The following is a 112,378-nucleotide window of genomic DNA, read 5'->3' on the forward strand; positions in this document are numbered from 1 at the left end:
ACTCGCGCGCCTCGTCGCTCGACGCCGCGGCCGGCGGCTCCGGTCTCGGAGGAGTCGTTCTCGGAGGAGGACGAGCCGGTCGAGGACGTCGAAGACGTGGACGTCGTCGAGCCGGTCCGCCGCGAGGTGGTCGAGCGCCGTCCGTCGCCGACTTCGCGGGTTCGCCGCAGCGCGGTGGTCGTCGATCTGGACGACGAGGACCCGGCGTTCGAGGAGCTCGACGAGCCGGGGACCGGGCCTTATCGACGGGCGGTCGGGGAGTGACCCCCTCCGACAGGTGCTCGTAGGGCACTGCTAAGCTCTACGAGCACGAACAAGGGGCTGTAGCGCAGTTGGTAGCGCGTCTCGTTCGCATCGAGAAGGTCAGGGGTTCGATTCCCCTCAGCTCCACGTTCTGAAGGCCCGCATCCCATGGATGCGGGCCTTTTTCGTACCCGATCACGTGTCAGGTGCCGTGTCAGTTCGGGGTCAGGTTCGTGTCAGGGCGGGGGATCACAGTCCTCCCATGACCACTTCAGCGATCACCGCGGCGGGCCTGCGGAAGTCCTACCAAGACAAAGTCGTCCTGGACGGCATCGATCTGGATGTTGCCGCCGGGAGTGTTTTCTCGCTGCTCGGTCCGAACGGGGCCGGGAAGACCACCACCGTCAACATCCTCACCACCCTGGCGCAGGCCGATGGCGGGACCGTGCGCGTCGCCGGGCATGACGTCGACACCGAGGCCAAGGCCGTTCGGAAGGCCATCGGGGTCACCGGGCAGTTCGCCGCCGTCGATGAACTGCTCACCGGGCAGGAAAACCTGCAGCTCATGGTGGACCTGAGCCCGGTCAAGAACGGGAAGCGGGTCGTCGCCGAGCTGCTCGAGCGGTTCGAGCTCACCGAGTCGGCCGGGAAGCCCACCTCGACCTACTCCGGGGGCATGCGCCGGAAGCTCGACCTCGCCATGACGCTCGTCGGTGACCCGCGGATCATCTTCCTCGACGAGCCCACGACCGGCCTGGACCCGCGCAGCCGGCGCACCATGTGGTCCATCGTCAAGGACCTCGTCGCCGACGGCGTCACCATCTTCCTCACCACCCAGTACCTCGACGAAGCCGACCAGCTCGCCGACAAGATCGCCGTGCTCGACCGCGGGCGCCTCGTCGCCCAGGGCACGCCCGACGAGCTCAAGCGGCAGATCCCCGGGACGCACGTCCGGCTCCGGTTCACCGCCATCTCGGAGCTCGACGCCGCCGCGCGGGTCATCGCCGGCTCCACGCGTGACGACGAGACGCTGACCCTGCGGGTTCCCGGCGACGGCGGCACCAAGTCACTGCGGGGCCTGCTCGACCGGCTCGACGAGTACGCCATCACCGCCGACGAGTTTTCCGTCCACACCCCTGATCTCGACGACGTTTTCCTCGCCCTGACGGGCCACAGCACGGAGGTCGCAGCGAAATGAGCACCCACTCGACGGTCATGTTGCGCCGCAACTTCAAGCACGTCGCCCGGAACCCGACTTCGGTGTTCAACGCGGTCCTGATGCCGATCGTGATCATGCTGATGTTCGTGTACATGCTGGGAGACGCCTTCGACGTCGGCGTGAACTACGTCGACTACGCGACGCCCGGCCTGATGCTGCTCGCCATCTGCTACGGGCTCGGCGCCACCGCGACGTCGGTGAACTCCGACATGACGAAGGGCATCATCAACCGGTTCAAGGTCATGGACGTCTCGCGCGGCGCGGTGCTGACCGGGCACGTCGTCGCCAGCGTCCTGACGAACGTCGTCGCCATCGTGGCCCTCGTCGGGGTGGCGTTCGCGCTGGGTTTCCGTCCCCACGCGAGCTTCCTCGACTGGCTCGGCGTCGTCGGCATGGTCCTGCTGCTCGCCTTCGCGGCCGGCTGGCTGACTGTCGCTTTGGGACTGTTCGCCAAGTCCCCGGAGACGGCAGGCATGGCTTCGGTACCGCTGGTCATGCTGCCGTTCTTCAGCAGCGCGATCGCCCCGGCGGACAAGATGGGCCCGGGCCTGCGGCAGTTCGCGGAGTACCAGCCCTTCACGCCGATCATCGAAACCGTGCGCGGGCTGCTCAACGGCACGCCGTCGACCGGTTACGCGATCGCCGCGATCGCCTGGTGCGCCGGCATCGCCCTGGTCGGCTACCTGTGGGCCCGGTCGACGTTCAAGAAGCGAGCGTGACTTCGGCCAGCTCGCGCCAGCTCGCCCGCGTCCCCTCCTGAGTCGCCTCGGTGAACTTCGTGTCACCGAGGCGATTCCGCGTGGCCCGCTCGATCCGGGCGACGTCCGGCTGCGCGCGGTCCGGCACGCCGCGCACGCCCACGCTCGCCGCGAGCAGCCGCGCGGCCTGTTCGTACTCCTCGCGACGCAGGGCCAGGTCCGCGATCCCGACGAGCACCTGCGCGATCATGGGCGCGGTCCCCGCCTCCGTCGCCGCCCGGAAGGCCGCGACGCGGTGGTCGCGGGCTTCACCGAGATCCTCGGCGAGGTAGCCGAGGAGATCCTGGGTCGTCACCTGGATGTTCGCCCGCTCGGCCGCCGTGCCCAGCATCTCCGTCGCGACGTCGAGCTGCCGGCGGGCCTGGACGGCGTCGCCGCTCCAGCGGGCGAGCTCCGCCTTCGCCAGGGCCAGCTCGGTCAGCGCCTCCGGCCACGCGACCCGTTCCGCGAGCCGCTGGGCCTCGGTCATCGCCGCCGCGCTGGCTTCCTCGTCCCCCGACAGCCAGTACAGCTGGGCCTGCCGCGACCGCATCCGCACGATGTCCTCGGTCGCGCCGACCTCGGTGACGACGACGATCGCCTGCTCGTAGTGCGCGCACGCGCCGGCGAACTCGCCGCGCATGGCGATCCGGTCGGCCAGCTCGGTCAGGGCGAACGACGTCCCCCACCGTTCGCCGAGCGCGCGGAACTCGGTCAGCGCCGTCTCGAGGAAGCCGTCCGCCTCCTGCTCGTCGCCGCCGAGCTGGATCCGCATCTTGCCGAGCTGCAGCCGGGCGAGGCCGCGGACCCACGGGTCGTCGTCGGCGAGCAGCGGTTCCCAGGCGGGCAGGAAGTCCTCCGGCGACTGCAGCATGCGTTCCAGCGCGGCGACCAGCGACACCGCCGGGTGCGGGCGCTCGATCCGGCCGCTGAGCTCGTGGACCTGGTGGATCCAGTCCGCTGCCTGGAACTGGTCGCTTTCCCGGCCGGACGTCAGGAAGCCCGTGACGAACGAGTACACCGTGGCGCGGATTTCGTCGGGCACCTCGCCGGGCAGGGCGGCGGCCGCCATGAGCAGCTCGTTGCCCTCGGTCTTGTGCCCGGCGAGCCACCAGTACCAGCCCGCGGCCGCCGCGAGCCGCATCGCTTCGGGTGCTTCGCCCGCCACGAGGGCCCCGCGCATCGCGGCGGCCATGTTGTCGTGTTCGGCGTCGAGGGTGGCGAGCCACCTCAGCTGGTCCGCACGGCGGAGGTGCGGCTCCGCGCTTTCGGCGAGTTCGGTGAAGTACAAGAGGTGCGCCCGACGCGCCGAGTCCGTGTTCCCGGCCTCGGCGAGCCGCTGCTCCGCGTACTCCTTGATCGTGCCGAGCATCCGGTAGCGCGGCGCTTGGTCGCCTTCGGTGACCACCAGCGACTTCTCGGCCAGCGCCGTCAGCAGTTCCTCGGCCGCGTCGCTGCCGCAGACCCGCTCGGCCGCTTCCAGGCTCGCGCCACCGGCGAACACCGAAAGCCGGCACAGGACGACGCGTTCGTCGTCGGAGAGCAGCTCCCAGCTCCAGTCGATCACCGCGCGCAGCGTCCGGTGCCGCGGCAGCGCGGTGCGGCTGCCGCCGGTCAGCAGGCGGAACCGGTCGTCGAGGCGGTTGGCGAGCTGCTCGAGGGACATCGTGCGCAGCCGGGCCGCGGCGAGCTCGATGGCCAGCGGCATCCCGTCCAGCGCCCGGCAGACGCGGGCGAGCGTCGACAGCGTCGCGGCGTCGGAAGCGAGGTCCGTGCGCACCGCCTGAGCCCGGTCGCGCAGCAGCCGGACGGCCGGCGCGGACTCGATCTTGTCCAGGTCGGCGTCCTCGGCGGGCAGGACGAGCGGCGCGACCGGCCAGAGCGCCTCGCCGGTGATGCCCAGGGGTTCCCGGCTCGTCGCGAGGATCCGCAGCCGGCGGCACTCGCCGAGCACGCGGTGGGCGAAGGCCGCCGCGGACTCGATCACGTGCTCGCAGTTGTCCAGGACCAGCACCAGGTCCCGGTCGCGGACGGCGGCGATGACCCGGTCGATCGGCTCGACGTCCGAGGTGTCGCCGAGCAGGGCGTCGCGCAGCTTGAGCGCGGAAAGCGTCGCCTGGGCGACGTCGCCCTCGGTGGGCGCCAGCTCGACCAGCCAGACGCCGTCCGGCACGCCGGCGAGCATCGTGCGCGCGGTTTCGGTGGCCAGCCGCGTCTTGCCCGAGCCGCCCGGCCCGACCAGCGTGGTGAGCCGGTGTCCGGTGACGAGCCCGCGGACGGCGGCGACGTCGTCGTCCTTGCCGACATAACTGGTCAGCTCGGCGCGCAGGTTCGTCTTGCGGGGCTCTTCGCGCCGGGTCAGCTCGCCGCGCAGCAGTGCGACGTGCAGTGCGGCCAGCTCCGGCGACGGGTCGACGCCCAGTTCGTCGGCCAGCGTCTCGCGCGTGCGCTCGTAGACGCGCAAGGCTTCGGTGTCCCGGCCGGTCGCGACCAGGCCGCGCATCAACGCGCCGACGAGCCGCTCCCGGGCCGGGTGCGCGGCGACCAAGTCCGTGAGCTCGGTGACGATGCCCTGGCCGAAGTCGGTCTCCGCGTCGAAACGGTCCTCGAGGGCGGCCAGCCGGAGTCCTTCGAGCCGGGTGACCGCGGCGTCGAACGCGGCGCTCTCGGTCAGGCCGACGTCCTGCATGGCCGCGCCCCGCCACAACGCCAGCGCCGCACGCAGCTGCCGGACGTCGTCACCGGCCTGGGTGACGAGGCGTTCGAACCGCACGGCGTCGACGGCGTCGGGGTCGACGGTCAGCCGGTAGCCGGCGGGACGGCCCTCGACCTCGCCGTCCGGAAGCACCTTCCGCAGGCGGGAAACCAAGCGCTGCAACGCGTTCGCCGCGTCGGCGGGCGGGTTCTCGCCCCAGATCCAGTCGACGAGCGTCGCCTTCGGCACCACCCGGCCCGGCTCCAGCGCGAGCGCGATCAGCAGTCCGCGCAGCCGGGCGCCCGGCACGTCGGCCACGACGCCGTCGTCCGCGCGAACTTCGAATGACCCCAGTATCCCGATCTGCACCAGGCTGATGATGCCACGGGCGCCCCGGGTGTCCGGGCCGTGTCAGCGCCGTGTCAGGTCCGGCGGCGATGGTGATCGGCACAACCACCACGAAAGGACCTCCGATGGACATCCCGCAGGGACTCCCGATGGAGCGCGACGCGGGTCCGTTCGACCCGCCCCGCGAGATCACCCGGCTGCGCTCGGTGCGACCGGTCAGTCCGATGCTCTTCCCGGACGGGCACGAGGGCTGGCTGGTCACCGGCTACGAAGCGGTGCGGCAGATGATGGCGGACACGCGGTTCAGCTCGCGGCTGGACCTCGACGTCGTCCACGTGCCGTACGAGACGCCCGGCATGCCCGTCGCGACCGAGCCGTCCCCGCAGCTGCCGGGCATGTTCATCGCGATGGACCCGCCCGACCACGGCCGGCTGCGCAAGCGGCTGACCGGCGCTTTCACCGTCAAGCGGATGAAGCAGCTCGAAGAGCACGTCGCCGAGATCGTCGAGCGGCAGCTGGACCACCTGGCGAGCCTCGCGGGTCCGGTGGACCTGGTGGCGGAGTTCGCGCTGCCGGTGCCGTCGCTGGTGATCTGCGAACTGCTCGGCGTCGCCTACGAGGACCGTGCTTCGTTCCAGGCGAACTCGGCGCAGTTCATGGTCCGGGACCAGACGCTCGAAGAGAAGATGGGCGCGTACATCGCGCTGAACACGTACCTGTCCGAACTGGTCACGAGCAAGCGGTCTTCGCCGGGCGAGGACATCCTCTCCGACCTGGCCCGCCACGAGGACCTCACGATCGAGGAGCTGACCGGGGCGGCGTTCCTGCTGCTGATCGCGGGCCACGAGACCACCGCGAACATGCTGTCCCTGGGCACTTTCGCGCTGCTGGAGCACCCGGCGGAGCTGGCTTCGCTGCGGGCGGATCCGTCGTTGATGCCGGGGGCGGTGGAGGAGCTGCTGCGGTACCTGTCCGTGGCCGACATCTTCTTCCGTTACGCGACGGAGGACCTTTCACTCGAGGGCGAAACGATCCTCAAAGGATCGACGGTCGTCGTGTCGCTGCTGGCCGCCAACCGCGACCCGCGACGATTCCCGGAGCCGGACGTGCTGGACATCCACCGCAACGCGCGGGGGCTGCTGTCGTTCGGCCACGGCGTGCACCAGTGCCTGGGGCAGCAACTGGCCCGCATCGAGATGCGCGCCGGGTTCGACGGCCTGCTGCGCCGCTTCCCCTCTCTCCGGCTCGCCATCCCCGCCGGAGAGGTGAAGCTGCGGACCGACATGAACATCTACGGTGTTCACGAGTTGCCGGTCAGCTGGTGAGCTTCGGGCGTGACACGCGAGAAGAGCGTTTCTCGCGTGTCACGCCGGATCGCGATACCGGTGCAGCAGGCCGTTGAAATGCCGGAGTTTCTCGATGGCGTCCTCGGACACCGGGTCCGGGTGGAAGTGCATGACCTTGTTGCGGATGAGGCGGATCTCTTCCAGCCGGGCGACGAAGGCCTGGCGGTCCAGCGGCCAGCCCAGGGTCTCCCAGATCTCACGGTTCGCCAGGATGCGCTGGTAGTCACCGAACGAAAGCTGGTCGAAGCTCGTGATCGTCCGGCTGCAGTGTCGTTGGATGGTCGGAACGTCCAAGGCGCACTTCAAGATCCAGCGGAGCGTCTGATCGAGCTCGCCCAGCTGGAAGAACGGCGTGGCCATATCACCATAACGTTGAGCGACATCCGCAGTCGTGACGATGCCCTTTACTTCCTTGCTCTCGTCCGTCACCAGCACGAATTCACGCTGCTGCAGCGTGGAAAGGACCTCGAAGAGGTCGCGGTCGTACGGGACGATCTCCACACGGGTGTCGATCGCGTCGGAGACATTCGCGCCGGCTTTTCGGTGCATCGCCTGCGCGATCGAGCGCCAGGTCACGACACCTCGCACGTTGCGAGGCCCGTTCAGCACGGCGAGCTGTGAGTAGTCGTTGAGGGCCATCTTCGTGATGGCTTCCTTGAGCGTGCTGCCGGGCCCGACGAACTCGATGCCTTCGAGGGGAGACAGGTTGCCTACCGTCAGACGGACGTTGAGATCATTGCCGCCCTCGTCGTCCTCGGCGACCGGCAGGTCTTCGCGTTCGGGCGACTCGGCCGCCGCAGTCCTTTCCGCCTCGTCGGGCGGTGTGGTCAGCGTGACCATGGTGTCCAGAGTCACCGCCCGGAAGCTGGGTGACGTCACCAGCCCGTGGTTGGCCAGGTCGGCTTCGATCTGGCTGACTTGATCCCCACGATCGGTCGCTCCCCAGAACCTCAGGAGGTCGCGCACGGAGATGCGTTCGGGATCGTGCTCGTCAGCGCGACTGCGCGCCTGTCTGAGGCGCTCGTGGATCCGCTGACGCATCGCATCTTCGATCTGCCGATGCGTAGTGGCCGCCGCGGTGGAAATCGCCTGGTCGAGCAGTTCCTGGCGCACGGCGTCCAGCAGGCGGTCCTGGTCGACCACCACCCACGCCCGCCAGCCGTCGACCGCTCGCATCCCGGCTGCCACCATGGCCGCCCGCGAAGGGGAGCGGAACTCCTCACCGTCGGACTCCAGCCGGATCCGCCCCTTGTCGGTCACGGTCGCGTCGTAGGTCACGCCGATCCGGTTGCGCTTGAACCTGAGCTTCGCGCCGGCCTGGATCAAGCCGGCTTCCAAGAGGTCCGAGACCGTGACGCGCCGACCGCCGATCAGGTACATCGAACGACCGCCGGTCTCGTCGTCCTGCTCTCCCACGGCGGTCACCACTTCCGGAGCCCGGCGAACTTGCGCCGGGCACCGATCGCCTGCTTGAGCACTCGCTTTTCGAGCTCCGCCGGGGGCAGCCGGGTTACGCGCGTGAGCTGCAGTTCGGCGGCGACAGCGAGCAGGGTCTCCCGGTCGAAGCGCTGCTGGCGCAGGTAGGTGGCTCCGTCTTCCTCGGTCTCGAGTTCTCGCAGGTGCGCGGCGACGGTGACCACGTCGACGTCAGGTGCCGGCCTTTCGTCCTTCTCGGGGGCTTCGATCTCAGGGCTTTCGTCGACCGGTGTGATCGGCGCGGCCTCGGCTGCTTTCGGGGTGGTGTGGCCCGCCAGCAAGGCTATGAGCTTGGCCTTCGCGAGGCCGCTGTAGCCGGGCACACCCATCGACACGGCCACTTCGCGGAGCTGTTTGACCAGCAGTTTGGCCGAGTTCAGGTAGATCCGCCGCTCGCTCTCCGTCGGCAGTGCCGACAGGTCGCGAGCCACCTGCTGGGGGTCGGAAGAAGGGGTCAGGGGCTTGGCTGCCGAAGGTGCGGGAGCCACTTCGGCACCGATAACAGCCAGCTGTGCTGTACCGCCGGCGATCGCCTGCAGCGTGGTCTCGTCCTGCTGCGCCAGGAACTCGTACAGCCGGGCCTGCAGGGTTACGAAGCTCTTCAGGTCGCTCATCGGTTCTCACCCGGCTTCAACCCGAGCGCGCCCAGTACCTCGTCGGCCAGCTGGTCGAACTCCCGGACCACCTCGTCGCGGCCGGCGGCCCGCAACATCGCCGGTACACCGTTCTCGCCGGCGTCCCCGAAGTGGCGAGGGCTGTTGCGGATCTTGCTGTCCAGGACGGGAACCTGCGAGTTCAGCCGCACCTCCTCGATGTAGTTGTGCTGGGCGAGAACGACCTGCTGTGAATAGATCTGCACCATGGTGAAGACCACGCCCAGGATGCCGGGGTCGATCGAACGGTGCCGCTGGTCGCCGCCCTTGTGCTGGACGTAGTCGTTGAACTGCTCCACCAGCGAGGTCAGATTGCCGACCAGGTAGTCGAGACCCAGCGTCGACAGGTAGTCCGCTTTGGCCGGCACGAGGATCTGCTCACTGGCGACGATCGCGGTCTTCGTGACGAGGCCGAAGTTCGGCGCGCAGTCGATGAGCACCAGGTCGTACGCGGTGAACTGGTGGTTGCCGGCGAGTGCCCGTCGCAGGCAACCGTGCAGGTCGAGGAACTTCCGCTTCGACCCCTCGAGCGTGGTGGCGCCGCCGAGCCGGGCGGCGAGTTCGAGGTCGATGTCGATGAGGCCGAGGTGCGAAGAGATCAGGTCGACGCAGCCGCCGGTGTCGCCGAGGACCGAGTTGACCCGCTCCGGCGTGACGACGAGGTCGGCGAGGGACGTCTCCCGTCCGGGCAGTTCGTCTTCGTACCACCGTTTGATCGTGCGGCCGGTGTCCTTGAGCTGGTGGTGCCACTCGTCGATCGAGTAGAACGAGAAGGTCAAGTTGGTCTGCGGATCCAGGTCGATGAGGAGAACTCTCAAGCCGCGACTCGCCGCCACCGCACCGAGGTTCGCGGTGAGCGTCGTCTTGCCGACGCCGCCCTTGTAGTTCATGACCGCCACGACCCGCATACGCGTCTCCCTCTCCCCGGCCTGACGATCGATTGTCGTAGCCCGGCGTCCGCATCGACGAGAGCCGAGTGCGCACTGTCCATAAAGTGTCAACAATGTGGCTGCTCAGCGGCGGGCCTTCATCCAGAGGACGACGTCCAGGCAGCGCAGCAGGGTGATGTCCTCGATGCCGCCCGCCTCCGTGCGTAGCTCCGCCACCGCCGATGCCCGCGTCGGGTCCGTGTGGAACCAGCTCCACAGGCAGTTCCACGGGCTCGTGGGTGCCTTGAGGATGGCCTTCACGCGGCTGTCGTACACCGGGGTCAGGCCGGGGCGCTTGCGGGCCAGGAGCTTGGACGCCGTCACCGGGCGGTGCTTGCCGCCGCATTGGCGGAACAGTTCCCACAGGCTGTGGGCCGGTGCGCCCGGCTCGTAGGCCGACCACGGGGCCGAATGCATGGGGATGTCCGCCGGGATCTGTTCCAGCAGCTCGCGGATCTGGTGGGCGTACGTCATGGTCGTGTCGATCGCGACTTCGGCGAGGCTCGTGATGCTGAGGAAGTTCAGCGCCAGGACGTCGGCTTCGGTCACCGTGTTGGCCACCGATGGGCCGTCGCCGCCGCCGGCGAAACGCTCGAACCAGCGGCCGGTGTAGCGGCGCTGGTCGAAGTAGCGACGCAGCGCCGCCACCGACTCCTCGCGGTGCTCGCCGCGGACGCACGCGTCCAGGACGTGGTGCTGGTGGGCGTAGTCGATCATCGAGCGCTCCCCTCTCGCCGAATGAGGGTCGCGCTCGTGAGCTTCGTCGTTACTGGAGCGCTTTCAGCCAGTTTCCCACCACGCCGAAGTACGTCGGGGCGTTCGGGGCGTAGTTGATCGCGTGGCCGTAGCCGTTGAGGATGTACGTCTGCAGCTGCGATGTTCCGAAGAACGGCGCCTCGGACGCTCGCAACGCCTGCGGGGACGAACAATCGCTTCCCAGGAGGCCGCAGAAGTTCGGGTCGTTGCCGACCACCAGCAGGACCGGGGCCGTGATCTGCTGAGACGCTGGGGTGATCACCGTGGTCAGCGTCAGGCTGTCCACCGCCTCCGTTGCCGCGAACACGTCCTTTGTGGACTCGTCGTAGGCGATCGCCGCGGCGTCGTACGGGCCCGGTGTGTGGAAGGCCGCGTAGCGGGTGCCCGGGTCGGTCGTCAGGTAGCCCGCGTCGCGGCCGGGGACCGCCGGGTCCAAGGGAGCCGGGATCATCTGGGCCAGCGTCGGAACCACGCTGACCAGGTTCATCCGGTGCGTCATCCCGGTGACGAGCACGCCGTCGACGTCGCGGTAGCGGCCCGCCTCGATCATCGCCATCGCCGAGCCGATCGAGTGGCCGCCGATGACCACCTTCGCGAACCGCGGGCGCACCGACTGGACCACCGCGTGCGCCGCCGTCGCCTGGACCGACGCGCTCAGCAACGCGCTCAACGGTTTCGAGCTCTGCCCGGTGCCGAGGCGGTCGAGGGCGAGCGTCGCGATCCCCGCCTGGTTCACCGCCAGGCGGAACGACCGGGTCGCCGGCGTGTAGCCGATGTCCCAATAGGACGCGTTGTACGTGCCGCCGGGGATCAGGACCACCACCGTCGACGCGCCGGCCGGGGTGCACAGGCGGCCGTGCATCGTCTGCGGCAGGAGCGCCACCGTGACCGGGACGTACAGGTCGTCGCAGGTTACCGCCGCCTGGGCCGGCGCGGGCACGAACAGCGTGGCCGCGAACAGCACGAGGACAGCACAAAAACGGCGTAGCACGGGGAAAGACCTCCAACTAGCGACGGGGGACGACCGTCATCGGCAGGTTGTCCGGGTAGGCGGCGGAGGTGAATTTCACGCGCACCGGCCGGCCCTGGATCGGGACCAGCCGCCAGCGCGCGGCCACCGTCGCCACCGTGATGACGATTTCGTTCTGGGCGAAGCGGTTTCCGATGCACTGCCGCCCGCCGGCGCCGAACGGGACGAACGCGCCCTTGGGCAGGTGCGCCATCCGTTCGGGGGTCCAGCGATCGGGGTCGAACCGGTCCGGGTCGGGGTAGGACGCGGGATCGTGGTGCAGGGCGTGCGGGCTGACGATCACCTCGGCGCCCGCGGGGATCCGCGTGCCGCCGAGGTCGACCTCTTCGAGCGTGCGGCGCATCAGCATCCAGAGCGAGTAGCAGCGCAGCACCTCGTCGATCACCTGCCGGACGTAGGTCAGCCGGGGGATGTCGTCGACGGTGACCGGACGGCCGCCCAGCGCCTCGTCGACTTCGGCGTGCACGCGCGCCTCGATGTCCGGGTGCCGGCCGAGTTCGTGGAACGTCCAGGACAGCGCGAGCGCGGTCGTCTCGATGCCGCCGGTGAGCAGCGTGAGCACCTCGTCGCGGGCCTGCTCGTCGGTCATGCCGGCCAGCAGGAGCGTCGAAAGCAGGTCGCCGCGGTCGACGCTCTCGGTGCGCCAGTCGCGGATGACCTCGACGACGATTTCCCGCATGCGCTCGATCGCCTCGTCGAACCGCCGGTTGCCGGGTATCGGCAGGTTTTCGACGAACTTCGGGGACAACGCGCGAATCATTCCCTGCTGGATGATGAGGTAAATGGACCGGCGGGCTTCGTCGACCGCCGCTTTCCCGATTTCCGTGGAGAACAGGGCCTCGCCGACGATCGTCACGGCGAGCTCCTGCAGGTCTTCGTCGAGCGGCCGCACTTCGCCCGCCTGCCACGAATCGCTCAGCTCGGTCGCCGCGCGCCGCATGGTCTCGGCGTACGCGGCCAGGCGGTCGCGGTGGAACGCCGGCTGCATCAGGCGCCGCTGCCGGAGGTGGAAGTCGCCGTTCGAAAGCACCAAGCCGTTGCCGACGAACGGCTTGAACTTGTCGAACATAACGCCCTTGCGGAACTTCGGCCCCGCCGTGACCAGCACTTCGTGGGCCAGTCGCGGACTGGTGACGAAGTAAGCGGGCATCGGGCCGAGGTGGAGTTTGACGATTTCCCCGTGTTCGTGCAGGGAATCGGTGAATGCGGAGCGTTGCCGCAGCAGTGCCGGAGTGTGCCCGAGAAAAGGCCACCGGCCGGGGGCCACCGGGACGCTCATGCGGACTCCTTGTTACGCCATTGTGTGGATTTCCCAAGGCGACGGCCTACGGTAGGCGCGTCCGGTCGAACAAGACAGTGCCCGATCGGGTGGTATGGGCTCACGCAGATGGCGCAGTGGACGTGCCACGCGGAATCGCTAAGCTCTTTCGCACCGAAACTTCGCTGAGAAGGTGTTCTCCGTGACACGATCGCCGGAATGGGTTCCGCCGGGTGTTGATATCTCCGTGCCCAGCATGGCGCGCACTTACGACTTCATGCTGGGCGGCGGGCACAACTTCGCCGTCGATCGCGCGGTGGGGGAACAGATCGAACACGCGATGCCCGGGCTGCGCGACGCGGCGCGCGTGAACCGCGCGTTTCTCGGCCGCGCGGTGCGGTACCTGACCGGCCAGGGGATCCGGCAGTTCCTCGACATCGGCTCCGGTATTCCCACGGTGGCGAACGTGCACGAGGTCGCCCAGGCCGAAAGCCCGGACTGCCGGGTGGTGTACGTCGATCGCGACCCGGTGGCGGTCGCCCACAGCGAACTGATGCTGGCCGGCAACGATCGTGCAGCGATTGTGCAGGCCGATATGCGGGACCCCGAAAAGATTTTCGATGCACCATCGGTGCGCGGTTTACTCGACTTCGATAAACCGGTCGGACTGCTGATGTTGTTGATGTTGCATTGGGTTCCCGACGAATCCGATCCGCTCGACCTCGTCGCGCGCTACAGTTCGGTATTGGCGCCGGGAAGTTTTCTCGCGATCACCCACGTGACCGGCGACCACCAAGGTGAAAATCTCGGAGAAGCGACCGAATTGATCAAGGAAAGCCGGAGTCCCGATCAGGTGACGCTGCGAACGCACGACCAGGTGTCCCGGCTGTTCACCGGTTTCGAAATCATCGAACCGGGGCTGGTCGGCTGCGGCGAATGGCGGCCGGCCGGGCCGGCGGACATCGCCGCCGCGGCCGAGATGAACATGCTCGTCTACGCCGGAATCGGCCGAAAGAGCTGAGCGGACGCCGCGAAATGCCGATGATCGAAAAACTGCCGGAGCACCCGGCGAACGCCGACCCGGAACGCGGGCGGACCGTGCTCGCCCGGAAATGGGCGTACCTGCTCAGCGGCGTGACCGTCGTTTCGCTGAGCCGGGAGCTGCTCGACGGAGAACTGCGGGGAATGCTCGACACGCTGGTCGAGTCGTTGAGCGGTACGTCCGCGGACACGGCGCCGGCCGAACGGATCGGCGCGCGGCTGGTCGGGCTCGGCTACGTCGGCGAGCCGGGATTGCGGTGCACCCTGGAAGTCCTCGGGAAGGGCCTGCCGCGGCTGCCCGAACTGCAGCCGGTGGACCGCTTCGCCGAACGGATCGTGCTGGCGCTGGGCGCGGTCTCCTGCGGCTTTCTGACGGCGCACGAGCGCAGCGTCCTCGACCAGCAGGAGATCATGCACCTCTCGCTGCTCAAGGCGGTGCGAGACGCGCAATGGAACCTCAAGCAGAGTGAAGCGCGCTTCGACGAGGTGGTGACGTCGTCCGCGAGCGGCGTCGCGCTGGTCGCGCTCGACGGCCGGATCGTGCGGGCGAACGCCGCGCTGGCCGAGATGCTCGGGCACCCGGCGGGCGAGCTGACCGGGACGCGGCTGGCCGACCACGTGCACCCGGAGACCGCCGAGGTCCTCCGCGAGGAGCTGGCGGTGCTGGCCGACGGCGGCCGCGACCGGATCCGGCTCTCCCAGCGGCTGCTGCGCAAGGATGGTGACGTCGCCCGCATTTCGCTCACCGCGTCGCTGCTGCGGGACGCCGAAGACCGGCCCGCCCACTTCGTCTTCGTGGTGGAGGACGGCACCGAGCTGATGCTGCTGCAGGGTGAGCTGAGCCGCCAGGCCCTGCACGACGTGCTGACCGGCCTGCCGAACCGCCAGTACTTCGGCACCCACCTCGAGGCGGCGCTGCGGCGCGCCGACCCGGAGTACGGCGTCACCCTCTTCCACGTCGACCTCGACTCGTTCGGCATGGTCTGCAACAGCCTCGGCACCCGCGTCGGCGAGCAGCTGCTGGTGCACTTCGCCCAGCGGCTCAAAGCCGTCATGGCCCGCGAGCGGTCCATGATCGCGCGGTTCCACGCCGACGAGTTCGGCATCCTCGTCGAGAACTCGGCGAAGACGCCGGACATCGACTCCATCGTGCGCGCGATCAACGACGAGCTCGCCGAGCCGTTCTTCGTCGACGGCCACGGGCTCGCGCTGTCGGCCAGCGCGGGCGTGGTGCACCGGCCGGCGAAGGGCATCGACCCGGCGCAGCTGCTGCGCGCGGCCGACCAGACGCTGCGGCGGGCCAAGGCGCACCGGCGCGGTCAGTGGAAGATGTTCGACCAGGACGCCGACGCCCAGGACCGGCGGACGCAGGCGCTGGCCGTCGGCATGGCCGGCGCCTGGGAGAACGGCGAGATCGGGGTGCGCTACCGGCCGCTGACCCGGCTGGCCGACGGCGAGGTCGCCGGGTTCGAGGCCCGCCTGCACTGGGACCGGCCGGACGGGCGGCCGCTGGCGCACGAACGCTGCGCGGAGCTCGCCGAGTCGACCGGGTTCGTGCTGCCGCTCGGGAACTGGCTGCTGCGCGCGGCCGGCAGTCAGGGTGAATGGTGGCGGCAGCGCGCGGGTTCCCGGCTGCCGGTGGTCGCCGGGCTCACCGGGAGCCAGGTGACCGACGAAGCCCTCGGCACGCGCGTGACGCGGCTGCTCGCGGACACCGGCCTGCCGCCGGAACAGCTGACGCTCGGCGTCCCGGTCGGCGCGCTGCCGGTGTCCGGCGTCCGCGAGAACGTCACGACGATCGCCGGTCTCGGGGTCCGCGTCATGCTCGACGAGTTCGGGCTCGGGCCGGGTGACCTGCGGGCGGTCGAGGACCTGCCGGTCGACATCGTCCGCGTCGACCGGCGGCTGGCGGAGTGGCAGGCGCGCTCGGAGTCGACGTTCCTGGGCGCGCTGGTGCCGCTGGTCCGCCAGGTCGGCGCCACGCTCGTCGTCGACGGGATCCGCACCGAAGACCAGGCGAGCTGGTGGAGCACGGCCGGCGCGGACCTGGGCACGGGCGACTACTTCGGGGTCGCGAGGCCGCCGGGTGAGCTCGCCGGCGCCTTCGCCTGAGCCGGCCGGCGCGTCAGGCCGACCGCGGCCAGCACGATCACCATGCCGCCGACGACCCTCGGCGTCAGCGGTTCGCCGAGGACGAGCGCGCCGAGGGCGACCGACACCACCGGGAGCAGGTAGCCGACGGTCGCGGCGGCCGTCGGGCCTTCGTCGGTGAGGACCCGGTAGTTGAGGTAGAAGGTGATGCCGGTCCCGAAGACGCCGAGGATCGTCACCGCCACGACCGCGGTCAGGTTCAGGTGCGGGGCCTCGCCGGACGCGGGGAGGGCCCCCGCGGTCAACGCCGTCGCCGTCATCAGCTGGGCGGCCGAGAGCGCGAGCGGTGCGCCGGCGGGCGGCAGTTTCCGGGCCATGTAAGCGAACGCGATCGCGTAGCTGAGGCCGGCACCGAGCAGGGCGAGCGCGCCGCCGCTCAGCAGGCCCGCCTGCTGCCACGGCGCGAAGATCACCAGCACGCCGGCGAAGCCGAGGCCCAGCCCGAGCAACCGGGCCGGGCCGAGGCGGCGGTCCGTGCCGAGCGCGACGCCGATCAGCAGTGACCACAACGGCGTCGTGGCGTTCATGACGCCCGCGACGCCGGAGTCCACCGTGCGTTCGCCGATGCCGAAGAGCGCGAACGGCAGGGCGTTGCAGAAGAACGCGGCGACGACCAGCCGGCCCCACGTCCGCCGGTCGCGCGGCAGGCGCTGGCCGGTCGCGAAGGCCATGGCCAGCAGCGTCAACGCGCCGAGCGCGCAGCGGATCAGCGTGAGGTGGACGGGGCTCAGCCCGGTCAGGGCCAGCTTGATCCACAGGAAGCCCGAGCCCCACAGCAGGGCCAGAACGGCGATACGCACCCATCCAGTCACGCTCTCCACCGTGCCGAAAGTGATCTGTCAGGACAAGTGAAGAGTTCTGGAGGGATCTTTAAGGTCTGCTACAGCTTCGGTGCGCCAGAGCCGGTCGCCGAACAGGGCCAGCGCCGCGGGCAGCAGCACGCCACGCACGAGCGTCGCGTCGAGCAGGATCGCGACCGCCATGCCGAGTCCGAGCATCTTGTACTCGATCGCCGCGAGGCTCAGGAAGATGCTGAACACGCCGGTCATGATCAGCGCGGCGCTCGTCACGACGCCGGAGCTGCGCGCGGTGCCTTCGACGATCGCTGTTCGCGCGTCACTGCCTGCCCGCCGTCGTTCGCGGATCCGGCTGAGGATGAAGACGTGGTAGTCGGTGCTCAGCCCGAACAGCAGCACGCACAGGAACATCGGCAGCCAGCCCAGCACGCCGCCGTAGGGCGTGAAACCCAGGAGCGGTGCGAGAAAGCCGTCTTGGAACACGAGCGTGAGCACGCCGTAGGCGGCGCCGACCGAGAGCAGGTTGAGCAGGATCGACACCGCCGGCACCGCGACCGAGCGGAACACGACCAGCAGCAGCACGAACGCGAGCAGCAGGATGAACCCGAAGACGTACGGCGCCCGCGCGAGCACCTGCGCGGTGAAGTCGTGGGCCTCCGCGGTCCGGCCCGCGACGGCGAAGTGGACGCCGTCCAGACGGCCGATCGTCTGGGGCAGCAGGGTTTCCCGCAACGTCGTCAACGTCCGGTCGGCTGCTTCGTCGTTCCCGGTGCCGCCGAGCGGGATCCGCACGACGAGCGCGTCGTCCACCGGAACCACGACCGTCGGTTTCGGCGTCCCGGCGGTGAGTTCGCCGATCGCCCGGCGGACCGCGGGGGTGTCGGCCGGGCCCCGGTCGCTCCAGAGCACGACGTGCGCCGGCATCGTCACCCCGGGAAACGCTTCCTGGACGCGCGCGGCCGCGTCGATCACCGGGATCGTGCGCGGCAGGCTCTCGGTCAGCGCCGGGTCCTGCAGCCGGATGCCGGCTGCGGGAAGCGCGAGCAACACCAGCAGCCCGGCGGCGATCCCGGTCCACAGCTTCGGCCGCCGCGTCACGATCGAGGCGACGCCGGCCCAGAACCGCGAGCGCGTGCCACGCTTGCCCAGCAACGGGATCCGGAGACGGTCGACGCGCGTGCCGAGCAGCGAGAGCGTCGCGGGAAGGACGGTCACCGACGCCAGCACGGCGAGGCCGACGACGAGGATCGTGCTCACGGTCAGGCCGCGGAGGTTGTCGAGCCCGGTGAACAGCAGCCCGGTCACGCACAGCGCCACGGTCAGTCCCGACACGACGATCACGTGCCCGGACGTTCGAGCGGCGATCCGGATCGACTCGTCGACGCCGTGCGCGCGTTCCTCCCGCACGCGGCGGAGGAAGAACAGCGAGTAGTCGACGCCGACGGCCATGCCGATCAGCAAGGTCATCGAGGAAGTGGCACTGTTGACGGGAATCACATTGTCCACTGCGGACAGAAGCCCGAACGTCGCGAGCACCGTGGTGCCCGCGAGCAGGACCGGGATCGCCGCCGCGACGAGCGAGCCGAACACGGCCAGCAGGATCAGCAGGGTGAGCGGCAGCGAGCGCGTCTCGGACCGCCCGATGTCCTCCTTGATGCTCTTGTCGACCGCGCCGGACACGCTGAGGTCGCCGGCCTGCGCGAGCCGGGCGTCCGGGTGGCGGGCGGCCACCGCGTCGACGGCCGCGGTCGCCGTCGCGAGGTTCGGCTTGACTTCCGGGCCGGTACCGAGGATCCGGAAGGTGACCAGGCCGGACCGGCCGCCGGCGGAGACCTGGGCCGGGTCGTCGAGCGGGGAGCGGATGTCGGCGACCGCGCCGGACGCCGACAACGTCGTCACCAAATCGGCGACGGCTGGAGAATCCCGTGGTACCAGGACGTTCTCCCAGAACGGTTCGCGCGTGGATTGCCGGTCGAGGACGGTTTGGCCGGTTCCGGCGTCGCCGGCCGGGCTCGACCGCGCGTCGGTGCCGGGGGCGAACGTGCCGATGACCCACGCGAGCGCGACGAGCACCAGCCAGCCGAAGATCGCCGCGGCACGGTGGCGCGTCGACCAGTGCGCGACGCGTTCGACCACGGGCGTGGTTGCGGGCAGCATGAACTAAAGTCCTTCCGTGAAGGAGTGATCCGATGAGAGCTCGCCCTCGGGCGAGTGGGTGCTTCTTCTTCCTGGGCCGCCGAGTTGCCGCTCGGCGGTCCAGGGCCTCAGGTCAGTCGACCTCCTTGAGCACGTGCTCGATGGACCGCAGGCGGTCCTGGACGTCGCGGAGCTGCCGTTCGGTCTCCTCTTGGGATCGCACGGCTTTCTCGGCGAGGCTCCGGTATTCGTCCTCGCGGGCGAGCGCGGCCTTCGCGCGCCAGGTCGAGGCGAGCTGCACGATCGCGATCGACAGCACGACGGTGATCAGGACGAAGACCCCGGTCACGCCGATGATCTCCTGCCACTGGTGCCAGTTCATGTCCGTCCCTCCTGGCCGTCCCCCTGGACGGATTCCGGTGTGGTCAGTGTCGGCACGGCGGCCGCGATGGTTTCCGGCGTCAGCACGACGGAGAACGGCGTGAGTTCGTAGAACCGCAGTGTTTTGCCGTCTTCGCCGACTTCGAAGCTGGCCTCGACCAGGCCCGCGGCTTCGAGCTTGCGCAGGTGGACCTGCAGCAGCGCGCGGCTGATCCGCAGCTCACGCGCGAGCTTGCTGACGTAGGTGCGTTCGACGCGCAGGGCGGCGACGATCCGCAGCCGGTGCGGGTTGCCGAGGGCGCCCAGCTGCCGCAGGAGCTCGTCGCCCGTGGTCCACATGCCAACAAAAGTTAGCAGGTGGTGAGGTGAGGGGGTATCGGGGTGATCCCTGAGGCTTAGCGCAGGGCCTTCTGGCGCCGGGTCAACGCGGACGGGTCGAGGTTCGCCCGCGTGCCGGCGTCGTGGCCGTCGAGGTAGCCGCTGCCGGACAGCCGCCGGGGTGCGGCCGAGCGCAGGTCGCCGTACTCGGAGTCGAACGCGTGCTGCACCAGCTGTGCTCGGTCGCGGACCACCAGCTCCGCCGACCGCGCGCCCGGTGCCGCCGTGCGGACCGCTTCCTGCTCCGCGTGGGACAGCCGCTCGTGCACCGCGCGGGCGAACCCGTGCAGCCACGTGCGGCGGTAGGCGGCGAGGGACTCGCCGGGGAAGAAACCGTCCGGTCGGACGCGCGTCAGCTGCGTGCTCGCCTGCAGCAGCAAGCTGGTGAACAGCAGCTCGACCCGGCCGAGGTCGGAGCGGTAGCCGAACACGGTGACGCTGTCGACCTTCTGGCCGAACCGGTGCAGCAGCGTCCGGCAGCGCAGCGGGTAGGCGACCGAGGTCAGCAGGCTCGCCTTGTCACGGCTGTAAGGATCGTTCATCGGGATCTTCAGCGTGCCGATCTCGTCCGAGCTCGCCCCGGACGCGGCCAGCATCGCCTGGTCGATCCCGTAGCGCGCGACCAGCTCGGCGGCCTTCGTGTTGTAGGCCTCGGCCTCCGCCTCGGTGACCGCCGGGTCCTCGGCCTTGGCCAGCAGCTTGCGGATGCGCTCGAGCTGCGGGTCTGACTCGGTCATGGAGGCAGGGTATTCGATCAGGTGTTCGGACGCGCGCACCGGGTGCGCGTGTCGCCCGGCGACACCAGCCCGGTTTCGTACGCCACGACCACCGCCTGCGCCCGGCTCGAGATGCCCAGCTTCGCCATCAGGCGGTTGAGGTGCGTCTTCACCGTCGCCTCGCTGACGCCCAGCTCGGCCGCGATGGCGCCGTTCGTCGCGCCCGTGCCGACGGACCGCAGCACCTGCCGCTCGCGGTCGGTCAGTCCCGGCAGCTCCGGTGCGGTGGCGGGCGCCGCCGCGGTGAACGCCTCCACCAGCCGGCGGGTGATCGTCGGGCCGAACAGCATGTCGCCGCGGGCGGCCGCGTGGATGCCCCGCGACCAGCGTCGCCGGCGGGCTGTCCTTGAGCAGGAAGCCCGACGCGCCGGCGCGCAACGCCGCGTAGACGTACTCGTCGAGGTCGAACACCGTCAGCATGATCACGCTGGGCCGCGGCGACGCCGACGCGAGGATCCGCTCGGTCGCCCGGACGCCGTCCAGCGCGGGCAGCCGGATATCCATCAGGACGACGTCGGGACGCAGTGCCGCCGCCTTCGAGACGGCTTCGAGGCCGTCGCTTGCTTCGCCGATGACGTCGATGCCCGGCACCGCGCCGAGCAGTGCGGCGAATCCGGCGCGGACGAGGTCCTGGTCGTCGACCACCAGCACGCTGGTCACTCGGGCTCCTGCGGTTCGGGCGACGGGCGGCCGGGGTAGGGCAGGGTCAGCACGACGGCGAACCCGGCCGGGTCACGGGGACCGATCTCGATCACGCCACCGTACATCCGGGCGCGTTCGCGCATGCCGACCAGCCCGTGCCCGGCCGGGTTCGGCACGACCGCGCGCCCGCCCGCGTCCGTCACGCTGAGCACCAGCTCGGCCGGCCGGTACTCGAGCGCCAGCGAAGCCGGGGAACCGGCGTGCTTGAGCACGTTCGTCAGCGCCTCCTGCGCGACGCGGAACGCGCACAGCTGCTGGCCCGGCGGCAGTGGACGCGGCGAGCCGGTGATGGTCACCTCGACCGGGATCCCGGCGTCGCGGACCCGCGCGGCGAGCGCGTCCAGGTCGGCGAGCCCGGGCTGCGGCCGGTACTCCGCCGGCACGTGCTGCGGCGGGCGAAGGACGCTCAGGAGGCGTCGCAGCTCGTCGAGCGCTTCGGTCGTCGTGCCGGTGATCGTGTCCAGCGCCGTCCGCGCGGTGTCCGGCGCCGACTCGAAGACGTACCGCGCGAGGTTGGCCTGCACCGCGATCACCGAAAGGTGGTGCGAGACGACGTCGTGCAGCTCGTGCGCGATCCGGACGCGTTCCTCGGCGAGGGTCTCCTCGGCGTCGCGCAGGCGGTGGCCGCGCACGTAGGCGGCGCGCCCGATCGCCGCGATCCCGGTGGCGAGCAGCAGCGCCAGGAGCGAGTCGCCGACCGGGGAGACCGGGCTGCCGAACAGCATCGACGTCTCGTAGGCGGCCAGGCCGAGGACCGTCACGAGCAGCGCGTCCCGGTACCGGCAGTGCGCCCACACCGTGTACGCGGCCACGACCACGCTGAGCTGGCCGAGCTGCGACCGGAAGCCGAGGCCGTAGAACAGTCCCATCAGGACGACGCACGCCACCAGCGCCGGGATCGGGAACCGCCGGCGCAGCGCGAGGGGCAGCGCGCTCACGGCGGCGAGGACCAGGCCGAGCGGCCGCGCGTGGTCGCCGAAGTGCCCGCCGAGGTCGGTCGCGCCGATGAGCTGGTACGCCGCGACGACGACCGCGAGCACGGTGTCGGCGAGCAGCGGCCGCGCGCGAAGGAGTCCCGGCACGCTGCGAAGCTACCTGGTCGATCTTTCGCGGTAGGCGGACCCCGAGGAGTACCGCCAAGGTTTACCCAGCACTGCGTCGCCGGTTGCTTCCGCTGCGTGGTCACTCATCGCTAACCTCGCCCGGCTCGGTGGAGAGGGGGTCCCAACCCAAGGCAAGGGGGAGGGCTTTGGTGCGCCCTCTTCGCCGGGCGCTCAGTAGCGGTGTGCCCGCGGTGATGTCGGGCGCTCAGTTCAGGTACGCGTCGAGCGTGACGGCCAGCGCCGACTCCGGCGACGGCGCGAAGCTCGCCCCGGCCAGCCCGCCCCACAGCCACAGCTGCGCGAGGCCGTGCAACGCCGCCCACAGTGACGCCGCGACCAGCCGCAGGTCGGCGCCCGACCGCGCGATCGGCGTCGGCACCGCCGCCACCAGCACGGCGAAGGTGTCGAACACCGCGCTCGCCGCCGCCGACAGCGCCGGGTCGTCCGCGTCGACCAGGTCGCGGCGGAACATCAGCTCGAACATCGCCGGGTTGGTCAGCGCGAAGTCCAGGTAGCTGTGACAGGCGGCGGTCAGCCGCTCCCGCGGCGAGTTCCCCGGCAGCGTCTCCCGGCGGGAGAGTAGGTCGGCGTACCCGCGCGTCGCCACGGCGGACAGCAGTTCGGCGCGGCCGGAGAAGTGCCGCAGCGGGGCGCCGTGCGACACGCCGGCGGCCTTCGCGATCCCGCGCAGCGTCACCGCGTCGACGCCTTCGCCGGCCAGCAGCTCGGACGCGGTGTCGATCAGGCGTTGCCGGGTGCCCATGCCTCGTCCCGGGTCATGGGGAGCAGGTCCGGGCGCTTCGGGAAGAAGCCGTCGCCGGGCTGGCGGCCGATCATCCGGTTGCGCGTGCGCGTCACGGCGACCGGCAGGACCTCGCGCAGCAGCCAGTGCGCGTCGGCACGCCAGCCGGCCGGGGCCGCGACGCCGGGCAGCGGATCGAGCCACGCCGGATCGTGGCTGACACCGAGCAGGCCGAGGACGTAGGCGGCGAGCCGGCGGTGGCCGTGCGCGGAGAGGTGGAGCCGGTCGGCGCCGAAGTACCGCGAGTCGGTGACGGCCTGGTCGGGCCAGAGGTCGATGAGCAGTGCGCCGTAGCTGACGGCGGCCTCGCGGATGGCTTCGTTGAGCGCGACGATCCGCGGCCGCATCCGGTGCCCGAGCGGCATCCGGTGGGAGATGTCGCTTAGGGTGAAGGTGACGACGACCGGCGAGATCTCGGTGCAGGCCCGGATGGCGGCGTCGACCCGCCGGGCGACGGTCCGCGCGTCCCAGCCGCGGCTCATGACGTCGTTGCCGCCGCCGAAGAGCGCGACGAGGTCGGGCTCGAGCCGGGTGGCGGCGGGGACCTGCTCGGGGACGATCTGGTCGAGTCGCCGGCCGCGGACGGCCAGGTTGGCGTACCGGAAGCCGGGCTCGTCCTGGGCGAGCCGGGCGGCGACGAAGTCCGCCCAGCCCCGGTAGGCCCGCTGGTCCGGGTACGGGTCGTCGAGACCTTCGGCGCAGCTGTCGCCGAGGACGACGAAACGGTGGTAGTTCATTCCGATCTCCGTAACCCGTGGTTCACCTTGTAGACACTGTCTATCAAACTTGTGTAGACGCTGTCTACATCGGGTCGTCACAATCCGGCGGGGCACTCCGTCGTACTGGCATGACGCACGAATCGGAAGTCAGGCAGCACATCGGCAAGATCGTCGAAGGACTGCGAGCCAAGGACCTCGACGCGCTCAGGCGGGTCTACGCCGACGACGTCGTGTCCTTCGACGTCGAGCCGCCGCTGCAGCACGTCGGGATCGACGCGAAGCTGAAGAACTGGGCCAAGGTCTTCACCCTCTTCGAAGAGGTGGACTACGAGCTGCGCGACCTCACGCTCATCCTGAGCGCCGACCTGGCCGTCGGGCACGGCTTCGGCCGGGTCAGCGGCACCCTGCGCGACGGGACGGCGGTCGACGGGATGTGGGTCCGCGCCACGTTCGTCCTGCGGAAGCGGGAGGACGGCTGGGTCATCGTCCACGACCAGGCGTCGGTGCCGTTCGACATGGCGACCGGCCGGGGCGTGACCGGCCTCGAGCCCTGACGCCTCAGGCGAGCCGGGCGCGGTGGGCCGAGACGGCGGCCCGCCGCGGGTCGGCCGCCGGGAGCGTCTTGAGCAGGGCGTCGAGCACCGCGAAGTCGTCCACCCCGCACGCCGTCTCCCAGAACGACCACAGCACGCCCGGGTCGCCGCTGTTCAACGCCACCTGACGCACTTGGGCCGTGAGGGACTCGCGCTCTTCGCGGATCGCGGGCGCTTCCGACTCCGGCAGCAGCGGTCCGCGGAAGACGCGCAGGACGTCGGACGGCGAACCGCCGCGCAACGCCGTCCGCGCCCGGGCGAAGTCCGCGTCGACGTCGGCCGCCAGGCGGTACGGACGCGTCTGCACCACCGTCGCGCCCAGCTGGGAGCGCAGGCGGTGGATCTCCGCGCGGACCGTCACCGGGTTGCCCGTCTCGCCGTAGAGCTGCAGCGCCAGCCGTTCCGCGGAGAGGCCGTTCGGGTGCAGGGCCAGCAGCGTCAGGATTTCCGCATGGCGCAACGTCATCGGCACCTCGCGACCGTCCACTGTGGTCGAGTGCGCGCCGTCGGACAGGTAGCCGAGGCGCAGGCGGGAGCGCTGCCCGACGCCGCCGGACGCGAGCCGGAGCAGGTAGCCCTCCGCCAGGGGCTCCACCGTGGCGAGGCGGCCGTCGGGCAGGGCGACCGTCCCGCCGCCGCGCCGGACGTCCACTGTGGACGGCAGCAGGCACGCCTGGGCCGCCAGCACCCGCCCGCCGGCCGAGAGCAGGGCGCCGGGGCGTCCGCGCAGGGCTTCCAGGTGCGGCATGTTGGCACGCCGCAGTCGCTCGTCGCGGACCGCGAGGTGGGCGCGCAGCTGGCCTTCGGCGAGCTGCGCCGTGGCCGTGACCAGGGAGATCATCGCCGGGTGGACCGTGCGCAGCGGCCCGCTGACGTCGATGGAGCCGAGCAGGACGCCGGTCTCGGGGTCGCGCACGGGCGCCGCCGCGCACGTCCACGTGTGGTAGCGCCGGACCAGGTGCTCGGCCGAGTAGATCTGCACCGGTTCGCCGGTGGCCAGGGCCGTGCCCATGGCGTTCGTGCCGATCGCCGCCTCGCTCCAGCGCGTGCCTTCGGTGAGGCCGACGCGGTCGCCGCGCAGGAGCTGGGCCGTTTCGCCCTCGCGCCACAGGATCAGGCCGTCGGCGTCGGTCACGATCATCACGTGCTCGGCGTCGTCGGCGATGCTCACCAGCATCTGCCGCAGCACCGGCAGTACCGGCGCCAGCGGATGGGCTTCACGGAGCGAAGCGAGGGCGTCGGTGTCGAAGACGAACGGCGCCTCGCCCTCGTCCGGGTCGACGCGCGCGGCGAGCGAGCGGTTCCACGAGTCGGAGACGACCGAGCGTGGCGACCGGGGCCCGGGAACGCCCTGGAGCACCGCTTCGCGGACGTGCTCCAGCAGCCGCGCGTACGACTCGGGGTCGCGCAGCAGCTCCGGTTCGGGCGCCTCTGCCACGTCCACCAGCGTAGAGAGCCAGCTCACAGGCTTGCAACGCGCGTGCAACGTTGCCCGGCTTACGTTCGCCGCCACCAGCACACCGTCACTCCGAGCAACGAGGCAGGGAAGATGGTCCAGTACGCCGCACCGAACACCGAAGGCAGTGTCGTCAGCTTCGAATCACGCTACGACCACTACATCGGCGGCGAGTACGTCCCGCCGGCCGGCGGCCAGTACTTCGAGAACCCGACCCCCGTCACCGGGAAGACCTTCTGCGAGATCGCCCGCGGCACCGCCCCCGACGTCGAGAAGGCACTGGACGCGGCCTGGGGCGCGGCCCCGGCCTGGGGCAAGACCTCGGCCGAGGAGCGCGCCGGGATCCTGCTCAAGATCGCCGACCGGATGGAGCAGAACCTCGAGAAGATCGCGGTCGCCGAGGCCTGGGAGAACGGCAAGGCCGTCCGCGAGACGCTCGCCGCCGACATCCCGCTGGCCATCGATCACTTCCGCTACTTCGCCGGCGCCCTGCGCGCCCAGGAGGGCGGCATCTCGCAGATCGACGAGAACACCGTCGCCTACCACTTCCACGAGCCCCTCGGCGTGGTCGCGCAGATCATCCCGTGGAACTTCCCGATCCTGATGGCGGTCTGGAAGCTGGCCCCGGCGCTGGCCGCGGGCAACGCGATCGTGCTCAAGCCGGCCGAGCAGACCCCGGCGTCGATCCACGTGCTGCTCTCGATCATCGGCGACCTCATCCCGCCGGGCGTGCTCAACATCGTCAACGGCTTCGGCGTCGAGGCCGGCAAGCCGCTGGCGTCGAGCAGCCGCGTGCGCAAGGTCGCCTTCACCGGCGAGACCACGACCGGCCGGCTGATCCTGCAGTACGCCAGCGAGAACATCATCCCGGTGACCGTCGAGCTGGGCGGCAAGAGCCCGAACATCTTCTTCGACGACGTCGCCGCGCGGAACGACGATTTCTACAACAAGGCGCAGGAGGGCTTCGCGCTCTTCGCGCTGAACCAGGGCGAGGTCTGCACCTGCCCGTCGCGGGCGCTGATCCAGTCGGGCATCTACGACAAGTTCCTCGGCGACGGCGTCGAGCGCGTCCGCAAGATCAAGCAGGGCAACCCGCTCGACACCGACACGATGATCGGCGCCCAGGCCTCGAACGACCAGCTCGAGAAGATCCTGTCCTACATCGACATCGGCAAGCAGGAAGGCGCCGAGATCCTCACCGGCGGCGTCCGCAGCGACCTCGGCGGCGACCTGTCCGGCGGCTACTACGTCGAGCCGACCGTGTTCGCCGGTGACAACAAGATGCGGATCTTCCAGGAGGAGATCTTCGGCCCGGTCGTGTCGGTGGCGAAGTTCGACGACTACGCCGACGCGGTCAAGATCGCCAACGACACGCTGTACGGCCTCGGCGCCGGCGTCTGGTCGCGGGACGGCAACACCGCCTACCGCGCGGGCCGCGACATCCAGGCCGGCCGCGTCTGGGTGAACAACTACCACGCCTACCCGGCGCACGCGGCCTTCGGCGGCTACAAGGCGTCCGGCATCGGCCGCGAGAACCACAAGATGATGCTGGACCACTACCAGCAGACGAAGAACATGCTCGTCTCCTACTCCGACCAGGCGCTCGGATTCTTCTGATGACCGAGCGCGTAGACCTGACACCGGCTGCCGCGGACCTCCTGCGGCAGCTGGTGTCACTCCACGGGCCGGTGATGTTCCACCAGTCCGGCGGGTGCTGCGACGGCAGTGCCCCGATGTGTTACCCGGACGGCGAGTTCAAGACCGGCGCGTCGGACGTGCACCTCGGCTCGCTGGAGGTCGAGGGCATCGCCGACGTGCCGGTCTGGATGTCCGGGCCGCAGTTCGAGTACTGGAAGCACACGCACCTGACGATCGACGTCGTGCCGGGTCGCGGGAGCGGATTTTCCCTGGAGGCGCCCGAAGGCGTGCGCTTCCTGATCCGCTCCCGGCTGCTCACCGACGAAGAGTCGGCGGCGCTGAACTGAAGGAGTCGAACAACGCCGTGGCGAGCACCAGCCCTTCTCGGGCGATCGAGGAGAGCAGGTGCTCGTCCGGCGCGTGCTGTTTGCACCCCGGGTAGGAGTGCGGCAGCCACAGCGTCGCCAGCCCGAGCACGTCGGTGAAGACGTGGTTGGGCAGGCCGCCGCCGAAGCTGGGCAGCAGCGCGACCGGCTTTCCGGCCTTGGCCAGTGCTTCGCGGGCCCAGGCCACCCACGGGTCTTCGGCCGGCGTGCGGCTGGCTTTGAAGCTGGCTTCGGTAGTCACCTCGATCATCGGGAACCCTTGCGCGGCAAGGTGTTCGCGGATGGCGGGCGCGACGCGTTCGACGTCGGTGCCCGCGACGTACCGCAGCTGCAGCACCGCGCGGGCGCGGCCGGGGATGGCGTTGACCGGGCGGTCGGCGTTCCCGGCGTCGAGGGCCAGCACCTCCAGGGTGTTCCAGCCGTAGAGCCGCTCGGCGGGGCTCAGCCGTTGATCGCCCCAGCTTTCGTCCGGCGCGTCGACGACGACGTCGGCCAGCGCTTCGCGGACGGACTCCGGCAGCTCCGGCGGCAGCAGCGCGGGCACCTGGATGCGGCCGTGGCCGTCGACGAGGCTCGCGATCGCCGCGGCCAGCGTCGTGGCCGGGTTGCGCAGGATGCCGCCCCAGTTGCCGGAGTGGGCGCCGCCCGGGCGCAGGTCGACGTCCAGGTCGATCCGGATTCCGCCACGAGCGCCGAGGAACAGCGTCGGCGTCGCCGCGTCGAGGCGCGGGCCGTCGGAGGCGATCAGGACGTCGGCCGCCAGCAGGTCCCGCTCCTGCTCGGCGAACTCGGTGAGCCCGGGTGAGCCGATCTCCTCGCCGGTCTCGAAGAGGAACTTCAGGTTGAAGCCGAGCTTGCCGCGCGCTTCGAGGAGGAGCCGCAACGCCGTCAGGTTGATCAGGTGCTGGCCCTTGTTGTCGGCGGTGCCGCGGCCGTACCAGCGGTCGCCGTCCGCGGTCAGCGTCCACGGGGCCAGTCCGTCGCTCCACTCGCCGGCTTCCCCGACGACGTCGGCGTGGCCGTAGCAGAGCAGCGTCGGGACGTCTTCTCCTTCCGTGCGGACTCCGACCAGGAACGGGCCGCCCGCCGGGTCGGGGTTGGGGTGCTGGGTGACGGCGCAGCCGAGCGCGGTCAACGCGGGCGTCAGGACCTCGTCGAGGTAGGCCTGGATCGCGGCGCGGCCTTCGGGTGCGTCGCTGACCGTGGGGTAGGCGACGAGCCGGGCCAGTTCGGTGAAGAAGGCGCCGGAGTCGACGTGGGCGCGGGCCTGGTCGAGAAGCTCCATGATCGCCACTCTAGAGGCAGAAAACAATACGAACGGTCGTGCTATCTTCGGAGGCATGAACGTCGACAGCGTCTACGTGGGCGAACCGAGCGTCCTGGGGTACCGGCGCGAGCTGCCGGTGCTGAGCGGGATCACGAAGGCGCTGGTCACGGCGCCGGAGCTGCAGCTGACCGAGCTGAACCTCGACGGCGACCGGCAGGCCGACCTCACCGTGCACGGCGGCCCCGACAAGGCGGTCTACGTCTACCCGGCCGAGCACTACGCGGCCTGGCGCGAGGACGGCTTCGAGGTGTCGACGGCCGACTTCGGCGAGAACATCTCGCTGTCCGGCGTCACAGAGGACGACGTGCGGATCGGAGACGTCTGGGCCTGGGGCGACGCGCTCGTGCAGGTCTCGCAGCCGCGGTCGCCGTGCTACAAGCTCGCGATGAAGACCGGTCGCAAGGACATCACCCCGGCGATGATCGACTCCCTGCGCTCCGGCTGGTACCTGCGCGTGCTGCGGCCGGGGATCGTGCCGACGTCGGGCGCGCTCGAGCTGGTCGAGCGCGCGGCCGCGCCGACGATCGCCGAGGTGTACGTCATCTCGTTCGCCAACTACGGACAGCTGCCGCCGGAGCGCATCGGGGCGGCGCTGGACTTCGCCGACCGCGTGCTGGCGACCCCGGGGCTGGCGGAGCAGTGGAGCACCGGCATCCAGTCCACTGTGGACCGCTGGCGGGCGCGGCGTGCCGGCTGACGGCCGGGTCGCCCGCGGCGACGCCACCCGCCGGCTGGTGCTGCGCCGGGCGGCGGACGTCGCGTCGGTGGACGGCCTCGACGGGCTGTCCCTCGGCCGGCTGGCCACCGAGCTGGAGCTGAGCAAGAGCGGCGTGTTCGCGCTGTTCGGCTCCAAGGAGGAGCTGCAGCTCGCGACGGTCGAAGCGGCGTTGGAGATCTTCCGTTCGTACGTCGTGACGCCCGCGTCGGCGGTCTCGCCGGGCCTGCCGCGGCTGCGCGCGATCTGCGAGAACTGGCTGGACTACTCGGAAAAGCGCATCTTCCCGGGTGGGTGCTTCTTCTTCAACGTCGGCGCGGAGTTCGACGCCCGCCCCGGCCGGGTGCACGACGCGGTGGCGGCGGCGAGCGGCTCGTTCGCGACGTTCATCCGCGAGACGGCCTTCGAGGCGGTCTCACTCGGCCACTTGGACGCCGACGCGGAGGTCCTGGCCTTCGAGCTGCACGCGCTGGGCCGCGCGGCGAACGCGGACGCGGTGCTGAACGGCGGAACGCGGGCCTATGCCCTGGCCAGGCGAGCGATCCGCGCAAGACTGTCGTGAGTGAGAAACAGTGTTCTAACACTGTTTCTCACTCACGACCGCTTACTTCCAGTCGACCTGCGGGCTGCGGTAGAAGTCGATGCCCTGGGTCACCCAGCGCGGGGCCTGCTTGGCCAGCCGCAGCCGGTAGGCGTCCCAGTTGTGCGTCGACTTCGGGGACCAGCCGATCTCCGCGATCCCCGGCAGCCGCGGGAACGCCATGTACTCGATGTCGTTGCTCGTGCGGATGGTCTCCGTCCACAGCGGCGCCTCGACACCCGCGACCTGCTTCTCACCGACGCCCGTCACCAGTGACGCGGGATCCCAGTTGTACCCGTCGCGAACCTCGACCAGCGCGGCCCAGTCCTGGCCCAGCGGGGTGTCGGGGTTGTACTTCATGTCCAGGTACGCGAAGTTCGCCGGCGACATCAGGATCTTGTTGCCCCGGGCCGCGGCGGCCGCGACGGACTCGTTGTCGCCGCCGAAGTCCCAGTACTGCGGGACGGCCGACACCGGCAGGTTCGACTTCGCGATCTCGTGCCAGCCGGTGACCTTCTTGCCGTACTTGGCGACGATCGGCTGCACCTTCTGCTGGAAGGTCAGGTAGTCCGCGGGCGGCGTCGCGTGCGCCTCGTCGCCGCCGATGTGCAGGTACTGGCCCGGCGTGATCGCCGCCAGCTCGCGCACGACGTCGTCGACGAACTTGTACGTGATCGGCGAGGAGATGCACAGCGAGCTGTAGCCGACCTCGGTGTCCGTGCGGACCGGGACGGCCTTGCCGTCGCAGTTCAGCTCCGCGTACGTCGACTGCGCCGCGTTCGTGTGGCCCGGCATGTCGATCTCCGGGATCACCGTGATGTGCCGCGAAGCCGCGTACGCGACGATGTCCTTGTACTGCTTCTGCGTGTAGTAGCCGCCCGGATCGCCGTCGACCGCCGTCTTGCCGCCGACGGTCGCGAGCTTCGGCCAGCTCTTGATCTCGATGCGCCAGCCCTGGTCGTCCGCGAGGTGCAGGTGCAGGGTGTTGATCTTGTACTGGGCGATCTGGTCGATGTACAGCTTGACCTGGTCCGGCTGGAAGAAGTGCCGGGCGACGTCGAGCATCGCGCCGCGCTCGCCGAAGCGCGGGTAGTCGAGGATCGTGCCGCCGGCGACCGTCCACGTCCGGTGCTGGACGCGTTTCGCGTCGATCGCGGACGGCAGCAGCTGCCGCAGCGACTGGACGCCCTCGAAGAGCCCGTCCGCGGTGTTGGCCTTCAGCGAGACGCCGTCGTGGGAGACCTTCAGCTCGTAACCCTCGGTGCTGGTCCGGGCGTCGTGCCCGAGCTGCAGCGAGATCGCGGGGACGCCCCACGCGCGCGGCACGACCGGCAGCGGGTAGCCGGTGGCCGGGTGGAGCAGGCCGCGCAGGTAGTCCGCGACCTGGCCGGCGCCGCGGTCGGCGCTGATGACGGTGAACGGCGTCAGCTTGAAGTCGCCCCGCGGGTCGGCCTTCGCCGAGACGGGCGCCGGGACGACGTCGGTCACGCTGCGTTCTGGAGCGGCAGGGGCTGGGGCCGTTGCTGCGGCGGCGGGCAGGCCGACTGCCGTCAGACTCACGATCGCCGTGGTCAAGACGGCTCTGGACAAGCGCATCAGGGCACCTCCGGTCGGGGACTCCACCCAAAGGTACAGACCAGCCGGGGTATTTGGAACAGCTCTTAACGAAGGGCGGCCCGGATCGCGTCGAGCACGCCCGGGTCTTCGATCGTGGAGGGCACGGCTTCGTCGCGGCCGTCGGCGATCGCGCGCATGGTCTTGCGCAGGATCTTCCCGGACCGCGTCTTCGGCAGGGCGTCCACAATGGACACGTCGCGGAACGCGGCGACCGGCCCGATGTCCCGGCGGACCATCGCCACCAGTTCGTCCCGCAGCTGCTCCTCGGCGATGTCCTGGCCCGCTTTGAGCACGACGAACCCGCGGGGCAGCTGGCCCTTGAGCTGGTCGGCGACGCCGATGACGGCGCACTCCGCGACGGCGGGGTGCGAGGCCAGCACGGCCTCCATCGAACCCGTCGAAAGCCGGTGCCCGGCGACGTTGATGACGTCGTCGGTGCGGCCCATGACGAACAGGTAGCCGTCTTCGTCGAGGTAGCCGGAGTCGCCGGTCAGGTAGTAGCCGTCGTAGCGGGAGAGGTAGGCCTCGCGGTAGCGCTCGTCGTCGCCCCACAGCGTCGGCAGCGAACCCGGCGGCAGCGGCAGCTTCACCGTGATGGCGCCTTCGCGGCCGGCCGGCAGCTCGTCGCCGGCCTGGTCGAGGATCCGGACGTCCCAGCCGGGGACGGGCTTGGTCGCCGAACCGGGCTTGACCTCCATCGGCTCGACACCGCGGAGGTTGGCCGCGATCGCCCAGCCGGTTTCGGTCTGCCACCAGTGGTCGATGACCGGCGTGCCGAGCTTCTCGTGCGCCCAGTGGTAGGTCTCCGGGTCGAGCCGCTCGCCGGCCATGAACAGCGTCTTGAACGCCTTGAGGTCGTGCTTTTCGAGCTCACGGGCGTCCGGGTCGACCTTCTTGATCGCCCGCAGCGCGGTCGGCGCGGTGAACAGCGCCTGGACGCCGTGCTCGGCGATGACCCGCCAGAACGCGCCCGCGTCCGGCGTCCCGACCGGCTTGCCCTCGTAGAGCACGGTCGTCGCGCCGGCCAGCAGCGGCGCGTACACGATGTAGGAGTGCCCGACCACCCAGCCGACGTCGGACGCCGTCCACCAGACGTCACCGGCGTGGACGTCGTAGACCGCGTCCATCGAGTAGGCGAGCGCGACCGCGTGGCCGCCGGTGTCGCGGACGACGCCCTTCGGCTTCCCGGTGGTCCCGGACGTGTAAAGGATGTAGAGCGGGTCGGTGGCCGCGACCGGCACCGGCTCGGCCGGGGTGGCGCCCGCCGCCAGCTCGGCCCAGTCGAGGTCACGGCCGGTCAGCTCGGCCGGCGCCTGCTCGCGCTGCAGCACGACGACGTGGTCGGGCTGGTGCTCGGTCATCGCGAGCGCGCCGTCGATGATCGGCTTGTACTCGACCACGCGCGTCGGCTCGATGCCGCAGGACGCCGCCAGGATCACCTTCGGCTTCGCGTCCTCGATCCGCGCCGCGAGCTCCTTGGGCGCGAACCCGCCGAAGACCACGGAGTGCACCGCGCCGATCCGCGCGCAGGCCAGCATGGCGATCGCGGCTTCGGGCACCATCGGCAGGTAGACGATGACCCGGTCACCCTTCGTGACCCCCAGGGAGCTGAGCGCACCGGCGAACCGCGCGACCGCGTCCCGCAGCTCTTCGTAGGTGTAGGTGCGTTGCCGTCCGGTCACGGGAGAGTCCCAGATCAGCGCGGCCTGGTCGCCCCGGCCGGCCTCGACGTGCCGGTCGAGCGCGTTGTACGAGGTGTTCAGCTCGGCGTCCGGGAACCACCGGTAGAAGGGTGGGTTCGAGTCGTCCAGGGCCCGTTCCGGCGCCTTCGTCCAGCTGATTTTCCCGGCCGCTTCCAGCCAGAACGCGTCCGGCTCGGTCAGGCTCCGCTGGTAGGCCTCGGAGTACGCACCCATTCCCGCTCCTTCGCGTCGGACGTCCGCTCCGACCCCATCATGACGCGCGGGCGGCGGGCTCGCCGGATTCCGGGCACCCTGAAGACCCGGCAACCCAACGGCGGCCGGCTGCGTCCTAAGCTGGACCGCAGGAAAACGCCGTGTGGCGGTACCAAGCGAATACGGACAGTGAGGGGAGCCCGGCGGTGAACGGACTCGCGAGCGCGTTGCTCTCGCTAGCCCATTCCTTGTTCGGCCCGGGCTTCTGCCCCGGCGACTGGGTCTGGGCCACGAGTGCGGCCGGCGCGCTCGTCGCACTGCTGCCGCCGATCGGCGCGCTGGCCGTGTCGATCATCCGGAAGGGCACGGGCAACCGCTACGACGTCACGACGCTGGGCGTCTTCGCCGCGATCGGGCTGTTCAGCGCGCTCATCCTGCCGTGGCTGCTGTCCAACGGCGTGTCCGGCGTGTTCCGGGCGGAGTTCTCGAACCAGAAGTCCGGGCTGTCCAAGACGGAGACGTCCACGTTGACCAGCGGTTTCTGCTGGGTGGACAACCAGAAGTCGTACCTGGGCGGGCGGCAGACCGTCTTCGACGTCTTTTCCGCCGGCAGCACCGGCCCCGACGACCTCCCGGTCTTCGTCTACCTGGCGGCCTTCGTCGTGCTGGGCGCCGGTTCGCTGCTGTTCGTGATGCTGCAGGGCCGCACGGCCTTCCGTCGCGGCCCGAAGTGGCCGTCGCGGTTCTTCTGGATCCCGTTCGCCGCGATGCTCGTGTTCAGCGTCGGCATGGAGGCCAACACCGCCCTGCACTTCTTCCTGGGTTTCCTGCCGTTCAGCGTGCTGGGCCTGATCCCGGTCGCGATGGTCGGGCCGCCGCCGTGGTCGGTGATCAACCGGTCGGACGCGCCGCCGCGCCGCGACCAGGAGCCGCAGGGGCCGCCGCCGTCGCAGGTCCAGCCGCGCCCGACCCCGCCGCCACCGCCGCCGCCTCCGGTCAACCGGCCGTACCCGAAGACGGCGCTGGCGGCCGCTCCCGAACCCCCGCCGATGGCCGGCGCGCTGGCCGCGGCCCCCGGCCCGATCCCGCCGCCGCCCGGCTCGCGCAACGCCGGCGGCAGCCGCTACCGGCGCGTCAAGCAGCTCGGCGCGGGTGGTTTCGGCACGGTCTGGCAGGCCGTCGACACCCAGCTGAACCGCACGGTCGCGCTGAAGATCGCGCACGCGCCGGACCGCGACACCGCCGAGCGCATGCAGCGCGAGGCCCGCGCGCTGGCCGTGGTGAGCCACCCCAACTGCGTCAAGGTGTACGACCTGGCCGAGGAGCCGGACGGGCTCGCGCTGGTCATGGAGTACCTCGAAGGCCGTCCGCTGGCCGAGCTGGTCGACGGCCAGGGTCCGCTCGACGACGTCGCCGCCGGGCGCCTGTGGGCGACGATGGCGGGCGCGCTCGCCGCGGCGCACGAGAAGGGCGTCCTGCACCGCGACATCAAGCCGTCGAACGTCATCCTCGACCCGAGCGGCCTGGCCCACCTGATCGACTTCGGCATCGCCCGCAGCCAGGGCGACTCGAAGATGACGGCGACCGGCATGATGATCGGCACGCCCGACTTCGTGGCCCCGGAGCAGGCGATGGGCGCGACGGCGTCCCCGGCGTCGGACGCGTGGCAGCTGGCGGCGACGATCAGCTACGCGCTGTCGGGCCAGCCCCCGCGCGGCACCCGCGAGACGCCGATGGCGGCCCTGATGGCCGCGGCCCGCGCCGAACCGGTGTCCCGCCTGCCCCAGCGCAGCGCACACGCGCGGCTGCTGGCGGCTTCGCTGGACCCGGAGCCGCGTCGCCGTCCGACGCTGAGCGCCGTGCGGCGCGAGGTCGAGGGCTGGCTGTCACGGGCCGGCAAGTCGGCCGACGGGCCGGTGACGCGGGTGGTGCCGCGTCAGCCGGGGAACCAGCTGCCCCGCCGCTAGCCGGGCTTCACGGCCTCGAAGATCAGCAGTTCCTTCGGCCGGAGGTCGACGCTGACCTGCTCAAACCCCGCCTTCTCGAGCCGGCCGGGGAACGTCGGCGCGTCGATCACGTTCATCGTGTCGCCGATGTGCAGGAGCCGGAAGCGCAGGTTGAGCTGGCCGTCGCTGCCGCAGTACGTGCCGCCCGGGCGCAGGACCCGCGCGGCCTCGGCGAAGATCGCGTCCTGCAGCTGCCTGGTCGGCACGTGGTGCAGCATCGTGAAGCAGACGACGGCCGAGAACCGGCCGCTCTCGAACGGCATTTCCGCACCGCTGCCCTCGACGACCTCGGCGCGGTCGCCGTACTTCGCCCGCAGCAGCTCAGTCGACGCGTGGTCGATCTCCAGCACCGTCAGCTTCGGGACGGCGTCGAGCAGCACCTTCGTCGTGGCGCCGAACCCGGGCCCGATCTCCAGCACGTCGTCGCCCAGGTTCCGGTCCTCCAGCCACGGCGTGAGGCGCTCCTCGACGGTCGCCGCCCACTTCTCCGAGCTGCAGATCTTGCGGTGGATCAGGTTCATCGGCATGCGTCCGACGCTATTTCCGCGTGCTGGTGGCTGGTAGCCGATAGCCTGACAAATGATGTCGCCAAACGGTCAAGCCATGCTCCTCGGCGAGGTCGACCTGCCCGCCGGCACCTGGTTCCCGTGGCACGAGCACCCGGTGCACCAGCTGGTCTGGTCGGCCCGCGGCGTCGTCGCGGTGAAGTCCGGTGACGCGGGCTGGGTGCTCCCGCCGACCCGCGCCCTGTGGATCCCGGCGGGCGTCCAGCACCGCACGGGCGCGCTCGGCCGGGCGGCGCTGCGCGGCATCTACGCCGATCCCGCGTTGTCCCCGGTGTCGTGGCCCGTTCCCCGGCTGGTGGTCGTCCGCCCGCTGCTGCGCGAGCTCCTGGAGTACCTGACCGGCGACAGCGTGGCCCCGGCGGCGCGGCTGCGGGCCGAGGCGGTGGCGTTCGACCTGCTGGAGCCCCTGGAAGTGGTCCCGATCGTGGTGCCCTCCCCGGCCGACCCACGCGCCCGCGACGTCGAGACGGCGGTGCTGCAGAACCCGGCGGACCCGCGCAGCCTCGCGGAGTTCGGGCGGGACGTCGGGGCGGCGGAGCGGACGTTGGCGCGCATCTTCGTCCGCGAGTGCCGGATGCCGTTCGGGACGTGGCGCACGCAGGTGCGGCTGCGTGCGTCGCTGCCGTTGCTGGCGCAGGGCTCGCCGCTGGAGGCGGTGGCCCACCGGGTGGGCTACAGCTCGGCGAGCGCGTTCGTAGCCGCGTTCCGGCGCGCCGTCGGGGTCACGCCGGGGGCGTACTTCGCGGGCTGAGCCGGCACCAGTACCGCAGCCGTCTGGCGGAACTGGTGTCCGCCAGGACACCGCCGTTGCGCTCGATCACGCGCCGCGACGCGTGGTTCTCGGGAGCGCAGGTCAGCAGGGCGTCGTCGAGGCCGGCCTCGCGGGCGACCAGCAGGCTCGTCCGCAGCAGGGCGGTGGCGTGCCCGCGCCCTCGCGCGGTCGGCCAGCCCTACCGCCAGGAGGGCAGCCAGCGTTCGGCTTCCCAGTGGCCCGTGGTGATCGCAACCCCGTTCAGGATCGGCCACAGCCAGGCGAAGTTCGCCACCACCAGGCCCACGTACAGCGACACCACGAGCAGACCGGTCCCGCGTCTTTCGAACCCGCGCCGGGCGCTGCCCAGGATCTGGCCGAGGCACAACGTCAACCCCAGCACGAGGAACGCCGCCAGCGGGGTCGCGTAGAAGAAGTACATCTGGCGGTCGATGTTGGTGAACCAGAAGACGTACCCGCCGAGGTAGCCCACCAGGACCGCCGCGTAGCGCCAGTCCGCGCGGAAGATCGAGCGCCAGACCGACCAGCCCAGCATCGGGATGGCCAGCCACCACATCGCCGGTGTGCCGATCAGCATCGTCGCGCTGACGCAGCGGGACTCGCCGCAGCCGGTGACCTCGCCGTCGTAGCTGTAGAGCATCGGGCGCAGCCCCATCGGCCACGTCCACGGCTTCGACTCCCACGGGTGCGGGTTGTCCTTGGGCGTGACCAGCGTTTCGTGGAAGTGCAGGACGTTGCCGGTGTAGTCGGCGAGCGAACGCAGCGACGCCGGCACCCACGACCAGATGCCCGGCGCGATGTCCTTGATCTCGGTGTAGTGCCGGTCGGTCGCGGTCTCGCTCGCGAACCACGCCCAGTACGCGGCGAGGTACATGAGGAACGGGACGAGCAGGATCGCCCAGAGCGCGGGCAGCACGTCCCGGCGGATCGTGCCGAGCCACGGCCGTTCGACGCCGGCCGCGCGCCGCGCCGCGACGTCGAAGAATACGCACAGCAGCCCGAACGCGACGATGTAGTACAGCGCCGACCACTTGACGCCGAAGGTCAGCCCGATCATCAGCCCGGTCGCGAACCGCCACCAGCGGAAGCCCAGCTTGGGGCCCCACACGGACTCGTTGACCCAGCCTTCGCGGACCGCCGTCGCGAGCCGGGTGCGCACCTGGTCGCGGTCGACCAGCAGGCAGGCGAACGCGGCGAGCACGAACAGCGCGATGAAGATGTCGAGCATGCCCATGCGCGACTGCAGGTGCAGCACGCCGTCGCTGATCACGAGGATGCCGGCGATGCCGCCGAGCAGCGTCGAGCGGGTCAGGCGGCGGGCGATGCGGATGGTCAGGAAGACGATGAGCGTGCCGGCCAGCGCGGGCATGATCCGCCAGCCCCAGCCGTTGTAGCCGAACAGCCATTCGCCGATCGCGATCAGCTGCTTGGCCAGCGGCGGGTGGACGACCAGCTCGTAGCCGTAGTTGTCCTCGTAACCGCCGTTGCGCAGCATCTGCCACGCCTGCGGGACGTAGTGCTTCTCGTCGAAGACCGGGCTGCCCTTGTCCGTCGGCACGCCCAGGTTCTGCAGCCGGACGATGCCGCCGATGAGGGTCAGCACGAGGGTGACGACCCAGCCGCGCAGCCGGTCGGCCGGCATGCCGCGGCCGAGCAGGGTCACTTCGCGGTCGGTCGGCGGCCGGAGCGCCTCGACCGGGTCCGGCCGGACGCTTTCGTCGTCGGGACGGGTCAGCACGGCGGTCACGGGGGCGATCCTACGGGCGGGGCAGGGCGTGCGTCGTCCGGATCCGCTGATCAGCCTAGGCTGGCCCGGTGAGTGCCTCGCTTGTTCCCGGTCGTCTCGTCCTGGCCGCAACCCCGCTCGGCGACGTCCGCGACGCCTCGCCCCGCCTGGCGGAAGCGCTGGCGGAAGCCGACGTCATAGCGGCCGAGGACACCCGCCGGTTCCGCTCGCTGGCATCGGCACTGGAGGTGACTCCGCGAGGCCGCGTGGTGAGCTTCTACGAAGACGTCGAGACGGCGCGCCTGCCCAAGTTGCTCGAATCGTTACGCGCGGGCGAGACGGTGGTGCTGGTGACGGACGCCGGTATGCCCAGTGTGTCCGATCCGGGCTTCCGCCTGGTGTCGGCGTGCGTCGCGGCGGATATCCCGGTGACGTGCCTGCCGGGCCCGTCCGCGGTGACGACGGCGCTCGCTTTGTCCGGTTTGCCGTGTGATCGGTTTTGTTTCGAGGGCTTCGCGCCGCGCAAGCCTGGGGAGCGGTCCCGCTGGCTCACGTCGCTTCGTGACGAGCCTCGGACGGTGGTGTTCTTCGAGTCGCCGCACCGGGTGGCGTCGTTGCTGGCGGACGCGGTTTCGGTGCTGGGCCCGGATCGGCCCGCCGCGGTGTGCCGTGAGCTGACGAAGACGTATGAAGAGGTGAAGCGGGGGAGTCTGTCGTCGCTGGCTTCCTGGGCCGCGGAGGGTGTGCGCGGGGAGATCACGGTGGTGCTTTCCGGGGCGGAGCCGCGGGAGGTCTCGGTGGCGGACCTGGTTTCGGAGGTCTCTTCCCGAGTGGCGGCGGGCGAGCGCCTGAAGACCGCGGCGGCGGAGGTCGCCGAGGCCGCTGGGGTGTCCAAAAAGGAGCTTTACGACGCCGTCCTGCTGGCGCGGAAGGCGTAGTGACCGGGATGACGCGCATCCCCGGTGATCACGCCGGAAGGGCAATGTCTGTTTTGTCCCAGGTCAAATCCGAATATTGAGCCATTCGGCCGCTACCGCCGCAGTCGATCATCGGCGATCGTTCCTCTTGGGCGCGGCCAGGACTGTCCAGGCCGCGGAGGAGGGGTTTCCGCGTGTCTTCCGTCGTGCGTGCTTCCCGGTCGAGATCCGGCCGTGGCGTGAGTTTCCTCGTGCTGGCCGTGGTATCCGGGATCGTCCCCGCCGCGGCCTTCGCGCGTCCGGCCGAAGCGGCGGCCGTCGAGCCGGCCCCGCCCGTGGTCTCCTCGTCGACGTACCCGGCCGGTGGGTTCGGCGGCGGTCCCGGCCAGCCCGGTGACTTCACGTTCACGCCGGCCGGCACCGGGTCCCCGGTCGACTACTACGTCTGGCGGCTGGACAACTCGGTCGCGCCGAGCTGCGACGGCGTCGAGGCCGGCACGGTGACGCCGAAGGTGCCCCACGGTCCCGCCACTACGGCCATCGCGCCCGCCAGCTCGGGCTCGCACGTGCTGAGCGCGTGGGCGTGCGACGCCGCGAAGACGCCGTCGGCGCGGACCGACTACTCGTTCCTGGTCAAGGACGCCGCGGCCCCGGTGGCGGCGTGGCAGTTCGAGGGTGACGGCCGCTCGCAGTTCGCCGGCCTGCGCTACGCGGGCGCCGGTTCGGGTGGTTTCGCGCCGGGCAAGCTCGGCCAGGCGGCGACCCTGAGCGGCCTGCCCGGTGACTACTTCGCGACGAGCGCGCGGGTCGTGGACCTCGGCAAGTCGTTCTCGGTGTCAGCCTGGGTCGACGCGGCCGACCTGGGCGAGCGGCGGGTGGTGCTGTCGCAGGACGGCACCCGGACGAGCGGGTTCGCCCTGCAGTACCTGGAAACCGGCAAGTGGGCGTTCAGCCTGAGCGGCTCGGACGTCGCGAACCCGGTCGTGCGGTCGGCGGTCTCCACGACGGCTCCGGCCGCGGGCACTTGGACACACCTCGCGGGCGTCTACGACGCGACGGCCCACACGGCGACTCTGTACGTCGACGGCCAAGCCCAGCAGACGGTCCCGGCCACGGCTTCGGGCGGGGTGGGCCCGCTGGTCCTCGGCGGCGGCCTGGTCGCGGGCGCCCGGGCGAACCTGTTCCACGGCGCGATCGACGAGGTGGCGGCCTTCGGGCGTGCCCTTTCCGCCGCCGATGTCACCACCCTCTACAGCCAGAACGGCGTCCCGGGGGGACTTCCCGCTGTTCGTGAGTACACATTGGACGGTGACACGGCCGACGCCACCGGCGCCGACGGCACGGTGACGGGGACGAGCGTCGCCTACGGCCCCGGCTACTCGGATTCGCCGGGCCGGTCCGCGACCGACGACTCGATCGGGCACGGCCAGGGGCAGGCGCTGGCAGGCACCGGCGTGGCGACGTCGTCCCCGGTGGTGGACACCGCGGGGAGCCTGGCGGTTTCGGCCTGGGTGAAGCTGGACAAGCCCGGCTGCTACACCTTCGCCGCACAGGGAGGCGCCTCCGGCGACGCGTTCAGCCTCGGTGCCACGTCCGACAGCCTCGAGTTCGGGCTGAGCACCGCCGGAGGGCACTGGCGGTGGGCGAAGACGTCCGTCACCCCGCACCTCGGGAAGTGGACCCACCTGACCGGCGTCCACGACGTGGTCGCGGGCAAGGAACGGCTCTACGTCAACGGCGCACTCGCCGCCGAAACGACGATCCCGGCGGGCACCGCGTGGCGGTCGACCGGCCCGTTCCGGATCGGCGCCTTCACGGGCTCGATCGACCAGGTCCAGGTGTGGGACCGCGCGGTGCCGTCCGCCGAAGTGGCCGAGCTCGCCAACACCGCCGTGCTGCGGGCGAACTACCAGCTCGACGGCACCACGACGGACACCGTCAGCGGCGTCACGGGCACCCCGGCCGGGAGCTTCCAGCTGACGACCGACGACAACGGCGCGAACGTCGCCCGCTTCCCGTTCGACGGCGGCGCCCAGGTCGAAGGGCCGCGCCCGCAGAACTTCCGCAGCGACCGGAGCTTCACCGCCGAAGCCTGGGTCAAGCACACCTGGACCGAGGCGGACGTCGAGCGGGAGCAGCAGCGTGACCCGTCCGACCCCGCCGGCGTGGACAAGGCCGGCCGCACGGCGCTCGGGGCGAACAGCGCGTCCACCTCGCCGTACCTCCTGGGCTACCGCGGCGCGCAGGACGCGAACGGCGCCTGGCACCCCGCCTGGAACTGGACGCTCGGGACGGCCCAGGTGACGCCGGACGGGGACGCCGAGTCCGGCGTCTGGACGCACCTCGCCGGGACGTACGACGCGGTGACGCACCAGGCGTGCCTGTACGCGACGACGGACGAGCGGCAGTACAGCCCGAAGTGCGTCGACGGCGTCACCGTCGGGAACGGCGCGAGCGACCTCGAGGACCTCTTCCTCGGGCGCGCCCGGTCCAACGGCCAGGACAGCGACTACTGGTACGGCGACCTGCGAGGTGTCCGCGTCTACAGCGGCGTGCTCGACGAGCAGCACATCAACGTCGACGTGATCCTCGACCACCCCTAGGTCAGCAACGCGGTCACCGCGGCATGCGCCTTCTCCGCATCGGGCGCATCCCCGGTGATCACGTCCGTGTACACAAAAGACTCGCCGATCCGCACCAGCAGGTAAGCCAGGTCCGGCACCGGCAACGGCGGCACCAGCCGCCCGGCCGCGACCTCCGAAGCCAGCAGGTTCGAAAGCTCCGCCGTCGTCCGCTGCTGGCAAACGCTTGCGCGTGTCGTCAGCAGCCGCAAAGCCCGCTCAGGCTCCCGGCGCAAGAAGTCCCGAAAAGGCGGCGACTCGTTCGCGGACCGCACGTACCCGCTCACGAAGTCAGCCACCCCGGCAGCCCCGCGACCCGAGCACGAGGGCAGCAGCCGGGCGATCGAAGCCGACGACAGCGACCACAGGATCTCGCCCAGGAGGAGGTCCCGCGATCCCACCCGCCGGTGCAGGGTCGCGCGGCTGATCGACAGCGCCTCCGCCAGCTCGCCCATGTCCACGCGCCGACCGGCCAGGAACCAGTCGCGGGCCAGGGCGAACGCAGCTGAGTGAGACATATGTCAGAATGTCTCACATCGAACGGCGGACGGCGAGAGGGACAGCGACATGCGCGCAGTGCAGGTGACCGAGTTCGGCGGACCCGAGGTGCTCACGCCGGTCGAACTGCCCGATCCCGTGGCCGGCCCGGGCGAGGTCCTCATCGACGTCGACCGCATCGGGGTCAACTACGCCGATACCCACCAGGCCGAGAACAGCTACCTCGCGCCGTCCAAGCTGCCGCTCGTTCCCGGTGGTGAGGTCGTCGGGCGGACCCCCGAAGGCAAGCGCGTCGTCGCCCTCCTGAACGGTGGGGGCGGCTACGCCGAGAAGGCCGTCGCGCCCGAGGCGACCACCTTCCCCGTTCCCGACGGCATCGATGACCTCACCGCCTTGTCCATGCTGGTCCAGGGCGCCACCGCCTGGGTCCTCCTGCGCAAGAACGCCCACCTCGAAAAGGGCGAATCGGTCGTCGTGCACGCCGCCGCCGGTGGGGTCGGGACCATCGCCGTGCAGCTCGCCAAGGCCTGGGGTGCCGGCCGCGTCATCGCCACCGCCAGCAGCGAGGAGAAGCGCGCCCTCGCCCTCGAACTGGGCGCCGACGTCGCCGTCGACTCGCGCGCGGAGGACATGACCGAGGCGCTCCTCGACGCCAACGGCCGCCGCGTCGACGTCGTGCTCGACATGGTCGGCGGCACGACCACCGACCAGAGCATCGCCGCGCTCGCGCCGTTCGGCCGGCTGGCCTTCTACGGCATGGCCGGGCGGGAGAACCCCAAGCCGGTCGAGATGCGCAACCTCCTCGGCCACAGCACGACGATCAGCGGCATGTGGCTGCCGCACGTCTTCCGCCTGCCCGGCAACGTCTTCGGGACCGCCCTCACCGAGCTGTTCGACCTGGTGCTCCAGAAGAAGCTCAAGGCGATCCCCGGCGGCGAGTTCGCCCTGTCGGACGCGCGCGGCGCGCACGAGGCCCTGCGCTCCCGCAAGACCGTCGGCAAGCTACTGCTCGACCCCGGCAAGTAGGCGTTCCAGGGGTGCCGCCTTGTGGAGGCACTCCTGCCACTCCGCCTCCGGGTCCGAATCCGCCGTGATCCCGCCGCCGACGCCGAGGGAGATGACGTCGTCGCGGATCTCGAACGTCCGGATCGCGACGTTCAGCTCCAGCCCCGCCGCCGGCGACACCAGGCCGATCGCACCCGTGTAGACCCCGCGCCCGCAGGGTTCCAGCGCGGCGATCAGGTCGAGCGCGCGGATCTTCGGCGCGCCCGTCACCGAGCCGGGCGGGAAGGTCGCCGCCAGCAGCTCGGCGTCCGAAACGGACGGACGCAGCACGCCCGTCACCGTCGAGTCCAGGTGCCAGACACCCGGCGCCGGGCGGACCCGCAGCAGCGACGGCACCGTCACCGACCCGACTTCGCACACCCGCCCCAGGTCGTTGCGCACCAGGTCCGTGATCATCACGTTCTCCGCGACGTCCTTTGTGGACTGCCGCAGCAGGAGGGCGTTCCCGTCGTCGGCGGGTCCGCGCCGGGGGAGCGTCCCCTTGATCGGCGTCGACCGCACCGCGCGGCCGTGCCGCTCGAGGAACAGCTCCGGCGAGAACGAGACCACCGACCCCCACGGGCCGGACAGGAAGGCCGCCCGGCGAGGCGCCAGCGAAGACACCCCGGCCGCGAACAACCCGGCGGGAGAGCCGGCGAACGACCCCGTGAACCGGCTGCAGATGTTCGCCTGGAACAGCTCGCCCGCCTCGATCGCGTGCACGCACGCCTTCACCGCGTCCCGGTGTTCCGACGGCAGCGGACGCCGCAACGGCCCGGCCGTCCAGGAAAGATCGGCGGGAGAAGAGGCCAGCAGCGACTCCATTGTGGACACCGAAGGCTCGCCGCCGTCCAGGGACTCCAGGTAGCAGGTATCCGGCGAAGACCACCGCAGCACGTGGTCCGTCCAGCCCCACGCGGACGCCGGCAACGCGCCGGTCCGGCCGGAAGGATCCGCCAGGTCGTACGAGAGATGGCCGAACCACCCGCCCCCGATCACGCCGGGCGGGGCGTCGACTTCGCCGGGCGAAGGGAAGTCACGGGGAGAAACGGCGAGGGTGGGCGCGATCACCGCGTGGCCGCCGAACCACTCGCCGGACAGCATCGCGGGCGGCGAGAGCCCGCGGGAGGCGTTGTGGTGAGCAAGTACCGAGAAAGCGCGCGCGGGCGTGACGTTCGTCCGGAGTGGCCTGCTCGTCACGCGCATGGCGACATATCACCACACGTCAGAGCAGCAAGTCGCCCAATGTGAACGGGTACACGACGGCGTTCTGCTCCACGGGCCCGTCGACGCCCGGGACGTCCGGCGCGCACGCGTGCTGGTGCACGCCGAGTCGCGAGTGGAACCAGCCGGCCCGGCCCGGGATGCCGTTGTGCCGGATCAGCCACAGCACCACCTCGGAGTCGGCCCAGCGGTCCGGGTGCAGCCGGTGCTGCCAGCAGTCGTAGTCGGCGTAGACCAGCACGCGCTCGATGCGCGCCGCCTGCCGGACGTACTTGATCCACGCCTTGATGAAGCGGTCGTCGACGCTCGGCGCCGCCACCTCCAGCGCCGGCGCCAGCGAGCCGGGCGCGAACGCGCCGAGCCTGCTGGCCGTCCGGACGAAGTGGTCGGCCTGGTCGTGCACCGCGCCGGGCCGCGCGTAGTGCCGGCCGCCGACGTGGAGCCCCGCTTCCTGCGCGCCGGCCAGGTTTCGTTCCGAGGCGGAGCTGCTCCAGTTGACGTTCTCGCTGATCGTCACCGAGACGAACCGGGTCTGCGCGGCGCGCACGGCCTGCCAGTCGGCGACGTGCTCGCGGTGGGACAGCGAGATGCCGAGCTCGGCTTCCGGCTCCGTCACAGTCCGCCCCCGGCGCGTAGATGAAGAGCACACCATACGTCGCCGGGAGCGGACCCGCAGTGACCCACACCCGGTTGATCAGGCCTTTTTTGATCAGGCGCTGTCTTTTTGGAACGTTCGGGTGCCCCACCACACGGACACCACCGCCATCGCCAGCACCACGACGCTGCCGGTGAACAACGCGTCCATGGTGAAGTCGCCGCGGAACGAGTTCCGCTCGACGTCGACCACGTGCCGGAACGGGTTGATCCGGGAAACCGTGTACAGCCACGCCGGTGCGTTCCCCGACGTGATCGGGATGAGGATCCCGGACAGCAGCAGCAACGGCATCAGCACGGCGTTGAGGAACGCCGGGAACGTCTCCTCGCTCTTCAACGTCAGTGCCAGCGCGTAGGAGCACGACGCCAGCGATGTCGCCAGCAGGAACACGATCACCAGGCTGAGCAGGACTCCGTAGAACGGCGCGTCCAGGTCGAACACGAGGTACGCCAGCGCGATGATCAGCGCGGCCTGCACCACCGCCTGCAGCGAGCTGGCCAGCACCTTGCCGAGCAGCAGCGCCACCCGGCTCACCGGGGTCACGCGGAACCGCTCGACCACGCCCGCCCGGTAGTCGGCGAGCAGCCCGAAGCCGACGAACGAGCTGCCGAACAGGGCCAGCTGTGCGATCAGGGCCGGGGTGAGGAGCATCCAGCCGTCCACTTCGGGGACACCGCCCCGCTCGAGCATGTCCACGAGCAGCGGGCCGAAGAAGAAGAGGTACATCAGCGGCTGGGCGAGCCCGATCACCAGCCAGGTCGGGTTGCGCAGCGCCGCCGTCATGTCGCGGCGGAAGATCAGCCAGGTGTCACGCAGCACGGGTGCCCTCCTCGGCTTCGCGCAGCGAGCGCCCGGTCAGGGTCAGGAAGACGTCGTCGAGCGTCGGCCGGTGGACCCGCATCGAGCGCATCGGGATGTCCTTCGCGTCGAGCGCCCGCAGCAGCTCCGGTAGCGCGACGTCGCCGCGGGGCACGCGGAAGCGCACCTCGCCGTCGGCCACGGACAGCTCGTGCGCGCCCGCCAGCCGGCCGGCGATCTCGGCGGCGTCCGCGCCCTGCTCCGGATCGACGCCGACTTCGACGCGGTCGCCGTTGACCTGCGCCTTGAGTGCGTCGGGCGTGCCCTCGGCGACGATCCGGCCGTCGTCGATGACGATCAGCCGGTCGGCCAGCGAGTCGGCTTCGTCGAGGTAGTGGGTGGTGAGGAAGACCGTGACGCCCTGTTCGGTGCGCAGCCGGCGGATGTGCTCCCACAGGTTGGCGCGGCTCTGCGGGTCGAGCCCGGTCGACGGCTCGTCGAGGAACACCAGTCCCGGCGAGTGGATCAGCCCGAGCGCGATGTCGAGCCGCCGCCGCTGGCCGCCCGACAGCGTCCTGGTCAGCCGCCGGTCGAGCCCGGTCAGGTCGAGCTGCTCGGCCAGCTCGGCGCCGCGCGCGATCGCGTCGGCCTTGCTCATCCGGTAGAGCCGCCCCTGCAGCTCGAGCTCGTCGGCGACCCTGGTCTCCGGCGAGGTGCCGCCGCCCTGGGCGACGTAGCCGATGCGCTCCCGCACCCCCAGCGGGTCGGCCAGCAGGTCGCGGCCGCCGACGGTCGCGGTGCCCGCGGTCGGCTTCAGCAGCGTGGTCAGCATGCGCAGCGTGGTCGTCTTCCCGGCGCCGTTCGGTCCGAGGAACCCGACGAGCTCGCCCGCGTCGACGTCGAGGTCGACGCCCTTCACCGCGTGTACTTCGCCCCCAGAGCGGCCCTTGCGGCGGAACCGCCGCTCGAGACCGCGTGCCGTGATCATGGGATCTCCTAATCAAACTTGACTACTTGAAGCGCACACTGTGCCCCGGAGGGAGTGTGTTAGTCAAACTTGATTACTCGCCGGCCATCACGTACTCGCCCGCTTCGAGCCGGGCGACCAGGCCTTCGAGCCAGGTCAGGCTCGCGTCGGTGATCCCGCCCCACAGCCGGTACAGCTCGCCGACGTGCTCGGGCGTGCCCAGCTCCATGCTCGCCTTGATCTCTTCGAGCATCAGCTTCGCCTGCCGCTGCTCGGCCTCCAGGTGCACGAGCCGGTGCCGGAGCAGGTTGATCACCCGGGCCCGCGGCAACGTCGTCATCAGCGAGATCCCGGCCGACAGGTCCGGGTGGTTGAGCTCCGGATCGGACAGCGCTTTCGACAGCAGGACCTGGTACTCCTGCTCGCCGACGTCGGTGAGCCGGTAGGCCGTGCGGTCGGGGCCGCCGTCGCCCGGCTCGACGTCGACCAGCTCCAGCAGGTCTTCGGCGGTCATCTTCTTCAGCGCGTGGTAGATCGACCCGGGCTGGACGTTGGCCCACTTGTCCGCCGACCAGCCGAGCAGCTCCCGCCGCACCTGGTAGCCGTGCGCGCGGCCGTACATCCGCACCACCCCGAGCACGAGCAGACGTGTCGCCGACAACCCAGGCCTCCCTCTCGACAATCCGTGTGACGCCCTCCGTAGGCTAATAAGGTATGAGCACCCCTGTGTTGACAGCGGTGGCCTGGCCCTACGCCAACGGCCCCCGCCACATCGGCCACGTGTCCGGATTCGGCGTCCCGTCCGACGTCTTCTCCCGCTACCAGCGAATGGCCGGCAACCGGGTGCTCATGGTCTCCGGCACCGACGAGCACGGCACCCCGATCACGGTCCAGGCCGACAAGGAGAACTCGACCCCGCAGCTGACGGCGGACAAGTACACCCGCCAGATCGGCAACGACCTGCAGGGCCTCGGTCTCTCCTACGACCTGTTCACCCGGACCACGACCGGCAACCACGCCGAGGTGACGCAGCAGATCTTCCTGGCGCTGCACCGCAACGGCTACGTCGTGCCGAAGACCACGCGCGGGGCGATCAGCCCGTCCACCGGCCGCACGCTGCCCGACCGCTACGTCGAGGGCACCTGCCCGATCTGCGGGTACGACGGCGCGCGCGGCGACCAGTGCGACAACTGCGGCAACCAGCTCGACGCCGCGGAGCTGATCAACCCGAAGTCGCGGATCAACGGCGAGACGCCGAAGTTCGTCGAGACCGAGCACTACTTCCTCGACCTGCCGGCGTTCACCAAGACCCTCGGCGACTGGCTGGGCACCAAGACCGACTGGCGCCCCAACGTCCTCAACTTCACCAAGAACCTGATCGACGACATGCGGCCCCGGCCGATCACCCGCGACCTCGACTGGGGCGTCAAGATCCCGCTCGACGGCTGGAGCGACCAGCCGATGAAGCGGTTCTACGTCTGGTTCGACGCGGTGATCGGGTACTTCTCGGCCAGCGTCGAGTGGGCCCGCCGGTCCGGCAACCCGGAAGCGTGGCAGGAGTGGTGGAACAACCCCGACGCCCGGTCGTACTACTTCATGGGCAAGGACAACATCACCTTCCACGCCCAGATCTGGCCGGCCCTGCTGTTCGGGCACAACGGCGAGGGCGACAAGGGTGGCGAGCCCGGCAAGTACGGCAAGCTGCACCTGCCCGACGAGATCGTCTCCAGCGAGTTCCTCACCATGAGCGGCTCGAAGTTCTCGACCTCGCGCGGGCGCGTCATCTACGTCGAGGACTTCCTGCGCGACTTCGGCCCGGACACGCTGCGGTACTTCATCTCGGTGGCCGGCCCGGAGACCCAGGACACCGACTTCACCTGGGACGAGTTCGTCCGCCGGACCAACTTCGAGCTGGCCAACGAGTGGGGCAACCTGGTCAACCGGTCCATCTCGATGGCGCACAAGAACGTCGGCGCCATCCCGCGCCCGGAGGCCCCGACGGCGGCCGACGAGGACCTGAAGGCCCTGTCCCGCAAGGCCTTCGACACCGCGGGCGCGCACCTGGCCCGGTCCCGGTTCAAGCTGGCGGCGAGCGAGGCCATGAAGGTCGTCACCGCGGCGAACAAGTACATCTCCGACCAGGAGCCGTGGAAGCTCAAGGACGACCCCGCGCGGCGTGACACGGTGCTGCACACCGCGCTGCAGGTCGTCTCCGACGCCAACACGCTGCTGACGCCGTTCCTGCCGCACTCGGCCCAGAAGGTGCACGAGGCCCTCGGCGGCACGGGCGTCTGGGCCGCCCAGCCGGAGCTGAAAGAGGTCGACGACCTCGACATCGCCGGCCGGGTCAACCCGATCCTCACCGGCGACTACGCGGGCGAGCAGGCCAAGTGGGAGTCGAAGCCGATCGAGGTCGGCAAGCCCCTGCAGAAGCCGTCGCCGCTGTTCACGAAGCTCGACCCGGCGCTCGGCGAGACCGGCCCGGAGTGGGCGCCGATCACCAAGGAGTAAGAGGTATGCATGGGTGACGAGAAGCGCGAGCTGCCGCCGGTCCCGGACCGGCTCCCGGTGTCGGTGGTGGACGCGCACACCCATCTCGACGCGTGCGGCGCGGTCACCGCGGCCGAGGTCACGGCCATGGTCGACCGCGCCGAGCGCGCCGGCGTCGCCCGCGTCGTCACGGTCGCGGACGACCTCGCCTCGGCCCGCTGGGCCGCCGAGGCCGCCACCTGGGACAGCCGGGTCTGGGCCGCCGTCGCGATCCACCCGACGCGCACCAAGGAGTTCGGCGAGGCCGAGAAGTCCGAAGTGGAGCGCCTGGCCGGCCACGAGCGCGTGGTCGCCGTCGGCGAGACCGGCCTCGACTACTACTGGGACTACTCCCCGCACGACGCCCAGCAGGAAGCGTTCCGCTGGCACATCGACCTCGCCAAGCGGCTCGACAAGCCGCTGATGATCCACGACCGCGAGGCGCACGACGACGTGCTGCGCATCCTGGCCGAAGAGAATGCGCCGAATGCCGTAATCTTCCATTGTTTTTCCGGAGACGCGGAAATGGCGCGCAAGTGCGTCGACGCGGGATACGTCCTTTCCTTCGCCGGCACGGTGACGTTCAAGAACGCGAAGGGGCTCCACGAGGCGGCCCGGCTCTGCCCGGCGGACCAGTACCTCGTCGAAACCGACGCACCGTTTCTGACCCCCCACCCGTTCCGTGGGCGGCCGAACGAGCCGTTCGGCGCGGCCTACACCGTCCGTCACCTCGCGGCGCTCAGGGGCGAAGCTGTCCACGAAGTCGCCGAATCGGTCCGGACCACTGCCGAGCGGGTCTACCGACTCCCCAGTGTCACAACGGGTTGAACGCATTGCGACATCAGGGTTCCTTGATCGTCCACCTGATGGAGTGACGGGGATCACGACACTCCGGGGGGTGTTTGCGCAACCCGGCGGGACCCGTTACTGTCCCGTGATCGTGCCGGTCGGTACTGCACCATGCAGTTGCCGGCTGTTACGCCCACAGTCACGTCAGTGCACGTCGGGGAAGCGGAACCGGGTAGGTACGACCGGGACCGTGACGATGGCGCCGGCTGCGGGCCCAGACGTAAAGACGCCGCCCCGAACGGCGTCTTGGGAAAGGGAACGACAGCGGTGACAGGTAGCAGACAGGCTGGAGCGCGCTCCGCGGCCGTCCTCGATCGTCATTACGAGGACACCGCCTACGGCCAGCTCGACTTCTCCGACGACCCGAACATCACGCAGCAGGACATCCTCGCCGCGCTCGGCCCCGACGCCGACGCGATGATGGCCGAGATCGACGTCGACGTCGACGAGCTGATCCGGCTCATCAACGCCGAGACGACGTACCTGCCGCCGATCGTCATCCCGGACGAGATCGAGGCGGACCGGACCGCGTCCCCGCAGGCCAAGCGGGCCATGCTGGACGAGGGCCTGCGCGAGACCACCAAGATCTGGAAGCGCCGCTTCCTCAAGGGCGCCGTCCTCGGCGTCATGATCAGCATCGCCGGCGGCGGCGCGGCCGCGCTGGCGATGAACAAGAGCATCACCGTCGACGTCGACGGCCAGCAGACCACCGTGCACTCGTTCGGCGACACCGTCGGCGAAGTGCTGGAGGACGCGGGCCTGTCCGTCGGCGCGCACGACTCGCTCTCCCCGTCCCCGCAGGCGGAGGTCGGCGACGGCGGTGTCATCAAGCTCGAGCGCGGCCGTCAGCTGAAGATGATCGTCGACGGCGCGGAGCACACCTCCTGGGTCCGCGCGACCCACCTCGGCGACGCGCTCGGCCAGCTCGGCATGGCCGGGGTGGACAAGCCCGGCACGTGGATGTCGATGCCGAAGGACGGCGAGCTGCCCCTGCAGGGCGCCACCGTCGAGATCAAGACCCTCAAGAACCTCACGCTCTACGACGGCGCCAACGCGCCGAAGAAGGTCACCACGACCGCGGTCACCACGAAGGAGTTCCTGGGCGAGTACAAGCTCACCCTGGGCCCGGAGGACCAGGCCGAGGGCGGTCTGGACGTCAAGCTGACCGACGGCGCCGAGGTGCACATCAGCCGCACCGGCGTCTCGACGGTCGTCCAGAAGGAAGACATCGCCCCGCCCGAGCAGAAGGTCGACGACCCGGACCTCGTCAAGGGCAAGACCTCGGTCGAGGACCCGGGCACGCCCGGCGAGAAGATGGTGACCTACAAGGTCACGCAGAAGAACGGCAAAGAGGTCTCCCGCGAGAGCATCTCCGAGCAGGTCATCACCCAGCCGAAGCCGAAGATCATCCACGTCGGCACCAAGCAGGCCCCGACCCCGGCGATCGGCGACGGCTCCGCGTGGGACCGCATCGCGCAGTGCGAGTCGGGCGGCAACTGGGCCATCAACACCGGCAACGGCTACTACGGCGGCCTCCAGTTCGACAAGCGCACGTGGGACGCCTACGGCGGCGACGAGTACGCGGCGCTCCCGAACCAGGCTTCGCGCGAGCAGCAGATCGCGATCGCGGAGAAGGTCAAGGCCGGCCGTGGCGGCAGCTACAGCGCTTGGCCGGTCTGCGGCAAGAAGGCCTGACACGCTTTTCGAGCGGCCCTCACCTCGACGAGGTGGGGGCCGTTTCGCGTGCGCGGAAAGGCATCACGCGTGTCCCGAGGGGCATCACGCGTGATCAGGCGGGCATCACGCGTGATGCCCCCCCAATCACGCGTGATGCCTGCCCAGTCACGCGTGATGCCCCATCGGTAAGCTCCAGCGGTGGTTGAACTGTTGGGACCTGCCGAGATCCGCGGGCTGGCGGCCGAGCTGGACGTGCGGCCGACCAAGAAGCTCGGGCAGAACTTCGTGCACGATCCCAACACCGTCCGGCGGATCGTCGAGCTGGCGGACGTCGGCCCGGACGACGTCGTCCTCGAGGTCGGGCCCGGGCTCGGGTCGCTGACCCTCGGGCTGCTCGCCACCGGTGCGCGCGTCGTCGCCGTCGAGATCGATCCCAAGCTCGCCGAACGGCTGCCCAAGACCGTCGCCGAGCGGGGGTCCGAGGTCTCCGAACGACTCCAGGTCGTCACGGCCGACGCGCTGCGGATCACCGACGACCAGCTGCCGCGGCCGACCGCGCTCGTCGCGAACCTGCCCTACAACGTCGCCGTCCCGGTCGTGCTGCACCTGCTCGCCGAGGTGCCGTCGCTCACGTCCGGCCTCGTCATGGTCCAGACCGAGGTCGCCGACCGGATGGCGGCGGGCCCCGGCAGCCGGATCTACGGCGTGCCGAGCGTCAAGCTCGCCTGGTACGGCCCCGCGCGCAAGGTCGGCGCCGTGCCGCGCTCGGTGTTCTGGCCGGTGCCGAACGTCGACTCCGCGCTCGTCGCCTTCGAACGCGGTGACGCTCCGGCGTCGGACGACCGCGATCGGCTCTTCGGCCTCGTGGACGCCGCTTTCTCACAGCGCAGGAAGACGCTCCGCGCCGCGTTGGCGGGCTGGGCCGGCTCGGCCGAGCGGGCCGGGGAGCTGCTCACGGCCGCCGGGATCGACCCGAAGACCCGCGGTGAACAGCTGAACGTGCACGACTTCGCGAGGCTCGCCGCCGCGCGTTAGCACGTCCACAGTGGAAGTCAACGGGGTCCGGCGAAAATACGCCTCTTGACGTGCGATCTCGCGATTCGGACACCTCCACTCGTGTGATCTGGGCCAACAGGCTTGCTTTCGCTCGCCGGGATCGGCTTTACTCGGAAGTGTCCATCCCGAGCGACTGAGAGACCTGGCTCGCCGAAGTCGCAGCAACCACCCCCCGCGGGGAAGGTGCTACCGCCAGGACCGATGGAGGCCGTTTCCGATGAAGAGGGTAGCTCGCCCCCTGCTCCTGACCAGGCGTCGCGTAGTCGACGAAGGCCGCCGCTCCGTGACCGCATGTCGACGCTCCCACTGAGCTTGTCGTAGCCGGTCCACCTCTTCTTCATGCACCGTCCTCAAAGGACGGACTTCGCCTGCGGCCGGGTGCCGCGCGCTGCGCGCACCCCGTTTTCTGGAGCCTTCGTGATCACCGTCGAAAACTTGTCCAAAACCTTTGCCACCAACGGAAACTCGGTCGTCGCCCTGCACGACGTGAGCGTCGAGGTCCAGGCCGGCTCGCTGTTCGGCGTGGTCGGCCCGGCCGGGTCCGGCAAGTCCGTCCTCGCCCGCTGCATCGCGCTGCAGGAGCGGCCCGACCGCGGCGTCGTCCGCCTCGACGGCCTCAACACCGGCACCCTCGACGGCCGCCGGCTGCGCGAAATCCGCCGCCAGCTCGGCGTCGTCTCGACGAAACCGGAGCTGATCGCCGAGCGCACGATCGCCGGCAACATCGCCTCCCCGCTCGAGCAGCTCGGCGTCGACGGCCCGCAGCGCCGCAGCCGGGTCGGCTCGCTGCTCGACCTCGTCGGCCTGACGCAGCGCGCGACGCAGCGTCCCGGTGAGCTGACCGAGGGTCAGCTCCGCCGCGTCGCGGTCGCGAAGGCACTGGCCGCGGCGCCGGCGGTGCTGCTCGCCGACGACCCGACCGCCGGCATCGACCCGGAGGAGGCCGGCGCGGTGCTCACCGTGCTCGACCGCGCCCGCGCCGAGCTGGGCACCACCGTCGTGGTCACGACCCCGGACGCCGGCGTGGTCCGCCGGGTCTGCGACGACGTCGCGGTGCTCGAAGACGGCACGGTCGTCGAGCGCGGCACTGTCCTCGACCTGGTCTCGAACCCGGCCAGCCGCACCGCGCAGGCGCTGCTGCCCGCCATCGAGACCACCCGCGCCCAGATCGCCCGCTACGACCGCTCGGCCGACGTCGTGCTGATCGGTTTCGCTTCGGTCGGCGCGCTGCTGCCCGAGGCCGCGGGCCGGTTCGACGTCGAGTTCGCCACGATCGGCGGCGGCCTGACCCGGATCGGCGACACCCCGGTCGGCCGGTTCCGCCTCGGCGTCCGCGGCGAGCGGGCCGACGCGGCACTGGCGTGGGTCGCCGAGCGCGGCGGCCACGTGACGCACACCGCGCGCGGCCCCCAGGGTGTCGCGGCAGCTTGACCCGAACGCCGTAAACGCCCCGATGCGCACGTCGCATCGGGGCGTTTTCGCGGCCACGTAGGCTGGTCGGGTGCTCGCCGTAGTTCCGCCCCCAGTCACCGTCCGGGTCCCGGCCAAGGTCAACCTGCACCTGGCGGTCGACGACCTGCGCGAAGACGGTTACCACGAGCTGGTGACCGTGTTCCAGGCCTTGTCGCTGACCGACGAGGTGACCGTCGCGGTCACCGAAGAGCCGGGCGTGGAGATCTACGGCGAGGGCGAGGGCTCGGTGCCCGCCGACGGCACCAACCTGGCCTGGCGCGCGGTCGAAGCGCTTTCCGCGCACGTCGGCCGCACCGAAGCGCCGAACGTTCGGGTGGTGCTGCGCAAGGGCATCCCGGTCGCGGGCGGCATGGCGGGCGGCAGTGCCGACGCGGCGGCGACGCTGGTCGGGCTGGCGAGCCTCTGGAACCTCGACGTCACGCGCGACGAGCTGGCCGAGCTCGCCGCCGGGCTGGGCAGCGACGTCCCGTTCGCGCTCTACGGCGGCACCGCGCTGGGCACCGGGCGCGGCGAGCAGCTCGTGCCGGTGCTGTCGCGGCACACTTTCCACTGGGTGCTGGCGTTCGACTCCGAAGGGCTGTCGACGCCGAAGGTGTTCAAGGAGCTGGATCGCCTGCGCGCGGACGGCAACCCGCCGCGGATCGGCTCGCACACCCCGGTCGTCGAGGCGCTGGCTTCGGGCGACCCGCGTCAGCTGGCGCTGTTGCTGGGCAACGACCTCCAGGCGGCGGCGGTTTCGCTGCGGCCGGGGCTGCGCCGGACGCTCCGGGCCGGCGTCAACGCGGGCGCGCTCGCCGGCACGGTCTCCGGCTCCGGCCCGACGTGCGCGTTCCTCTGCGAGGACGCGCAGACCGCGGTCGAGGTCGCCGCGGAGCTGTCGGGCGCGGGGGTGTGCCGCACGGTCCGGGTGGCGCACGGCCCGGTCCCCGGCGCCCGCGTGGTCGGCGGGGACGACGCGCCGCGCCCGGCGCCGCCGCGCGTGCACGCCTGACCGTCCATTGTAGATTTCTCTTTCCCGGAAAGGAACGGCTGAGCGGATGGCCAACCTGGTCAACCTGGAAGCGGTGAGCAAGTCCTACGGGGTGAAGCCACTGCTGGACGGCGTCTCGCTGGGCGTCGCGGCCGGGCAGCGCATCGGTGTCGTCGGCCTCAACGGCGGCGGCAAGACCACGCTGCTGGAAGTCCTTTCCGGACTCGCCGCGCCGGATTCCGGGCGGGTGAGCCACGTCGGCGGCCTGCGGATGGCCGTGGTCACCCAGCGGACCGAGCTCCCGGACGACAGCACCGTCGGCGAGGTCGTGCTCGAACGCTACGGCGCCGAGCACGAATGGGCCGCCGACGCGCGCGTCCGGTCCATTGTGGACGGACTCGGGATCACCGCGATCGGGCTGGACACGCCGACCGCGAACCTCTCCGGCGGCGAGCGGCGCCGGGTCTCCCTGGCGGCCGCGCTGACCGGCGAGCTCGACCTCGTCGTGCTCGACGAGCCGACCAACCACCTGGACGTCGAAGGCGTCCAGTGGCTGGCCGACCACCTGCTGAACCGGCGGATCGCGGTCGTGGTCGTCACCCACGACCGGTGGTTCCTCGACACCGTCGCGAGCCTGACGTGGGAGGTCGCGAACGGCCGTGTCGAGCAGTACGAAGGTGGTTACGCGGACTGGATCTTCGCGCGCGCCGAGCGGGCGCGGCTGGCCGCGACGGCCGAGGAGAAGCGGCAGAACCTGGCCCGCAAGGAGCTGGCGTGGCTGCGACGCGGTCCGCAGGCGCGTTCGTCGAAGCCGCGCTACCGCATCGACGCGGCCGAGGCGCTGATCGCGGACGTCCCACCGCCGCGTGACTCCGTCGAGCTGATGGCGTTCGCGAAGCGCCGGCTCGGCAAGACCGTGCTGGAGCTGGAAGACACGACGTACAAGGTCGGCGACCGGACGCTGCTCGACCACGTCACCTGGCGGGTCGGCCCCGGCGACCGGATCGGCCTGGTCGGGATCAACGGCTCCGGCAAGACGTCCCTGCTGAAGCTGCTCGGCGGCGACGTCGAAGGCTCGACCGGGCGCCGGATCGAGGGCAAGACGGTCGCGCTCGCGCACCTGCGCCAGGAGCTCGACGACCTGCCCGCCGACCTGCGCGTGCTGCAGGCGATCGAGCAGGTGGCCGGGCGCGTGGTGTTCGGCAAGCAGGAGATGACGGCGTCGCAGCTGGGCGAGAAGCTCGGGTTCCCGCAGGCCCGCCAGTGGACCCCGGTCGGCGACCTCTCCGGCGGCGAGCGGCGCCGGCTGCAGCTGTGCCGGCTGCTGATGGCCGAGCCGAACGTGCTGCTGCTCGACGAGCCGACGAACGACCTGGACATCGACACCCTGCAGCAGCTGGAAGACCTGCTCGACGGCTGGCCGGGCACGATGATCGTCGTCTCGCACGACCGGTACCTGGTCGAACGAGTCTGCGACACGATCGTCGCCCTCTTCGGCGACGGCCGCATCACCCACCTCCCGGGCGGCATCGAGGAGTACCTGAACCGCCGGGCGCTCGCCAAGGAACCGGCGGCCGCGGCGGCCCCCACGGCGGCGAAGGCCGAGGCGAAGAAGTCGGCGGCGGACGTGCGGGCGGCGCAGAAGGAGATGGGCCGGCTCGAGCGCAAGCTGGACCAGCTGCACGCGAAGGAGGAGAAGCTCCACGCGGCCCTGCTGGAGGCGGCGACGGATCCGTCGAAGCTGATGGAGCTCAACGGCCAGCTGAAGGGCGTCAAGGGCGAGATCGAGGACGTCGAGGCCCGCTGGCTGGAGACGTCCGAACTGCTCGAGTGAGGGTCCTCGGGCAAGCCGACCCTCGCGCGCAGCCAGGGCGAACGCTCGGGCGTGCCGTACGTGGGAAGTGGTGGACCGCCGGCTTCAGGGCCCGGTTTCCGCCTTGGACGGCGGATGTTGACACCCAGACAGTAATCTGACGCCCATGAGCAGGTTCGTGGACACGCTCGTCGCCACCGCGGCGGGACGAGGTCAGCAGCGTGGCATGGTCACCGGGGAGCCCAAGGAGCCGGTTCGGCGGACCTGGGCCGAGGTGCACGAAGAAGCCCGGCGGGTTGCCGGCGGGCTGGTCGCCGCCGGGTTCGAGCGGGGTACGGCCGTCGGGGTGCTGGCCGCCGCGCCGGTGCTGATCGCGCCGACCGTGCAGGCCGTCTGGCTGGCCGGGGGCAGCGTCACCATGCTGCACCAGCCCACCCCGCGTACCGACCTCGCCGAGTGGGCCGAGGACACCGTGCGCGTGCTCGGGATGATCGGCTCGAACCTCGTGCTGCTGGGTGAGCCCTTCGACCAGCTGGCCCCGGTGCTCGAGGAGAAGGGCATCGGCTTCAAGCTGATCAGCGACCTCGTCGATGCCGAGCCCCTCGCCGACGTCGTCGCCACCGACGAGGGCGAAACCGCGCTCCTGCAGCTGACGAGCGGCTCGACCGCCGACCCCAAGGCCGTGCGGATCACCTACGGGAACCTGTACTCCAACGTCAAGGCCATGGTCGACCGCGCGGAGTTCGACTTCGACACCGACGTGATGGTGTCCTGGCTGCCGACGTTCCACGACATGGGGATGGTCGGCTTCCTGACCGTGCCGATGACCTTCGGCGTCGAGCTCGTCAAGATCACGCCGGTCGAGTTCCTTTCGGGACCGCTGATCTGGCCCGAGCTGATCACCAAGTACCACGGCACGACGACGGCGGCGCCGAACTTCGCGTACGCGATCGTCGGACGCCGGATGGCGCGCGTCGACGAGGACGACGCCTACGACCTTTCGAAGCTGCGCATCGCCTTGAACGGCGCCGAGCCCATCGACGAGACCGCCGTCCGGACCTTCGTGGACGCCGGTGCCCGGTTCAAGATGCCGCCGGAATGCGTTTTCCCGGCCTACGGCATGGCCGAGGCGACGCTCGCGGTGTCGTTCGCGCCGCTGTTCACCGGGCTCACGCTCGACGTCGTCGAGGCCGACGCGCTGGAGGCGGACAACCGCGCGGTGCCGGTGCCCGAGGGCGACCCGCGGCGCGACACCGACAGCGTCCGGTCGTTCGCGGTGCTCGGCCCGCCGCTGGACGGCCTGGAAGCCGAGATCGTCAACGACGCGGGTGCACGCGTCGGCGAGCGTGAGGTCGGCGAAATCCGGCTGCGCGGCGAGGCCGTGACGCCCGGCTACCTGACCATGGAGGGCCCGCTCGACACACAGGACGCCGAAGGCTGGCTGAACACCGGCGACCTCGGCTACCTGGTGGACGGCCAGATCGTCATCTGCGGCCGGCGCAAGGACGTCATCATCATGGGCGGCCGCAACCTGTACCCGACGGACATCGAGCGCGCGGCGACGTCGGTCGAGGGGGTCCGGGCGGGCAACGCGGTGGCGGTGCGGCTGGACGCGGGCAGCCGGCGCGAGCGGTTCGCGGTGGTCGTGGAGTCGAAGCTGGCGGGCGACGCCGAGGCCGAGAAGGACCTGATGAAGCAGGTCTCGGCCCGGGTGCGCGACGCGGTCGACATGCGGCCGTACGCGGTGGTGGTCCTGCCGGCGGGCAGCTTGCCGAAGACCCCGTCGGGCAAGGTCAAGCGCGCGGCGACGGCGCAGCAGTTCGCGGACAAGATCAAGAAGAACGCCGACTCCTGACGCACTCCGGCGGCGGGCCGTCGCAGGCCCGCCGCCGGAGGGGTCAGCGCTGCTGGAGGCGCTCCGCGCGCAGGGTCGGCGGCAGGGCGCGTTCGGCCATCGCTTCCGAAGCCGTGCGGGCGCCCGGGAGGTCCGGGGCGTGGCCGGTGCGGGTGGCGAGCTGGTCTTCCACCGTGTCGAGGAAGTCGTCGACCTCGCGTTCGTCGTAGCCGCGCTTGCCGATCAACGGCTTCGCGAAGATGACGTGGTGCACTTCGGCGGCGGTCAGGTCGTCCTCCTCGGCGAACGTCTTGGCGATGCGCCGGACGAACTCGTCGACCTCGTGCTTGGCGTAGCCACGGCGGCCGATCGGGGCGTTACCGAAGGTGACCTCGGCGAGGTCTTCGGCGGTGAACGACATGGAACTCTCCGATTCCGGGGTTTGGCGGTGCGAACTCCCGTACACCGTCCTAACCCGTGAACGGGTTCCCCCGGAAGGGGCGGACCAGGAAGCTCACCCCGATGGGCGGCCGCCATCCGCCTGTGAGTGAGCCGGAACTACGCAGCGCTGTGTGGCCGGTTTCACATCGTCAGCTGCGGCCGAACCACTTCCGCGGGCCCTCGGGGCGCCGCTCCTCGACCACCGGCCGCGGGTTCCGCAGCTCGATGAGCGCCGCCTCGGCCTCGTCCAGGAACAGGTCGACCTGAGCCTGGTCGTAGCTGCGCATGCCGACGGGCATGATCGTGAAATCGACGTAGTGGATGTCGTCGGCGGTCAGGATGTTCCGGCCGTCGAGCGCATCGGCGATCAGGTCGAGGAAGGCGTCGACCTCGTCCTCGTTGTAGCCGCGCCGGCCGAAGCGGGGTTTGCCGAACGCGATCGCCCGGACTTCGTCAGGGGTCATGGGTTCACCTTGCCACCGATGTCAGCCCGCATGGAAGGCGTTTTGCGCGGCCGCGAGACCGGTGCCGACCAGCGCTTCGGTCGCGTCCGCGCACCGGTCCACCTCGAACGGGAGCTCCTTGCGCTCGACCGTCCCGAAGTCCTTCAGCACGAAGTCCGCCGGGTCCTGGCGGCCGGGCGGGCGGCCGATGCCGAACCGGACCCGGTAGTAGTCACGGGTGCCGAGCGACTTCGTGATCGAGCGGAGTCCGTTGTGCCCGTTGTCGCCGCCGCCGAACTTGAGCTTCAGCGCGCCGAAGTCGACGTCCAGCTCGTCGTGCACCACGACGATGCCGGTCGGCGGCACCTTGTAGAACCGCGCCGCGCCGACCACGGGCCCGCCGGAGAGGTTCATGTACGTGCGCGGCTTCACCAGCACGACGCGGCGACCGGACAGCCGGCCTTCGAGCACCTCGCCGCCGCTCTTGTGCGTCTTGAACTTGCCGCCGATCCGGGAGGCGAGCTCGTCCAGCACCATGAAGCCGACATTGTGCCGGTTTCCGGCGTACTGGGGTCCGGGATTGCCAAGGCCGGCGAGCAGGATCAGCTCGCCGGCCCCGGGCAGGTCTTCGGTCATGCGGAAATGCTATTCGGCGGCTTCGGCCGACTCTTCGCCCGCTTCGGCGGCGTCGTCGTCGGCCTCTTCACGCTGCGGCTCGTTGACGGCCACGACGAGCGCGTCGGGGTCGGTGACCAGGACGGCGCCCTGCGGCAGCTCGACCTGGCTGGCCAGGAACTGGGTGCCGATCTCGGCGCCCTCGATCGAGAGCTCGAACTGCTCCGGGATGTGCAGCGCCTCGACCTCGACCTGCAGGGTGTCGATGCCCTGGTTGACCAGGCCGCCGGGGCCGGGGTTGCCGGAGACGACCAGCGGGACGTCGACGACGATCTTCTCGCCGCGCTTGACGACCAGCAGGTCGACGTGCTCGATGTAGTTCTTCAGCGGGTGGACGACGATGGTCTTCGTCAGCGCCAGCTCGTCGGAACCCTCGAGGTCGAGCGTGATGACGGCGTTGGAGCCGTTCTCGCGGACGACGCGGGCGAACTCGATGGCCGGCAGCGCGAAGTGCCGCGGGTCCGAGCCGTGGCCGTACAGGACGGCGGGGATCTTGCCGGCGCGACGCGTACGGCGCGCGGCGCCCTTGCCGAACTCGGTGCGCGGCTCGACGGACAGACGTACCTCGGACACGGTGTGGCACTCCTTCAAATCACGAACATGGTGCGGTGAACAGCATGCTGCGGCGGGGGATGCGGTGTTCTGTTCAGTGGTCGCGTTCGGCGGCGAGTTTTCCGGGCGTGCACAACAGCCGGGAGCTACTCCGAGCCGCCGCGTCGATCACGCCGGGCACCCCAGTGGGGCCCCGCCTCGCCGAGACAACCTCAAGAGTGTAAACCAACCTCATCACGGTGGGTTGCGGCGGGGGCCCGGACCAGGCTAGAACCCTCCTATCCCCGGTGCGTGACGACACAAATCCGGTGGCGGGACTTCACCGGCCGAGGTGTGCTCGGACGCAGACGCGGAGCAAGGGGCGGAAAAGATGCGGGCTCGACGGGCCATGGTGGCGGCGGTGCTGCTGCTGGGCGGACTGCTGGCCGGCTGCCAGGTGGCGGTCCCCGGCAGCGCCGGGGTCTCCGCGGCCGGGCAGCAGACGGCCGATCGGCGCGCCGAGCAGCGCGCCGCGGTCGACGCTGCCCTCACCGCGCTGGGCCAGACGCCCGCGCTCTCCCTGAAGTCGGCGGCCAAGGGCGCCGAACAGCAGTTCCGGGTCACCCGCGGCGGCAACGCCTTCGGCGGGCTGCCGGTCGAGGGGCGCGTCGTCCAGGTGACCTCGGCCGCGGGGCAGTTCTACCTGCAGGCCGACGCCGACTACTGGAAAGCGCACGCCATCGACGAGGACACGCAGTTCGGCACGAGCTGGGTGCGCTCGCTCGGGTCCGAGCTGCCCTTCGACCCCGCGGCCCGGTTCGCCCCGCAGGCGCTGGCCGACGGGCTGCGCAAGGCCCTGACCGGCCTCGACCGGCTGGGCGACCCGGTGAAGGCGAAGCTGCCGGACGGCACCGAGGTCTACCAGCTCGGCGCCGCGCCGAGCGTCCTGCGCGTCACCACGGCCAAGCCGAACCGGGTCGTCAGCTTCGCCCCGGCGCTGCTCGACCCGCAGGCCGGCCCGAAGTTCGGCGCCGAGTTCCGCGTCGACCCGGTCGCCGGCGACGCGCTGAAGACGTTCCACACCGACCTCGACAACGCCGTCGGGGGTCTGGGCCAGCCGTTCGAGGGCCTGGTGCAGGCCAGCGCCGTCGTCACGAACGACACCCTCGACTGCAAGGACTTCGTCGGCTCCTGCACGACGACCGTCGACGTCTCCACCAGTGTGGTCGGCTCGCCGGCCGCGGGCGGCAAGAGCGTCGTGCACATCAACCTCTCGGTCGAGGTCAGCGCCGACTCGCTCGGCGCGCAGACCTGCACGACGGCGGCCGACGCCGAGCCGTACGCGACGGTCAAGATGTCCTGCACGGTCAAGTTCAAGCTGCCGAACCGCACGGCCAGCTACCAGGTGCTGTCCAAGCCGAACGCGACGGCGGAGGTCCGCGCGGCCCTCGACGTCAACGCGGTGAAGCAGAAGGTCGCCGCGGAGTTCGCCAGCCTGGGCGGCTGAGCTGGACACCTACCCGGGGGTGCGTTCCTTCCGTTGAAGTAGGTGATCTTCCGTTCCTAGCATCGGCTCTGCTTAGTGGGGGCGCGGCCCCCACGCCCCGCTCAAGAAGTGGGGGTACAGCCGATTCGAACGGGAGAAGTGACATGGCCAAGCTGGTGGTTTTCGGGGGGACCGGGTACGCCGGGGGCAGGATCGGCACCGAGGCGCTGCGGCGCGGGCACGAGGTGGTCGGCGTCGCGCGGAACACCGGCGCGGTGCCCGACGGCGTCGACGAGCGGCAGGGGTCGCTGCACGACGAGGAGCTCGTGGCGAGCTTGGCGAAGGACGCCGACGTGTTCGTGGTGGCCACCCCGGCCCGGGCGATCGACGGCAAGAAGCTCATCGACGCCGTGCCGGCGCTGGCGCGGGTCGCGCGCGAGAACGGCGTCCGGCTGTCGTTCGTGGGCGGTGCGGCGAGCCTGCTGGTCGCCGAGGGCGGCCCGCGGCTGTTCGACACCCCGGAGTTCCCGGCCGAGTACAAGGAAGAGGCCGGCAACCACGCCGAGGTGCTCGGCCTGCTGCGCGAGCAGCCCGAGGACCTCGACTGGTTCTACGTCAGCCCCGCCGCCGAGTTCGGCGCCTGGACGCCGGGCGAGCGCAAGGGTGAGTTCCGCATCGGCGGCGACGTCCTGCTGACCGACGAGAACGGCAAGTCGCACATCGGCGGCGACGACTTCGCGACCGCGTACGTCGACGAGATCGAGCAGCCGAAGCACCGCCGCGCGCGCTTCACCGTCGCTTACTGAAGTGCCTTCAGGACCGGCGCGAACGTCTCGAGGAACGGCTCGAAGACCGTGATGTAGGAGAAGCCGTAGCGCTCGCGCCGGCTTTCCAGCTGCCCGGCGATCTCCTCGACCGTGCCCAGCAGGAGCTGGGGCGCGTCGAGGAGCTCGTCGACGCTGCGCGCGGCGCGGTGTTCGGTCTCCTCGTGCCACTCCGCCGCGGCCGCCCGCCGGTCGCCGGTCACGACGACCCGCTGCACCAGCATGTTGTGTTCGACGTCGCGTGCGCCGGCGTGGGCGCGGAAGAACGCGGCCCGCTCGTCCATGGCCTCGGCGTTGTCGAGCACGAAGGTTCCCGGCGGCTTGCCGGGCTGCTGCCTTAGGCCCGCGAAGCCGACGACGTCCGCGTGCTCGGCGGCGAGTTCGAGGACGCCGTCGCTGTTGCCCGCGATGAGCAGCCGGGGGTGGTCGATGCCCTCGTCTTCGAAGTGTTTCCGCAGGTAGCCGAGGCTCTTTTCGAGGTAGGCGATGCGCTCGGACGCCTTTCGCCAGGGGAGTCCGGCGTCGTCGAACTCGGCTTTCATGTGCCCGGCGCCGAGCCCGAGGTCGAGCCGTCCGTCGAGCAGCGCGGCCGTCGAGGAGACTTCGCGCGCGAAGAGCGCGAGGTTGTAGAAGGGCACGTTGGAGACGAGGGTGCCGAGCCGCGGCCGTTCGGTGACGGCGGCGGCCATGGCCAGTGCCGGGAACGGCGCCGGCGACCCGGTGCCCAGGTGGTCCGGGATGGTGATGACGTCGTAGCCGAGCTCTTCGGCCCGCCGGCACTTGGCGATCCAGGCGTCCCGGCCGCCGATCCCGCGGAGGCTGACGCCGAACTTGAAGTTCCCCATGCCGGTGACGCTAGCGCCGGGAACCGCCGCCGGGCGCGGAGTTCGCGCCCGGCGGACGGTTTCGTCAGGCGTTGCCGTCGAAGAGCGAAGTCACCGAGCCGTCTTCGAAGACCTGCTGGATGGCCTCCGCCAGCATCGGGGCGATCGACAGGACCGTCAGTCCCTCGAAGCGCTTCTCCTCGGGGATCGGCAGCGAGTTCGTCACGATGACCTCGCGCGCCTTGCACTGCGAAAGGCGCTCGGTCGCCGGGTCGGACAGGATGCCGTGGGTCGTCGCGATGACCACGTCCGCCGCGCCCTCGTCGATCAGGGCCTCGGTGGCCTTCACGATCGTGCCGCCGGTGTCGATCATGTCGTCGATCAGGACGCAGAGCTTGCCCTCGACCTTGCCGACCACGCGGTTCGCCACGGCCTGGTTCGGCTTGTCCGGGTCGCGCGTCTTGTGGATGAACGCGATCGGCCGGTCGCCCAGCGTCTGCGCCCACTTCTCGGCCAGCCGCACGCGGCCCGAGTCCGGCGAGACGACGGTGATGTCGGCGTTGCCGTAGGTCTTCTTGATGTGGTCGGCCAGCACGGTCTGCGCCATCAGGTGGTCGACCGGGCCGTCGAAGAAGCCCTGGATCTGCGCCGTGTGCAGGTCGACCGTCATGATCCGGTCGGCGCCCGCGGTCTTGAACAGGTCCGCGATCAGCCGCGCGGAGATGGGCTCGCGGCCCTTGTGCTTCTTGTCCTGGCGCGCGTAGGGGTAGAACGGCATCACCACGGTGATCCGCTTCGCGCTCGCCCGCTTGAGCGCGTCCACCATGATCAGCTGCTCCATCACGAACTCGTTGATGGGCGTGGTGTGCGCCTGGATGACGAAGGCGTCGGTGCCGCGGACGGACTCCTCGAACCGGACGAACAGCTCACCGTTGGCGAACGTGTGGGCCGTCTGCGGGGTGATCGTCACGTTGAGGTGCTCGGCGACCTCTTCGGCGAGCTCCCGGTGCGCCCGTCCGGAGAAGAGCATCAAGTTCTTCTTCGGCGTACCTGACTTCGGACTCATGCTGGCGACTCCCCGTCGGTTCCTGCTGCTGACTCGGCGTCGAGGGCGGCCTGGGCCGCCTCCGCCGCGGGCGTACCCGGCCGGCGCCGGATCGCCCAGCCTTCGATGTTGCGCTGCGGCGGCGCCGACACCGCGAGTGTGCCCGGCGGGACGTCCTCGCGGATCACGGCACCCGCCCCACTGTAAGCGCCATCACCGACCTGCACCGGAGCGACGAAGGTGTTGTCGGCTCCCAACCGGACATACGAACCAATAACGGTCCGGTGCTTGTTGACGCCGTCGTAGTTCACGAACACGCTCGAGCAGCCGATGTTGCTGTGCTCACCGATCGTGGCGTCGCCGACGTAGGTGAGGTGCGGCACCTTCGTGCCCGCGCCGATGTCGGCGGCCTTCGTCTCGACGAACGCGCCGAGCTTGGCCTTCTCGCCCAGCTTCGTGCCCGGCCGCAGGTAGGTGAACGGGCCGACGTTGACGCGGTCGCCCAGCTCGGAGTCGGAGCCGTGCACCCGCACCACCGAGGCGCCCGCCCCGATCTTGACGTTCGTCAGCGTGCTGTCCGGGCCGACCGTGCTGCCCTCGCCGACCGACGTCGAGCCCTTGAGCTGGACGCCCGGCTCGATGACGACGTCCCGCGACAGCGTCACGCCGGCGTCGATCCAGGTCGACGCGGGGTCGACGACTGTGACGCCTTCGCGCTGCCAGCGCCGCACGATCCGGCGGTTGAGCTCGGCGCCGAGCACCGACAGCTGGACGCGGTCGTTGACGCCCTCGGTCAGCCACGGGTCGTCGACGACGAGGGCGCCGACGTGCAGCCCGTCGCCGTCCGCGATGCCGAGGACGTCCGTGAGGTAGAGCTCGCCCTGGGCGTTGTCGGTCGACAGGCGGGAAAGGCCGTCACGCAGCACCGCGGCGTCGAAGGCGTAGACACCCGAGTTGATCTCGGTGATCTCGGCCTGCGCCGGGGTGGCGTCCTTGTGCTCGACGATCCCGGTGACCTTGCCGGCGTCGTCGCGCGTGATGCGGCCGTAGCCGGTGGGGTCGTCGACCACCGCGGTGAGCACGGTGACGGCGTTCTTCGCGTCGGTGTGCTCGTCGAGCAGGGCGCGCAGCGTCGCGGTGTCGAGCAGCGGGACGTCGCCGTAGCTGACGATCACGGTGCCGGTGAGGTCGGCCGGCAGCGTCGCGAGCGCGCAGCCCACCGCGTGGCCGGTGCCCTTCTGCTCGGCCTGCACCGCGGTGCCGACCTCGCGCCCGAGTGCCGTGGCGACCGTGGCGAGATGGGCGCCGACGGCCTCGCGGCCGTGGCCGGTCACCACCACGAGGTGCTCGGGGTCCAGGCCGGCGGCGGCCCGGACGGCGTGCTCGACGAGGGGCCGCCCGGCGATCGGGTGCAACACCTTCGGGGTCGCGGATCGCATGCGGGTGCCCTCACCCGCGGCGAGGATCAACGTGCTCAGCGGGCCGGTCAACGGCGCTCCCAACGGTTACCAATGAATGGCTTCTGTCGGGCTCAGATCCTAACTGTGGTCTTCGGTGTCCCACGCGGGGTCGGTAGGTGGGGCGTCGCCCGGCCACGCGCCGCCCGGGTCGGCGACCATCGAGTTGGCCGACGCCACCTGGTTGCCGCCGCCGCGTTTCGCCTGGTACATGGCCGCGTCCGCGCGGGCGAGAACCTGCTCGCCGCGCTCCTGCGGCCGTAGTGAGACGAGCCCGATGGACAGCGTGACGCCGTGCGACAGGTGGTGCGGCAGGCCCGCGACGGACTTCACCGCGCGGCCGAGCGCCATCTTCGCCGCGGACGCCGGCGTGCCCGGGAGCAGGACGATGAACTCGTCGCCGCCGTAGCGCGCCACGAGGTCGTCGCCGCGCAGGGCGTCACGCAGCGTGCTCGCGACGACGCGCAGCACGTTGTCGCCTTCGGCGTGCGACGCCTTGTCGTTGACGCCCTTGAAGCCGTCGAGGTCGACCAGTGCGACGGCGAGGGGCTGGGCGTCGGCCGACGACGCGAGCAGGCGCAGCTTCTCGTCCAGCGCGCGCCGGTTCGGCAGGCCGGTGAGCGGGTCCTGCAGGGCCTGCTGGGTGATCGCGCCGTGCTCGGCGGAGAGCCGTTCGTGCTCGCGGCGCGCGTTCAGCGTGGCGATCTGCGACTCGCGCAGGCTCCACATCTCGGACTCGAGCCGGGTGGCGTAGTCGATCAGCGACTGGCTCGCGCCGGACGCGTAGTCCGGGCTGGTGTCCAGCCGGGCCAGCTCGCGGGCGATGTTCAGCCGCATCGACGGCTGCGAGGTGTCGTCGGTCAGCGACTCGCGGGCGTGCCGCAGCACGTCGAGCGCCTCTTCGCGGCGGCCGGCCTGGTCGAGGCAGCGGGCCAGCGCGATGGCGACGATCTCGCGTTCGCCCGGGTAGCCGGTGCCTTCGTGCAGCGCCCGGAGCCGGTCGATCTGGTCGGAGCTCGGGCTGTGCAGCGCCTGCGCCGAGGCGAGGACGCCGACCTGGTCGACGGCCGCGACGCCCGCCTTCCGCGGGAACAGCGACTCGGTGAACGGGCCTTCGGCGGCCACGGCCATGGAGGCGGCGGTGCGGAACTTCTCGGCGCTCTCGTCGTACTCGTCGATGCGCTCGAGCCGCAGACCCCAGCCGAGCAGCATCTTGACCCGGTTCATCAGCTGCAGCGTGATCTCGTGCGGGCTCGCGCTCTCGCGGATCGCGGAGGCCGCGCGGCCGATGACCTCTTCGGCGGCTTCGTACACGCCGAGCTGGTTCAGCACGATCCAGCAGTCGTTCAGCGCCGACCACAGCATCCGGTTCCACTGGCGGATGCCGACCTGCCGGTTCGGGATCGCGGAGTCGTCGAGGATGGCCAGCGCGCGGGCGATCTCGGTGAGCGCGGGGTCTTCCTGCGAGGCGATCACCAGCCGGCGGCCGCGCAGCGCGTGCGCGTCGGCCCGCAGCAGCGCGAGGCCGTGCCGCCGGGTGTGCGCGAGCATCTCGTCGAGCCGGGGTTCGGCTTCCGCGGCCAGACCCCTGGTGATCAGCCGGGCGATCGCGGACGCGCGCAGGAGCTGCGCGATCATCGTCGGCTCGCCGCGGCGCTGGGTCTCGTCGAGCAGCTCGTCCATGAGCTCGACGATCTGCAGCTGCTGGGTGTACTCCTGCCGCTGGACCGCGGCGATCAGTTCCCGCGCACGCCCGACAAGCCAGGCGTCGGACATCTCGGCCAGGGCGGGACGCCTGGCCGGACCCGGGTCGGTCGCCTCGTCGGTCAGCGCCAACCTCCCGGTGTCGTGGGTTCGGGTCCTCGAGCTGCTCCGCCGCCAGGATTCGAACCTGAACTGTCAGAACCAAAATCTGAAGTGCTGCCGATTACACTACGGCGGATCGATCCTGGTCAGGATAGCGACGATCGGGTGTCGTCCGCGCGGGGGATGCGTTACCGCCCAGTCCGCCGGGTACCCCGGTTCCGAAGTACGGGTGTGAGGCTTCCGGCACTCCCCAGTCGCCGAAACCTCCTGTACCGTAACTTACGGCATCGTAGGTTAGGGCACCCTACGTCAAAGGTTGCCCGCATAGGGAGAAGTGAAGCGTATGACGGCCACGCTCGACCGTTCTCAGCCCACCGGGGAGCCTTCGGCTCCCAAGGGGCCCAAACCCGTTACTGAAGGCACGCGAGGCATCGGCGTGCAGCTGTCGGTCTACTTCGGCGTGATCGCGCCGCTGGTGGCACTGCTGGTCGCGGTGCCCTTCGCCTGGGGCTGGGGACTGAGCTGGGTCGACGTCGGCATCTTCGTGGTGTTCTACGCGATCAGCGGGCTCGGCATCACGGTGTCCTACCACCGCTACTTCACGCACGGATCGTTCAAGGCCAAGCCGTGGCTGCGCGTGGTCATGGCCATCGCCGGCAGCATCGCGCTGCAGGGCCCGGTGATCACCTGGGTCGCCGACCACCGCAGGCACCACGCGTTCTCCGACCGCGACGGCGACCCGCACTCGCCGTGGGCGTTCGGCACCTCGCCGTGGGCCATCGCCAAGGGCTTCTGGCACGCGCACATGGGCTGGCTGTTCGAGCGCGACCAGACCAACGCCGAGCGCTTCGCGCCGGACCTCGTCAAGGACCCGGCGATCAAGAAGGTTGACGACCTGTTCTGGCTGTGGTCGCTGGTCAGCTTGGCGCTGCCGGCGCTGCTGGGCGGGCTGATCTCGTGGTCGCTGTGGGGCGCGGTCACCGCGTTCTTCTGGGCCGGGCTGGTGCGCATCTGCGTGCTGCACCACGTGACGTGGTCGGTCAACTCGATCTGCCACATGATCGGCGAGCGGCCGTTCGCCGCGCGCGACAAGTCGGCGAACTTCTGGCCGCTGGCGATCTTCAGCTTCGGCGAGTCGTGGCACAACCTGCACCACGCCGACCCGACGTCCGCGCGTCACGGCGTCAAGCGCGGCCAGATCGACATTTCCGCGCGGCTGATCTGGATCTTCGAGAAGTTCGGCTGGGTGCACGACGTCCGCTGGCCGACCCCGCAGCGCCTGGCCCGAATCGCGACGGAAAAGGGCTAGTCAAGTAGGGTTCGGGGAGTGGCGGGGAGACGACGGTCGAAGCGTGAGCAGCAGGTCACCGGGGCGCGTCCGGTCGCCCCGGTGACGCGCGTCCGGATGACCGGCAGCGAGCGGCGTCAGCAATTGCTGAACGTGGCGCGGGCGTTGTTCGCCGAAAAGGGCTTCGACGGCACGTCGATCGAGGAGATCGCGCACCGCGCCAACGTGTCGAAACCCGTGGTGTACGAACACTTCGGCGGCAAAGAAGGCATCTACGCGGTGGTGGTGGACCGCGAAACCCAGCTGCTGCTGGAGCGCATGGTGTCCACCCTGCACGGCGGCCACCCCCGCGTGATGCTGGAACAGGCGGCGACGGCGTTGCTGTCGTACGTCGAGGATTCCCACGACGGTTTCCGCATCCTGGTCCGCGATTCCCCGGTGGCGAGCTCGACGGGGACGTTCTCGACGGTGCTGAACGACATCGCGAGCCAGGTGGAACACATTCTGGCCCAGCAGTTCGCGGCCCGAGGCTACGACGAGAAACTGGCGGCGCTGTACGCACAGGCTTTGGTGGGAATGGTCGCGCTGACGGGACAGTGGTGGCTGGACGCGCGCAAGCCGAAGCGGGATGAGGTCGCGGCGCACCTGGTGAATTTGGCTTGGAACGGGCTTTCGCACCTGGAGCACAAGCCGAAGCTGCGACTGGGGTGACGGTTTCCCTGACGGGACACCGCGCCGGCCTCGGGACGTTCGCCGCCGGCCTTGACCGGGACTTCCGCGGCTGGACGGGCGAGCGGACCCGACTCCGGCTGGACCCACCGGTCCTGCACCGTCCGGACGTTCGTCATGCCGGGCGAGGAACTGCGCCGGTTCAGCGCGGACGTCGCCGAGTTCCTCGCTACCTGAGCACGCCGGTCTCGTGCAGGTGGTCGAAGATGAGCTGCGCCACCAACGACACCCGCGGCCGGTCCGCGTAGGCCAACCACGCGATCTCCTCGATCTCGCTGCTGGCCGCCAACGTCCCGGTGTACTCCGCCGAGTAAGCCGTCGTGCGGACCACCGTGCCTTCCGCCTTGCCGTGCGCCTGGCCTTCGAACGTGCCCGCCGGCGAAATCGTCGACGGCTTGATCTCCACGTCCAGTTCTTCGCGGATCTCGCGGACCAGTGTCTCGACGTCCGTCTCGCCCGGCTCGCGCTTGCCGCCGGGCAGGTAGAACTTGTCCTTGCCGCGTGAGCGGGCCGCCAGGACGCGGCCGTCCACCACGTGGATCCACGCGACCTTGTCGATCACGCCAGGCCTGCCAACACTTCGTCCGTCGTCACGACCGTGCCGAGGCGCGGGAAGATCTTCGTGATCGCGTTTTCGTGCGAGATCTCGGACAGCGCGGTCATCGCGTCCGACACCGCCACCGTGTCGTAGCCGTGGTCGCCGGCCGCGCGCAGGGTCGACTCGACGCCGAACTCCGTCGCGATTCCGCCGAAATACACCGTCTTCACGCCGGCTCCGCGCAGGAACTCGTCGAGGTCGGTGTTCGCGAAGCCGCCGATCGCGTACTTGGTGACGATCTTGTCGTCCTGCGCGTCGAAGACGAGCTCGTTGCCCGGCGGGTTGTCCGGCCGCGACACCTTGACGATCACCACGGACGCGCCGGCCTCGCGGAACGCTGTCCGCAGCCGAAGCGCGTTCGCGACGACCTCTTTCCCGCTGTAGGGCGTGGTCGGCAGCGCGACGATCCGCTCCTGCAGGTCGACGAGCACGAGCGCGGACGTGGCCGGGTCGATCTTGGTCATGCCCCGATCCTAGGGTTCGCCGGGCGGGGCACGGTTTGGAGGCCGGTCCCCGATCGCCAGGTCGGCGATGGCGCTCGGGGACCGGCGCGGTGCTGCCGCGGGAACGCTATCTTCGGACCGCGTCCAACAACCGTCGGGGGCGGGCGAAAACTCTTGGTACACACCATGTTCCGCGATCCGCCGCCCCGGCGGAAGTGTCCACGGCACTCAGCGGCCGTGGTTTTCTCATGCTCAGGCCGGTGTGACCTTCAGCAACTTGTCGTCCGTCCCGTCCGAAGTCGTCACGTACAGCGCGCCGTCCGGGCCGGTCCGCACGGCCCGCAACCGGCCGAACTTGTCGTCGAACTCCGGCGGGAGCGAGACGTCCAGGACCTTGCCCGCCGCGTCCAAGTGGTACAGCAGCAGCTTCTGGCCCTTCAGCGCCACCACGACCAGTGCGCCGTCGTTCTTGCCCCACTGCGCGCCGGTCAGGAACGCGTCGCCGCTGATCGCTTCGGTGATCTTGCCGGACGTCCACAGTGGACTCAGCGCGTCGGGGAACCGCTTGAGGTCGGTCATCGGCACGCTCTCGTCGTAGCTCGAGTCCGTGCCGCCCTTGGACGGGTCCCAGCCGTAGTTCGCGCCCGGCTTCAGCAGGTTGACCTCGTCGTCGAAGGTCGGGCCGTGCTCGGCCGTGATCACCTGGCCGCTGCCCGGCCGGATCGCCACGCCCTGGACGTTGCGGTGGCCGAACGTGTAGATCAGCCGTTCCTTCGGGTTCGACGACGTGATGAACGGGTTGTCCGGCAATGGGTTCCCGGTCTTCGCGTCCAGCCGCAGCACCTTTCCGCCCAGGGAGTGGCGGTCCTGCGCGATCGACGCGCGGGCCGTGTCGCCGGTGCCGACCAGCAGGGCGCCGTCCGGTGCGAACGTCGGCCGGCAGCCGGAGTGCCGGCCGCTCGGGTTCACCGGCAGCCCGGTCAGCAGGTCCTTGACCTTCGACGCGCTCCCGCCGTCTTCGGCCAGCTTCCACGTGACCAGCCGGATGTCGACGGCCTTGCCACCCTCTTGGTGGTCCTGGCAGGTGATGAACTCGCGGCTGGTCGCGAAGTCGGGGCTGATGACCATGCCGAGCAGCCCGCCCTCGCCCTGCACGAGGACGTCGGAGAAGTCGGCCTTGACGTCGGTGGCTTTCCCGTCGCGGACCAGCGCGAGCTTGCCGGGCCGCTGTGGCACGAGGATGCCGCCGTCGGGCAGGAAGCCGATGTCCCAGCCGTGCTGCAGCCCGGCGGTCACCGTCTCGACCTTGAACTTCCCGCTCGACGTCGCCGGCGTGGACGCGGGCGGGATGTTCTGGACCGGCGCGCTCGAGGCGCCCGAGCAGCCCGCCACCAGCAGGGACACTGCTCCGATGAGACCCAGCACACACCGCATACGGCTCATCCTGCCATCAAGCGGTGAAATCGCCGTTCGCCGCCGACGCCTTCAGGAACTCCAGGTCGCCCGAGCCGGGGATGTAGTGCCCGGTGCCGGGTACCAGGTCGACGACCGCGCCGGCCGCTTCGAGGCGACGCTTGGTCGTCGCGGAGTCGACCATCGCGTCCTCCGCTCCCGCGACGGCGTACACCGACATGCTCAGCCGCTCCAGCGCCGCGTCGCCGAAGACCGGGAACGGGCCGGTGCGGTAGCGGTAGTGCGCGGACACGAGCAGCTGCTGCTCGACGATCGGCGACGACTCCGGCTCGCCCACGACGCCGGCGACGGACTTCCGCCGTCCCTTCTCCCCGAGCAGGGCCAGGAACACCGCCTTGACGACGAACCCCTTCTTCATCGGGCCGAGGCCGATCGGGCACCGCAGCGCCAGCGCGGAGACGCGCCCGGGCCGCCGCGTCGCGTAGTCGAGCGCGAGCCAGCCGCCGAACGACGACGTCAGGAAGGCTGCCCGGGAGACGTCGAAGTGGTCCAGCACGGCGTCCAGCCACCGCGCGTACCGGTCGCTGCCGAGCGGCGGCCGCGTCTCGGCGCTCATCCCCGGCTCGCCGATGATGTCGGCCGCGTACACCCGGAACCGCTCCACCAGCGCGGGGATCCGCTGCGCCCACTCCGCCGAGTTGCTGCCGGAGCCGTGCAGCAGCACCAGTGGCGGCGCGTTCGCCGGCCCGGCGACCAGCACGAACGTCTCGCCCTCGGGCGTCGGCACGCGCACCTGGTCGTGGTCCGGCCACGCCGTCAGGGCTTCGAGGTAGCGCTCACGCAGGAGGCGGGCACCGGCTTCGGACTTGTATATCGTCATGCAAAGTACTCTATCCTTCCCTATCAAGGAGATAAATAGGGTGTGATCAAGTACCTGGACGCACCAGTCCGGACTCGTAGGCGAACACCACCGCGTGCACCCGGTCGCGCAGCCGCAGCTTGCCGAGGATCCGCCCGACGTGCGTCTTCACCGTCGTCTCGCCGATGTACAGCTTCGCCGCGATCTCGCCGTTGGAGTGCCCGCGCGCGATGAGCCCCAGCACGTCCTTCTCGCGCTCGGTCAGCACGTCGAGCTTGGCGACGTCCACCGGATCGCGGTCGTCGGCGAGGTAGCGGTCGAGCAGCCGCCGCGTCACCGACGGCGAGACCATCGAGTCGCCGCGCAGCACGCCGCGGATCGCCACGAGCATCTCTTCCGACGGCGCGTCCTTGACCAGGAACCCGCTGGCACCCGCGCGCAGGGCGGCGTACGCGTACTCGTCGAGGTCGAACGTCGTGATGATCAGGACGCGCACGTCGGGCAGCTCGGCGCAGATCCGCCCGGTCGCCGTGACGCCGTCGAGCACCGGCATCCGGACGTCCATCAGCACCAGGTCCGGCCGCAGCTCGCGGGCCTTCGCGACGGCCTCTTCACCGTTCGCGGCCTCGGCCACGACCACGAGGTCGTCCTGGCTCTCGACGATCATCCGCAGCCCGACGCGCACCAGCTCCTGGTCGTCGCAGAGCAGGACCCGCGCCGTCACGACCCGACCGCCAGGCTCGCCCGCACGCGGTAGCCGCCGTCCGGCAACGGCTCGTGCGCCAGCTCGCCGTGGAACATCTCGACCCGCTGGCGCATCCCGGCCAGCCCGCGCCCGGACGAGGGCAGCGCGGGCGCCGGTGCGGGTGCGGCCCGCCCGCCGGTGTTCGTCACCTCGATCCGGACCTCGGCCGGTTCGAACGCGACTTCGACGCGGCCGGTCGCGTCGGCCGGGGCGTGCTTGATCATGTTGGTCAGTGCCTCCTGGACGATCCGGTACGCCTGCAGCGCGGCACTCGCGGACAGGGCACCGGGGTCGCCGGTGACCTCGAGCGCGACGGCGCGGCCGCACTGGTCGACGAGCTCACGCAGCTCGTCGATGCTCGGCTGGGGGCTGCGCGCCGCCTGGCCGGCGTGCAGGACTTCGAGGAGCCGCCGCAGCTCGGCGAGCGCGTCCCGGCCCGTGCGGCCGATCGTGTCGAGCGTGCGGTCGACGGCTTCGGGGTCGCGGTGCCGGGCGAGCTTCGCGCCTTCGGCGTTCAGCACGATCACGCTCATGCTGTGCGCGAGGACGTCGTGGAGCTCGCGCGCGATCCGGGTGCGCTCCTCCGCGACGGCGGCGCGTGACTGGGCGTCGGCGCGTTTCTCCTCCTCCGCGGCGAGCTGTTCCTTGGTGCGGAAGAACTCCCCGAGCGCCCACGCGGCGATGTGCAGGGGGAACGCGCTGACGATGATGAACGTGGGACTGTCCGAGTAGGTCCCCCAGAGGACGCCCCACTGGACGTCGAGCACGCCGATCGCGAGGGCGATCGCCGCGGCGAACCACCGCCGACCCTGCTTCACCAGCGTGAACAGCACCACCGCCATGGCCAGCTCGGTGCGGCCGCGGTCGTACGCCCAGACCTCGTTGAGGTACACCGCCGCCGCGCCGGCGATGGTCAGCACCGCGACGGTCCGCGGGAACCGGCGGCGGACCAGCAGGGGGAGCAGGAACAGCATGGGGATCGCGCGGACACCCCACGAGCCGGCGTCGTTCCAGTTCGGGCTCAGGAAGACGAACACGCCGTACAGCGGAAGATCCACCGTCCACCGGTGCTTGCGTACCCACACGACGAGTCGTTCCACGCCATCGAACGTAACGCCGCGACCCGCCCCGGGTCGTCATCCCTTCGGCCCGATCGTGTCCTCCCCGGGGAGGACGACACCGGCCGAGCCGGCGGATTCGCGGCCACCCGTGCCGTTCCTAACGTCGGGATCATGTCGATCACCAGGGAATTCCTCCGCCACCCGATGCTGACGGGCGCGATCGCGCCCAGCTCGCCCCGGCTGGCCGGGACGATGACGGCGGGCCTCGGCCTGGAACGCGCGGCCCGCGTCGCCGAGCTCGGGCCGGGCACGGGCGTGTTCACCGAAGCGGTCCTCGCGCTGCTTCGCCCCGAAGCGCGCCTGACCGCTTACGAGATCAACCCGCGTTTCGCTGCTTCGCTGCGCAAGCGCTTCCCCCGGGCCGACGTCGTCACCGGTTCGGCGGAGCACCTCGACGCCGGCCACCTCGACGTCGTCGTCTCCGGACTGCCGTGGACGGCCATGACCGCGGACCGCCAGCAACGCATCCTCGACGCGGTCACGGCGGCGCTCGCCCCGAACGGCCGGTTCACGACGTTCGCGTACGCCCACACGGCCTGGACGCCACCCGCGCGTCGCTTCGCCGCTTCGCTGCGAAGCCGTTTCGCCGTCGTGGAGCGCACTTCGGTCGTCTGGGGGAACCTGCCGCCCGCGTTCGTCTACCGCGCGGCGCTGCCGGTGGCGGTGGGGAGGACGAGCCATGGACAGCCTGCTGCGGCCACTGCTTGACGCTCCACCGCCGGTCGTCTACCTCGTCTGCGCGCTGCTGATCACGGCGGAAACCGCGCTGCTGCCCGGAATCGTGCTGCCGACGCTGTCGGCGTTGCTGCTCATGGGGTTCCTCGCCGAGCGGGGCACGCTCCACTTCGGAATCGCTTTGCCGGTGGCCGTGTTCGCGGCGTTCCTCGGCGATCAGGTGGCGTACTTCGAAGGACGTTCGTGGGGACCGCGGCTCGCCCGCCGCGTCGGCCAGGACCGCTGGGACCGCGCCGAAGCGGCGGTCGCGCGCTACGGCGTCCCGGCGGTGGTCGCGGGCCGCTGCCTGGCCGGCGTCCGGACGCTGGTGCCGCGCGTCGCGGGCTCGGCGGCGATGCCGTACCGCCGGTTCGCCGCGGGCAGCGGGTGCGCGGCCGTGCTGTGGGCGAGCGCGGAGCTGCTGATGGGTCAGGTGACGGCGCTGGTGCTCTGAAGGCGTTCCGCGGTTTCGGCGTCCGCGGGCAGGAACGTCTCCAGCTTGAGCTCCGACACGGTGACGTCGGCGGCGGTCGCGAACGTCGTGATCGCCGTGATCAGCCGGAGCTCACCGGCCGAAGTGGACAGTCGCACCGGCACGGCGAAACCGAGGTGGTCCGCGCTCGGCGGCCGTTCCGGCGGCAGGTACCCCTTCAGCTCGGCGAGCTGCGCGGCGAGCCGGTCGTCCGGGGTGCGCGCGAGGTCGTTGCGGAGGCGCTCGAGGATGTGCCGGGCCCAGTCGTCGAGGTTCCGGACGCGCGGCGCCATCCCGCGCGGGTGCAGCGCGAGCCGCAGCGTGTCGACCGGTTCTTCGAGTAGCTCCGGGTCGACACCCTCGATGAGCAGGGAAAACGCGTCGTTCTTCGCGACGAGCAGGCCGTAGCGGTCGACGACGATCGCGGGGTAGGGGCGGTGGCCGTCGAGCAGCCGCCGCAGCCCGTCGAGCACCGGCCGGATCGCCGGGTCGCCGAGCTTCGTCTCGGGGTACGTCGGCGCGTAGCCGGCGGCGTGGAGCAGGCCGTTGCGCTCGCGCAGGGGCAGTTCGAGGGACTCCGCGACGCGCAGCACCATGCCGCGGCCGGGCACCGAGCGGCCGCTCTCCATGAAGCTGACGTGCCGCTGCGTCGTGCCCGCGCGCAGGGCCAGGTCGAGCTGGCTGAGCCGCCGCCGGGTGCGCCAGTCCTTGAGCGCCGTTCCGAAGTCCACGGCCCCATCCTGCTCGGCCACGCCATTCCCCGCGGGGAATTGAGGGCATTCCCCGCTTCGGCGACGCTTCCGGCATGACGAACTACGGCCTGGTCGTACCGACCTACCAGCCCATCCTCGACGCCGGGCGGACCGCACCCGAGCTGGTCGACGCCGCCGTCGCCGCCGAAGAGCTCGGCCTCGACTCGGTGTGGGTGGGCGACACCCTCGCGCGGGCTCCGCTGGACGCTTTCACCGTGCTGGGCGCCTTCGCCGGCCGGACCTCGCGGGTGACCCTGGGGACGTCCGCGCTGCTCCCGGCGTTGCGGGACCCGGTTCTCTCGGCGAACCAGCTGCTTTCGCTCGATTTGCTCAGCGGCGGCCGGCTCACGGTGGCGGTCGGCGCGGGGTTCGCCGGGCGGAGCGAGCCGGAGTTCGCGTTCGTGGGAGTGCCGTGGGCGCGACGGCGGGCTCGCCTCGACGACATCGTGGGCCTGTGGCGAGCGGCGTGGCGCGGTGAGTCGTCGTTCCACGGCGAGGTGCTGCACTACGACTCGCTGCCGTCCTTCCCCTCGCCCGCGCGGCCGGGCGGACCGCCGGTGTGGCTGGCGGCGTACACGCCGGGCGCGCTGGAGCGCGTCGGACGGCTGTACGACGGCTGGCTGCCCTACCCGCCGGACCCCGCGGACTACGTGTCCGGCCTGGCCCGGATCCGCGCTGAGGCGTCGCGTCCGGTGACGCCGGCGCTGTTCGCGACGGTCCTGGTCGAGGACGACGCCGACCGTGGGCGTGCGCTGCTCGAGGAGTACTGCCTCACCAACTACGGCGCGCCGGCGGAGTACGTCCAGGGGATCCAGATGCAGGTGACGGGAAGCGTCGCGGAGGTCGCTTCGCGGCTTCGTGAGTACGAAGGCGCGGAGCACGTCCTGCTGCGCATCGCGAGCACGGATCCGAAGGTGTTCGACGAGCAGCTGCCGCGGCTCGCGGAGGTGGCGGAACTGCTGCGCGACCAGCCGTGATCGGAAACTTGTCGGGGGTGCCACGTAGGCTGGGACGGTGACAAACGCTCCATTGTCCGGACTCCTCACCGCCATCCTTCCCGACCCGGCCCTGCGCGGCGTGGTCGAGCGCGCCGGTGCGCCGCTGCTCGAGCTGCAAGGCCCGATCGCCGCCCGGCAGCTCGTCGCCGCCGCCCTCGCCGCCGACGAGGGCGCCGCGAAGCCCGTCCTCGCCGTCACCGCCACCGGCCGCGAGGCCGACGAGCTGACCGCGTCGCTCAAAGCGCTCATCGGCGAGCACCGGGTCGTCGACTTCCCCTCCTGGGAGACCCTCCCGCACGAGCGGCTCTCCCCGCGCGCCGACACCGTCGGCCGCCGGCTGGAGGTCCTGCACCGGCTGAAGACCGGGGACGACACCCTGCGCGTCGTCGTCGCGACCGTCCGCAGCCTCATCCAGCCGATGGCACCCGGCCTCGGCTCGCTCAAGCCGATCGACCTGGTCGTCGGCGAGGAAGAGCCGTTCGAGGAGCTGCTCGAACGGCTCGTCGAGCTGGCCTACTCCCGCGTCGACATGGTCGAGAAGCGCGGCGAGTTCGCCGTCCGCGGCGGCATCCTCGACCTGTTCGGGCCGACCGCGCAGCACCCCGTCCGCGTCGAGTTCTGGGGCGACGAGGTCAGCGAGATCCGCGCGTTCGCCGTCTCCGACCAGCGGTCGCTGCCCGGCGAGATCCCGCGCGTCACCGCGCCGCCGTGCCGCGAGCTGCTGCTCACGCCGCCGGTCAAGGAGAAGGCCGCGGAGCTGGCGAAGACGTACGAAGCGGACGCGCACCTGGCCGAGATGCTCACGAAGCTCGCCGACGGTATCCCGGTCGAGGGCATGGAGGCCCTCATCCCGGTGCTCTGCGAAGGCGAGCTGGAGCTGCTCACCGACGCGATGCCGATCGGCACGCACGTCCTGCTCACCGACCCCGAGAAGATCCGCGCCCGGGCCGCCGACCTCGTCCGCACCGGCCAGGAGTTCCTCGAAGCGTCCTGGACGACGGCCGCGGCGGGCGGGCAGGCCCCGATCGACCTCGGCGCGTCCGCCTACCGCGGGCTCGACGAGATCGCGTCGCACGCCCAGGACACCAAGCGCTCGTGGTGGACGCTCACCCAGCTGACCAGCGAAGACCCGGACGTCTACCGCGTCTCGATCGAGGCCGCGCCCGCCTACCGCGGCGAGCTCGAGCGCGCGATGACGGACCTGCGCGCCCACACGGCGGCGGGCGGCACGGCGGTGCTCGTCGTCGCCGGCCAGGGCACCGCGGCGCGCGCGGTCGAGCAGCTCTCGGGCGCGGACGTCCCGGCGACGCAGGCCGGTGACGGTCTCACCGGGGTGCCCGCGGCGGGCCTGGTCACGGTCACCTGCGGCGGCCTGACGGACGGCTTCGTCTCGCCGGAGCGCGCCCTGGTCGTGCTCACCGAGGCCGACCTGACCGGCCGCGGGTCCGGCGCCGGAACGTCCACAAAGGACCTCACCACCAAGATGCCGTCCCGGCGGCGCAACGCGGTGGACCCGCTGGCGCTCAAGAACGGCGACTACGTCGTGCACGAGCAGCACGGCATCGGCCGGTTCGTCGAGATGGTGCAGCGCACGGTCGCCGGCGCGACCCGCGAGTACCTGCTGCTGGAGTACGGGTCGTCCAAGCGGGGGCACCCGGGCGACCGGCTGTTCGTGCCGACCGACCAGCTCGACGAGGTGTCCAAGTACGTCGGCGGCGAGCTGCCCACGCTGAACAAGCTCGGCGGCTCCGACTGGAAGAACACCAAGGCCCGGGCCAAGAAGGCGGTCAAGGAGATCGCCGCCGAGCTGGTCCAGCTCTACGCCGCGCGCCAGGCCGCGCCCGGGCACGCGTTCGGCCCGGACACGCCGTGGCAGGGCGAGCTGGAGGACGCCTTCCCGTTCACCGAAACCAACGACCAGCTCGCCGCGATCGACGAGGTCAAGGCCGACATGGAACGCGGCGTCCCAATGGACCGCGTCATCTGCGGCGACGTCGGCTACGGCAAGACGGAGATCGCCGTGCGCGCGGCGTTCAAGGCGGTGCAGGACGGCAAGCAGGTCGCCGTGCTCGTCCCGACGACCCTGCTCGCGCAGCAGCACCTGAACACGTTCCACGAGCGCATGCGCTCGTTCCCCGTGACGATCAAGGGCCTGTCCCGGTTCACGAACAAGACCGAGTCGGACCTCATCCTGGAACAGCTCGCCGCCGGCGAGGTCGACATCGTGATCGGCACGCACCGCCTGCTGCAGACGGGCATCCGCTACAAGGACCTCGGCCTCGTGATCGTCGACGAGGAGCAGCGCTTCGGTGTCGAGCACAAGGAACACATCAAGGCGCTGCGCACGCACGTCGACGTGCTGACGATGTCCGCGACCCCGATCCCGAGGACCCTGGAGATGTCGCTGGCCGGCATCCGCGAGATGTCGACGATCCTCACCCCGCCCGAGGACCGGCACCCGATCCTGACGTACGTCGGCTCGTACGACGACAAGCAGGTCGGCGCGGCGATCCGCCGTGAGCTGCTGCGCGACGGCCAGGTGTTCTACGTCCACAACCGCGTCTCCTCGATCGAGAAGGCCGCGCGGCACATCCGGGAGCTGGTGCCGGAGGCCCGCGTCGTCACCGCGCACGGGCAGATGAACGAGGACAAGCTCGAAAAGATCATCCAGGGCTTCTGGGAAAACGAGTACGACGTCCTGGTGTGCACCACGATCGTCGAGACCGGGCTGGACATCTCGAACGCGAACACGCTGCTCGTCGAGCGCGGTGACCTGCTCGGGCTGGCCCAGCTGCACCAGCTGCGCGGCCGGGTCGGCCGTGGCCGCGAGCGCGGGTACGCGTACTTCCTGTACCCGCCGGAGGCGCCGCTGACCGAGACCGCGCACGACCGGCTCGCCACGATCGCCCAGAACACCGAGCTGGGCGCGGGCATGGCGGTCGCGATGAAGGACCTGGAGATCCGCGGCGCGGGCAACATCCTCGGGGCGGAGCAGTCCGGGCACATCGCGGGTGTCGGGTTCGACCTGTACGTGCGGTTGGTCGGCGAAGCGGTCGACGCGTTCCGGCGGCACGCGGGCGCGGAGCCGGCGGAGGACGAGGAGATGGCCGACGTCCGCGTCGACCTCCCGATCGACGCCCACATCCCGCACGACTACGTGCCGGGGGAGCGGCTGCGGCTGGAGGCGTACCGCAAGATCGCGGCGGCGCCGGACACCGAGGGCCTCGACGCGGTCCGCGAAGAGCTGATCGACCGCTACGGCCAGCCGCCGGCGCCGGTCAACCGGTTGCTGTCGGTGGCGCGGTTCCGGCACACGTGCCGCGAGGCGGGCGTGACGGAGGTGGCGGTCCAGGGCAGCACGATCCGCTTCGCACCGCTGCCGTTGCAGGATTCGCAGATGGTCCGGCTGAAGCGCTTGTACCCCAAGGCGATGTTCAAGGCGGTGACGAACACCGTCTCGGTCCCGAAGCCCACGGAGGGCCCGGCCGGCGGCCGGATCGGCGCGCCGACTCTGCGCGACGAAGAGCTGCTGGACTGGTGCACGAAGCTGCTGACTCAGCTCACCAAGAAGCCCGCGGCGGTGTAGCGGCCACCCGGCGTCACTTCTCGTTGTGGCGCCGGGGTTTCCGCGTCAGCAGACTTCGCTGAACATCGGCGGCGAAGCCTCCGCCAACCCCATCTTCACCGACTCCACGGGCACCGGAACCGCTCCGGCGCTCGTCATCGGCAGCGGCCGGGGTTTCCGCGGCATGCGCGAACCCGCGCCGCCGCCGCGTCCCGGGTACACGAGCAACCCCCGCGCCGGATCCGGTACGGCGTCCAATGCCGCCGTGACGACCGGAAGCGCGCGGAAGGCGTCGCGGCTTTCTTCCGACTTGAACTCGATCTCCAGCACCACGCCCCAGCGGTGTTCGTGCCACACCCACTGTTCCGCGCCGTTCGTCAGAGCTGCTTCGGTGAGTGCGTCACCGCGGGCGAGTCGCCACAAGGAAGCCGTGGACTCGCCATCGAAGACCTCGATGGTCAGCCAGTGGTCCATGTCGTGAAGGTTACGCCCGGCGACACCGCACGGGTGTTGCGTTTCGGGTGCGATGGTGTGAGAGGGTATGCGCTGTGATGCGGATCATGGGGCGCCCTCGCGCGCTGGTCGCGGTCGTTGCCGGTGCACTTCTGCTCGCCGGGTGCGGCTCGGGTCCCAGCCAGGTCGGTGCGGCCACGATCCTCGGCGACCAGTCGTTCGGCATCGACCGGGTGCAGTCGATGATCGACCAGGCCGTCCGCGACCAGCCGTACGCGCAGAAGCTCGCCCGTGAGAACAAGGTCGTCCTGCTGGGCCGTGAGATCGTCCGGCAGGCGGCGCTGCACGAGCTCATCACCTACGCCGCGAAGAAGGAAAACCTCGTCGCGGACCAGGCGAAGATCGCGCAGATCGCCGCGTCGCTGCCGGGTGCGCCCGTCACCGACACCGGGCAGGGCGACCCGCTCGCCGTCGCGCAGATCGCCGCGAACGTGCGCGACCGCGGCGAGCGCGCCTCCGACACCTACTTCGAGCGCCAGCTCGCCGCCAAGTTCCTGCCGAAGCTCGCGGTCAGCGCGGACTACGTCGGCTTCACCGCCGCCGCCGCGAACGACCCCGAGACCCGGGCGCGGGCGTTCGACGTCGCGAAGCAGTTCGCCGCCGACCCGTCGAAGGTCCAGGCCGCGGTGCAGTCGGCGGGCCAGGAGCTCCAGCAGGCCCAGCAGACCGGCCAGCCCGGCCCCAACGGGTTCTCCGACGCCGGCCTCACCTCGCTCTTCGGCGCCGCCCAGTACCCGGCCCTGGCCGAGACCGTGCTGTTCGGCTCCCCGGCGAACAGCGTCATCGCGTTCCAGCCGCGGATGCCGGCCAAGCCCGACTGGTACGTCTTCGTCGTCCGGACCCGCGGTACCGACCAGGCGGTGCCCGCCGACGAGGCGCCGCAGAAGCCGACGGACGACCAGCTGACCGTCATCGGCACCCGCCTCCTCCAGCCCTACGTCGAAGAGAGCGGCCTGCGCGTCAACCCGCGGTACGGCGCGTGGGACGTCGTCACCATGGACGTCGTGCCGAACCTGGACGCCGCCCCGGGCCTCGTGCTGCCCGTCGGGGGTCCCGGCCGTACTCAGCAGTGAGCACCGGCGTCGTCGTAGTCGTCCGCGGGGCGACGCTGCCCGCCGCGGCGCTGAAGGTCCTGCGTGACGCCACCGCGGTGTACGCGGCCACAGACGTCGACGCGAGCGCGTTCGGCATCCCGGCCATCACCGAGGCGCCTTCGCTGAAGGACGTCGTGCTGGTCGCCGGCTCCCGGGACGAGCCCGCGGCGTCGCTGCTCATCGCGACCGGCGCCGAGGTCATCGAGGCACCGGCGCCGCCGCTGGTCGAGGCCGCCGAGGTGATGGACCGGCTCCGCTCGCCGGGCGGCTGCCCGTGGGACGTGGCCCAGACGCACGATTCGCTCCGGCAGTACCTGGTCGAGGAGACCTACGAGCTGCTCGACGCCATCGAGTCGGGTGACCGCGAGGCGCTGCGCGAGGAGCTCGGCGACGTCCTGCTCCAGGTGTTGTTCCACGCGCGGGTCGCGGCGGAGGACGCCGCCGACCCGTTCGGCATCGACGAAGTCGCCGCCGACCTGGTCGCGAAGCTGGTCGGCCGGCACCCGAACGTCTTCGCCGATGCGGACTCGGTGCACACCGTCGAGCACCAGAACCTCAAGTGGGAAGAGCTGAAGCAGCAGGAGAAGCAGCGCAGGTCCATTGTGGACGGCGTCGCGCTCGGCCAGCCCGCGGTAGCCCTGGCCGGCAAGCTCGGCCAGCGCTCCGGGCGCGCGGGCATCCCGCTCGACCTCTTCCCGGCCGGCACCGCCGCCGCGGCTCAGCTGTTCCGCATCGCGGCGACGGCGCGGCGCGCGGGCGTCGACCCCGAGGGTGAGCTGCGGGCGCAGGCGAAGCAGTTCGCGAACGACATCCGGGCCGCCGAGCAGGCCGCGCGGGACGCCGGGCTGGAGCCGACGACCCTGGAGGCGGACGGCTGGCGGAAGTTCTGGCCCTCGCCTTCGGTGTGACGCAGCACACAATCGGGTGAGAACCGTTTCGGATCATCCGGCGTCTTGCCTGGTGTGAGGAAACCGCCACTGGAGGACGCCGACGAGGAGCACCTCGTCAAGCGCACGGCCAAGGGCGACCGCGCGGCGTTCGAGGAGCTCTACCGCCGCACGTCGCCCTGGCTGGCCGTGCGCCTGCGCCGCCGGTGCGCCGACGAGCAGGTCGTCGCCGAGGTCATGCAGGAGACGTACCTGGCCGTGTGGCGCGCGGCGGCCTCGTTCGCGGGGGCCTCGACCGGCGGCACCGCGGTCGGCTGGCTGTGGACGATCGCGGCGCGCCGGCTGGTTGACGCGTTCCGGCGCCGCGCGCACCACGCCGAGCTGCCGGCGGAGGTGGCGCTCGACGTCGCGCCCGTGCCGGCGGCGGAGGACGTGGCCCTGGCGGCGACGATCGGGGACGACGTCGGTGACGCGCTGCGCGAACTCGCCCCCGAGCTGCGGGCGGTGCTGCAGGCGATGGTGCTCGACGGGCTGACCGTCCGGGAGACCGCCGTCCTGCTCGGGCTGCCGGAAGGAACCGTCAAGACCCGCGCGCGCCGGGCGCGGTTCGCGATGAAGGAGGCCCTGTCATGACCCACGCGTCGGACGATCTCATCGCCGAGTACGTGGCGGGCTACGGCCTCCCGGCCGACCGGCTGTGGGGTCTCGAGGCGCACTTGGAGACGTGCCGGGCGTGCCGGGCGCGGCTCGCCGCGGTGGCGCCCGTGCAGCCCGTGGTGGACGTCGTCTGGAGCCGGCTCGGTGCCGAAATCCTGCTGCCGGACGCGCCTTTCCACGGCGCGCCCGTGCGGGCCCCGGTCAAGGTCCGGTACCGCAGCCGGCGGCGGTGGCTCGACACGTGGGTCACGCCGGTGATGCTGCCGTGGCTGGGGATGATCGTGGGGGTCACGCTGCTCGCGGTGGCGTTCGACCAGGTCTGGCGGTCCGCGCTGGACGTGACGGCGGTGCAGCTCTTCGCGCCGGTGCTGCCGGTGCTCGGCGTCGCCGCGTCGTGGGTGCGGGGGCTGGATCCGGCGTACGAAGTCGTCGTCGCGACGCCGCGGGCCGGGCTGTACCTCATCGCACGGCGGACGCTGGCCGTGCTCGTCGTCGTCCTGCCGGTGCTCGGGGTCGCCGGCTGGCTGACCGGCACGGCACTGGCGCTCTGGCTGCTGCCGAGCCTGGCCTTCACCACGGGGACGCTCGCGCTGGGTGGCCTGATCGGCGTCACCCGGGCGGCGCTGACGCTCGTCGCGGTGTGGGTCGCCGTACTGGTGCTGCCCACCGTGGTGGCGAGCGGGCAAACGTTTGCGCTCAGCACCGGCGCGCTGCCGGTGTGGGCGGGGATCTTCGCGCTGACGTCGGTGGTCGTCGCCCTGCACAAGGGCGCGTTCACCCGGCTGGACGCGCGCGACTAGGGAGGAAGAACATGCGTGCTGTGGGAGCCGCCGAGGTCGCGCCGACGGCCTACGCCTGGGAGATCCGGGCCGAGGGGCTGAAGGTGCGGGTAGGGCGCCGGAAGATGGCCGTGGACGGGCTGGACCTGTCGCTCGGCAAGGGGGTGCACGGCCTGCTCGGGCCCAACGGCGCGGGCAAGACGACGCTGATCCGGGCGCTGGCGACGGTGCTCCGGCCGGCGTCGGGGAGCCTGTCGCTGCTCGGCGAACAGGCCGGGGGACACACCGGGCAGCGCGGCCTGCGCCGGCGGATCGGCTACCTGCCGCAGAACTTCGGGTTCTACAAGCGGTTCACCGCCCGGGAGTTCGTCGAGTACATCGCGTGGCTCAAGGAAGTGTCCAAAGAGGACATTCCGGGTGCGGTGCAGCGCGCGATCGAGCGGGTGGGGCTCGCCGACCGCGCGGACGACCGGATGAAGACGCTGTCGGGCGGCATGGTCCGGCGGGTCGGGATCGCGCAGGCGATCGTCAACGACCCGGACATCCTGCTGCTGGACGAGCCGACCGCCGGGCTCGACCCGGCGCAGCGCGTGCGGTTCCGGGAGCTCGTGCAGGAGCTCGGCCAGGACTCGTGCGTGCTGATCTCGACCCACCTGGTCGAGGACGTGGGCACGGCGTGCTCCGACGTCGTCCTGTTCGCCGAGGGCAAGCTGGTGTTCCAGGGCACGCCGGGCGAGCTGGCCGCAGCCGGCACCGAGGCGCACGTGGGCGACAGCCCGATCGAGCGCGGCTACTCGGCGCTGCTGAACCACGAGCCGGGCAAGGGGGCCTGGTGATGATCCTGCGCACCGAACTGCGGCGCTCGATCGCGCCCTGGGCCGGGCTGGCACTGCTCGTGGTGGCGCTCGGCTTCCTGTTCCTGCTGTCCGGGCCGTGGTGGAAGGTGCCCGCGCCGTGGACGGGGAACACGACGACCACCGCGCTGTGGCTGCGGTTCCTGCTGGTGTTCCTGTGGCCGATCGCCGTCGGGGCCGGGGCGATCCAGGGCATGCGCGACAGCCGTTCCGGGATGGTCGAGCTGCTGTCCACGACGTCCCGGCCGGGCTGGCACCGGGCGATCCGGCTGGCCGGCGCGGTGGGGGCGTTGAGCACGCTCGGGTTCCTGCTGGTGTTCGGCGTCGGCCTGGTGGAGGTGCTCGGCCACGGCGGGTTCGTGTCGGTGAGCTTCGTGCCGGTCGTCTTCGTCGCGGTGCTCGCCGTCGTGGCGGGGAGCTGGGTGGGGCTGGCGGCCGGGCGGTTGCTGCCGCACCCGCTGACCGCGCCCGCGCTGGCCGTGCTGACGTTGGTGGTGTCGATGCTCGCCTGGGCGTCGCAGGAATCGGGCCTCTCGTTGTCCTACAGCCGGCTCGGGCTGCTGGCGCCGACGCTCGGGCAGCCTCGGGGTGCGCTGGTGACGACGGCGTCGTCGGTGGACTTCGGGCAGGTGGTGTGGTTCACCGGGCTCGCCGTGACGGGGTTGCTGCTGCTGGCGTCGAACTCCGTGCGGGCCCGGCTGCTGGGCCTGCTGCCGGTGGTGGCCGGGGCCGCGATCGCGTTGCCGGTGTTCCCGGCCTCCGCGGGCGGGCTCCTGGCCCCGGACAGCATCGCCGCGCAGAAGCTCTGCGACGGGCCGATCTGCGTCAGCCGGGCGCACGAAGACAGGCTGGCCGCGCTGGCCGGCCCGGGGCGGGAGGCGCTGGCGATGCTGGCGAAGCTCCCCGGCGCGCCGACGCGGGTCGAGGAGCAGGTCGGGCCGACCCCCGTGCTCGACCCGCCCGTCCGCGACCCCGGCGTCGTCTACCTGAACTTCCAGCTCAACGACGCCCTGCTCACGGCGGACGCGGCCGACCTGCGGCTCGCGGTGCTGTCCGGCGCCGGAGTGCCGTCGTGCGTCCACCCGTACGGCGGCGGCCTGGCCGACCTGGCCGCCCGGATGATCGCGGCGGCGTACTTCACCGGCGAGCTGAAGCCGTTGCCCGAGTTCGGCGGGCGGTGGATCCTCCGCGAACCCGAGCAGCTCGACCGGGCGTGGGCGACGTTCCACGCTCTGCCGGCGGAGGTCCAGCGCGCCCGGGTGGTCGCGGTGCGCCAGGTGCTGCTGACCTGCCAGGGTGACCCGCTCGACACGCTGGTGCCGGGAGCGTCGCGATGAGGTGGGCGACGCTGTACGCGCGGTCGCGGCAGGTCCCGGCGGCGTTCACGGCGTTGCTGCTGGCAACGGCCGGACTGTGGTTCCTGGCGCGCGACTCGTGGTCACCGCTGCCGGTGATGTTGACGTTGACGTCGGGGATCGCGGTGGCGGCGATCGGCCTGAGCGGCCAGGACCCGGACCTCGACCGCACGGCGGCGCTGCCGTGGCCGCTCCGCCGCTTCGCGCACCTGGCCCTGATCGGCCTGGCGGCCGGGGGCGCGGTACTGGTGGTCCAGGAGCTGGGCACGGAAACTGTCGACTTGTCGATCATCCTGCGCGACGCGGCGGGGTTACTGGGCCTGGCCGGCCTGGCGGCAGCGATCGCGGGTGGCCAGTTCGGCTGGACGCTCCCGCTGCTGTGGGCGGCCATAACGCCCTTCGTCCAGGACGACGGCTCGACGACGAGCCACATAGTGGCCTGGATGCTCCAGCCGCCCGAGACCCCGGCGGCAACCTGGACGGCGCTGGTCCTGGCCGCCGCGGGCACAGCGGTTTACACGGCCCGCGGCGGCCGCCGCTGACAACACGTGCCCGGCCAGGCATCACACGTGACTGAAGAGGCATCACGCGTGACTGGAGGGGCATCACGCGTGACTGGAGGGGCATCACTCGCCCGGCGTGTGATGCCCGCCCAATCACACGAGATGCCCGGCCAATCACGTGTGATGCCCGCCTGATCACGTGTGATGCCCCGTTGCACACGCGGTGACGGCCGCCACGGGAACCCCCAGGTCCCGTGGCGGCCGACGCCTCAGACGTTGCGGATGTTCGTCTCCAGCTCCAGCGGCTCCCGGTCCCACTCCTCCACTCCGAACGCCAGGATCCGCGACGGGTGGATCCGGATCACGGCGTCGTCGAAGTGGTTGTCCGGGAGGTTCACCTCCGTCAGCGCCTCCGCGCGGCCGCGGACCTCCAGGCAGCGGACCCGCCACGGGTCCGTGGACGGCAGGTCGTCGACGACGAACGCGACGTGGTCGTCGGCGGCCAGGTTGCGGAACTTCTTGCTGCCGCGCAGGTTGTGGCCGGTGACGTCGATCGTCTTCTCGTCCGGGTTGTACCGGAAGCCGACCGGGTTGACCTGCAGGGTTCCGTTCGGCTGCCGGGTGGCGAGCCGGCCGAGGGGTTGCGCGTCGAGGTAGGCGAGCTCTGCTTCGGTGAACATGCCCCGAAGCATTCAACTTCAAGGGAGGTTGAAGTCAAGCGAACGGGCCGCCGAAGGCGAGCTCCGTGAAGCGCGACGCGATCACCCGGTGTGCCGCGCCGTCCGGGTGCAGCTCGTCCGGCAGCGGGAACTCGGCGTTTTCCGCCGGCCCGTACAGCGAAAGCCCGTCCAGGTAGTGCAATGCCGGGTCCGAACGTTGCGCGACGATCTTCGCCAGCGAGTCGCGGATCACCTCCAGCGTCAGCTTCCCCGCCGCGACCTCGGCCGGGTCGCCGGTGGCCCGGAAGCGCACCTTTCCGGCGGCCAGCGCCGCGTGGTCGAAGTCGCCCGGACCCGGCGTCCGCTCGTGGATCGGGCAGTACAACGGCGAGACGACCAGCAGCGGCGCCGACGGATGACCCTCGCGGATCGTGTCCAGGAACCCGTGCACCGCCGGGCCGAACGCGCGCAGCCGCATCAGGTCGGCGTTGACGACGTTGATGCCGAGCTTGACGCTGACCACGTCGGCCGGGGTGTCCCGCAGCGCGCGGGCGGTGAACGGGTCCAGCAGCGCGTTGCCGCTGAAGCCCAGGTTGATCAGCTCGACCCCGGCCGAAACCGCGGCCAGCGCGGTCCACGTCGCCGAGGGACTGGGCGCGTTCGAGCCCTGGCTGATCGAACTGCCGTGGTGCAGCCACACCCGGTCCGCAAAAGGAGCGGGGACGACCGGAGCGTCCGTCCGCAGCGCGACCAGTGCCGTGAGTTCGTTGTGCGGCAACCAGATCTCGACGTCCTTGAGGTGCCCGGGCAGGCCGGGGAACCGCACGCCGCCGGGCGCGGTCGCCTGTGCGGCGAGCTTGCCGTCGACGAGCAGGTCGTACACGCCGTCCGGACGCGGTGGCGCGCCCGGATACTCCACCTTCGTCGGCACCGTCTCCAGCTCGATGACGGTGGCCGTCGTGCGGAACCGCAGGCGGACGCCGGCGGGCTGCGCCTCGGCCATCGCGAGCCGCTCGTCGGTGTTCTGCGCCCGCGCGCGGGCCGGCAGCCGGTGCGGCACCAGGCCGCGGGGAGTGGGTTCGAGCTCGAGCGCGCCGCGCACGAGGCCGGCGGTCAGCGGGGTGGTGATCACGGTCGTGGCCAATCGCGGAGAAGGGAATCGAGGACGTCGAGGAGGCGGGTCCAGCTGTCCGCGGACGTGGGCGAGCTGTGGTCGAAGCCGCCGTCGGCTTCGAGGGCGACGAACCCGCGGAAGAAGCTGCCGAGCAGCCGGACGGCGTGCGTCTGGTCCGGCCCGGTCACGTCGTAGCCGCGCAGGATCGCGCGCATCAGCAGCGCGTGCCGCACGCCCGCGCTCGCCGCCGCGGTCTCCGGGTCGAGCCGCAGCTGCGCCGCGGCGAACCGGCCGGGGTGCTCGCGGGCGTAGTCCCGGTAGACGCCGGCGAACGCGACCAGCGCTTCCCGCCCGGCGCGCCCGGCCAGCGCGGCGGCGGCCCGGTCGGCGAGCTCCTCCAGCGCGAGCAGCGCGATCCTCGTCCGCAGGTCGTGCGCGTTCTTGACGTGCGAATACAGGCTCGCGACCTTGACGTCGAACCGCCGCGCCAGCTCCGACGGCGTGACCGCGTCGAAGCCGATCTCGTCGGCGAGCTCCGCCCCGGCGAGCACCACGCGTTCCGTGGTCAATCCGGCACGAACCATCACTACACCTCCCTTTGCCTAAAGAGAGTGTAGATCAGCCTAAAGGTATTAGGCAAACAGCCCTTCGCCCCAGTAGCCGGTCTTCGAGACGCCCGGCGGCACGGCGAAGTGCGCCGAACCCGTGTGCTGGACGTACTCCATCATCGCGTCCTTCGACGACAGCGCCTGCTGCATCGGCACGTACTGCTTCCGCGTGTCCCGGTTGAACGCCAGGAAGAACAGGCCCGCTTCGAGGTGCCCGACGCCGTCGGAACCGTCGACGAAGTTGTAGCCGCGCCGCAGGATCCGCACGCCGTTCAGCGCCTGGTGCGAGGCCAGCCGGACGTGCGCGTCCTCGGCGATCACCTTCTCGCCGCCCGCGCCGCCGACGTCGAGGTCGAGCTCGTCGAACTCCGCGGTCTGGCCCAGCGGGGCGCCGGTGCCCTTCGTGCGGCCGACGATCTGCTGCTGGCCGTCCAGGGTTTCGCGGTCCCACGTCTCGATGTGCATCCGGATCCGGCGCGCCACCAGGTAGCTGCCGCCGGCCATCCACGCCTGGCCGTCGGCGGGCGTGGCCCACACCTGGTCGCGCAGGAAGTCGGTGTCCTCGGACTTGATGTTGTTCGTGCCGTCCTTGAACCCGAACAGGTTCCGGGGCGTCTGCTGCGTGCGCGACGTGGACGAGCTGCGGCCGAAGCCGAGCTGCGACCAGCGGACCTCGGTGACGCCGAAGCCGAGCCGGACCAGGTTGCGGACCGCGTGCACCGCCACCTGCGGGTCGTCCGCGCAGGCCTGGATGCACAGGTCGCCGCCGCCGCGGGCCGGGTCGAGCTTGTCCTTCGGGAACAGCGGCAGGTCGATCAGCTGCGGCGGCCGCTTGCCCGCGAGGCCGAAGCGGCCGTCGAACAGCGAAGGCCCGAAGCCGATCGTCAGCGTCAGGTGCGACGCGGGCAGGTCGAGCGCCTCGCCGGTGTCGCCGGGCGGGGCGAACTCGCCGCCGCCGACCGCGCCGTTCGCCACGACCTCCTGGCCCGCCGTCATCCGGCGGGCCGCGTCGGTCCACGTCTTCAGCAGCTGCCGCAGCTTCTCGCGGTCCTTCGTCGTGACGTCCAACGCCGCGAAGTGCAGGTTCGCCTGCGCCGGCGTGACGATCCCGGCCTGGTGCTCGCCGTCGAAGTCGACGGTGTTCACCGCCGCTTCGGCCGGGTTGCCGCCGGTCGCCTTGTCGATCCCGATGCCCGCCGCGGCGCCGGCTCCGGCGAGCGCGACACCCGCGCCCGCCAGTCCGAAGAGCTTCCGGCGGGAGACGCGGGTGCCGTTTTCACTCACTTGGACACGACCTCCGCGACCTTGCTCAGCGGCTCGGCCAGCGCGTCGACGGCCGAGGCGAACGCCTTGATGTCATCCTGGGACAGCTGGTTGTAGAGCTTGTAGCCGTCACCGACGCGCGTCTTGTCCAGCAGGCCCTGTACGTTCGCGAACTCCTTGTCCAAAGTGGACACGAGGGCGGCGTCGCGCTCCTGCAGCAGCGGCCGCAGCGAGGCGATCGCGCCCTTCGAACCGTCCACGTTGGCCTGGAAGTCCCACAGGTCGGTGTGCGAGAAGGTCTCTTCCTCGCCGGTGATCTTGCCGGTGGCGACCTCGTCGAGCAGGCCCTTCGCGCCGTTGGCCAGGTCGAGCGCGGTCAGCTGCAGCGTCTTCGACTTCGCGACGAGGTCCTTGACGTCGGTCAGCAGCTTGTCCGCGATCTGCGAGCTGTCGGCCTGCAGTCCGGAGACGAAGAGGTCCTTCTCGAGCCGGTGGAAGCCGGTGAACTGCTGACCCGGCTCGAGGTCGGCCTCGCGGACGTCGATGGCCGGGTCCAGGTCACCGAACTTCTCGGCGACCGGCTCGATGCGCTCGTAGTAGATGCGGGTGCGCGCGTACGCGGCCTTCGCCTCGTCGACCTTGCCGGCCTTGACGAGGTCGACGAACTTGCCCGTCTCCTCCTCCAGCGCGGTCGTGTTGTTCGCGACGTAGTCGGCGTAGCTCTTGGTGGCCTGGGCCTTCTGCGCGCTGGCGTCGCTCTGCTTCGGCGCGCCACCGGTGATGGTGAAGTCGCCGCGGATGCCGTTGCCGGCCATGCCCGGCTTGCACGCCGTCTGGTACTTGCCGGCGTCGGAGGCCTCGACGATCAGGCGCCGGTTGAGCCCGGGCGCGATGTTCTCGACCTCGCCGACGATCCGGTCGCCCTCGGCGTAGAGGTAGAACTCGGTGACCTTGGTGCCCTTGTTGGTGATCTCGAAGGTCACGTTGCCCGCCGCGGCGGTGTTGACCGAGACCGTGCACGCGGTGTCGGACGCCTCGACCTTGACCGGGCCACCGGCCGCTGCGGTGTCGTTCCCGGTGCTGCCCTGGCTGTCGCACGCGGCCAGCGTCACCAACACGGCGGCGCCGGCCACCACGGCCAGCGGGGTTCTGGGGGACTTGCGCACGGTCACTCCTTCGGGGCGGCCGCGGCGGCGGGCGCCGGCGCGGTCTTCTTGCTGGGCTTGAGGAAAAGAGGCAGCACGATGACGACGTAGGCGACCCACGCGACGGCCTGCAGCACGGTCGTCTGCTGCGAGTAGTTGAAGATGCCCTTGAGCAGGGCGCCGTACCAGGACGTCTCGGGCAGCGTGTTCGAAGCGTCGAACGCGAGGGTGGTGATGCCCGGAAGGAAGGCGGCCTCCTGCAGGTCGTGCAGGCCGTAGCCGAGCACGCCCGCGGCGACGAACACCAGCAGCACGCCGGTGATCGTGAAGAACTTGGACAGGTTGAACCGCACCGCGCCCCTGTAGAGCAGCCAGGCCAGGAGCACCGCGGCCACGATGCCGATGGCGAAGCCGATCAGCGGCTGCACGGTGCTCGACTGCGCGGCCTGGACGGTCGAGTAGAAGAACACCGCGGTCTCGAGGCCTTCGCGCCCGACGGCGAGGAACGACAGCAGCAGCACGGCCGCCGGGCCGACGTCCAGCGCGTCGTCCATCTTCCCGCGCAGTTCGGCGGCGATGCTCTTGGACGCCTTGCGCATCCAGAAGATCATCGCCGTCACGAACACGACCGCGACGATCGACAGGCTGCCGCCGAGCAGCTCCTGGTGCTCGAAGGACAGCTGGGCGGTCGTGAAGGTGAGGACCGCGCCGACGGCGACCGACAGCAGCACGGCCGCGCCGACGCCCGGCCACACCCAGCGCAGCGCGTGGCGCCGGTCGGTCTTGACCAGGAATGCCACCAGGATGCTGACGACCAGTGCGGCTTCCAGGCCTTCACGCAGCCCGATCAGCGCGCTCGAGAACAACACCGGTCCGCCTCCTGAGTTTCTTCTGGGTCCAGGAAGTTTTTAGGTAAGGCTCACCTGTAAGTCCAGCGAGCGTACGACCGATCGAAACGATGCAACCGGACAAACAGGACGCGGTCGTGAAGTTAGGTTAGGGTAACCGCAGGTCAGGGCCTTGCGCGTCGACTCGATAACGAATTCTGTGACGTCGCTGGCAGTGGGCTTGTTTTAACCATCCGCTTGCCTGGTCAGGCTTCCGGGCGACCCCCTTGAGTGGCTCCGTAACCTGATCGGGTGGCCGATACCGCTCAGCCGACCGTCACGCCTCCGTCGTCGCCTCCGGGCGGCCCGCCCAGGCGGTACGTCGGCCGGATCGCCCTCGCGCTGGGGCTGGTGCTCACCGGCGTGGTCCTCGTCGTCACCATCGGTGTCCGGAACCCGGACGAGCCCGCCGCGCCGCCGCCGGTCCAGCCGGCGCTGGCCATCCCCGAGCAGCGCCCGCAGCCCGGTGCCGAGTCGCCGCGGGCCGGGCTCGCCGCCCCGGTCGACCGGCCGGCGGTGTCCGACCAGGCCGAGCTGGACGCGTGGGCGACGCGCGTGGCGGACAAGACGCACCTCCCGGCGCGCGTGCTTTCCGCGTACGGCCGGGCGGAGATGTGGATGCAGCGGCAGAAGCCGACGTGCCACCTGTCGTGGGCGACGCTGGCGGGCATCGGCCGGGTCGAGGCCGGCCGCGGGGACTTCGACCTCTCGGCGGTCGGCGCGAACGGCCGCGTCGCGAAGCCGGTGGTCGGCCCGCCGCTGGACGGCTCGCCCGGCGTCCCGGCGGTGCACGACACCGACGGCGGCAAGCTCGACGGCGACAAGTCGTGGGACCACGCGATCGGCCCGCTGCAGTTCCTGCCGTCGACGTGGAAGAAGTACCAGGAGCGGGCCAACGGCGACGGCGGCGCGCCGGACCCGCAGAACGTGGACGACGCGGCCTTCACGGCGGCGCGCTACCTGTGTTCGGGCGGTGACGACCTGGGCACCCCGGCGGGCTGGTGGCGCGCGATCCTCTTCTACAACTCGGGTGTCCCGTACGGCCAGGACGTCTTCAGCGCGGCGGACGCCTACGCGGAGGCGAGCGTCGCGCCGTGAGTCAGAGCTCCCGGTCGGCGAACAGCGGCGTGACGGCCATGAGCACCAGCAGCAGCAAGCCGGCGTAAGCACCCAGCGTGGCGAAGATCGACATTTCCGGTTCCTCCCTGATTCGGTCTGGAACCAGCTTCGCCCGGGGAGGGGGTGCGGCGGATCGGCCGAGGGGCCCGGCCGGATCGGCCGAAAGTCCGATGTCAGGCGGGCCGTTCGGCCCTGGCGGTCAGGATTCGCGCAGCGCGATGCGCGCCTTGACCTCGCTGATCGCTTCGAGGTACTCCGGCACCGGGTTCATCGCCGACGCCATCCGCATCTGGGCCAGCGCCTCGACGAACCGGCCGAGGCGCTGCAGGGTCCGGCCGAGGATGAACCGGGCGTAGTGGTCGGTCGGGTCCAGCTCCAGCACCCGGGTGAACGCCTGCTCGGCGCGTCGCAGCTGGGCGGAGTGGAAGTACGCGCGCCCGGCCAGGAGGTGGACCGACGGCTTGTCCGTCTCGGACTCCAGCAACGGCTGCAGCGCCTTCAGCGCGTCCAGCGGACGGCGCCGGGCGACGAGATCTTCGGCCTGGCGGAAGGCATGGAACCGCGACTCTTCGGGAGGCTGCGGAGCAGCTGCGGCGTCCGTCATGGTCATCCCACGTTACCTCGTGGGAGGGGCTTGCACACGCCTCCGAACGGGACGTGATGGACTGTCCCGCCATGAGCAGCCCGTACCGGGGCCTGGCGCCCTACCTGTACTACTCCGACGCCACGGCGGCGCTCGCCTGGCTGACCAGGGTCTTCGGGTTCACCGAGGAGGTCCGGTTCTGCGACGGGGCCGGCGAGGTCTTCCAGGCGACGCTGCGCGCGGGCGACGCGCGGATCCAGCTCGCCGGCGTCGGGCCCGACTACTTCCAGGCCAAGGGCGTCGACGGGCCGGTCGGCCAGCTCAACATCCTCTACGTCGACGACGTCGACGACGTCTACCGGCGGGTCGAGGTGGCGCTCGGCGACGAGGGCGAGCTCGACCCGCCGCAGGACCAGCCTTACGGCGCGCGAGTGTTCACCGTCGCCGACCTCGGCGGCAACAGCTGGACCTTCTGGCAGCAGACGTCCGAGACCGTGGAGCTGCCGCCGGGGTGGCAGGCGATCCGCGCCGACGGGTGAGTGACCGGCCGTGCCTCCAACGGGTGAACTGCCACGACGGCTAGGCTGGGCGCGTTACCGCAGGCACGACGCACCGAGGAGCATGGCGTGGCTCTCATCGAGCAGGTAGGCGCGCGCGAGATTCTGGACTCGCGTGGCAACCCGACCGTCGAGGTGGAGGTGGCTCTCGACGACGGCACGCTCGCGCGGGCCGCGGTCCCGTCGGGTGCGTCCACCGGCGAACACGAAGCGGTCGAGCTCCGTGACGGCGACACCGGCCGCTACAACGGCAAGGGCGTCGAGCGCGCGGTCGCCGCGGTGCTCGACGAGATCGGCCCGGAGATGGTCGGCATCGAAGCTGTCGACCAGCGGATCGTCGACCAGAAGCTGGTCGACCTCGACGGCACGCCGGCGAAGTCCCGCCTCGGCGCGAACGCCATCCTCGGCGTCTCGCTGGCCGTCGCGAAGGCTGCCGCCGAGTCGGCCGAGCTGGAGCTGTTCCGCTACCTGGGCGGGCCGAACGCGCACGTGCTGCCCGTGCCGATGCTGAACATCCTCAACGGTGGTTCGCACGCGGACAGCAACGTCGACGTCCAGGAGTTCATGATCGCGCCGATCGGCGCGGAGACCTTCCGCGAGGCCCTGCGCTGGGGCGCCGAGGTCTACCACTCGCTGAAGTCGGTGCTGAAGGGCCGCGGCCTCTCGACCGGCCTGGGCGACGAAGGCGGCTTCGCGCCGAACCTGGCGAACAACCGCGAGGCGCTCGACCTGATCCTGCAGGCCATCGAGAAGGCCGGCTACACCCCGGGCCGCGACGTCGCGCTCGCGCTGGACGTCGCCGCGACGGAGTTCTTCGCCGACGGCGCGTACACCTTCGAAGGCAGCAAGAAGAGCGCGGAGCAGATGTCGGCGTACTACGCCGAGCTGATCCGTGACTACCCGATGGTCTCCATCGAGGACCCGCTGAGCGAGGACGACTGGGACGGCTGGGTCACCCTGACCGCCGACATCGGCGAGAAGGTCCAGATCGTCGGCGACGACCTGTTCGTCACCAACCCGGACCGGCTCGAGGAGGGCATCACCCGCCGCGCCGCCAACGCGCTGCTGGTGAAGGTCAACCAGATCGGCACCCTGTCGGAGACGCTCGACGCGATCTCGCTGGCGACGTCCTTCGGCTACAAGTCGATGATGAGCCACCGCTCCGGCGAGACCGAGGACACGTTCATCGCGGACCTCGCGGTCGCCACCGGCGTCGGCCAGATCAAGACCGGCGCCCCGGCCCGCGGCGAGCGGATCGCGAAGTACAACCAGCTGCTGCGCATCGAGGAGACCCTCGGTGACGCCGCCCGCTACGCCGGCGAGCTGGCCTTCCCGCGGTTCAGCGCCGAGGGCTGAGCCGGGAATGGCCGACCGGGGGAGGACGACGCGCAACCGCCGAGGCGGCGGCGGAGCCACGCGGGCCAACCGGCCCGCGCCGGCCCGCCGCCCCGAAGCGGCGCGCGCGGGAAACCAGGGCTCCCGGCCGCCCCGGCCCACGGACGGCACGGCGGCCGCGCGGCGCCGCACCGGCGACGCGGACACCACCCGGGCCCGGCTGCGCCGGAGCCTGGCGGCGAAGCGCGCGTCCGGTGCGGCGAAGGTGCTCGGCATGTCCACCACCCGCCGCGCGGCGGTGGTGGCGATCGTGGTGTGCGCGCTGGCGTTCACCATCGCCGTGCCCCTGCGCACGTACCTCGCCCAGCGCACCGAGATCCGCGACCAGCAGGCGCAGCAGGCCCAGCTGCAGCAGACGGTCGCCCAGCTCCAGGGCCGCAAGGCGGAGCTGAGCGACCCGGCGCAGATCGAGGCCGAGGCCCGGCGCCGGCTGCGGTACGTCAAGCCGGGCGAGACGCCGTACATCGTCCAGCTGCCCGAGGACAAGGCCCCGGACGCGGCACCGCAGCAGGGACAGCAGCAGATCCCGGACGGCTCCTGGTACGAGAACCTCTGGAACCAGGTCTCGGGCGGCTGAACTAACCTGGTGCGCGTGAACAGCACGCAGCAGCACCGGTTCGAGCCCGTCACCGACGCCGACCGCGAGATCATCGCGGAGCAGCTCGGACGGCCGCCGCGGGCGCTGCGGGCCGTGGCCGCGCGGTGCCCGAGCGGGCACCCGTCCGTGGTGCAGACCAGTCCGCGGCTGGAGAACGGCACGCCGTTCCCGACGCTCTACTACCTGACCTGCCCCAAGCTGAACTCCATGATCGGCACCATCGAGGCGTCCGGGATCATGAAGGAGATGACCGAGCGGCTCACCACCGATCCCGACCTGGCCGCGCACTACCAGCGCACCCACGAGACCTACCTCGCCGAGCGTGACGCGATCGAGCCGCTCGGCCACCAGGTCACCGCCGGCGGCATGCCCGGGCGCGTCAAGTGCCTGCACGTGCACGTCGCGCACTCGCTCGCGGTCGGTCCCGGCGTGAATCCGTTCGGTGACGAGACGCTGGAGCTGCTTAAGGCGAACGGGTGGCCCACGGGAGACTGTGCCGAGTAACGCTCGCGCCGCGTAAACAGATAACTGGGCTGGGTGAGCGAAAACCCCCGTCCGGCGAGATCCAGACTCCCGAAGGGGTGAAACCGCGCCCCGGGTACGGCAGGCTGTCACCCGAGGGTGGGTGACCGATCCGGCCAGGAGGGCTTCGAGCTATGCGCGTGCGGCGACTGCCTGACGCAGTCGGGAGCCACACCCGAAGATTCGGGATCCGCCACCGCACGGCGTACCCCCTGATCACCGGCATCTTCGCGGTGGTCCCGGCGTTGCTCGCCGGCGTCGTCACGCTCGGCTGGCTGGGCGGCAGCGGTGACCACACCCGCGACGCCGCGCTCGGCCAGGGCTACGACCCCGGCCACTCCGCCATCCAGCAGATCGCCGTCGACGGCACCCTCCCCGGCGCGCCCACCCCGCTGCCGCTCCCGGCGTACGAACTCCCCGACGGCCCCCTCGGCATCCCCGCCACCGCGCTCGCCGCGTACAAGAACGCCGCCGACATCCTCGGCCGCGAGCAGGCCGCGTGCCACATCGACTGGGCCCTGATCGCCAGCATCGGCCGGATCGAGTCCAACCACGCGCGCGGCGGCTACGTCGACGCGAACGGCACCACCCGCGAGCCGATCCTCGGTCCGGAGCTCAACGGCCAGGGCGCGTTCGCCGCGATCCCCGACACCGACCACGGCGAGCTCGACACGGACCCGGTGTGGGACCGCGCGGTCGGCCCGACCCAGTTCATCCCGGCGACCTGGCGCGCCTACGCCTCCGACGGCAACGGCGACGGCAAGTCCGACCCCAACAACATCTTCGACGCGGCCCTGGCCACCGGCCGCTACCTCTGCTCCGGCGGCTTCGACCTTTCCAACCCGGACCAGCTGCGCGGCGCGATCTACCGCTACAACAACTCCGACACGTACGTGAACACCGTGGTCCTGTGGGCCGAGGCCTACCGCAACGGGATCATGCAGGTGCCGGACAGCACGGTCCCGATCGGCGCCCCGAACGCGGCGGCCGGCCCGCCCGTCCCGGCGATCCCGCCGCCCCCGGTCCCGACGACGACGCCGGCCGGCCCGCCGACGACGTCGCAGCCGCCGACGTCCGAGGAACCGTCGTGCGCGCCGCCGACCACGACGACCACCACGACGACGGTCACGAGCGTGACCACGACGACGACCCCGCCGCCGTCGACGACACCGGAGACGACGACCGGCCAGCCGACCACGACGCCGCCTCCGCCGCCGACGACACCGACGTGCGGGGAGACGGTCACCTCGGTCACCACGACGACCACCCCGACCACGATCACCACGGGGCCGTCGAGCTGAGTCGGCGGGGTGCCGCCGGTTAGGGTGATCGCATGCCTCGTGTTGCCGCGATCGACTGTGGGACCAACTCCATCCGCCTGCTCGTCGCCGAGCTGACGCCCCGCCACGACGGCACGGTCGACCTGCGCGACCTGCACCGCGAGATGCGGATCGTCCGGCTCGGCCAGGGCGTCGACGCCACCGGCGAGCTGGCTCCCGAGGCCCTCGAACGCACCCGGGCCGCGCTCGCCGACTACACCGCCGCCGCCCGGCGCAAAGGCGTCGAGAAGGTGCGGATGGTCGCCACCTCCGCCACCCGCGACGCGAAGAACCGCGACGACTTCTTCCGCATGACGCGCGAGACCCTCGGCGTCGAGGCCGAGGTGATCAGCGGCGACGAGGAAGCCCGCCTGTCCTTCACCGGCGCGGTCGGGGAGCAGGACCCGGACGACGGCCCGTTCGTCGTGGCCGACGTCGGCGGCGGCTCGACCGAGCTCGTCCTCGGCACCTGGGACGGCAGGAAGGCCGAGGTGACCGCGGCGAAGTCCGTCGACATCGGCTGCGTCCGGATCACCGAGCGCGCGCTGAAGAGCGACCCGCCGACCGCCGGCGAGATCGCCGCCGCCCGCGACCTGGCCGGCAAGGTCCTCACCGACGCGTTCGACGTCGTCGACGTGGCACGCGCTCGTACGTGGGTGGGCGTCGCCGGCACGGTCACGACGCTTTCGGCGATCGCGCTCGGGCTGCCGGAGTACGACAGCGACCGCGTCCACCTGTCGAAGCTCGGCCCCGCGGACATCGACCGGCTCGCGACGAAGCTGCTGGCCGAAAACCACGCCACCCGGGCGGCGAACCCGGTGATCCACCCGGGCCGCGTCGACGTGATCGGCGGCGGCGCGGTGGTGGTCCAGACCCTCGCCGAGCAGCTCGCGGCCCGCGGCGGCCCGACCGAGCTGGTGGTCAGCGAGCACGACATCCTGGACGGCATCGCCCTCTCGCTCGCCTGACGGACCGGGAGGTCCGGTTCCGGCCACAAAGGCCTCTTGACAACCTCCCCACCGGCCCTTTCGGACATCCGAAAGGGCTTGTGGCACAACGGGAATCGAACGCGAACCGAACGTGAGCGCGTGATGACCACCTGTCCGCGCTAGGCCGTCCGGAGTACCCGGTTTCCTACCTTTGTTGTGCTCCAACCAGGTGGTCCCGACGGTCGTCACTGATTTGCAACACCGCAGTCCTGTGATCACCTTCACCGCCCCCGCTAGCGTGCGTCTCACCTTTCGGACAGACGGAGATGGAGGGGACATGCGTCGTTCGCGCAGGCTCTGGGGACCCACGGTGGTGATGACCTCGCTGGCGCTCGCGCTCGCCGCTTGCGGCGGCGGTTCGGGCAGCTCCGCGGGTGCCGGCGAGACGGACCCGGACGGCACGGTGAGCGTCTACGGCACCGAACCGCAGAACGCGCTGGTCCCGACCAACATCAACGACCTCGGCGGCACCAAAGCGGTCCAGGCGATGTTCGCCACGCTGGTCGGGTTCAAGGGTGCGGACGCCAAGCCGTTCAACCTGATGGCCGACTCGATCACGACGACCGACTCCAAGGTCTACGACATCAAGATCAAGCAGGGCTGGAAGTTCCACGACGGCACCGAGGTGAAGGCGCACAACTTCATCGACGCCTGGAACTACGGCGCCTACGCGCCGAACGGCCAGCTCAACACGGACTTCTACTCGAACATCCAGGGGTACAAGGACGTCCACCCCGAGGACGAGAACGCCAAGCCGACCACCGACAAGATGTCGGGCCTGGTCGCCAAGGGCGACTACGAGTTCCAGGTGACGCTCAGCTCGCCGTTCTCGGTGTTCGACATCAAGGTCGGCTACCAGGCGTTCGCGCCGCTGCCGGACTCGTTCTTCAAGGACCCCAAGGCCTTCGAGCAGCACCCGATCGGCAACGGCCCGATGAAGTTCGTCTCGCGGACGCCGAACCAGGACATCAAGCTCACCCGCAACGACGACTACAAGGGTGACGACAAGGTCCACTTCAAGGACCTCGACATCAAGATCTACTCCAGCCAGGAGACCGCCTACCAGGACCTGCTGAGCGGCCGGCTCGACTTCATGGAGGCGCTGCCGCCGTCGGCGGTCGCGGGCGGCAAGTACAAGGCCGACCTGGGTGACCGCCTGGTCACCGGGCACCTGCTCGGGGTCAGCACCATCGCCGTGCCGTACTACGTGCCCGGCTACGACAACCTCGAGCTGCGCAAGGCCATCTCGATGTCGATCGACCGCGCGCAGATCACCAAGACGGTCATGAACGACACCTACGTCCCGCTGGACGGCTACGTCGCCCAAGGCATCACCGGCGCCCGCTCGGGGGTCTGCCAGTACTGCAAGTACGACCCGGCGGCGGCCAAGGAAGCCTTCGCGAAGTCCGGCTTCAAGGGCAAGCTGACCATCGCGTCCAACGCGGACGGCGGCCGCAAGGAACCGCTGACCGCGGCGTGCAACAGCATCAAGAACACCCTCGGCGTCGAGTGCGACTTCGTGCCGGCCACCGACTTCGGCCAGTGGCGCAGCATCGTCACCGGCAAGAAGCTGACCGGCATGGGCCGTTCCGACTGGTCGGCGGACTACCCGTCCATCGAGGACTTCCTCAACCCGATCTACAAGACCGGCGGCTCCTCGAACGACTCGTCGTACTCGAACCCGCAGGTCGACGCGCTCCTCGCGCAGGCGGACGCCACGGCCGACAAGGACGCCGCGGTCAAGCTGTACCAGCAGGCGGAGGACCTGATCGCCAAGGACCTCCCGTCGATCCCGACGTGGGACGAGAAGGGCGTCGCGGCGAAGTCGAAGAACCTCAAGTCGGCGGCCCTGGACTTCAGGCGCATGCCGGACTACCCGTCCATCGAGGTCCTGAAGAAGTAGTGCCGCGCTGATCTGCCGCAACCACCACCACGGCGTCGTGGGCGGGAGCACCTTCCCGCCCACGACGCCCGGCGCGCACTAGGAACGTCATGACCCGTTATGTCCTGCGACGGCTGCTCCAGCTGATCCCGGTGTTCTTCGGCACCACCTTCCTCATCTACGTCCTGGTCTGGGCCGTGCCCGGCGACCCGTTCTCCGGCAAGTGCGGCCAGGCCGCCTGCCCGAAGGCCTACATCGCCCAGATGACGGAGAAGTTCCACCTCGACGACAACCTCTTCGTCCAGTACTTCAAGTACCTCGGGAGCCTGTTCACCGGCGACTGGGGCGAGACCTTCAACGGGACGTCGGTGGGCGAGCTGATCGCCACCTCGTACCCGATCACGTTGCGCCTGGCCGTGATCGCCGTGGTCATCGAGGCCCTCATCGGGCTCACCGCCGGCGTGCTGACCGGCCTGCGCGGCAAGGGTTTCCTCGACAACCTCGTCCTGGTCTCGACCACGTTCCTGATCTCGCTGCCGGTGTTCGTCACGGCGATCGTGCTGCAGCTCGCCCTCGGCAGCAACGGCCTCGGCCTGATCGAGGCCAGCGTGTCCGACAACCCCAGCGTCGGCGAGCTGATCGTGCCCGGCATCGCGCTGGGCAGCCTGTCCATGGCCTACGTCGCGAGGCTGTCGAGAACGAGCATCGCCGAAAACCGCCGCGCCGACTACGTCCGGACGGCCATCGCGAAGGGACAGCCGCAGAGCCGCGTCGTCGGTGTCCACCTGCTGCGCAACTCGGTGATCCCGGTGCTCACGTTCCTCGGCACCGACCTGGGCGCCCTGATGGGCGGCGCGATCGTCACCGAAGGCGTGTTCAACATCAACGGCCTCGGCGGGCTCATCTTCCGCGGCATCCAGAACCGGGAGAGCGCGACCGTCGTCGGCGTGGTCGTCCTGCTGGTGCTGGTGTACCTGCTGATGAGCCTGGTCGTCGACCTGCTGTACGCCGTTCTCGACCCGAGGATCCGCTATGACTGACCCGAACCTGGTGGGTGGCGGCGGGGCCGACGCGGCCGAGCTGTCCCGTATCGACGACTCCGGCACCGGCCCGCAGAAACCGCGCAGCCTCTGGAACGACGCGTGGCGCCAGCTCCGGCGCAAACCGGCGTTCGTCATCTCGGCCGTGATAATCCTGCTGATCCTGCTGATCGCCATCGCGCCCGGCCTGTTCAGCTCGCGGGAAGCGGGCTTCAGCGACCTGACGCACGCCAACGAAGGCCCGTCCGCGGACGCCTGGTTCGGCTACGACAACCAGGGCTACGACGTCTACGCCCGCACCATCTACGGCGCCCGCGCGTCCCTGCTGGTCGGGGTGTTCTCGACGCTGCTGACCGTCCTCTTCGGATCGCTCGTCGGCATCTTCGCCGGCTACTACGGGCGGTTCGTCGACAGCATCCTGTCGCGCTTCGGCGACATCTTCGCGGGCCTGCCGTTCGTGCTCGGCGCGATCGTCATCCTGACGACGTTCAACGCGCCCGGCTCGAACCCCGGCGCGGTCACGATCATCGTCCAGGTGGTCTGCTCCATCGCCGTGCTGAGCTGGCCGGTGGCCATGCGCATCATGCGGTCGGCGACGCTGGTGGCCAAGCAGCTCGACTACGTCAAGGCCGCGCGCGGCCTCGGCGCGAGCACCCCGCGGATCATCTTCCGGCACCTGCTGCCGAACACCCTCGCCCCGGTGCTGGTGTACGCCACCATCGCGCTCGGCGCGTTCATCGGCGCCGAGGCGACGCTGGCCTACCTCGGCATCGGCGTGCGCCCGCCGGTGATCTCGTGGGGCGTGATGATCAGCGACTCGCGGGACTACTTCCGGGTGGACCCGCACATGCTGCTGTTCCCCGGCGCCTTCGTCACCCTGACCGTGCTGGCCTTCGTGATGCTGGGTGACGGCATCCGCGACGCGCTCGATCCGAAGTCGAGGTAGATCCCCTTGTCCGACAACGAACTCCTGCTCGAAGTAGAGGATCTGCACGTCGAGTTCCGCACCTCCGACGGCGTGGCCAAGGTGCTCAACGGCGTCGGCTACTCGGTGCACGCCGGGGAGACCCTGGCGGTGCTGGGCGAGTCCGGTTCCGGCAAGAGCGTCACCGCGCAGACGGTGATGGGCATCCTCGACATGCCACCCGGCGTGATCACCGGCGGTACGGTGCGCTGGCGCGGCGAGGACCTGCTGACCGCGTCCGAGGACCGCCGCCGGGAGGTGCGCGGCAGCGAGGTCGCGATGATCTTCCAGGACGCGCTGTCCGCGCTGAACCCCGTTTTCACCGTCGGTTTCCAGATCGAGGAGCAGCTGCGCGTCCGGCTCGGGATGTCCAAGAAGGACGCTCGCAAGCGCGCGATCGAGCTGCTCGACATCGTCCGCATCCCGGCCGCCGACCGGCGGATCAAGGACTACCCGCACCAGTTCTCCGGCGGCATGCGCCAGCGCGCGATGATCGCGATGTCCCTGGCGCTGGACCCGGACCTGCTCATCGCCGACGAGCCGACCACCGCGCTCGACGTCACCGTCCAGGCCCAGATCATGGACCTGCTCGCCGAGATCCAGGCCGAACGCAAGATGGGGCTCGTCCTCATCACGCACGACCTCGGCGTGGTCGCGGAGGTCGCCGACCGGATCGCGGTGATGTACGCGGGCCGGATCGTCGAACAGGCCGACGTCGTCGAGCTGTTCCGCGCGCCGGCCCACCCCTACACCGCCGCGCTGATGGACTCCCTGCCCCGGCTCGACCTCAAAGGACAGACGCTGGAAACCATCAAGGGCCTGCCGCCGAGCCTGCTCGACATCCCGCCGGGCTGCCCGTTCCACCCGCGCTGCAAACGCGCCGAAGCCCGGTGCTCCGAAGAGGTCCCGGCCCCGCACGGGATCGGCTTCGGGCGGACCAGCGCGTGCCACTTCGCCGAAGAGGTGGTGAACTCCCGTGCCTGAACCCATCCTTTCGGTCACCGAGCTCCAGAAGTACTTCCCGGTCCGCACCGGCGTCCTGTTCAAGCGCACGGTCGGCCAGGTCAAGGCGGTCGACGGCGTCTCGTTCGACCTGATGCCCGGCGAGACGCTCGGCGTCGTCGGCGAGTCCGGCTGCGGCAAGTCGACTTTGGCGCAGGTCCTGATGCGCCTGGAAGAGCCGACCGGCGGCACCGCGAAGTTCGAAGGCCGCGACATCTTCGCGATGCGCGGCACCGAACTGCGGAAGCTGCGGCGCGAGATCCAGATCGTGCTGCAGGACCCGTACACGTCGCTGAACCCGCGGATGACCGTCGGCGACATCGTCGGCGAGCCGTTCGAGATCCACACCGACGTGGCGCCCAAGGGGTCGCGCGCCACGAAGGTGCAGGAGCTGCTGGAGGTCGTCGGGCTCAACCCCGAGCACCTCAACCGCTACCCGCACCAGTTCTCCGGCGGGCAGCGCCAGCGCATCGGCATCGCGCGGGCGCTCGCGCTGCGGCCGAAGGTGATCATCTGCGACGAGCCGGTGTCCGCCTTGGACGTCTCGATCCAGGCGCAGGTGATGAACCTGCTGGGCGACCTGCAGGACGAGTTCGGACTGTCCTACGTGTTCATCGCGCACGACCTGTCCGTGGTGCGGCACCTGTCCAACCGGGTCGCGGTGATGTACCTCGGCAAGATCGTCGAAATCGGGACGGACGAGGAGATCTACGAACGACCGTCCCACCCGTACACCCAGGCGCTGCTGTCCGCGGTGCCGGTGGCGGACCCGTCCGTGCGCGGACAGCGGCAGATCATCCGGCTCGAGGGTGACGTGCCGAGTCCCCTGGATCCCCCGTCCGGGTGCCGGTTCCGCACGCGCTGCTGGAAAGCGCAGGACCGATGTGCCACCGAGGTCCCGGAGCTGGTGCCGAGGACCGACGGCCACTTGTCAGCATGTCACTTCGCCGAACAGAAGTCGGTTGTTCCATAACGTCCTTTCGGCCGTTGTGGCTGCATTGTCCGGTCTATACGGTGCAGGAACCGCTTTCCCGAGGAGGAGAATCGTGCACAGACCCAGGCTTCTCGCCGCGGCTTTGGTCGTCCCGCTGTTCGGGGCGATCTCGGCCGTCGCGGTCCCGGTCGCGTCGGCGCAGCCCGCGCTGGCCGGCCCGGCGACCGAGTTCACCGTGCTCGCCAAGGACACGCAGAGCATCGGCACCGCCCAGCAGGCCATCCGCGCCGCGGGCGGCACCGTGCTGGAGACGAACACCGCCGTCGGCCTCATCAAGGCCAGCGCCCCGGCTACCGGGTTCACCGAGCGCGTCTCGGCGAACCGGGCCGTGTTCGGCGCGGCCAAGGCCCAGGTCATCGGCTCGCTGCCGAAGAACGGCAAGAAGGCCAAGAACGACAACGCCGAGAAGGAAGGCCGCGGCGCCGCTTCGAAGAAGGCCGCCGCCACCAAGGCCGTCGGGATGGACCCGCTGGACGACCAGCTCTGGGGCCTCAAGTCCGTCCGCTCGGACCTCTCGCGCACCAAGCAGGCCGGCAGCAAGCAGGTCAAGGTCGGCGTCATCGACACCGGCATCGACGGCACGCACCCGGACATCGCGCCGAACTTCGACGCGGCCGACTCGCGCAACTTCACCAAGGACATCCCGTTCGACGTCAACGGCGTCGAGGTCGACGGCCCGTGTGAGTTCCGCGGCTGCGTCGACCCGGTCAACCACGACGACGGCGGCCACGGCACGCACGTCGCCGGCACCATCGCCGCCGCGGCCAACGGCTTCGGCGTCTCCGGTGTCGCGCCGAACGTGACGCTGGTGAACATCCGCGCCGGCCAGGACTCGGGCTACTTCTTCCTGCAGCCGACCGTCGACGCGCTGACCTACGCCGGTGACGCGGGCATCGACGTCGTCAACATGAGCTTCTACACCGACCCGTGGCTGTACAACTGCGCCGCGAACCCGGCCGACTCGGCCGCGGAGCAGGCCGAGCAGCGCACGATCATCGAGGCGACCCAGCGCGCGTTGAACTACGCGCACAAGAAGGGCGTCACGATGGTGGTCGCGCTGGGCAACCAGCACACCGACCTCGGCGCGCCGCAGCCGGACACCACGAGCCCGGACTACCCGGCGAACTCGACGCACCCGCGTCCGGTCGACAACAGCTCGTGCCTGAACCTGCCGGTGGAGGGCAACCACACCATCGGCGTCGGCGCGTTCGGCCCGTCGCAGGCGAAGGCCGACTACTCGAACTACGGCACCGAGCAGATCTCGGTTTCCGGCCCGGGCGGGTACTTCCGCGACGGTTTCGGCACGCCGTGGTTCCGCACGGTCGAGAACGAGATCCTCTCGACGTACCCGAAGAACGTGGGTGTCGCCGAGGGCAACATCGACGCGGCGGGCAACGTGACGCCGGCGGGCGTCGCACTGGGCGTCCAGAAGGCGACGGCGGCCGACGGCCGGGTCGGCTACTACCAGTGGCTGCAGGGAACGTCGATGGCGACGCCGCACGCGACCGGCGTCTCGGCGCTGATCGTGTCCCAGTACGGCAAGAAGACCAAGGGCGAGTTCGGCCTGGACCCGGACAAGGTCCAGCGCGTCCTCGAGGGCACGGCGTCGCAGATCGCGTGCCCGGTTCCGCGCACGGTGGACTACGTGGACGAAGGCCGCGGACCGGAGTTCACGGCGACGTGCACGGGTGACCCGTCGTTCAACGGCTTCTACGGCCACGGCGCGGTCGACGCGTACTCGGCGGTGACCCATGGGTCGCAGTACCTGAAGTAGGTTTTTCGCGCGACGGCCCACCTCCGCCGGGGGTGGGCCGTTTCGCGTCTCCGGCCAGCCAACCTTCGGCCGGTGTCGCGCGTGTACACCGGGACGCGGGGGAGGTTTCGGGTGGAAGTGCGTGAACCGGCGTTACCGGTCGATCCGAGGTTGCCGGGCGAACCGATGCTCGTGGAGGTGAACGCCGCGCGCATGTGGCTGGGGCGCCGCGGGGTGGTGGTCTGGCTCCCGACCCGGCTGCTGGCCCTGCGCCTCGGGTCCCGGGAGTGGGCGGCCAAGACGACGCCGTGGGGCGTGGCCGTCGGCCTCGTGCTGGCCGCGGTGAGCCCCCTTCTCCATGAGATGCCCGGCTGGTTCGGGGTGCTCTTCGCCGCCGTCGCGGTCGTGCAGGTGGTCCGGTCGCGGGAGATCCGCCGCCGCGAAGAGCTCGCCGAACGCCTGGCGGGCACCGGTACCCCGCCGGCGCCGCGGGAGGCGGCGCGGCAGGTGGGCGGGTGGTACCTGGCCACCGCGGCGATCACGTTCCTCGGCGGCGCCGCGCTGTCCGCGGCCGAGATCGTGGTGGCGCCGTCCTTCGACGCCTTCGCGCAGACGTTCGCGCTGGCGGCCGGAGCCGCCGCGACCGTGGCGATCGCCGGGCGGATCCTGCGCGCCCCGGTCATCGCGGAGGACCCCGCCTCACTGGCCGTCGACGGCCTGCTCCGGGCCCAGGACGCCTACCGCTACGCACCGTCGGCGCTGTTCGGCGTGGTGGTGATGCCCCAGTCCGTGCACAGCCCGTTCGAGTGGTTCGCGGTGGCCTACCTGGTCGTCGTGCTGGGCCTGCAGCTGACCGGCTGGCTGCGGACGCGGTCCCGGAAGCTGCCGCCGGGTTTCTACGGCCGGTAAACCGTCGCGGCACTCCGCGCGTTTGGCCACTGACAGCTACTACGGGGGAGACGGCATGAGCACCGGAGCCGAGCAAGAGATGGGTCTGCGCTGGCTGGCGAGCCGCGGCCGGCGCGTGGCGGCGCCGACGCCGTACATCGACGCGCTGCTGCTCACCCGCAACGCCTTCACGAACCGCAGCCTGCCGTGGTTCCTGCTGTTCGGCGTGCTCGCGCTCGTCGGCGGGCTCGGCTTCGGGCAGCTCTTCGGCACGCCCCTGAGCATGGCCGTGTACTTCGCCTACTTCGCCATCCAGCTGACGATCTGGCGGGGCGTCCGGTCCCGGCAGTCGCAGCTGGCGAAGCACACCCAGCCGTGGCCCGGTCCGGCGCCGAAACCGCTCGACGCCTGGTTCGTCGCGTCGGGGGTACTGGCCTACGGCGGCGGCGCGGCGCTCGCGGTTTCGCTGCTCCCGGGGAGGTACGCCGCGGGCTGGCTGATCCTGCTCGCGATCAGCGCGCTCTGCTCGGGCGCGATCCTGACCGGCTTCCTGCGCGGCCCGGTCCTCGCCGAGGACGAGGCGTCGTTCGCGGTGTACCGGCAGGTGCAGGCGGAGAACCTCCACAGCGCGGCGCCGGCCCTGGTCGCGGTTCCGCCGCTGCTGGACGTCGTCGCCCACCGGCTGCCGCCGTCGTACACGCCGTGGCTGGTCGCGTACGCCGTGCTGGTCACGGCCGCGGAGCTGGTCGCGTACGTCCGGGGCCGCCGTCCGCTGCCACCCGGCCACTACGGCGAACCGGTCCCGCCGCAGACCGCCGTCGACTGGTCTCCACCGGCGTCCCGGTGAAGACCAGCCGGCCAGTCAGCGGTTCGACGCCTTCTTGACGAACTTCGCGAGGTCCTTGGCCTGCTGCACCCGGGTCGGCTCGTGGACGTACATCATGTGCCCGGCCGGGTAGTACGCCGTGTCGATGTTGTCGCGCAGCTCCTCCGGGATCTGCAGGTGGGCCAGCACGTGCTCGGCCGCGAAGTAGGCCGTCGCACCGTCGTAGTGGCCGAACGCCACGTGGACCTGAAGGTGCGGGTTCGCGCGCATCGCCGCGCTCACCGAGTCCACCACCGACACCGAGCGGCCCTCGAAGTCCGCGTACGACCACGCCTTGAACGTGTCCTCGTGGATGAGCTCGTACGGCAGGTCGTTCTCGTACCCGAGCTCGGCCCGCACGTAGTGGTTGAACGCCGCCGCGTACGCGCCGATCACGCGCGAGATCGACGGGTCGTCGCTCATGTGCTCGCGGCCGCCGTCCGGCTCCCAGGTCGTGAACCGGCCGTCCATCCGGCCGACCGT

105 protein-coding genes, 2 tRNA genes, 2 pseudogenes and 1 riboswitch (2 of these 110 running past the window's edge) are annotated in these 112,378 nt (G+C 70.8%); of the genes and pseudogenes, 55 read left to right on the forward strand and 54 right to left on the reverse strand.

Features of this window, described 5'->3' with window-relative positions; translation table 11 throughout:
* From sepX to ACZ7OU_RS12030, 4 genes are all read left to right on the forward strand, one after another.
* A protein-coding gene (gene sepX / locus ACZ7OU_RS12015) for a divisome protein SepX/GlpR (RefSeq protein WP_470241935.1) crosses the window boundary here: on the forward strand, nt 1-264 show its final stretch. The gene continues 579 nt to the left of window position 1, outside the view; 264 of the gene's 843 nt are visible here — the last part of the coding sequence; its start codon lies beyond the left edge, outside the window; the stop codon is at nt 262-264.
* A gap of 53 nt (nt 265-317) precedes the next feature.
* Nucleotides 318-390 (forward strand) — tRNA-Ala (locus ACZ7OU_RS12020).
* Between the two features lie 115 nt (nt 391-505).
* Nucleotides 506-1,441, forward strand: coding sequence for an ATP-binding cassette domain-containing protein (locus ACZ7OU_RS12025; RefSeq protein ID WP_470255068.1), 936 nt, complete (start codon nt 506-508; stop codon nt 1,439-1,441).
* A complete protein-coding gene (locus tag ACZ7OU_RS12030; RefSeq protein ID WP_470255069.1) occupies nt 1,438-2,181 on the forward strand; it encodes an ABC transporter permease in 744 nt (247 codons plus the stop codon). The genes ACZ7OU_RS12025 and ACZ7OU_RS12030 overlap by 4 nt, the downstream gene beginning before the upstream one ends.
* Here ACZ7OU_RS12030 and ACZ7OU_RS12035 read toward each other — a convergent pair.
* Nucleotides 2,165-5,263, reverse strand: coding sequence for an AfsR/SARP family transcriptional regulator (locus ACZ7OU_RS12035; protein WP_470255070.1), 3,099 nt, complete (start codon nt 5,261-5,263; stop codon nt 2,165-2,167). The genes ACZ7OU_RS12030 and ACZ7OU_RS12035 overlap by 17 nt on opposite strands.
* Before the next feature lie 104 nt (nt 5,264-5,367).
* Between ACZ7OU_RS12035 and ACZ7OU_RS12040 the strand changes: the two genes are divergently transcribed.
* Nucleotides 5,368-6,567 (forward strand): cytochrome P450, encoded by a 1,200-nt coding sequence (locus ACZ7OU_RS12040; RefSeq protein WP_470255071.1) that lies wholly within the window; start codon nt 5,368-5,370, stop codon nt 6,565-6,567.
* 39 nt (nt 6,568-6,606) lie between these two features.
* Here ACZ7OU_RS12040 and ACZ7OU_RS12045 read toward each other — a convergent pair whose 3' ends face one another.
* The 6 genes from ACZ7OU_RS12045 to ACZ7OU_RS12070 all read right to left on the reverse strand — a co-directional run bounded on the left by ACZ7OU_RS12045 (nt 6,607) and on the right by ACZ7OU_RS12070 (nt 12,711).
* Entirely contained in the window at nt 6,607-8,004 is a 1,398-nt protein-coding gene (locus ACZ7OU_RS12045) for a restriction system modified-DNA reader domain-containing protein (protein WP_470255072.1), read from the reverse strand.
* Between the two features lie 5 nt (nt 8,005-8,009).
* Nucleotides 8,010-8,678: a hypothetical protein gene (locus ACZ7OU_RS12050; protein WP_470255073.1), complete on the reverse strand. Its 669-nt coding sequence runs from the start codon at nt 8,676-8,678 to the stop codon at nt 8,010-8,012.
* Nucleotides 8,675-9,625: a ParA family protein gene (locus tag ACZ7OU_RS12055; RefSeq protein ID WP_470255074.1), complete on the reverse strand. Its 951-nt coding sequence runs from the start codon at nt 9,623-9,625 to the stop codon at nt 8,675-8,677. The genes ACZ7OU_RS12050 and ACZ7OU_RS12055 overlap by 4 nt, the downstream gene beginning before the upstream one ends.
* A gap of 105 nt (nt 9,626-9,730) precedes the next feature.
* The gene (locus ACZ7OU_RS12060; RefSeq protein WP_470255075.1) at nt 9,731-10,363 is read right to left on the reverse strand and encodes a DUF6308 family protein; all 633 of its coding nucleotides are present in this window, start codon (nt 10,361-10,363) and stop codon (nt 9,731-9,733) included.
* 49 nt (nt 10,364-10,412) lie between these two features.
* Nucleotides 10,413-11,366: an alpha/beta fold hydrolase gene (locus tag ACZ7OU_RS12065; protein ID WP_470255076.1), complete on the reverse strand. Its 954-nt coding sequence runs from the start codon at nt 11,364-11,366 to the stop codon at nt 10,413-10,415.
* A 43-nt stretch (nt 11,367-11,409) separates the two neighbouring features.
* Nucleotides 11,410-12,711 (reverse strand): cytochrome P450, encoded by a 1,302-nt coding sequence (locus ACZ7OU_RS12070; protein WP_470255077.1) that lies wholly within the window; start codon nt 12,709-12,711, stop codon nt 11,410-11,412.
* A gap of 181 nt (nt 12,712-12,892) precedes the next feature.
* Between ACZ7OU_RS12070 and ACZ7OU_RS12075 the strand changes: the two genes are divergently transcribed.
* Both ACZ7OU_RS12075 and ACZ7OU_RS12080 read left to right on the forward strand, forming a co-directional pair.
* The gene (locus ACZ7OU_RS12075; protein WP_470241928.1) at nt 12,893-13,711 is read left to right on the forward strand and encodes an SAM-dependent methyltransferase; all 819 of its coding nucleotides are present in this window, start codon (nt 12,893-12,895) and stop codon (nt 13,709-13,711) included.
* Between the two features lie 14 nt (nt 13,712-13,725).
* On the forward strand, nt 13,726-15,843 hold the full coding sequence (locus ACZ7OU_RS12080) for a putative bifunctional diguanylate cyclase/phosphodiesterase (protein ID WP_470255078.1): 2,118 nt from the start codon (nt 13,726-13,728) through the stop codon (nt 15,841-15,843).
* Here the strand turns inward: ACZ7OU_RS12080 and ACZ7OU_RS12085 are convergent.
* The 9 genes and pseudogenes from ACZ7OU_RS12085 to ACZ7OU_RS12125 all read right to left on the reverse strand — a co-directional run bounded on the left by ACZ7OU_RS12085 (nt 15,792) and on the right by ACZ7OU_RS12125 (nt 23,694).
* On the reverse strand, nt 15,792-16,682 hold the full coding sequence (locus ACZ7OU_RS12085) for a DMT family transporter (RefSeq protein WP_470255079.1): 891 nt from the start codon (nt 16,680-16,682) through the stop codon (nt 15,792-15,794). The two genes, ACZ7OU_RS12080 and ACZ7OU_RS12085, sit on opposite strands and share 52 nt — an antisense overlap.
* A gap of 39 nt (nt 16,683-16,721) precedes the next feature.
* Nucleotides 16,722-18,836 carry an MMPL family transporter gene (locus ACZ7OU_RS12090; RefSeq protein ID WP_470255080.1) on the reverse strand — a complete coding sequence of 705 codons (2,115 nt, stop codon included), beginning with the start codon at nt 18,834-18,836 and terminating at the stop codon, nt 16,722-16,724.
* Between the two features lie 112 nt (nt 18,837-18,948).
* Nucleotides 18,949-19,197 carry a hypothetical protein gene (locus tag ACZ7OU_RS12095; protein ID WP_470241924.1) on the reverse strand — a complete coding sequence of 83 codons (249 nt, stop codon included), beginning with the start codon at nt 19,195-19,197 and terminating at the stop codon, nt 18,949-18,951.
* Nucleotides 19,194-19,535, reverse strand: coding sequence for an ArsR/SmtB family transcription factor (locus ACZ7OU_RS12100; protein WP_470241923.1), 342 nt, complete (start codon nt 19,533-19,535; stop codon nt 19,194-19,196). Before ACZ7OU_RS12100 ends, ACZ7OU_RS12095 begins: the two co-directional genes overlap by 4 nt.
* A 56-nt stretch (nt 19,536-19,591) precedes the next feature.
* Nucleotides 19,592-20,311 carry a DUF2786 domain-containing protein gene (locus ACZ7OU_RS12105; protein ID WP_470255081.1) on the reverse strand — a complete coding sequence of 240 codons (720 nt, stop codon included), beginning with the start codon at nt 20,309-20,311 and terminating at the stop codon, nt 19,592-19,594.
* Nucleotides 20,312-20,328: 17 nt separating this feature from the next.
* A pseudogene (locus tag ACZ7OU_RS12110) lies at nt 20,329-21,010 on the reverse strand (response regulator).
* Complete coding sequence (locus ACZ7OU_RS12115; protein ID WP_470255082.1) at nt 21,007-22,134, reverse strand: sensor histidine kinase; 1,128 nt, start codon at nt 22,132-22,134, stop codon at nt 21,007-21,009. Before ACZ7OU_RS12115 ends, ACZ7OU_RS12110 begins: the two are co-directional and overlap by 4 nt.
* A 226-nt stretch (nt 22,135-22,360) precedes the next feature.
* Complete coding sequence (locus ACZ7OU_RS12120) at nt 22,361-22,918, reverse strand: TetR/AcrR family transcriptional regulator (RefSeq protein ID WP_470255083.1); 558 nt, start codon at nt 22,916-22,918, stop codon at nt 22,361-22,363.
* The gene (locus ACZ7OU_RS12125; protein WP_470255084.1) at nt 22,897-23,694 is read right to left on the reverse strand and encodes an SGNH/GDSL hydrolase family protein; all 798 of its coding nucleotides are present in this window, start codon (nt 23,692-23,694) and stop codon (nt 22,897-22,899) included. Before ACZ7OU_RS12125 ends, ACZ7OU_RS12120 begins: the two co-directional genes overlap by 22 nt.
* A 110-nt stretch (nt 23,695-23,804) precedes the next feature.
* Here ACZ7OU_RS12125 and ACZ7OU_RS12130 point away from each other — a divergent pair, with 110 nt between their 5' ends.
* Nucleotides 23,805-24,230 (forward strand): YybH family protein, encoded by a 426-nt coding sequence (locus ACZ7OU_RS12130; RefSeq protein WP_470255085.1) that lies wholly within the window; start codon nt 23,805-23,807, stop codon nt 24,228-24,230.
* A 4-nt stretch (nt 24,231-24,234) separates the two neighbouring features.
* On the opposite strand, the gene ACZ7OU_RS12135 is transcribed toward ACZ7OU_RS12130, so the two are convergent.
* On the reverse strand, nt 24,235-25,707 hold the full coding sequence (locus ACZ7OU_RS12135) for a helix-turn-helix domain-containing protein (RefSeq protein WP_470241916.1): 1,473 nt from the start codon (nt 25,705-25,707) through the stop codon (nt 24,235-24,237).
* A gap of 111 nt (nt 25,708-25,818) precedes the next feature.
* On the opposite strand from ACZ7OU_RS12135, the gene exaC reads away from it, so the two are divergent.
* Entirely contained in the window at nt 25,819-27,342 is a 1,524-nt protein-coding gene (gene exaC / locus ACZ7OU_RS12140) for an acetaldehyde dehydrogenase ExaC (RefSeq protein WP_470241915.1), read from the forward strand.
* Entirely contained in the window at nt 27,342-27,710 is a 369-nt protein-coding gene (locus tag ACZ7OU_RS12145) for a DUF779 domain-containing protein (RefSeq protein ID WP_470255086.1), read from the forward strand. The genes exaC and ACZ7OU_RS12145 overlap by 1 nt, the downstream gene beginning before the upstream one ends.
* On the opposite strand, the gene ACZ7OU_RS12150 is transcribed toward ACZ7OU_RS12145, so the two are convergent.
* Nucleotides 27,679-29,034 carry a M20 family metallopeptidase gene (locus ACZ7OU_RS12150; protein ID WP_470255087.1) on the reverse strand — a complete coding sequence of 452 codons (1,356 nt, stop codon included), beginning with the start codon at nt 29,032-29,034 and terminating at the stop codon, nt 27,679-27,681. The genes ACZ7OU_RS12145 and ACZ7OU_RS12150 overlap by 32 nt on opposite strands.
* 55 nt (nt 29,035-29,089) lie before the next feature.
* On the opposite strand from ACZ7OU_RS12150, the gene ACZ7OU_RS12155 reads away from it, so the two are divergent.
* Together ACZ7OU_RS12155 and ACZ7OU_RS12160 are read left to right on the forward strand one after the other, a co-directional pair.
* On the forward strand, nt 29,090-29,773 hold the full coding sequence (locus ACZ7OU_RS12155; RefSeq protein ID WP_470255088.1) for an MOSC domain-containing protein: 684 nt from the start codon (nt 29,090-29,092) through the stop codon (nt 29,771-29,773).
* On the forward strand, nt 29,763-30,353 hold the full coding sequence (locus ACZ7OU_RS12160; protein WP_470255089.1) for a TetR/AcrR family transcriptional regulator: 591 nt from the start codon (nt 29,763-29,765) through the stop codon (nt 30,351-30,353). Before ACZ7OU_RS12155 ends, ACZ7OU_RS12160 begins: the two co-directional genes overlap by 11 nt.
* Nucleotides 30,354-30,395: 42 nt before the next feature.
* Here ACZ7OU_RS12160 and ACZ7OU_RS12165 read toward each other — a convergent pair whose 3' ends face one another.
* Nucleotides 30,396-31,967 carry a beta-N-acetylhexosaminidase gene (locus ACZ7OU_RS12165; RefSeq protein ID WP_470255090.1) on the reverse strand — a complete coding sequence of 524 codons (1,572 nt, stop codon included), beginning with the start codon at nt 31,965-31,967 and terminating at the stop codon, nt 30,396-30,398.
* Nucleotides 31,968-32,032: 65 nt separating this feature from the next.
* The gene (locus tag ACZ7OU_RS12170) at nt 32,033-33,904 is read right to left on the reverse strand and encodes a propionyl-CoA synthetase (protein ID WP_470255091.1); all 1,872 of its coding nucleotides are present in this window, start codon (nt 33,902-33,904) and stop codon (nt 32,033-32,035) included.
* A 185-nt stretch (nt 33,905-34,089) separates the two neighbouring features.
* On the opposite strand from ACZ7OU_RS12170, the gene ACZ7OU_RS12175 reads away from it, so the two are divergent.
* On the forward strand, nt 34,090-35,850 hold the full coding sequence (locus ACZ7OU_RS12175; RefSeq protein ID WP_470255092.1) for a serine/threonine-protein kinase: 1,761 nt from the start codon (nt 34,090-34,092) through the stop codon (nt 35,848-35,850).
* On the opposite strand, the gene ACZ7OU_RS12180 is transcribed toward ACZ7OU_RS12175, so the two are convergent.
* Complete coding sequence (locus ACZ7OU_RS12180; RefSeq protein WP_470255093.1) at nt 35,847-36,416, reverse strand: class I SAM-dependent methyltransferase; 570 nt, start codon at nt 36,414-36,416, stop codon at nt 35,847-35,849. The two genes, ACZ7OU_RS12175 and ACZ7OU_RS12180, sit on opposite strands and share 4 nt — an antisense overlap.
* A 76-nt stretch (nt 36,417-36,492) precedes the next feature.
* Here ACZ7OU_RS12180 and ACZ7OU_RS12185 point away from each other — a divergent pair, with 76 nt between their 5' ends.
* Nucleotides 36,493-37,206, forward strand: a complete 714-nt coding sequence (locus ACZ7OU_RS12185) for an AraC family transcriptional regulator (protein WP_470255094.1) — start codon at nt 36,493-36,495, stop codon at nt 37,204-37,206.
* Here the strand turns inward: ACZ7OU_RS12185 and ACZ7OU_RS12190 are convergent.
* A pseudogene (locus ACZ7OU_RS12190) lies at nt 37,178-37,387 on the reverse strand (GNAT family N-acetyltransferase); the annotation flags it as partial. The gene ACZ7OU_RS12185 and the pseudogene ACZ7OU_RS12190 sit on opposite strands and share 29 nt — an antisense overlap.
* Before the next feature lie 18 nt (nt 37,388-37,405).
* Nucleotides 37,406-38,974, reverse strand: coding sequence for a dolichyl-phosphate-mannose--protein mannosyltransferase (locus ACZ7OU_RS12195; protein ID WP_470241906.1), 1,569 nt, complete (start codon nt 38,972-38,974; stop codon nt 37,406-37,408).
* A 68-nt stretch (nt 38,975-39,042) separates the two neighbouring features.
* Here ACZ7OU_RS12195 and rsmI point away from each other — a divergent pair, with 68 nt between their 5' ends.
* Entirely contained in the window at nt 39,043-39,891 is an 849-nt protein-coding gene (gene rsmI, locus ACZ7OU_RS12200; RefSeq protein WP_470241905.1) for a 16S rRNA (cytidine(1402)-2'-O)-methyltransferase, read from the forward strand.
* A 218-nt stretch (nt 39,892-40,109) separates the two neighbouring features.
* Nucleotides 40,110-42,473 (forward strand): LamG domain-containing protein, encoded by a 2,364-nt coding sequence (locus ACZ7OU_RS12205; RefSeq protein WP_470255095.1) that lies wholly within the window; start codon nt 40,110-40,112, stop codon nt 42,471-42,473.
* Here the strand turns inward: ACZ7OU_RS12205 and ACZ7OU_RS12210 are convergent.
* Nucleotides 42,470-43,009, reverse strand: a complete 540-nt coding sequence (locus tag ACZ7OU_RS12210) for a QsdR family transcriptional regulator (RefSeq protein ID WP_470255096.1) — start codon at nt 43,007-43,009, stop codon at nt 42,470-42,472. The two genes, ACZ7OU_RS12205 and ACZ7OU_RS12210, sit on opposite strands and share 4 nt — an antisense overlap.
* A 49-nt stretch (nt 43,010-43,058) precedes the next feature.
* Between ACZ7OU_RS12210 and ACZ7OU_RS12215 the strand changes: the two genes are divergently transcribed.
* Entirely contained in the window at nt 43,059-44,015 is a 957-nt protein-coding gene (locus ACZ7OU_RS12215; RefSeq protein ID WP_470255097.1) for a quinone oxidoreductase family protein, read from the forward strand.
* Here the strand turns inward: ACZ7OU_RS12215 and ACZ7OU_RS12220 are convergent.
* The 5 genes from ACZ7OU_RS12220 to ACZ7OU_RS12240 form a co-directional block, all read right to left on the reverse strand.
* The gene (locus ACZ7OU_RS12220; protein ID WP_470255098.1) at nt 43,992-45,239 is read right to left on the reverse strand and encodes an aminodeoxychorismate synthase component I; all 1,248 of its coding nucleotides are present in this window, start codon (nt 45,237-45,239) and stop codon (nt 43,992-43,994) included. The genes ACZ7OU_RS12215 and ACZ7OU_RS12220 overlap by 24 nt on opposite strands.
* Nucleotides 45,240-45,258: 19 nt before the next feature.
* A complete protein-coding gene (locus ACZ7OU_RS12225; RefSeq protein WP_470255099.1) occupies nt 45,259-45,873 on the reverse strand; it encodes a glycoside hydrolase family 25 protein in 615 nt (204 codons plus the stop codon).
* 93 nt (nt 45,874-45,966) lie between these two features.
* Nucleotides 45,967-46,731, reverse strand: coding sequence for an ABC transporter permease (locus ACZ7OU_RS12230; protein ID WP_470255100.1), 765 nt, complete (start codon nt 46,729-46,731; stop codon nt 45,967-45,969).
* Entirely contained in the window at nt 46,721-47,698 is a 978-nt protein-coding gene (locus ACZ7OU_RS12235) for an ATP-binding cassette domain-containing protein (RefSeq protein WP_470255101.1), read from the reverse strand. The genes ACZ7OU_RS12230 and ACZ7OU_RS12235 overlap by 11 nt, the downstream gene beginning before the upstream one ends.
* A gap of 73 nt (nt 47,699-47,771) precedes the next feature.
* Nucleotides 47,772-48,338 (reverse strand): PadR family transcriptional regulator, encoded by a 567-nt coding sequence (locus ACZ7OU_RS12240; protein WP_470241897.1) that lies wholly within the window; start codon nt 48,336-48,338, stop codon nt 47,772-47,774.
* Nucleotides 48,339-48,391: 53 nt separating this feature from the next.
* Here ACZ7OU_RS12240 and metG point away from each other — a divergent pair, with 53 nt between their 5' ends.
* The 8 genes from metG to ACZ7OU_RS12280 all read left to right on the forward strand — a co-directional run bounded on the left by metG (nt 48,392) and on the right by ACZ7OU_RS12280 (nt 59,899).
* Entirely contained in the window at nt 48,392-50,188 is a 1,797-nt protein-coding gene (gene metG, locus ACZ7OU_RS12245; protein ID WP_470255102.1) for a methionine--tRNA ligase, read from the forward strand.
* A 9-nt stretch (nt 50,189-50,197) separates the two neighbouring features.
* Nucleotides 50,198-51,034 (forward strand): TatD family hydrolase, encoded by an 837-nt coding sequence (locus ACZ7OU_RS12250; RefSeq protein ID WP_470241895.1) that lies wholly within the window; start codon nt 50,198-50,200, stop codon nt 51,032-51,034.
* 288 nt (nt 51,035-51,322) lie between these two features.
* Entirely contained in the window at nt 51,323-52,750 is a 1,428-nt protein-coding gene (locus ACZ7OU_RS12255) for a transglycosylase family protein (protein ID WP_470241894.1), read from the forward strand.
* Nucleotides 52,751-52,930: 180 nt separating this feature from the next.
* Nucleotides 52,931-53,767, forward strand: coding sequence for a 16S rRNA (adenine(1518)-N(6)/adenine(1519)-N(6))-dimethyltransferase RsmA (rsmA, locus tag ACZ7OU_RS12260; protein ID WP_470255103.1), 837 nt, complete (start codon nt 52,931-52,933; stop codon nt 53,765-53,767).
* A gap of 138 nt (nt 53,768-53,905) precedes the next feature.
* A riboswitch (SAM riboswitch) is annotated at nt 53,906-54,012 on the forward strand.
* A 193-nt stretch (nt 54,013-54,205) separates the two neighbouring features.
* Nucleotides 54,206-55,219: a methionine ABC transporter ATP-binding protein gene (locus tag ACZ7OU_RS12265; protein ID WP_470241892.1), complete on the forward strand. Its 1,014-nt coding sequence runs from the start codon at nt 54,206-54,208 to the stop codon at nt 55,217-55,219.
* A 70-nt stretch (nt 55,220-55,289) separates the two neighbouring features.
* Nucleotides 55,290-56,252, forward strand: coding sequence for a 4-(cytidine 5'-diphospho)-2-C-methyl-D-erythritol kinase (locus tag ACZ7OU_RS12270; RefSeq protein WP_470241891.1), 963 nt, complete (start codon nt 55,290-55,292; stop codon nt 56,250-56,252).
* A 46-nt stretch (nt 56,253-56,298) separates the two neighbouring features.
* Nucleotides 56,299-58,065 carry an ABC-F family ATP-binding cassette domain-containing protein gene (locus ACZ7OU_RS12275; RefSeq protein ID WP_470255104.1) on the forward strand — a complete coding sequence of 589 codons (1,767 nt, stop codon included), beginning with the start codon at nt 56,299-56,301 and terminating at the stop codon, nt 58,063-58,065.
* 145 nt (nt 58,066-58,210) lie between these two features.
* Nucleotides 58,211-59,899 (forward strand): fatty acyl-AMP ligase, encoded by a 1,689-nt coding sequence (locus ACZ7OU_RS12280; RefSeq protein WP_470255105.1) that lies wholly within the window; start codon nt 58,211-58,213, stop codon nt 59,897-59,899.
* A gap of 43 nt (nt 59,900-59,942) precedes the next feature.
* Here the strand turns inward: ACZ7OU_RS12280 and ACZ7OU_RS12285 are convergent, their stop codons facing one another.
* The 4 genes from ACZ7OU_RS12285 to ACZ7OU_RS12300 form a co-directional block, all read right to left on the reverse strand.
* The gene (locus tag ACZ7OU_RS12285) at nt 59,943-60,299 is read right to left on the reverse strand and encodes a DivIVA domain-containing protein (protein WP_470255106.1); all 357 of its coding nucleotides are present in this window, start codon (nt 60,297-60,299) and stop codon (nt 59,943-59,945) included.
* Between the two features lie 169 nt (nt 60,300-60,468).
* Nucleotides 60,469-60,783, reverse strand: a complete 315-nt coding sequence (locus ACZ7OU_RS12290; protein ID WP_470241886.1) for a DivIVA domain-containing protein — start codon at nt 60,781-60,783, stop codon at nt 60,469-60,471.
* A gap of 21 nt (nt 60,784-60,804) precedes the next feature.
* Nucleotides 60,805-61,398: an aminoacyl-tRNA hydrolase gene (pth, locus tag ACZ7OU_RS12295; protein WP_155540898.1), complete on the reverse strand. Its 594-nt coding sequence runs from the start codon at nt 61,396-61,398 to the stop codon at nt 60,805-60,807.
* Nucleotides 61,399-61,407: 9 nt separating this feature from the next.
* Nucleotides 61,408-62,010 carry a 50S ribosomal protein L25/general stress protein Ctc gene (locus tag ACZ7OU_RS12300; protein ID WP_470241884.1) on the reverse strand — a complete coding sequence of 201 codons (603 nt, stop codon included), beginning with the start codon at nt 62,008-62,010 and terminating at the stop codon, nt 61,408-61,410.
* A 370-nt stretch (nt 62,011-62,380) separates the two neighbouring features.
* On the opposite strand from ACZ7OU_RS12300, the gene ACZ7OU_RS12305 reads away from it, so the two are divergent.
* Both ACZ7OU_RS12305 and ACZ7OU_RS12310 read left to right on the forward strand, forming a co-directional pair.
* Nucleotides 62,381-63,475: a hypothetical protein gene (locus ACZ7OU_RS12305; protein WP_470255919.1), complete on the forward strand. Its 1,095-nt coding sequence runs from the start codon at nt 62,381-62,383 to the stop codon at nt 63,473-63,475.
* A 143-nt stretch (nt 63,476-63,618) separates the two neighbouring features.
* Nucleotides 63,619-64,260: an NAD(P)-dependent oxidoreductase gene (locus tag ACZ7OU_RS12310; protein ID WP_470255107.1), complete on the forward strand. Its 642-nt coding sequence runs from the start codon at nt 63,619-63,621 to the stop codon at nt 64,258-64,260.
* On the opposite strand, the gene ACZ7OU_RS12315 is transcribed toward ACZ7OU_RS12310, so the two are convergent.
* From ACZ7OU_RS12315 to ACZ7OU_RS12335, 5 genes are all read right to left on the reverse strand, one after another.
* Nucleotides 64,254-65,123 carry a TIGR03621 family F420-dependent LLM class oxidoreductase gene (locus tag ACZ7OU_RS12315; protein ID WP_470255108.1) on the reverse strand — a complete coding sequence of 290 codons (870 nt, stop codon included), beginning with the start codon at nt 65,121-65,123 and terminating at the stop codon, nt 64,254-64,256. The genes ACZ7OU_RS12310 and ACZ7OU_RS12315 overlap by 7 nt on opposite strands.
* Before the next feature lie 64 nt (nt 65,124-65,187).
* Nucleotides 65,188-66,168 carry a ribose-phosphate diphosphokinase gene (locus ACZ7OU_RS12320; protein ID WP_470241881.1) on the reverse strand — a complete coding sequence of 327 codons (981 nt, stop codon included), beginning with the start codon at nt 66,166-66,168 and terminating at the stop codon, nt 65,188-65,190.
* Nucleotides 66,165-67,637, reverse strand: coding sequence for a bifunctional UDP-N-acetylglucosamine diphosphorylase/glucosamine-1-phosphate N-acetyltransferase GlmU (glmU, locus tag ACZ7OU_RS12325; protein WP_470241880.1), 1,473 nt, complete (start codon nt 67,635-67,637; stop codon nt 66,165-66,167). Before glmU ends, ACZ7OU_RS12320 begins: the two co-directional genes overlap by 4 nt.
* A 48-nt stretch (nt 67,638-67,685) precedes the next feature.
* Entirely contained in the window at nt 67,686-69,440 is a 1,755-nt protein-coding gene (locus tag ACZ7OU_RS12330) for a GGDEF domain-containing protein (RefSeq protein WP_470255109.1), read from the reverse strand.
* 34 nt (nt 69,441-69,474) lie between these two features.
* A tRNA-Gln gene (locus ACZ7OU_RS12335) sits at nt 69,475-69,546 on the reverse strand.
* A gap of 207 nt (nt 69,547-69,753) precedes the next feature.
* Here ACZ7OU_RS12335 and ACZ7OU_RS12340 point away from each other — a divergent pair.
* A complete protein-coding gene (locus ACZ7OU_RS12340; RefSeq protein ID WP_470241878.1) occupies nt 69,754-70,719 on the forward strand; it encodes an acyl-CoA desaturase in 966 nt (321 codons plus the stop codon).
* A 96-nt stretch (nt 70,720-70,815) separates the two neighbouring features.
* Complete coding sequence (locus tag ACZ7OU_RS12345; RefSeq protein ID WP_155544196.1) at nt 70,816-71,409, forward strand: TetR/AcrR family transcriptional regulator; 594 nt, start codon at nt 70,816-70,818, stop codon at nt 71,407-71,409.
* Between the two features lie 187 nt (nt 71,410-71,596).
* On the opposite strand, the gene ACZ7OU_RS12350 is transcribed toward ACZ7OU_RS12345, so the two are convergent.
* From ACZ7OU_RS12350 to ACZ7OU_RS12375, 6 genes are all read right to left on the reverse strand, one after another.
* Nucleotides 71,597-71,989, reverse strand: coding sequence for an NUDIX hydrolase (locus ACZ7OU_RS12350; protein WP_470255110.1), 393 nt, complete (start codon nt 71,987-71,989; stop codon nt 71,597-71,599).
* Complete coding sequence (locus tag ACZ7OU_RS12355) at nt 71,986-72,489, reverse strand: isochorismatase family protein (RefSeq protein ID WP_470255111.1); 504 nt, start codon at nt 72,487-72,489, stop codon at nt 71,986-71,988. Before ACZ7OU_RS12355 ends, ACZ7OU_RS12350 begins: the two co-directional genes overlap by 4 nt.
* 231 nt (nt 72,490-72,720) lie before the next feature.
* Nucleotides 72,721-73,902: a PQQ-dependent sugar dehydrogenase gene (locus tag ACZ7OU_RS12360; RefSeq protein WP_470255112.1), complete on the reverse strand. Its 1,182-nt coding sequence runs from the start codon at nt 73,900-73,902 to the stop codon at nt 72,721-72,723.
* Nucleotides 73,903-73,918: 16 nt separating this feature from the next.
* Nucleotides 73,919-74,761, reverse strand: coding sequence for an alpha/beta fold hydrolase (locus ACZ7OU_RS12365; protein WP_470255113.1), 843 nt, complete (start codon nt 74,759-74,761; stop codon nt 73,919-73,921).
* Nucleotides 74,762-74,807: 46 nt separating this feature from the next.
* A complete protein-coding gene (locus ACZ7OU_RS12370; protein WP_470241871.1) occupies nt 74,808-75,464 on the reverse strand; it encodes a response regulator in 657 nt (218 codons plus the stop codon).
* A complete protein-coding gene (locus ACZ7OU_RS12375) occupies nt 75,461-76,585 on the reverse strand; it encodes a sensor histidine kinase (RefSeq protein WP_470241870.1) in 1,125 nt (374 codons plus the stop codon). The genes ACZ7OU_RS12370 and ACZ7OU_RS12375 overlap by 4 nt, the downstream gene beginning before the upstream one ends.
* A gap of 132 nt (nt 76,586-76,717) precedes the next feature.
* On the opposite strand from ACZ7OU_RS12375, the gene ACZ7OU_RS12380 reads away from it, so the two are divergent.
* Both ACZ7OU_RS12380 and ACZ7OU_RS12385 read left to right on the forward strand, forming a co-directional pair.
* Nucleotides 76,718-77,314, forward strand: a complete 597-nt coding sequence (locus tag ACZ7OU_RS12380; protein ID WP_470241869.1) for a class I SAM-dependent methyltransferase — start codon at nt 76,718-76,720, stop codon at nt 77,312-77,314.
* Nucleotides 77,286-77,774: a DedA family protein gene (locus ACZ7OU_RS12385; protein WP_470241868.1), complete on the forward strand. Its 489-nt coding sequence runs from the start codon at nt 77,286-77,288 to the stop codon at nt 77,772-77,774. Before ACZ7OU_RS12380 ends, ACZ7OU_RS12385 begins: the two co-directional genes overlap by 29 nt.
* Here ACZ7OU_RS12385 and ACZ7OU_RS12390 read toward each other — a convergent pair.
* Entirely contained in the window at nt 77,750-78,523 is a 774-nt protein-coding gene (locus ACZ7OU_RS12390; RefSeq protein ID WP_470241867.1) for an MmyB family transcriptional regulator, read from the reverse strand. The genes ACZ7OU_RS12385 and ACZ7OU_RS12390 overlap by 25 nt on opposite strands.
* Nucleotides 78,524-78,597: 74 nt before the next feature.
* On the opposite strand from ACZ7OU_RS12390, the gene ACZ7OU_RS12395 reads away from it, so the two are divergent.
* Together ACZ7OU_RS12395 and mfd are read left to right on the forward strand one after the other, a co-directional pair.
* On the forward strand, nt 78,598-79,521 hold the full coding sequence (locus tag ACZ7OU_RS12395) for an LLM class flavin-dependent oxidoreductase (RefSeq protein WP_470241866.1): 924 nt from the start codon (nt 78,598-78,600) through the stop codon (nt 79,519-79,521).
* A 52-nt stretch (nt 79,522-79,573) separates the two neighbouring features.
* On the forward strand, nt 79,574-83,128 hold the full coding sequence (gene mfd, locus ACZ7OU_RS12400) for a transcription-repair coupling factor (RefSeq protein WP_470242426.1): 3,555 nt from the start codon (nt 79,574-79,576) through the stop codon (nt 83,126-83,128).
* 45 nt (nt 83,129-83,173) lie between these two features.
* Here mfd and ACZ7OU_RS12405 read toward each other — a convergent pair whose 3' ends face one another.
* Nucleotides 83,174-83,581, reverse strand: a complete 408-nt coding sequence (locus ACZ7OU_RS12405) for a hypothetical protein (protein ID WP_470255114.1) — start codon at nt 83,579-83,581, stop codon at nt 83,174-83,176.
* Between the two features lie 86 nt (nt 83,582-83,667).
* On the opposite strand from ACZ7OU_RS12405, the gene ACZ7OU_RS12410 reads away from it, so the two are divergent.
* Genes ACZ7OU_RS12410 through ACZ7OU_RS12440 form a run of 7 tightly spaced genes read left to right on the forward strand, consistent with a single transcriptional unit; the run spans nt 83,668 to nt 89,788 of the window.
* Complete coding sequence (locus tag ACZ7OU_RS12410; protein WP_470255115.1) at nt 83,668-84,693, forward strand: hypothetical protein; 1,026 nt, start codon at nt 83,668-83,670, stop codon at nt 84,691-84,693.
* Nucleotides 84,690-85,622, forward strand: coding sequence for a nucleoside triphosphate pyrophosphohydrolase (locus ACZ7OU_RS12415; RefSeq protein ID WP_470255116.1), 933 nt, complete (start codon nt 84,690-84,692; stop codon nt 85,620-85,622). The genes ACZ7OU_RS12410 and ACZ7OU_RS12415 overlap by 4 nt, the downstream gene beginning before the upstream one ends.
* A 54-nt stretch (nt 85,623-85,676) precedes the next feature.
* Nucleotides 85,677-86,234 (forward strand): RNA polymerase sigma factor, encoded by a 558-nt coding sequence (locus ACZ7OU_RS12420; RefSeq protein WP_470241862.1) that lies wholly within the window; start codon nt 85,677-85,679, stop codon nt 86,232-86,234.
* Nucleotides 86,231-87,058 carry a zf-HC2 domain-containing protein gene (locus tag ACZ7OU_RS12425; RefSeq protein ID WP_470255117.1) on the forward strand — a complete coding sequence of 276 codons (828 nt, stop codon included), beginning with the start codon at nt 86,231-86,233 and terminating at the stop codon, nt 87,056-87,058. The genes ACZ7OU_RS12420 and ACZ7OU_RS12425 overlap by 4 nt, the downstream gene beginning before the upstream one ends.
* A gap of 11 nt (nt 87,059-87,069) precedes the next feature.
* Nucleotides 87,070-87,873, forward strand: a complete 804-nt coding sequence (locus tag ACZ7OU_RS12430; RefSeq protein ID WP_470241860.1) for an ABC transporter ATP-binding protein — start codon at nt 87,070-87,072, stop codon at nt 87,871-87,873.
* Nucleotides 87,873-89,228: a hypothetical protein gene (locus ACZ7OU_RS12435; protein WP_470241859.1), complete on the forward strand. Its 1,356-nt coding sequence runs from the start codon at nt 87,873-87,875 to the stop codon at nt 89,226-89,228. Before ACZ7OU_RS12430 ends, ACZ7OU_RS12435 begins: the two co-directional genes overlap by 1 nt.
* Nucleotides 89,225-89,788 carry a hypothetical protein gene (locus ACZ7OU_RS12440; RefSeq protein WP_470241858.1) on the forward strand — a complete coding sequence of 188 codons (564 nt, stop codon included), beginning with the start codon at nt 89,225-89,227 and terminating at the stop codon, nt 89,786-89,788. The genes ACZ7OU_RS12435 and ACZ7OU_RS12440 overlap by 4 nt, the downstream gene beginning before the upstream one ends.
* Before the next feature lie 230 nt (nt 89,789-90,018).
* Here the strand turns inward: ACZ7OU_RS12440 and ACZ7OU_RS12445 are convergent, their stop codons facing one another.
* Genes ACZ7OU_RS12445 through efeU form a run of 6 tightly spaced genes read right to left on the reverse strand, consistent with a single transcriptional unit; the run spans nt 90,019 to nt 95,407 of the window.
* Nucleotides 90,019-90,429, reverse strand: coding sequence for a PPOX class F420-dependent oxidoreductase (locus tag ACZ7OU_RS12445; protein WP_470241857.1), 411 nt, complete (start codon nt 90,427-90,429; stop codon nt 90,019-90,021).
* Nucleotides 90,430-90,463: 34 nt separating this feature from the next.
* Nucleotides 90,464-91,540: an SGNH/GDSL hydrolase family protein gene (locus ACZ7OU_RS12450; protein WP_470242425.1), complete on the reverse strand. Its 1,077-nt coding sequence runs from the start codon at nt 91,538-91,540 to the stop codon at nt 90,464-90,466.
* Nucleotides 91,537-92,106 (reverse strand): TetR/AcrR family transcriptional regulator, encoded by a 570-nt coding sequence (locus ACZ7OU_RS12455; protein WP_470241856.1) that lies wholly within the window; start codon nt 92,104-92,106, stop codon nt 91,537-91,539. Before ACZ7OU_RS12455 ends, ACZ7OU_RS12450 begins: the two co-directional genes overlap by 4 nt.
* Before the next feature lie 48 nt (nt 92,107-92,154).
* Nucleotides 92,155-93,414 carry an iron uptake transporter deferrochelatase/peroxidase subunit gene (gene efeB, locus ACZ7OU_RS12460; protein WP_470241855.1) on the reverse strand — a complete coding sequence of 420 codons (1,260 nt, stop codon included), beginning with the start codon at nt 93,412-93,414 and terminating at the stop codon, nt 92,155-92,157.
* The gene (efeO, locus tag ACZ7OU_RS12465; RefSeq protein WP_470241854.1) at nt 93,411-94,565 is read right to left on the reverse strand and encodes an iron uptake system protein EfeO; all 1,155 of its coding nucleotides are present in this window, start codon (nt 94,563-94,565) and stop codon (nt 93,411-93,413) included. The genes efeB and efeO overlap by 4 nt, the downstream gene beginning before the upstream one ends.
* Entirely contained in the window at nt 94,562-95,407 is an 846-nt protein-coding gene (efeU, locus tag ACZ7OU_RS12470) for an iron uptake transporter permease EfeU (RefSeq protein WP_470241853.1), read from the reverse strand. The genes efeO and efeU overlap by 4 nt, the downstream gene beginning before the upstream one ends.
* A 369-nt stretch (nt 95,408-95,776) precedes the next feature.
* Here efeU and ACZ7OU_RS12475 point away from each other — a divergent pair, with 369 nt between their 5' ends.
* On the forward strand, nt 95,777-96,523 hold the full coding sequence (locus ACZ7OU_RS12475) for a lytic murein transglycosylase (protein ID WP_470242424.1): 747 nt from the start codon (nt 95,777-95,779) through the stop codon (nt 96,521-96,523).
* Between the two features lie 220 nt (nt 96,524-96,743).
* Here ACZ7OU_RS12475 and ACZ7OU_RS12480 read toward each other — a convergent pair whose 3' ends face one another.
* The gene (locus ACZ7OU_RS12480; protein ID WP_470242423.1) at nt 96,744-97,148 is read right to left on the reverse strand and encodes a tetratricopeptide repeat protein; all 405 of its coding nucleotides are present in this window, start codon (nt 97,146-97,148) and stop codon (nt 96,744-96,746) included.
* A gap of 71 nt (nt 97,149-97,219) precedes the next feature.
* Between ACZ7OU_RS12480 and ACZ7OU_RS12485 the strand changes: the two genes are divergently transcribed.
* From ACZ7OU_RS12485 to ACZ7OU_RS12550, 14 genes are all read left to right on the forward strand, one after another.
* A complete protein-coding gene (locus ACZ7OU_RS12485; protein WP_470241852.1) occupies nt 97,220-97,666 on the forward strand; it encodes a VOC family protein in 447 nt (148 codons plus the stop codon).
* An 87-nt stretch (nt 97,667-97,753) separates the two neighbouring features.
* Nucleotides 97,754-99,040 carry a phosphopyruvate hydratase gene (eno, locus tag ACZ7OU_RS12490; RefSeq protein ID WP_086682649.1) on the forward strand — a complete coding sequence of 429 codons (1,287 nt, stop codon included), beginning with the start codon at nt 97,754-97,756 and terminating at the stop codon, nt 99,038-99,040.
* 253 nt (nt 99,041-99,293) lie between these two features.
* Nucleotides 99,294-99,656, forward strand: coding sequence for an FtsB family cell division protein (locus ACZ7OU_RS12495; RefSeq protein WP_470242422.1), 363 nt, complete (start codon nt 99,294-99,296; stop codon nt 99,654-99,656).
* Nucleotides 99,657-99,671: 15 nt separating this feature from the next.
* Nucleotides 99,672-100,181, forward strand: a complete 510-nt coding sequence (locus tag ACZ7OU_RS12500; RefSeq protein WP_470241851.1) for a DUF501 domain-containing protein — start codon at nt 99,672-99,674, stop codon at nt 100,179-100,181.
* Between the two features lie 152 nt (nt 100,182-100,333).
* Nucleotides 100,334-101,500 carry a lytic transglycosylase domain-containing protein gene (locus tag ACZ7OU_RS12505; RefSeq protein WP_470241850.1) on the forward strand — a complete coding sequence of 389 codons (1,167 nt, stop codon included), beginning with the start codon at nt 100,334-100,336 and terminating at the stop codon, nt 101,498-101,500.
* 32 nt (nt 101,501-101,532) lie between these two features.
* Nucleotides 101,533-102,486: a Ppx/GppA phosphatase family protein gene (locus ACZ7OU_RS12510; protein WP_470241849.1), complete on the forward strand. Its 954-nt coding sequence runs from the start codon at nt 101,533-101,535 to the stop codon at nt 102,484-102,486.
* 298 nt (nt 102,487-102,784) lie between these two features.
* Nucleotides 102,785-104,410, forward strand: coding sequence for a peptide ABC transporter substrate-binding protein (locus ACZ7OU_RS12515; protein ID WP_470241848.1), 1,626 nt, complete (start codon nt 102,785-102,787; stop codon nt 104,408-104,410).
* Between the two features lie 89 nt (nt 104,411-104,499).
* A complete protein-coding gene (locus tag ACZ7OU_RS12520; RefSeq protein WP_470241847.1) occupies nt 104,500-105,429 on the forward strand; it encodes an ABC transporter permease in 930 nt (309 codons plus the stop codon).
* Nucleotides 105,422-106,375 (forward strand): ABC transporter permease, encoded by a 954-nt coding sequence (locus ACZ7OU_RS12525; protein WP_470241846.1) that lies wholly within the window; start codon nt 105,422-105,424, stop codon nt 106,373-106,375. Before ACZ7OU_RS12520 ends, ACZ7OU_RS12525 begins: the two co-directional genes overlap by 8 nt.
* Nucleotides 106,376-106,381: 6 nt before the next feature.
* Nucleotides 106,382-107,377 carry an ABC transporter ATP-binding protein gene (locus ACZ7OU_RS12530; RefSeq protein ID WP_470241845.1) on the forward strand — a complete coding sequence of 332 codons (996 nt, stop codon included), beginning with the start codon at nt 106,382-106,384 and terminating at the stop codon, nt 107,375-107,377.
* The gene (locus ACZ7OU_RS12535) at nt 107,370-108,368 is read left to right on the forward strand and encodes an ABC transporter ATP-binding protein (RefSeq protein ID WP_470241844.1); all 999 of its coding nucleotides are present in this window, start codon (nt 107,370-107,372) and stop codon (nt 108,366-108,368) included. Before ACZ7OU_RS12530 ends, ACZ7OU_RS12535 begins: the two co-directional genes overlap by 8 nt.
* A 73-nt stretch (nt 108,369-108,441) precedes the next feature.
* Nucleotides 108,442-110,163 carry a S8 family serine peptidase gene (locus ACZ7OU_RS12540; RefSeq protein WP_470255118.1) on the forward strand — a complete coding sequence of 574 codons (1,722 nt, stop codon included), beginning with the start codon at nt 108,442-108,444 and terminating at the stop codon, nt 110,161-110,163.
* Between the two features lie 165 nt (nt 110,164-110,328).
* On the forward strand, nt 110,329-111,051 hold the full coding sequence (locus tag ACZ7OU_RS12545) for a hypothetical protein (protein ID WP_470255119.1): 723 nt from the start codon (nt 110,329-110,331) through the stop codon (nt 111,049-111,051).
* Between the two features lie 55 nt (nt 111,052-111,106).
* Nucleotides 111,107-111,877 carry a hypothetical protein gene (locus tag ACZ7OU_RS12550; RefSeq protein WP_470255120.1) on the forward strand — a complete coding sequence of 257 codons (771 nt, stop codon included), beginning with the start codon at nt 111,107-111,109 and terminating at the stop codon, nt 111,875-111,877.
* Between the two features lie 15 nt (nt 111,878-111,892).
* On the opposite strand, the gene ACZ7OU_RS12555 is transcribed toward ACZ7OU_RS12550, so the two are convergent.
* Nucleotides 111,893-112,378: the 3' portion of a S10 family peptidase gene (locus ACZ7OU_RS12555; RefSeq protein ID WP_470255121.1), read on the reverse strand. 1,008 nt of this gene lie beyond the right edge of the window; only the last 486 of its 1,494 coding nucleotides appear in the window; its start codon lies off the right edge, out of view; it ends in the stop codon at nt 111,893-111,895.

Source organism: Amycolatopsis sp. NPDC114505 (assembly GCF_055633615.1).

What these genes read in the sequence shown, in the direction of transcription:
- ACZ7OU_RS12130 (WP_470255085.1), top strand. Translation starts at nt 23,805, where the DNA reads ATGACGCACGAATCGGAAGTCAGGCAGCACATCGGCAAGATCGTCGAA.
- ACZ7OU_RS12150 (WP_470255087.1), bottom strand. Translation starts at nt 29,034, where the DNA reads ATGGAGCTTCTCGACCAGGCCCGCGCCCACGTCGACTCCGGCGCCTTC.
- ACZ7OU_RS12145 (WP_470255086.1), top strand. Translation starts at nt 27,342, where the DNA reads ATGACCGAGCGCGTAGACCTGACACCGGCTGCCGCGGACCTCCTGCGG.
- ACZ7OU_RS12100 (WP_470241923.1), bottom strand. Translation starts at nt 19,535, where the DNA reads ATGTGGACCACGGGCGACGAGCTCCTGCGGCAGCTGGGCGCCCTCGGC.
- ACZ7OU_RS12340 (WP_470241878.1), top strand. Translation starts at nt 69,754, where the DNA reads ATGACGGCCACGCTCGACCGTTCTCAGCCCACCGGGGAGCCTTCGGCT.
- ACZ7OU_RS12320 (WP_470241881.1), bottom strand. Translation starts at nt 66,168, where the DNA reads ATGAGTCCGAAGTCAGGTACGCCGAAGAAGAACTTGATGCTCTTCTCC.
- ACZ7OU_RS12235 (WP_470255101.1), bottom strand. Translation starts at nt 47,698, where the DNA reads ATGATCACGGCACGCGGTCTCGAGCGGCGGTTCCGCCGCAAGGGCCGC.
- ACZ7OU_RS12290 (WP_470241886.1), bottom strand. Translation starts at nt 60,783, where the DNA reads ATGACCCCTGACGAAGTCCGGGCGATCGCGTTCGGCAAACCCCGCTTC.
- ACZ7OU_RS12315 (WP_470255108.1), bottom strand. Translation starts at nt 65,123, where the DNA reads ATGGGGAACTTCAAGTTCGGCGTCAGCCTCCGCGGGATCGGCGGCCGG.
- ACZ7OU_RS12395 (WP_470241866.1), top strand. Translation starts at nt 78,598, where the DNA reads ATGACGAACTACGGCCTGGTCGTACCGACCTACCAGCCCATCCTCGAC.
- ACZ7OU_RS12480 (WP_470242423.1), bottom strand. Translation starts at nt 97,148, where the DNA reads ATGACGGACGCCGCAGCTGCTCCGCAGCCTCCCGAAGAGTCGCGGTTC.
- ACZ7OU_RS12060 (WP_470255075.1), bottom strand. Translation starts at nt 10,363, where the DNA reads ATGATCGACTACGCCCACCAGCACCACGTCCTGGACGCGTGCGTCCGC.
- ACZ7OU_RS12550 (WP_470255120.1), top strand. Translation starts at nt 111,107, where the DNA reads ATGAGCACCGGAGCCGAGCAAGAGATGGGTCTGCGCTGGCTGGCGAGC.
- ACZ7OU_RS12510 (WP_470241849.1), top strand. Translation starts at nt 101,533, where the DNA reads ATGCCTCGTGTTGCCGCGATCGACTGTGGGACCAACTCCATCCGCCTG.
- ACZ7OU_RS12410 (WP_470255115.1), top strand. Translation starts at nt 83,668, where the DNA reads ATGGGGCGCCCTCGCGCGCTGGTCGCGGTCGTTGCCGGTGCACTTCTG.
- ACZ7OU_RS12440 (WP_470241858.1), top strand. Translation starts at nt 89,225, where the DNA reads ATGAGGTGGGCGACGCTGTACGCGCGGTCGCGGCAGGTCCCGGCGGCG.
- ACZ7OU_RS12125 (WP_470255084.1), bottom strand. Translation starts at nt 23,694, where the DNA reads ATGAACTACCACCGTTTCGTCGTCCTCGGCGACAGCTGCGCCGAAGGT.
- ACZ7OU_RS12285 (WP_470255106.1), bottom strand. Translation starts at nt 60,299, where the DNA reads ATGTCGTTCACCGCCGAAGACCTCGCCGAGGTCACCTTCGGTAACGCC.
- ACZ7OU_RS12105 (WP_470255081.1), bottom strand. Translation starts at nt 20,311, where the DNA reads ATGACCGAGTCAGACCCGCAGCTCGAGCGCATCCGCAAGCTGCTGGCC.
- ACZ7OU_RS12055 (WP_470255074.1), bottom strand. Translation starts at nt 9,625, where the DNA reads ATGCGGGTCGTGGCGGTCATGAACTACAAGGGCGGCGTCGGCAAGACG.
- ACZ7OU_RS12355 (WP_470255111.1), bottom strand. Translation starts at nt 72,489, where the DNA reads ATGACCAAGATCGACCCGGCCACGTCCGCGCTCGTGCTCGTCGACCTG.
- ACZ7OU_RS12435 (WP_470241859.1), top strand. Translation starts at nt 87,873, where the DNA reads ATGATCCTGCGCACCGAACTGCGGCGCTCGATCGCGCCCTGGGCCGGG.
- ACZ7OU_RS12485 (WP_470241852.1), top strand. Translation starts at nt 97,220, where the DNA reads ATGAGCAGCCCGTACCGGGGCCTGGCGCCCTACCTGTACTACTCCGAC.
- ACZ7OU_RS12345 (WP_155544196.1), top strand. Translation starts at nt 70,816, where the DNA reads ATGACCGGCAGCGAGCGGCGTCAGCAATTGCTGAACGTGGCGCGGGCG.
- metG (WP_470255102.1), top strand. Translation starts at nt 48,392, where the DNA reads ATGAGCACCCCTGTGTTGACAGCGGTGGCCTGGCCCTACGCCAACGGC.
- ACZ7OU_RS12430 (WP_470241860.1), top strand. Translation starts at nt 87,070, where the DNA reads ATGCGTGCTGTGGGAGCCGCCGAGGTCGCGCCGACGGCCTACGCCTGG.
- ACZ7OU_RS12360 (WP_470255112.1), bottom strand. Translation starts at nt 73,902, where the DNA reads ATGCGGTGTGTGCTGGGTCTCATCGGAGCAGTGTCCCTGCTGGTGGCG.
- ACZ7OU_RS12120 (WP_470255083.1), bottom strand. Translation starts at nt 22,918, where the DNA reads ATGGGCACCCGGCAACGCCTGATCGACACCGCGTCCGAGCTGCTGGCC.
- ACZ7OU_RS12080 (WP_470255078.1), top strand. Translation starts at nt 13,726, where the DNA reads ATGCCGATGATCGAAAAACTGCCGGAGCACCCGGCGAACGCCGACCCG.
- ACZ7OU_RS12250 (WP_470241895.1), top strand. Translation starts at nt 50,198, where the DNA reads ATGGGTGACGAGAAGCGCGAGCTGCCGCCGGTCCCGGACCGGCTCCCG.
- ACZ7OU_RS12070 (WP_470255077.1), bottom strand. Translation starts at nt 12,711, where the DNA reads ATGAGCGTCCCGGTGGCCCCCGGCCGGTGGCCTTTTCTCGGGCACACT.
- ACZ7OU_RS12040 (WP_470255071.1), top strand. Translation starts at nt 5,368, where the DNA reads ATGGACATCCCGCAGGGACTCCCGATGGAGCGCGACGCGGGTCCGTTC.
- ACZ7OU_RS12090 (WP_470255080.1), bottom strand. Translation starts at nt 18,836, where the DNA reads ATGCTGCCCGCAACCACGCCCGTGGTCGAACGCGTCGCGCACTGGTCG.
- pth (WP_155540898.1), bottom strand. Translation starts at nt 61,398, where the DNA reads ATGACCGAAGACCTGCCCGGGGCCGGCGAGCTGATCCTGCTCGCCGGC.
- ACZ7OU_RS12505 (WP_470241850.1), top strand. Translation starts at nt 100,334, where the DNA reads ATGCGCGTGCGGCGACTGCCTGACGCAGTCGGGAGCCACACCCGAAGA.
- ACZ7OU_RS12445 (WP_470241857.1), bottom strand. Translation starts at nt 90,429, where the DNA reads ATGTTCACCGAAGCAGAGCTCGCCTACCTCGACGCGCAACCCCTCGGC.
- ACZ7OU_RS12210 (WP_470255096.1), bottom strand. Translation starts at nt 43,009, where the DNA reads ATGTCTCACTCAGCTGCGTTCGCCCTGGCCCGCGACTGGTTCCTGGCC.
- ACZ7OU_RS12215 (WP_470255097.1), top strand. Translation starts at nt 43,059, where the DNA reads ATGCGCGCAGTGCAGGTGACCGAGTTCGGCGGACCCGAGGTGCTCACG.
- ACZ7OU_RS12425 (WP_470255117.1), top strand. Translation starts at nt 86,231, where the DNA reads ATGACCCACGCGTCGGACGATCTCATCGCCGAGTACGTGGCGGGCTAC.
- ACZ7OU_RS12405 (WP_470255114.1), bottom strand. Translation starts at nt 83,581, where the DNA reads ATGGACCACTGGCTGACCATCGAGGTCTTCGATGGCGAGTCCACGGCT.
- ACZ7OU_RS12495 (WP_470242422.1), top strand. Translation starts at nt 99,294, where the DNA reads ATGTCCACCACCCGCCGCGCGGCGGTGGTGGCGATCGTGGTGTGCGCG.
- ACZ7OU_RS12275 (WP_470255104.1), top strand. Translation starts at nt 56,299, where the DNA reads ATGGCCAACCTGGTCAACCTGGAAGCGGTGAGCAAGTCCTACGGGGTG.
- ACZ7OU_RS12220 (WP_470255098.1), bottom strand. Translation starts at nt 45,239, where the DNA reads ATGCGCGTGACGAGCAGGCCACTCCGGACGAACGTCACGCCCGCGCGC.
- ACZ7OU_RS12025 (WP_470255068.1), top strand. Translation starts at nt 506, where the DNA reads ATGACCACTTCAGCGATCACCGCGGCGGGCCTGCGGAAGTCCTACCAA.
- ACZ7OU_RS12185 (WP_470255094.1), top strand. Translation starts at nt 36,493, where the DNA reads ATGCTCCTCGGCGAGGTCGACCTGCCCGCCGGCACCTGGTTCCCGTGG.
- ACZ7OU_RS12365 (WP_470255113.1), bottom strand. Translation starts at nt 74,761, where the DNA reads ATGACGATATACAAGTCCGAAGCCGGTGCCCGCCTCCTGCGTGAGCGC.
- ACZ7OU_RS12310 (WP_470255107.1), top strand. Translation starts at nt 63,619, where the DNA reads ATGGCCAAGCTGGTGGTTTTCGGGGGGACCGGGTACGCCGGGGGCAGG.
- ACZ7OU_RS12030 (WP_470255069.1), top strand. Translation starts at nt 1,438, where the DNA reads ATGAGCACCCACTCGACGGTCATGTTGCGCCGCAACTTCAAGCACGTC.
- ACZ7OU_RS12380 (WP_470241869.1), top strand. Translation starts at nt 76,718, where the DNA reads ATGTCGATCACCAGGGAATTCCTCCGCCACCCGATGCTGACGGGCGCG.
- ACZ7OU_RS12455 (WP_470241856.1), bottom strand. Translation starts at nt 92,106, where the DNA reads ATGGTTCGTGCCGGATTGACCACGGAACGCGTGGTGCTCGCCGGGGCG.
- exaC (WP_470241915.1), top strand. Translation starts at nt 25,819, where the DNA reads ATGGTCCAGTACGCCGCACCGAACACCGAAGGCAGTGTCGTCAGCTTC.
- ACZ7OU_RS12170 (WP_470255091.1), bottom strand. Translation starts at nt 33,904, where the DNA reads ATGGGTGCGTACTCCGAGGCCTACCAGCGGAGCCTGACCGAGCCGGAC.
- ACZ7OU_RS12095 (WP_470241924.1), bottom strand. Translation starts at nt 19,197, where the DNA reads ATGAACTGGCACCAGTGGCAGGAGATCATCGGCGTGACCGGGGTCTTC.
- ACZ7OU_RS12165 (WP_470255090.1), bottom strand. Translation starts at nt 31,967, where the DNA reads ATGCGCTTGTCCAGAGCCGTCTTGACCACGGCGATCGTGAGTCTGACG.
- ACZ7OU_RS12050 (WP_470255073.1), bottom strand. Translation starts at nt 8,678, where the DNA reads ATGAGCGACCTGAAGAGCTTCGTAACCCTGCAGGCCCGGCTGTACGAG.
- ACZ7OU_RS12525 (WP_470241846.1), top strand. Translation starts at nt 105,422, where the DNA reads ATGACTGACCCGAACCTGGTGGGTGGCGGCGGGGCCGACGCGGCCGAG.
- ACZ7OU_RS12515 (WP_470241848.1), top strand. Translation starts at nt 102,785, where the DNA reads ATGCGTCGTTCGCGCAGGCTCTGGGGACCCACGGTGGTGATGACCTCG.
- ACZ7OU_RS12180 (WP_470255093.1), bottom strand. Translation starts at nt 36,416, where the DNA reads ATGCCGATGAACCTGATCCACCGCAAGATCTGCAGCTCGGAGAAGTGG.
- ACZ7OU_RS12385 (WP_470241868.1), top strand. Translation starts at nt 77,286, where the DNA reads ATGGACAGCCTGCTGCGGCCACTGCTTGACGCTCCACCGCCGGTCGTC.
- ACZ7OU_RS12520 (WP_470241847.1), top strand. Translation starts at nt 104,500, where the DNA reads ATGACCCGTTATGTCCTGCGACGGCTGCTCCAGCTGATCCCGGTGTTC.
- ACZ7OU_RS12545 (WP_470255119.1), top strand. Translation starts at nt 110,329, where the DNA reads ATGCTCGTGGAGGTGAACGCCGCGCGCATGTGGCTGGGGCGCCGCGGG.
- ACZ7OU_RS12155 (WP_470255088.1), top strand. Translation starts at nt 29,090, where the DNA reads ATGAACGTCGACAGCGTCTACGTGGGCGAACCGAGCGTCCTGGGGTAC.
- ACZ7OU_RS12280 (WP_470255105.1), top strand. Translation starts at nt 58,211, where the DNA reads ATGAGCAGGTTCGTGGACACGCTCGTCGCCACCGCGGCGGGACGAGGT.